Genomic DNA, 113338 nt, shown 5'->3' with positions numbered 1-113338 from the left:
AGCCTCAGTGGTCGTGGCGCGTGGCCTTGTCCAGGTAGCCCATGGCGAAGGCCGAGAGAACGAAGGTGAGGTGCATGATCACGTACCACATCAGCTTGTTGTCTTCGATGTTCTTGGCATCCATGAAGATACGCAGCAGGTGGATCGAGGAGATCGCCACGATGGAGGCGGCCACCTTGTTCTTCAGCGAACTGGCGTCCATCTTGCCGAGCCAGCTGAGCTTCTCCTTGCCTTCGTCGATATCCAGCTGCGACACGAAGTTCTCGTAGCCGGAGAACATCACCATCACCAGCAGACCGCCGACCAGCGCCATGTCGATCAGCGACAGCAGCACCAGGATCAGGTCCGCCTCGGCGATGCTGAAGATGCTGGGCAGGATGTGGAAGATTTCCTGGAAGAATTTGATGGTCAGCGCCAGCAGGGCCAGCGACAGGCCAATGTAGATCGGCGCCAGCAGCCAGCGCGCGGCGTACAGGGAGTTTTCGACGAAGCGTTCCATGGTTCTCGCGGGAATGGTCGTTGGGAAAGGGGCGGCCGCAGTATAGCGGATGACTTTTGCGAGTGATCCCGGCTTTCTATGGATAATTATGTCTGTGGACAAACAGGTGGACGGCCACGGTATGAAGCCGTAGCGACCAGGCACCCCGCGGCTTTCAGCGGATCGCACAGGGACTGTGCAACCCCTCTCTCAGGGTTGAAAGCCTCAACCTTCAGGGCGGAACTGGAAGTTGCCGACATGACGCGAGCGTTCGCCGTTCAGGCGGCGCAGTTCGCCCTGCAGGTGCAACTGCCAGATGGGGGGATCGTCTGCCACGATGTAGCCCTGCTGGGCCAGGCAGTCGGAGATCGCCTCGAGCACACCTTCGGCCACGAAAGGCCCGCAGAACGGGCCCTGCGCCTTGATGGCGGTGGGCTGCGCGCCGGACATGCCGGCGGCACACAACAAGGTCCAGAGTCCATTCTCTCCGGCCAGCGGCCTGATCTCGCACTCGATGCGCGTGGTCAGCCCCAGACAGGGGCGGATAAGGCAGAGGTTACGCGGCATGGCGGCACCCTCGCGGTTGTCCTGAGTTCGAGACTACACCCAGGTTCCGACACGCGAAAGTGCGGATTTATCCGGCTATCTTGCAGACAACGACGTGAAAATGGCGCCGGCGGAATGCTCCGACCGGCACCTTGCGCCAGACCGTGTTCAGTCGGCGTCTTTCTTCTTGCGGGCACGCTCCTTTTTCACCGGAGCCTGGTCGACAAGAGCTTCATCTGCAGGAACCTTTTCCGCCGGTGCCTTCACTTTCGACTTGCTGGCGGGCTTGGCGGCGGGCTCCTTGGCCGGTTTTTCCTTCTCTTCCTCGTCCATGCCCAGCTCGGAGATTTCCTTCAGGCGCTCGACGACACGGGCGTTGACGCTGCCCTTGGGGAAGTGGCCCTTGGCATCCGGCGCACCGGCCGGCTCGCCGACCAGCAGGCTCAACGCCTCGTCGGCCTGGCGCACGGCGTAGATGTGGAACTGGCCGTTGCGCACCGCCTGCAGCACGCGCTCGTCGAGCATCAGGGTGGCAACGTTGGCGCGCGGGATGATCACACCCTGCTCGCCGGTCAGGCCACGCGCCTCGCAGAGCCGGAAGAAGCCCTCGATCTTCTCGTTGACCCCGCCGACCGCCTGCACTTCACCGAACTGGTTGATCGAGCCGGTGATGGCGAAGCACTGCCGCAGCGGCGTGCGCGACAGGGCGGAGATCAGCGTGCAGACCTCGCCCAGCGACGCGCTGTCGCCGTCGACGTAGCCGTAGGACTGCTCCAGGGCGATGCTCGCGGAAATCTCCAGGGGGAATTCCTGGGCGTAGCGGCTGCCAAGGTAGCCAGTCAGGATCATCACGCCCTTGGAGTGGATTGGCTGGCCGAGGTTGACCTCGCGCTCGATGTCGACGATGCCGCTGCCGCCGGGGTAGACGGTGGCGGAGATGCGCGCCGGCATGCCGAAGGCGGAGTCACCCACTTCCAGCACAGTCAGGCCGTTGCACTTGCCCACCGCAGCGCCTTCGCTGTCGATCAGGATGATACCGGCGAGGATGTCGTCGAGAATGCGCGCTGACACGCGGCCTGTCCGGGTTTCCTTGGCCTTCAGGGCGCGCTCGATGTGGCCCAGGTCGGTCACTTCCTGGCCGGCCAGCTGGCGGATGAAGTCCGCTTCGCTGACCAGCTGGAACAGGTCGCCGATGCGTGCCGAGAGACGCCCCTGATGTTCGGCCAGGCGGGCGCTGTAGGTCGCCAGGCGGGCCACGGCTTCACGGGTGAGCGGCGCCAGGCCCTCCTCCGAGGTACGGGTCTTGAGCAGCTGGGCGAACTGTTCGAGGCTGTCCTCGGCCAGCGGGATGTCTTCGTCGAAGTCCACCAGCACGCGGAACATCTCCTGGAAGTCCGGATCCAGGTCCTGCAGCGTGTAGTAGATCTGCCGCGAGCCGATGATGATCACCTTGATGTTCAGCGGGATCACCTGGGGCGTCAGGCTCATGGCGGTCAGGCGACCCAGCTCGGCCAGTGGCGACTCCATCTTCAGCTGGCGCGATTGCAGCGCACGCTTGAGGGCGTCCCAGACGAACGGCTCGCTCAGCAGCTTCTCTGCCTCCAGCACCAGGAAGCCGCCGTTGGCGCGGTGCAACGCACCGGGACGCAGCTGGCGGTAACTGGTGTAGAGCGCGCCCTGGTCGGAGGCGTACTCGATGCGGCCGAACAGGTTGTCGTAGGTCGGGTGCGACTCGAACACCACCGGCGCACCGCTGGTGGCATGGTGGCCGATCGCCTGGTTCGGCGCGTATTGCTCCTCCAGGCTCTGCTTGCGCTGCGGGTCGGTACGCTCGGCGTCTACCAGCTGGTCGACCACGGTCTTCAACAGGTTCAGCTGCATGGCCTGCAGGTAGGCGCTGACCCCGGAGTTGTTGTTGTACTTCTCCACCAGTGGCGCCAGCAGCGGCTGCAGCGCCAGGGTGATGGTTTCCTCGTTGAGCTGGCGCAGCTGGTTGCTCGACTCGCGCTTCCACTGCGGCAAGCTGGAAAGTTCTTCGTTGAGGTGCTCCTCCAGGTCGGCGATGTCGGCGTGGAAGCGCTCGCGCTCCTCCTCCGGCAGCTGGGCGAACTCGGCCTCATCCAGGGCCTTGCCGTCCTTCATCGGGGTGAAGGCGATGTTGGCGCTGTCGCGGTACAGGGCGACTTCCTTCTCCAGCGCCAGCCGCTCGACGGTATCGAGGGCCTTGTCGTAGCGCTGGTTGAAGGCCCGGTCGATGGCGCTCTTCTTCTGCTGGTACGCCGGGTTCTCGAACACCGAGGGGAAGGTGGACAACAGGTTGTCGATCAGGTGATCGATGTCGGTACCGAACTCGGCGGCGCTGCCCGGGGGCAGTTCGATCACGCGCGGCTCGCGCGAATCATCGAAGTTGTTGACGTAGACCCAGTCGGCCGGCGTCGGCAGTCGCTTGCCCTCGGCCTTCAGATAGCGTTGCACGAAGGAGAAGCGGCCGGTGCCCGGCTCGCCCATGACGAACACGTTGTAACCCGGGCGCGGCATCGCCACGCCGAACTGCAGCGCCTCGACCGCGCGCTCCTGTCCGAGCACGCCCAGGAAAGGCTCCAGTTCTTCGGTGGTCTTGAAGGGAAACTGTTCGGGGGTGAAGGGGCGGGTCAGTTCATCGGGCGCCAGGCGCAGGCCGGCAGCAACGGAATCGGGCATTGGAGGTCCTTGCTTCGGGCGGCGCGAGGCCGCGGAGATTCGTCCGCATTCTCGCGCCGCCCGCGCGCCACTGGCAAGGCAGTATTGGTGACAGTTTCAGTCCACCGCATCGGCGCAGCGCAGGCAGTGCTCGGCAGCTGGCAGGGCACGCAGGCGGCGCTCCTCGATGGCCTCGCCGCAACGCGCGCACTCGCCGTAGGTCCCATCAGCCAGGCGCAGGCGCGCCAGGCCCACCAGCCGCATGCCGGCCTCCGCTTCGGCCAGCAGGGCGCGCAGCACGTCGTCGTTCTGCCGCTGCTGGGCCTGCTCGGCGAAGTCCGGCGAATGGCTGCGACCCAGGTCGCGGCGGATGGCCTCGGCGCGCTTGGAGTACTCGGCAGCCAGTTGGTCCAGCGCTGGCCGTGGATCGAAATCGACCATGACGACTTCCTCAAAAGGGGAACTGATTCAAGTGTGGTCGGTTCCAAGACTTCCGCCGCTGATGCCGATCAACTGCCGGTCATCTGAGTCACCCCAGGCGGGCTCGGCCATACTGTCTGCGGCAGCGGTTGCCTTGACACCCGCAAGGCATTGGAGAAAAGCTCTGGCAGGCGCTGTTAGGCTGTCAGCGGCTGTTCAACGGTCCCCGACCTCATATAGAGAGAAAAACGATGAAAAGGATTCTGCTCGGTACCCTCCTCGCCACCGCCTCCCTGAGTGCTCTCGCCGATGCCCCCGGCAGCGACGGCTGCGGTTGGGGCAACATGCTGTTCAAGGGCCAGCGCGGTACCGCCACGCACGTCCTGGCAGCTACTACCAACGGCACCAGCGGCAACAACACCTTCGGCATGACCACCGGCACCAACGGCTGCCACACCAATGGTGCGCTGACCTACGGCGGCAAGCCGATGATCGTGCTCAGCAGCATGATGGACGAACTGTCCGAAGACATGGCCAAGGGTGACGGCGAGGCGCTGACCACCTACGCCGTGGTACTGGGCGTGAAGCCCGAGGACCGCGCGCATTTCGCCCAGGTCACCCACGAGCACTTCGCGCAGATCTTCAACAAGTCGGACGTCACCGCCGAGGACGTCTACGCCAACACCCAGGCCGTCCTGAAGCAGGACAGCACCCTGGCCAAGTACGCCGAACAGGCCTGATGGCCAACGCGAGCCCGCCCCTTCCGGGCGGGCTCACCCTTCCCTCCCAGTAGCCCACTCGATGCCCAAACGCCTGTTGCCCTGGATGGCGCTGTGCGCCTGCACCCCACTGCTGGCTTCGCCCGCGATCGACCCACAACGCCTGCAAAGCCTGGCCAACGAGCCCTACTGGCTGGCCCTGGGTCACTATGAGCACGCCAAGCTCGGTGGCTGGCGCAGCTTCGTCGACGACCCTAGGTTCTTCCTCGCCAAGGATGGAGACCGCCATCCGGAATCCGAACTGGCCGCCACCGTGAAGGCCCTCTATGCCCCAGCCAGCCTCGGCGACAAGCACGCCCAGTGTGTCTACCCGGCTCGTACCCGCTGGCTGCGCCAGCAGTTGCAGCTCGCTGACCTGCCGACGGTGGAGTGCAAGGAGTTCACCACCTGGTACCAGGACATCAACCCGCACAGCGCCGTGCTGGTGTTCCCCGCCGCCTACCTGAACAGCCCGTCCTCGATGTTCGGTCACACCCTGCTGCGCATCGACCAGGCCGACGTCGACTCCGACAACACCGCCCTGCTCAGCTACGCGCTCAACTTCGGCGCCTACATCGAGGGCATGGACAACAGCATCCTCTATGCCTGGAAAGGCCTGATGGGCGGCTACCCCGGCCTGTTCGCCCTGGTGCCCTACCGCGAGAAGCTCTCCGAGTACAGCCGCCTGGAGAACCGCGACCTCTGGGAGTACCGCCTGAACCTGACGCCGGAAGAAACCGCGCGCATGGTCGAGCACGTCTGGGAGCTGAAGCAGATCCGCTTCAAGTACTACTTCTTCGACGAGAACTGTTCATTCCGCCTGCTCGAACTGCTGGAGATCGCCCGCCCCGGCACCGAGCTCACCGACCACTTCCCGATCACTGCCATCCCTACCGATACGGTGCGCGCGGTGAAGGACGCCGGGCTGATCGACCGGGTGGACTATCGTCCATCCCGCGAGCGTGAGCTGCTGGCCCGCGGCGAACCGTTGAGCCACGACGAGAAGGTGCTGGCCCGCCACATCGCCGACGACGACAGCCAGCTGCAGAGCCCCGAGTTCGCCGCCCTGCCCGCCGACCGCCAGGCACTGGTGCAGGACACCGCCTTCCGCCTGGTGCGCTACCGCGCCACCGGCCAGGAGCGCGACCAGTCCACCGCCTCGCGCAGCTACAACCTGCTCAAGGCGATCAACCGCAACCCACCGCCGGCACTGGACGTGGAACGCCCCGGTCAGCCGGAGAACGGCCACGAGTCACGCACCTGGCAACTGGGCGCCGGCAGCCGCGATGGCGAAGCCTTCGCCCAGTACGGCCTGCGCATGGCCTACCACGATCTCGACGACAACGCCTACGGCTTCCCCCTTGGCGCACAGATCGAGATTGGCCAGCTCAAGCTGCGCCAGTACGAGGGCAATCGTTGGCAACTGCAGCAGCTGGACCTCGTCACCATCCGCTCCATGACGCCACGCAACGAGCTGCTGAAACCGCTGTCCTGGCAGGTCGCCGGCGGCTGGGAACGAGTGATCGGCAAGCACAGCGACAACGACCACGACACCCTGGTCGGCCACCTCAACGGCGGCGCCGGTGGCAGCTGGAAGCTCAGCGACGATCTGCAGGCCTACGCCCTGGGCACGGCGCGCCTGGAGAACAACCAGGACTTCGCCGCCACCCTCGCCCCAGCCATGGGCTTCGACACGGGCGTGCTGTGGAGCAACCCGCTGGGCAACCTCAGCCTCGAGGGCAAGGGCGACTATTTCCACAACGGCGAAGTACGCCGCACCCTGAGCTTCGGCCAGCAGGTGGAACTGGGCCGCAACCTCGGCCTGCGCCTGTCGGCACAACGCGAGTTCAGCCATGAAGCCAGCCCGCGCAGTGAAGTGATGCTGGAGCTGCGCTGGTACCACTACTGACCCGGGAAGGCGCGCTGCGGCCGATGCCGTGGCGCGCCTTTGCCGGCGTCACGCCAGATAGGCCACCACTTCGTCCTCGCTGAGGAAGCGGACGAGCTCCACCGACGGCTGATGCGCGTCGTGCAGCCGATCAGCGAAGCCCGACCAGGAACGCGACACGCCCTCTTCGGTATCCAGCGCGATCAACACGCAATGGCCGTGTTTGCGGCTATTGCTGCGCAATGGCGCCTCACCCCAAGCCCAGGCCAGGTTGTTGACCAACTCGCCCTTCTCGTAGGCGAACGCCTGCAGCCACAGGTACTGCGCTCTGTCTTCCCTTGGTACCTCGGTTGCCGAAACCGGCGCCGACACCTGCAACCCGAGCCGCTTGCCATGGGCGGCCAGCAGCGGTTGCAGGAGAGAGAACGCGTGGAAATTGCAGTTGATGCCCTGCGCGCTCACCACCAGCCCCGTGCGCGTCGCGGGCAGGATCACCACCAGCTCGTCTTCGTAGGTCAGCGCCGCCGCGTGATCGAGGAAGTGCAGGTTTTCGAAGGGCAGCGTGGTGTTGGACTTCACCATCGCGTCGATGGCGAGCAGGAGCTCGCCATTGGCCAGGAAGTCGCGGTGATTGTCCCGCGAGCGCATCAGCATGGTCATCAGCGGCAATACCAGCAGGTCGACCGCCGCGTGTGCGCTGTCAATGAGCAGTGACTGCGAAGGCGTCAGGCTGTCGAGCCGCGCGCGAGCCTGTCGGGCTGCGGCCTGTGCGTCCTCGTCGTCCTCGGCTTCTTCGTCAGCGCAATACGGGCGCAGTACCGCCAGCGCACGCCCCAACGCATCCAGCACTGCCGCGAAGGCAATACGCGGACTGGCACCGCCTTCCACCCAACTGCCGCAGAACAGCGCCAGCAACGACGCACGGTTAAGGTTGAGCTCGGGAAACAGCACCGCGCACTGGGCAAGCATCTCGTCCGCGCGGGGCGTTCCCAGGGTGTCACGGTACAACTCGCGGACATCGGAACGACGGACGAAGTCCTGCGCCTCGACCCGATCCTGCGGCGCATTCACCGACTGCCGCAGGAACTCGACCAGCGACTCCGGAAGGCCTGTCGCCAGCGTCATGCTACGTCTCCGTCAAGCTGATATTCCGCGACGCCTTGCTCGGCGAACCAGTGGATCACCACCTCGCGCTGCATCACCCGCGCATGCACCGGCGCGTTTCCACCACCGGTCAACAGCCGGCCGAGGTCGCACCCCTGGTCACGCAGTTGTTCCAGCAAGGCGATATCGCCGCTGCGCACCGCGTGAGTCAGGGCCAGGCGTTGCAACTCAGGCTCACCGGCGATACGTCCCTGCTCCAGTGCCGCGCGCCAGTCGCGCACCAGCGGCCGCAACGAACTCTGCAGCAACTGCGCCAGCGCTTCGCCCTCCGCACCCGAAGCAGCCAGCTCATCCACTGCTTCGAGCAACTCCTGCCCGGCATCCGCGCCCTCGGCGAACGGGTCTTCATCGAAGCCCAGCAACTCGAACAGGCCGCACAGATCGTCAGCCACCCTGGTCAGTGCATCCTCATGCAGCCGGAGCGGCCAGGCGGGCGGCAATGCGCGACTCCAGACGTAGATGGCCCCGAACGCCTCCGGCTCGACGCAGACGTACACCCGCTCCAGGTACTCGAAACCGCCGATGGGCAGGAAGCCCACGCGACCATTCCATTCCTCGCCATTCTCGACGGCGACTTCCTCGGCGCATTCCTGTTCGTGCTCCAGCCAGCCCCACAGATCGTGGTAGCCGTCGCTATCGGGGTAGAACAGTTCGTTGAAGGAGTAGGGATGCAGGTGCCCGTCGTAGTCCACGCACAACTCGTAATCCAGCCGCCCACCGAAGGCGCAGCGCCACAGGGCGATCAGCTCGGGCGGCAACCTGCTGCCCAGGCGCTGCTCGACCTCGGCCAGTTGGGTATCGCTGATCGGCGGCCGTGCGTCGTGGATGATGCGCCCGGCGAACCAGGCCAGGCGGTGGTCGCGCAGCAGTTGCTGCTGGGCAGCCGTGAACTCAGGCATCGCCGCCCTCCTTGCGCAGCGCATCGCGCGCGCTCATCAGGGCGAAGCCCAGCAGGTTCAGCCCGCGCCAGCGCGCCGGGTTGCCCGCGTCGGGGTGATCGACCGCCAGGCCGATGCCCCAGATGGCATCCACCGGACTGGCCTCGACCAGCACGCGATCACCCGTGCCCAGCAGGAACTCGCGCAAGGCCGGGTTCTGCCCGAACTTGGCATGGCTGGCACGGGTGACGATGCTCAGCCGCTCGGCATTCCAGGCCGCCTCGTCGAAGCCGAGGATCTCGCGACCGATGGACTTCGCCTCGGCTGACGTGCGCGCGGCGAGAATCCGTGCCAGCGCCGCTTCATCGCCGAACAGCCGGGCCTTGCCGGCCATCATGCAGTGCTCGGCGCTGGCGTAGGTCACTCCATCGATCTCGAAGTCCGCTTCGAACCACTGGCTGAAACAGCTCTTGTCGACTTCCACGGCATGCTTCGGGCGATGCCCCCAGAAGTACACATACTTGAACGCTTCACCCGCCTCGATGCGCCGGCACAGCTGCTCGACACTCATCGGTTCTTCCATGGTCGGCTCCTTGCCGCTGGCGCAAAACGCCGATTCTAGCGCACCCCGTCGGTGATACCGGCCCAATCCAGGCCGAAGCGCGCCAGGTACTTGCGCAGGCGGTCAGCATCGTTGGGGTTCTGCTTTTCCTGACGCGACACGGCGAACAGCTGGCGGCCGGCGTCGGACAGGCTACGCGCCTGCCGGCAGACGTCGATCACCGCTTCCAGTTGCAGGCGGTCGAACAGGTCCAGCGTTTCGCCCCCCTCCCCCAGCAGGCCGTCCAGCGGGCTCTGCGCCTGGGTCGCGCCCCAGGAGCGGCGCAGCCGGCCGATCTCTTCTTCCACCAGCGCCTCATCGATCCGACCACTGTCGGCCAGGGTCGCCATGCGCGTGATGGACGCCGACAGCTCACGGAAGTTGCCGCTCCACAATGCCTGCGCCGAGTTGGCAAAAGCCAGGTAGCGCGTGCGCGCCTCACGGTTGAAGCGCACCAGGCGGCCCTGCTCGCGGGCGTGGCGTTCGAGCTCGAAATCGATGTTTGGCTCGATGTCCTCGCGGCGCCCGGCCAACCCCGGCAGGTCGAAGGTCCAGAGGTTGATGCGGGCGAACAGGTCCTCGCGGAACAACCCTTCGGCGACGCGCTCGCGCAGATCGCGGTGGGTGCCGGCGATCAGCTGGAAATCGCTGCCCACCTCGCGGTCCGAGCCCAGCGGGAAGAAGCGCTTCTCCTCAATGGCCTTGAGCAACATGGCCTGCTCGTCCAGGCCCAGCTCGCCGATCTCGTCGAGGAACAGCATGCCGCCATCCGCCGCGCGCAGCAGGCCTTCACGGGCGTTCTGCGCACCGGTAAAGGCACCCTTGATATGGCCGAACAGCGCGGACATGGCGCCGTCGCCGCGCAGGGTCGCGCAGTTCACCTCGACGAAACGGCCCTGGAACTGGTGCCGTGCGCGTTTGAGTTCGTACACGCGGCGAGCGAGGAAGGACTTGCCGGCGCCGGTCGGGCCGATCAGCAGCATTGGCGCGCGGGAGCGTCCGGCAACCCGCTCGATCTGTTCGATGGAGCGGTTGAATTCAGCGTTGCGCGTGGCGATACCGGACTTGAGGAAGGCCAGGCTTTCTTCCTGCTCACGGCGGAAGCGCGTGGCGATGCGGTCGTAGCGCGACAGGTCGAGGTCGATGACCGTCACCGTCCCTTCCGGCTGCCGCGCCTCGTCCTTGCGCCGCGATGGCGAGGCCTGCACCAGCCGCGCCGGCAGGTAGCACGCCTCGGTCAGGAGGAACCAGCAGATCTGCGCGACGTGGGTCCCGGTGGTGATGTGCACCAGGTAGTCCTCGTGCTCGGTATCGAAGCGGTAGCCACCGACGAAATCGTGCAGCGCGCCGTACACCTCCTCGAAGTCCCACGGGTTGCGTAGCGCCATGGGCTGCAGGCGCACCTCAGTTTCCGGGGAGATATGCCGCACGTCGGCGGCAATCCGCTCGGCCAGCCCGACATCCCGCGCATCCAGCCCATGGATCAGCTCCAGGCGGTCGATCAGCAGGTCCTGCTGCTGGCACAGGCCGACCGTGGGCCGCCACTTCTGCCAGCGCGCCGCGCCCTTGCCGACGCGATCCAGGGTGGAACCGAGGAAGCCGATGGCGACGGTTTTCTTGGCTTTCATCTTTTATCCATCGAGATAAATAACGATCCCAGGATATCCATAAACCCCCTTAGCGGCCAACCGGCGCAGTCGACAAGGCACAGAATAAAAATAATTAAATTGTTATCTATCAGTAACTTATAAAAAATCACCATCCTTCTAAAACAAACCTGGCACGCCCCTCGCTATATCTCCCTCGACCGCATCGCTGATGCAGCCCACGGGCAGGGACTTCCACTCCCGCCGGTGCCCGAGCCCACCCCTGGTGTCGGCTTCGTGCATGCCGCTGCAGCAGTCACGGTCGATGGCGCGGTAGCTCAGCCCGGTAGAGCACTCCCCTCCGAGGGAGCCGTCGCAGGTTCGAATCCTGCCCGCGCCGTTCGATAGCTCAGTCCGGTAGAGCAGCCATCGAAGGAATGGCCTGTCGCGGGTTCGACTCCCGCTCGAACACTGCCCTCCCACGGCAGCTACTCATGAAGGCAACACCCCGCCGGTGGGCGACGGGACAGGCGCAAAGCGGCCAGGAAGGCCGGATACGCCAGGGACCCGAAGCCACCGCCGGCCCGCCCGGTACGAGGACCGGGCCCGCGACAAGGCAAGTGCTGGCCGATGGATTCGGCGACATGGACAGGACGTCCGCAGCACCTGGCTCTCGCAGGCCCCCACCTCGCCACCCGACGGACTGGCGAACACCGGCACCCAAGGACAAGAGAAAGAAGGAAGAGAGCAATGAAACTGCTGAAGCGCTTTACCGTGAAGAAGAACGAACGCGGCCTGCTGTACTCCGAGGGCGATTTCCTGGCGATCCTCGAACCAGGCATCCACCGCCACCTGGACCTGTACAACCGCCTGAGCGTGGAAACCTTCAGCCTGAACACCCCGCTGTTCGAACACCGCCTGGCTGGCTACCTGCGTCAGTCGGAACCGGTGCTGGTCGAACGCTACTTCACCCGCATGGACCTGGCCGAGAACGAGGCCGGCCTGCGCTTCGAAGACGGCGTGCTGGCGGAAATCCTCGCACCGGGCAGCCGCCGGCTGTACTGGAAGGGTCAGACCGAGCAGCGCCTGGAGCGCATCGACCTGAGCCAGGAGTACCGCGTGGCTCCGGCGCTGTTGCAGCAGATGCAGGGCAACCTGCGAGGCCGCGGCGTAATCGGCGTCGAGGCGTTGCTGGTGACCCTGGTGCCGGCCTACCAGGTCGGCGTGCTGAAGGTCGACGGTGCGGTGGTCGAGTTGCTGCCGGCGGGCCAGTACGGCTTCTGGCGCTACAACCGCCAGGTGAGCGTGGAGCTGATCGATACGCGGATCCAGGCGCTGGAAGTCAGCGGTCAGGAAATCCTCACCCGCGACAAGGTGAGCCTGCGCCTGAACCTGGCCGCCAACTGGCGTTACAGCGACGTGCTGACGGCGTTTTCCAGCCTGTCCAAGCCACTGGAGCACCTCTACCGCGAGTTGCAGTTCGGCCTGCGCGCGGCGGTGGGCACCCGCTCGCTGGATGAGCTGCTGGAGAACAAGCAACTCATCGACGACTCGGTCAGCGCCTACCTGAAGGAGCGGCTGCCGGGCACCGGCATCGAGGTCAGCGGCCTGGGCGTGCGCGACATCATCCTGCCGGGCGAGATGAAGACCCTGCTGGCCCAGGTGGTGGAGGCGGAGAAGGCCGCGCAGGCGAACGTGATCCGTCGTCGCGAAGAAACCTCGGCGACCCGCTCGTTGCTGAACACGGCCAAGGTGATGGAGGACAACCCCACCGCCCTGCGCCTGAAGGAGTTGGAAACCCTGGAGCGGGTAGCCGAACGCATCGACCGCATCTCGGTATTCGGTGGCCTGGATCAGGTATTGAATGGACTGGTAACGCTGAAGCAGGCCTGAACAGGGCCTGCCCGGCGCAGGAGAGGGCACCGTGAAGAGCAACAAGCAGCGCCGCCTGGAAATCCGCCGGAAGCGCGAGCGACGCAAGACCTGCAAAGCCGAGCAGGCCAGGCGCCCCGAGAGGCGCCTGGCCCCGCCCGGCAGCGCCCCGGTCAGCCGCTCGAACCTGGCCCCCTATAACAGCTACGGCGACCCGCCATTCGTGCGACGTGGCTGGTACGAGGACCAGGATTTCACCTGCCAAGGCTGCGGCACCGAGCAAACCTGGACTGCCGCCCAGCAGAAGTGGTGGTACGAGGACTGTCAGGGACAGGTGTTCTCTACAGCGATACGCTGCCGCACCTGTCGATTGAACAAACGCATTCGCGATGGCCGGGCACAACCTGCTGCCGGCCAGATCGCCACGCAATAGAAGAGAGTCAGAACATGAGCACCAAGACCTTCCAACTGCTGGAAGTCGCCAACGGCAAACCGATCAAGCTCTGGACCCAGGGCGTGCCGGTGGAAGAAGACGCCAAGCAGCAACTGATGAACACCGCGAAGATGCCCTTCATCTTCAAGCACATGGCGGTAATGCCGGACGTGCACCTGGGCAAGGGCTCGACCATCGGCAGCGTGATTCCCACCCGGGGCGCCATCATCCCGGCCGCCGTGGGAGTGGACATCGGCTGCGGCATGATCGCCGCGCGCACCTCGCTGGTGGCCTCGGACCTGCCGGATAACCTGCACGGCCTGCGCAGCGCCATCGAGAAGGCCGTGCCCCACGGCAAGACCTTCGGCCGCCGCGACCAGGGCGCCTGGGAAGACGTGCCCGAGCACGCCGATGACGCATGGCGCACGCTGGCCGGGCGCTTCAAGGTGATCACCGACAAGTACCCGAAACTGGAGAAGACCAACAACCGCAAGCACCTGGGAACCCTCGGCACCGGCAACCACTTCATCGAGGTCTGCCTCGACGAGGCCAACCGCGTCTGGTTCATGCTGCACAGCGGATCGCGCGGTGTGGGTAACGCCATCGGCAACCTGTTCATCGAACTGGCCCAGGCCGATATGCGCCAGCACATCGCCAACCTGCCGGACCGTGACCTGGCCTACTTCGAGGAAGGCAGCCAGCATTTCGACGACTACGTCGAAGCCGTGGGCTGGGCCCAGGACTTCGCCCGGCAGAACCGCGAACTGATGATGCGCGCGGTGATCGCCGCAGCGCGGCAGGTCATCCGCAAGCCGTTCGAGGCCAGCCTGGAAGCGGTGAACTGCCACCACAACTACGTGCAGAAGGAACGTCACTTCGGTGAAGAGGTACTGGTAACGCGTAAAGGTGCGGTGTCCGCTCAGAAAGGCCAGCTCGGCATCATTCCGGGGTCGATGGGCGCCAAGAGCTTCATCGTCCGCGGCCTGGGTAACGAGGAAGCCTTCTGCTCGTGCAGCCACGGCGCCGGCCGGACCATGAGCCGCACCAAGGCCAAGAAACTGTTCAGCGTCGAGGACCAGGTGCGTGCCACCGCCCACGTCGAGTGCCGAAAGGATGCGGATGTGATCGACGAGATCCCGATGGCCTACAAGGACATCGATGCCGTGATGGACGCCCAGCGCGAGCTGGTGGAAGTGCTGCATACCCTGCGTCAGGTGGTATGCGTGAAAGGATGAGGTGAGGACATGCTGCAACTCCTGGAAAACCAGCGCACAGAAGAGCTGCGCGCCCGCCTGGAACAGGCGGGCTGCGTCTTCGACTTCCGCGTGCTGGCATTCGACCCGACCGCCACCCCCGGCGAAGCGGAACATCGCCTGGCGTTGCAGATACTGTTCGAGACGATCAACGAGCGCGCACGACTGTGGAGGCTGGAGCTGATCGCCAAGGACGCCCGCCATGCCAAGCAGCGCTGGCCGGACCTGACACCGGACCTGGCCCAGGCCCGCCCGCAGGCACTCGATCTCGAGGCAGTGCGCGAACTGGCCCGCGACGACGGCCCGCTGTGCCGCGCTTTCCGCGACCCGCCCTACGGCACCCAGCTTCAGGTAGCGGACTTCCGCGAATGGCTGCAGGTGCTGCGGCTGTACCCGGACGAAGGCCTGCAGGTATTCGACTGGGTGGGCGACGGCGATGCCGAACCTCATCGCAGCCACTGGAGCTGCTACTTCGACGACGGCAAGGAATGGTGGGGCATCTGGTGCCTCACCCTGTACAACCCGCGGCGACGGACATTGTCCGCGCTGGCCGCCAGCGCGACGGACTGAACGAACAAGGAATACCCCATGAACAGGGACGAACGACATCCACTCCCCACCGCCATGCGCGAACGGGTCTGGGACGAATTGAAACGACTGGAGCAGGAGCAAAGCGTCACCGTGCTCTACGCGTGTGAATCGGGCAGCCGCGCCTGGGGCTTCGCCTCGCCGGACAGCGACTACGACGTACGCTTCGTCTATGTGCATCAACCGGACTGGTATCTGCGCGTGGAGGAACCGCGCGACGTGCTGGAGCGCCCGCTGACCGACGAGCTGGACCTCAGCGGCTGGGAGCTGCGCAAGACGCTGCGACTGCTGCGCAAATCCAACCCGACACTGCTGGAGTGGCTGGACTCGCCGCTGGTGTACCGCAGCGAATCGGCAGCGACCGAGGGTCTGCGCCAACTGGCACAGGATTTCTACTCGCCCGCCGCTGCGCGGGCGCACTACCTGTCGATGGCGAAGAAGAACTTCCGTGGCTATCTGCAGGGCGAGGAGGTTCGCTACAAGAAGTACCTCTATGTATTGCGCCCGCTGCTGGCGGTGCGCTGGATCGACCTGGGCCTCGGCATGCCGCCGATGGTCTTCGAGACACTGATGGAGGCAACGCTCGACGATGCCGCGCAGCGCGCCGAAGTCGAGGAACTGCTGGTGCTCAAGCGCCAGGCGGTCGAGGCCAAATACGGCCCGGCGCGCCCGGCCCTGCACCGGCTGATCGAGCAAGAACTGCAACGCGCGGAAACCCTTGGCGCCCTGCGCGGCGGCTGCCGCGACACGGAGCGTCTGGATAGCTTCCTGCGCGAGCAGGTGAGGAAGTACGCACGATGAACAAGCACCTGATCGAACTCGACGGCGCCGAAGGTGGCGGGCAGATCCTGCGCAGCGCGCTGAGCCTGTCGATGATCACCGGCAAGGGACTGCGCATCGTCAACATCCGCGGCCGACGCTCGCGGCCGGGGCTGCTGCGTCAGCACCTGACGTCCGTGCGCGCGGCGGCGGAAATCTGCGGCGCGGCGGTGGAAGGCGACGAACTGGGTTCGCGCAGCCTGACCTTCCGCCCCGGTGCGATTCGCGGCGGCGACTACCGCTTCGCCATCGGCAGCGCGGGCAGCGCCGTGCTGGTGCTGCAGACGCTCCTGCCGGCACTGCTGTTCGCCGACGGGCCGAGCAGCCTGGCGATCAGCGGCGGCACGCACAACCCGCTGGCCCCGCCGGCGGACTTCATCGAGCGCAGCTGGCTGCCATTGCTGCGGCGCATGGGCGCGAAGGTCGACTTCGAATTGCTGCGTCACGGCTTCATGCCCGCCGGCGGCGGTGAATTGCGGGCGTGCGTCGAGCCCGGAGAGTTGCAGCCGCTGCACCTACCGGAGACCGGCGCCGTGCTTTCGCGTTCAGCCCGTGCCCTGCTCGCGGCCATTCCCGGTCACGTAGGGGATCGCGAGCTGGAGAAGGTGAAGCGGCATCAGAATTGGCATACGGCAGCCACTCAGGTCGTCCGTCTGCCGGAGGATCAGGGCCCGGGCAATGCGCTGCTGCTGGAAATCGAATGCGAGCAACTGACCCTGGTGTTCTGCGCCTTCGGTCAGTCCGGGATCAGCGCCGAACGCGTTTCCAGCCAGGCGCTGCGTCAGGCCGATGATTGGCGCCGCAGCGGCACCAGCGTCGATGAGCATCTTGCCGACCAGTTGCTGTTACCCATGGCGCTGGCCGGCGGTGGCAGCTTCACCACACCGCTGCTGAGCGATCATCTGGTGAGCAATCGTGCGGTAATCGAAGCCTTCCTGCCTGTGCACATCGACTGCCAGGCAAAGCCGGCATCAGGCCAGCACATCCGCATCACGCCGGCTTGACGCTTTTCTCACCAAACGCCGGATAGAGTGCCGTCCAGTCACCCTATCCGGCGCGTGTGCCCGCCCCCAAGGCACACGGGAGTCTCCATGGCGCCGCGCGCCGTCCTCGTCCTGCTCTGCGCCACTCTGCTCGCCGGCTGCGAAACCACCCACGAAACCCTCCTCGCCCAGGGCTATCCACCCGCCTATGCCGACGGCTATGACGATGGCTGCGGCAGCGGTCGTCAGGCGGCCGGCGCCATCACCGGCGAGTTCCGCAAGAACGTGCCGCGCTACCTGGGCGAGCCGCAGTATGCCCTCGGCTGGAACGACGGATTCCAGCAATGCCAGGCCATGCGCGTGAGCCAGGAACGCCAGCAGTACGAGGAGCAGCGCAACAGCGACCGGGACCGCGACTGGGAACAGCAGAAGGACCGCGCGCTGTCCCACGCCCTGCGCGGCAACTGACCGCTGCGGCAACCATCCGCACCTGCCCGGGCCGCCCGCTTGATTTCGGTCAAGCCACCCCTCTCCCACCTGGCCTCTCCTTGAACTCAGAAGAAACCAAAGCCTGAGACAAGGAGACTCCACATGCAGCCCATCAAACTGGCGCTGGGCAGCTTGCTGCTGGCCGTGAGCACCGCGGCGGCGCAAGCGAATGCCGACGTACTGCGCGACAACGCCAACAGCATCTTCAAGCCCATTCCGGAGCAGGCCAGCGACCAGCTCGACCCCAACCAGATCGAGCTGGGCCGGCAGCTGTTCTTCGAACCACGCCTGTCCGCCAGCCACGTGATCAGCTGCAACACCTGCCACAACATCGGCACCGGCGGCGCCGACAACGTGCCCGCCTCCAGCGGTCACGCCTGGCAGAAAGGTGCACGCAACTCACCCACGGTGTTCAACGCGGTATTCAACGTCGCGCAGTTCTGGGATGGCCGCGCCAAGGACCTGGAAGAACAGGCCAAGGGCCCAGTGCAGAACCCGGTGGAGATGCACAACACGCCGAAGAACGTCGAGGCCACGCTGAGCAGCATGCCCGAGTATGTCGCCGCCTTCGGAAAGGCGTTCCCCAGCGACAAGCAACCGGTCAGTTTCGACAACATGGCCCGGGCGCTGCAGGCCTTCGAATCGACCCTGATCACCCCGGACTCGCGCTTCGACCTCTACCTCAAGGGCGACGACAGCGCCCTTGATGCCAAGGAGAAGAAAGGCCTGCAGACCTTCATGAGTTCGGGCTGCATCAGTTGCCACAACGGCGTGAACCTGGGCGGCCAGGCGTACTTCCCGTTCGGCCTGGTGAAGAAGCCCGACGGCAAGATCCTGCCCAGCGGCGACAAGGGCCGCTTCGAGGTGACCAAGACGCAGAACGATCAGTACGTGTTCCGCGCCGCGCCGCTGCGCAACATCGCGCTGACCGCGCCGTACTTCCACAGTGGGCAGGTCTGGGACCTGGAGGAAGCGGTGGCGATCATGGGCACCGCACAGTTGGGCAAGCAGCTCAACGCCGAGGAAGTCGGCGACATCGTCGCCTTCCTCAAGACCGTCACCGGCAAGCAGCCGAAGGTGGAGTACCCGTTGCTGCCGCCGAGTACCGCGACCACACCCAAACCGGTGGACTGATCGGATCGCCGCCTGACCAGCCCCGCTGCGGGGTTCTTCGCAAAAGCAAGCTCGCTCCTACGAAGAGCGGCCGTGCTGGCAGAATGAAAACGGGCCCATGGGGCCCGTTCTTCATACTGGCGGAGCGGTCAGACCACGCCCTGGGCCAGCATCGCGTCGGCAACCTTGACGAAGCCGGCGATGTTGGCGCCCTTCACGTAGTTGATCCGGCCATTCTCCTCGCCGTAGGCGACGCAGGCATGGTGGATGTTCTGCATGATGCCGTGCAGGCGCTGGTCCACTTCCCCAGCGCTCCACAGCAGGCGCATGGCGTTCTGGCTCATCTCCAGGCCGCTGGTGGCCACGCCGCCGGCATTGGACGCCTTGCCCGGCGCGTAGAGGACGCCCGCTTCGATGAAGATATCCACAGCCTCCAGGGTTGATGGCATGTTCGCGCCTTCGGCCACGCAGATACAGCCGTTGGCCAGCAGGGTGCGCGCATCGTTGGCATCCAGTTCGTTCTGCGTGGCACAGGGCAGCGCGATGTCGCAGGCGAGCGACCACGGACGTTCGCCGGCGAGGAAACGCAGGCCGGGGCCGGTCATCTCGCTGAGACGGCCGCGACGGACGTTCTTCAGCTCCATGACCGCTTCCCACTGATCCAGGGTCAGGCCGGCCTCGATGAACAGGGTGCCTTCGGAGTCGGACAGCGAGATCACCTTGCCGCCCAGTTCCATGACCTTCTGCGCAGCGTACTGGGCCACGTTGCCGGAGCCGGAGATGGCCACGCGCTGGCCGTCGAAGCCGCTTTCGCGGGCCTTGAGCATCTCCTGGGCGAAGTACACGCAGCCGTAGCCGGTGGCTTCCGGACGGATCAGGCTGCCGCCGTAGGTCATGCCCTTGCCGGTCAGCACCGAGGTGAACTCGTTGGACAGGCGCTTGTACTGGCCGAACAGGTAGCCGATCTCGCGGGCACCCACGCCGATGTCACCAGCCGGCACGTCGAGGTCCGCACCGACGTGACGGAACAGTTCGCTCATGAACGACTGGCAGAAGCGCATGACCTCGGCGTCGCTCTTGCCCTTGGGATCGAAGTCCGAGCCGCCCTTGCCGCCACCCATGGGCAGCGAGGTCAGGGAGTTCTTGAAGACCTGCTCGAAGGCCAGGAACTTCAGCACGCCCAGGTTCACCGAGGGATGGAAGCGCAGGCCGCCCTTGTACGGGCCGATGGCGCTGCTCATCTGGATGCGGAAACCACGGTTGACCCGTACTCGTCCGGCATCATCCACCCACGGTACGCGGAACAGGATCGCGCGTTCGGGCTCGACGATGCGTTCGACGATGCCGGCCTGCAGGTAATGCGGGTTGGCTTCGAGGAAGGGCCAGAGGGAGCGCAGCACCTCTTCCACCGCCTGGTGGAATTCGGGCTGGTCGGGGTCGCGCCGCTTGAGGCGCTCGAGGAACGAGTCAACGGATTGCGTCATGTCTACACCGGTACTTTTCTGATTATGTGATGCTTTTTGCCGGCAGACTCTAACAACCCACGCCGCCCCGAGATAGTGCAGCGTGACGCTTTTATGAATCTTTATGGTGCAAAAATATAAATTCCGCTACTGCCGGACCGGCAGAAAAGCAGATTTTTGTATACAAAATCAATAGAAGATTGAAATCAAGATATTCCTTCAAGCAGGATAATCCCGATGCCCACACGCTTATTCGCGCTCCTTGTCGCCCTCACCTGCACGCTCAGTCTTCCTGCCCACGCGGCCATGAAACTCGGCAATTTCACCGAGTCCGGCGCGCTGGTGGTGGCGGATACATTCGACAGCGAAGTGATCCACAAGTCGAACTTCAGCACCGACGACCTGCAGCGCATGTCGCGCCAGCTGGAGGAACAGCAACGCGCCCTGCAGGACCAGGCGCGGCAAATCGACACACTGCAACGCCAGCTGGAGGAACAGCGTCGCGCCCTGGACGATCTGAAGCGCAGTCGCTGACGAAAAGCGGCAGAAATGAAAACGGGGCCCGAAGGCCCCGTTTTCATTGAGAAGCGGCTTACGCCAGCTTCTTGTAACGCACGCGGTGCGGCTGCGAGGCAGCGTCGCCCAGGCGTTTTTTACGATCGGCTTCGAACTCGGTGTAGTTGCCTTCGAAGAAGACCACCTTGCCGTCATCCTCGTAGGAGAGGATGTGGGTCGCGATGCGGTCCAGGAACCAGCGATCGTGGGAAATCACGATGGCGGCGCCAGGGAAGTCCAGCAGCGCCTCTTCCAGCGCACGCAGGGTTTCCACGTCGAGGTCGTTGGACGGTTCGTCGAGCAGCAGGACGTTGCCGCCCTGCTTCAGGGTCAGGGCCAGGTGCAGACGGCCACGCTCACCACCGGAGAGGTCCTTGACGAACTTCTGCTGGTCGCCGCCCTTGAAGTTGAAGCGACCGACGTAGCTGCGCGACGGGACTTCGTAGTTGCCGATCTTGATCTGCTCGAAGCCGTCGGACACCTGCTCCCATACGGTCTTGTTGCCGTCGAGGATTTCGCGGCTCTGGTCGACGCTGGCGATCTGCACGGTTTCGCCGATCTCGATGGTGCCCGAGTCCGGTTGCTCCTTGCCGGTCAGCATGCGGAACAGGGTCGATTTACCCGCGCCGTTCCCGCCGATCACGCCGACGATGGCGCCCTTGGGAATGCTCAGCGACAGATCGTCGATCAGCTGGCGATCGCCGTAGCCCTTGCTGACGTTGTGCAGCTCGATGACCTTGTCGCCCAGGCGCGGACCGGCCGGGATATAGATCTCGTTGGTCTCGCTGCGCTTCTGGAATTCCTGCGATTGCATTTCCTCGAAGCGCTGCAGACGGGCCTTGGACTTGGACTGGCGAGCCTTGGCGCCCTGGCGTACCCACTCCAGTTCGGCCTTCATGGCCTTGGCGTGGGAGGCTTCCTGCTTGGCTTCCTGGGCCAGGCGGTTGGCCTTGGATTCCAGCCAGCCGGAGTAGTTGCCTTCGAACGGGATGCCCTGGCCACGGTCCAGCTCGAGAATCCAGCCGGCGACGTTGTCGAGGAAGTAACGGTCGTGGGTGATCGCTACCACAGTGCCCGGGAAGTCGTGGAGGAAGTGTTCCAGCCAGGCGACCGAGTCGGCGTCCAGGTGGTTGGTCGGTTCGTCCAGCAGCAGCATGTCCGGGGCGGACAGCAGCAGGCGGCACAGGGCGACACGGCGCTTCTCACCACCGGAGAGGTGTTCGATCTTGGCATCCCACGGCGGCAGGCGCAGGGCGTCGGCGGCGACTTCCAGCTGGCGCTCCAGGTTGTGGCCGTCGGAAGCCTGGAGGATGGCCTCCAGCTTGGCCTGCTCGGCGGCCAGGGCGTCGAAGTCGGCATCCGGCTCGGCGTAGGCGGCGTAGACCTCGTCCAGGCGGGCCTGGGCGGCCTTGATCTGGCCAACGGCCTCTTCGACGATCTCGCGCACGGTGGCCTGCGGGTCGAGCTTGGGCTCCTGCGGCAGGTAACCGACGTTGATGCCAGGCATCGGGCGGGCTTCACCTTCGATCTCGGTGTCGACGCCGGCCATGATGCGCAGCAGGGTGGATTTACCCGCGCCGTTCAGACCGAGTACGCCGATCTTGGCGCCGGGGAAGAACGACAGGGAAATGTTCTTGAGGATTTCACGCTTGGGCGGCACGACCTTGCCGACCCGGTGCATGGTGTAGACGTATTGAGCCATGGATACCTGACTTCTGGGATGAATTGTGATCGGGATGGCCGGAACGGACGACGGCAGGTTCCGGGACGCCGGCACTTCGGGCCGGAGCGGCAGCACTGCGGGCCACCGAAGGGCGCGAACGGCCGATGGACGGCCCTTCGCGCGGGACTCTGCGGGGATGTACTTTATGCCCCGAACTTTGGCCGTACATCACGCGCGCGTGCGGCAAAGCTACCGGAATGAGGCAGGAAGGGCAAACGACGCTCGTCGGCCATACTGGCACTTAGCCGCCTTTCCGGGCATCCTAGCCCGCGCCGAATTCAGCCGTATCGCCCCAGGTCCTTAAGTCCTTGTCTATTTTCCCCCGTACTCCTCCGGACGCCCTGGTCAGGCCTGGCCGCGTGGCGACCCGGACCGCGCTGGTGCTACTGGTGCTGTTCATGCTCGGCCTGCTGGGCTGGCAGCTGCATCAGGAGTTCCGTAGCCAGGAGCGCTTCGAGCGTGAACGGGTGGTGCTGCACGGCGAACAGATGGCCCAGCGGATTTCCCTGACCCTGGAGCTCAAGGCCGTGGCGGCCCAGGCCCTGCTGCAGCAGGAGCAGGACCGCGAGCACAGCGATGTCCACACGCCGCTGATCGCCGGCCTGAAACACATCTACCCGTCCTTCCACAGTCTGGTCCGGCTGGATGCCAGCGGCACGCCCGTGCGCGACTCCGCCAGCGGCATCAAGGACGGCGCCTTCATCGAGTCCCTGCGCCAGCGCAGCTCGCAGCAGGCCTATCACTACGCCTTCAGCGAAGAAAACGGCGGCCACTTCTATGTCTGGCTGAAGGCCACAGAGCCGGGCGAAGGCGACAGCGTTCTCCGCCTTGACGAGAAGATTGCCCGGCGCGGCTGGGCAGCGCAGATTCGCCCCGAGTCGCCGGACTGGATCCTGGTCGACGACGTCCAGCAGAAGGTCCTAGGCCGCTCCAGCGGCTACCGTCCCGGCCCGCTGTCCGCCGCCTCGCCGCTGGAGCAGGCACAGAGTCTGGACGGCCTCGACATCCAGAACACCGATTGGCAATTGCATCCGCAATTCGACGACCGGCAGATCCGTGCCACCCTGCTGCCGCGCCTGGGCGGCGAGCTGGCGCTGCTGCTGGTACTGGCAGGCATCGCCGGGGCCGCCCTGTTGCGCCTGCAACGCGAGCAACAGAACCTGCGTGCGCTGACCGTGGAGTCGCAGCAGAACCTGCGTCAGGCCGCGCAAGCCCTGGGCGCCATCGACGAGCGCGTCCTGGTGACCCGCGCCGACGGCCGCCTCGCCTACCTCAACCCGCAGGCCGAGCAGTTGTTCGGTATCAGCGCCGACAAGGCTGGTGAACACCATCTTCTGGAGTTGCTGCCCGGCCTGGGCGGTCTGCTGCCTGGCAGCGATGCCTCGGCAGACAATGGCTCCGAGCTGGTGCGCGTCAACGATACCGGCCAGGCCCGGCTGTTCGCCGTCAGCCACCACTCCCTGGACGACAGCCCGCTATCGCCGGAGCAGAGCTGGGTACTGCGCGGCAACCTGCCCCAGGGCGGGCAGGTCTGGGTGCTACGCGACGTCACCGAGGAGCAGCAGGCGCTGCACATCCTCGAAGAGACCCGTCGGCGCTACCAGGACATCTTCGACGGCGTCGGTGTCGCCCTCTGCGTGCTCGACCTCTCCGGCCTGCGCCAGAGCCTGGTGGACCTCAACCTGCGCCGGCAGAGCGACCTGCGCGAGTGGCTCGCCTCGCAGCCCGAGCGCCTGCCCTGGCTGCTGCGCCAGGCGAAGATCACCGAGATCAACAACGTCGCCAAGCGCCTGATGCGCGTCACCAACACCGAGCAAGCCTGGCAGATTCTCATTGGCAGCGCCGGCATGCGTCCGGACGGCGTGCGCAGCAAGGTGCTCGAGGCCGTGTTGCATGGCCAGGGCATGGTCGAGCTGGAAGCCTGCATCAACACCCGGCAGGGCGAGCAGCGCCACCTGTGGTTGCAGTTGCGCGTGCCGGAGATGATCCAGGACTTCCACGCCGTCACCCTGAGCCTGTCGGACATCACCAGCCGCAAGCAGGTCGAACTGTCGCTGATCGAGCGCGAAAAGTTCTGGTCCGACGCGGTGCGCGCGGTGCCTGACACTCTCTATATCCATGACATTGCCGCGCGCCGGGTGATCTTCACCAATCACAACCTGGGCTACCAGCTCGGCTACAGTGGCGACGAACTGCGCGAGATGGGCGAGCGTTTCTGGGAAAAGGTCCTGCACCCGGACGACGTGGAGTACTACTGGCGCATCCGCAACCTGCAACAGGTGGTCGGCGACGGCCTGTTGCTCGACAGCCAGTTACGCTGGCGCCACCGCGACGGCTCCTGGCACTGGTTCGACATCCGCGAGCAGGCCCTGACGCGCGACAGCGATGGTCGCGTGGCGCGGCTGATCGGCGTGGCCAAGAACATCACCGACACGGTGGAGGCGCACAACTCCCTGCGCGAGAGCGGTCGTCGCTATCGCATGCTCGCCGAGAGCATCAGCGACGTGATCCTCTCCACCGACGCCCAGGTCAAGCTCAACTACATCAGCCCGTCGATCCAACAGGTGCTCGGCTACAGTCCCGAGTGGGTGCTGTCCAACGGCTTCCAGCAGGTGGCCGCCAACCCAGCGCAGCTGGAGCGCCTGGATGAACTGCTGAACCGCGTGCAGGGCGCCATCGGCGAGCCCAAGCGCCTGGCCGAACTGCGCGAAAGCGCCGAGCCGCAGCTGTTCAGCCTCGACTGCCTGCACGCGGACGGCCACAAGATTCCTGTGGAACTGCGCATCGCCCTGATGTGGGACGACCACGGCCGCTTCGAAGGCCTGCTCGGCGTCGCCCGCGACGTCAGCCAGCAGCGCCGCGCCGAACGCGAGATGCGCATGGCGGCCACGGTATTCGAGCACTCCACCGCGGCGATCATGGTCACCGACCCGGCCGGCTACATCGTGCAGATCAACGACTCCTTCAGCCGACTCACCGGCTACTCCGCCGAGGAGGTCCTGGACCAGTTACCGCGCATGCTCACCGCCGACCGCCAGGAGGCCAACCAGCTCAAGCATGTGATGGAGAGCCTGCACCGCAGCGGCAGCTGGGAAGGCGAGATCCTGCAGAAGCGCAAGTCCGGCGAGCTCTATCCCAGCTGGGTCGGCATCAATGCGGTACACGACGAGGAAGGCGACCTGGTCAGCTTCGTCTGCTTCTTCAGCGACATCAGCGAGCGCAAAGCCAGCGAGCGGCGCATCCACCGCCTCGCCTACTACGACGCCTTGACCCACCTGCCCAACCGCACGCTGTTCCAGGACCGCCTGCACACCGCGCTACTGCAGGCCGAACGGCACCAGCAGTGGGTGGTGCTGATGTTCCTCGACCTCGACCGTTTCAAGCCGATCAACGACTCCCTCGGCCACGCCGCGGGCGACCGCATGCTCAAGGAAGTGGCCGAGCGCCTGAGCCACTGCGTCAGCGACGACGACACCGTGGCGCGCATGGGCGGCGACGAGTTCACCCTGCTGCTGCCCGGCCAGAAGGACCGCGATAAAGCGCTGAGGCAGGCGATCCAGGTCGCCGAGCAGATCCTCTCCAGTCTCGCCCGCCCCTTCACCCTGGAAGGCCGCGAATTCTTCGTCACCGCCAGCATTGGCGTGGCGCTCTCGCCGCAGGACGGCGCCGAGCTCAGCCAACTGATGAAGAACGCCGACACGGCGATGTACCACGCCAAGGAAATGGGCAAGAACAACTTCCAGTTCTACCAGGCCGAGATGAACGCCCGCGCCCTGGAGCGCCTGGAACTGGAAAGCGACCTGCGCCGCGCCATCGAGCTGCACGAGTTCGTCCTGCACTACCAGCCGCAGTTCACCGGCGACGGCCGCCGCCTGACCGGTGCTGAGGCGCTGCTGCGCTGGCAGCATCCCAAGCGCGGACTGATCCCGCCGGCGGAGTTCATCCCGGTGCTGGAAGAACTCGGCCTGGTTGCCCAGGTCGGCGACTGGCTGCTGGAACAGGCCTGCCTGCAGCTGCGCGCCTGGCACCGCGACAAGGTGCGGGTGCCGAAGATTTCCGTGAACCTCTCGGCCCGGCAGTTCGCCGACGGCCAGCTGGGCGAGCGCATCGCCGGCATCCTCGAGGACACCGGGATCGCCCCGGCGTGCCTGGAGCTGGAGCTGACCGAAAGCATCCTGATGAGCGACGTTTCCCAGGCGATGCAGATACTTCAAGGCCTGAAACGCCTGGGCCTGGCGATTGCGGTGGACGACTTCGGCACCGGCTATTCCTCGCTCAACTACCTCAAGCAGTTCCCCATCGACGTGCTGAAGATCGACCGCAGCTTCGTCGACGGCCTGCCCCACGGCGAGCAGGATGCGCAGATCGCCCGCGCCATCATCGCCATGGCCCACAGCCTGAACCTGATGGTGATTGCCGAGGGCGTGGAGAGCCACGAGCAGCTGGACTTCCTGCGTGAACATGGTTGCGACGAGGTGCAGGGCTTCCTCTTCGGCCGCCCGGTGCCGGCGGACCAGTTCGCCGCACTGTTCGCCAGCAACGCACTGTTCCTGCTCGGCTGAGCGCACCACTGCGCACGGCGAGCGCCCTTGCAGGAGGGGTGGAGCGTAGCGATACCCATGCTGTCGCGATGCCGGGCCGATGGGTATCGCTACGCTCCACACCATCCTACGTCGTGTTCATCCTGCACCTTCGACAAGCCGGCTACCCACGCCACTCGGCGGCTTGTCTCTCCCGCGATCCTGGCCTTGAACCCCGCTTGTCAGCCACATGACCGCCTTTCATGTGCCAGCACCGGCGCCTTGGGTTAGAATGCGCGCCTTTCCCCCAGCACCCGATCCTTAAGAGGACCGCCATGTTCAGCCGTGATTTGACCCTCGCCCGCTACGATGCCGAACTCTTCGCCGCGATGGAGCAGGAAGCCCAGCGCCAGGAAGAGCACATCGAGCTCATCGCCTCCGAGAACTACACCAGCCCGGCGGTGATGGAAGCCCAGGGTTCGGTGCTGACCAACAAGTACGCCGAAGGCTACCCGGGCAAGCGCTACTACGGTGGTTGCGAGTACGTCGACGTCGTCGAGCAGCTGGCCATCGACCGCGCCAAGGAGCTGTTCGGCGCCGACTACGCCAACGTCCAGCCGCACGCCGGCTCCCAGGCCAACGCCGCCGTCTACCTGGCCCTGCTGTCGGCCGGTGACACCATCCTGGGCATGAGCCTGGCCCACGGTGGTCACCTGACCCACGGCGCCAGCGTTTCTTCCTCCGGCAAGCTGTACAACGCCGTGCAGTACGGCATCACCGACGCCGGCCTGATCGACTACGACGAAGTCGAGCGCCTGGCTGTCGAGCACAAGCCGAAGATGATCGTCGCCGGCTTCTCCGCCTATTCCCAGGTCCTGGACTTCGCCCGCTTCCGCGCCATCGCGGACAAGGTCGGTGCCTACCTGTTCGTCGACATGGCCCACGTGGCCGGTCTGGTCGCCGCTGGCGTTTACCCGAACCCGGTGCCGTTCGCCGACGTGGTCACCACCACCACCCACAAGACCCTGCGCGGCCCGCGCGGCGGCCTGATCCTCGCTCGCAAGAACGAAGAGATCGAGAAGAAGCTGAACTCCGCTGTCTTCCCGGGTGCCCAGGGTGGCCCGCTGGAGCACGTGATCGCCGCCAAGGCCGTGTGCTTCAAGGAAGCCCTGCAGCCCGAGTTCAAGGCCTACCAGCAGCAGGTCCTGAAGAACGCCCAGACCATGGCCAGCGTGTTCATCGAGCGCGGCTTCGACGTAGTTTCCGGCGGTACCCAGAACCACCTGTTCCTGCTGTCCCTGATCAAGCAGGACATCACCGGTAAGGACGCCGACGCCGCCCTGGGTCGCGCCTTCATCACCGTGAACAAGAACAGCGTACCGAACGACCCGCGCTCCCCGTTCGTCACCTCCGGCCTGCGTATCGGCACCCCCGCCGTGACCACCCGCGGCTTCAAGGAAGCCGAGTGCCGCGAGCTGGCCGGCTGGATCTGCGACATCCTGACCAACATGGGCGACGAGTCCGTGGTGGACGGCGTGCGCGAGAAGGTCAAGGCCATCTGCGCCAAGTTCCCGGTCTACGGCGCCTAAGCCGAACCCGCGAACAGCACGACGAAAAAGCCCGGCAGATGCCGGGCTTTTTCATGGCCTCACTTTCCGCTGGCCGGCGGCGAGTTTGCGGCATCACGCAGGACGCAGCGGATATCCCCGTGATTTTTCGCCTCCTGGCAGTACCGGGCGACCTCAGCCTCGGTCTGGTATCTGGATTTGGTTTCACTCGCGCTCTTGACCACCATCGCCGTCACGACAGTCAGAGCGATGAACAGCAGAACCACAACATGCAGGTAGCGCCGGTAGCGTAACCATAGACTGGCCACAAATCCGATACCCCTGTCCATGACACTGAAGTGTTTGAACAGATGCAGGCCCAACATTACCCCGGGTGCGATGACGAGCGCTTGCAGCCACAAGTCGGGGACCCTCAGCCCCGACGCACCACCGACAGCCAGAGCCATCACATAGCTGATGGCGCCATGCCAAAGAGGGCGAATACCCGCGCCATGTTGGTGCCAACTTGCCGGCAAAAAGCCGCTCAAGCGGTAATCCAGCTTGGCCAGCGCATAACCGGTCATAGCCTGGAACCACCCGATCACCCGGCTCAATACCCCGGCAAGAACGGCTGACACCACGGGAAGACCGATGAGCAGAACCCCATAATCCGGCTTTGGCTTGGCCAGCTCCCCCGGAGCGACCGTCACGCCGTAGAACACCATGAAAGCGCCCCACAAGACGGCCGTTCTCCCGACCCAAGGCCCGCTCCGCCCCAGGTCGCGCCAGAAGACTTCATCCAGCGGCGCACCGGGCAGGCGTTCCAGCAACTGCGGATAGCGATAGATGAACGCCCTGGCGATAGAAGTGCTGTGCTGCCGATCCTCCTCGTCGAAGTCCGCCATGAACCGGCGCCGCTGACGGGCATCGAAAGGCGAAAGCAGCAGCCGGGCAGCCCGACACTCTGCCGTCAGCTCCCAGCGTCGAGCGTTGTCCAGCACCCGCGCGTAGAAGCGCTCGGCATCCCAGCGTTCCAGCAGTTCGCGCCATTGATAGTCAGGGCAATTGGCTTCCCGCTGGCCTTCCTGCCAGGCAAAAACGGAGGCCACCTGGTCGAGGGTGTCGCAGCTCCATGACGGCATCTCCAGCAGCATCGACACCACCGCGCTCTCCAGCAACGCCCGGCCGTCGTAGCTCTGCAGCCAGGGTTGCCCGGCCAGGGTCCGCAGGCCATCCTCCAGCGCGGTCGGCTCGCCATGGTTGTGCAATTGACGCAAGCTCAGAAGGTGGCTCTGCACGATCCGCGCATACAGCGGCTGCAATTCCAGCGCCGTGAGTGCAGGCGCCTCGACCACTTCCAGCCAGTGGTACTCGCGACAAGCCGCCTCGCGAAGGACGGACTCGTACTCCTCCTCCAGGCACAGTTGCAGCACACCGCGCTCGAACGCCACGGCCAGGCCAGCAGCTTCGGCTTGCAAGCGACGCTCGGTGAGTAGCGAGGGACGCAGCCCGGACAGCAGCTCCGCCAGGTGTTGCGGTCGCTCGCCGCGAAAATCCTGAGGCAGCTCAGGCACCGGCACCGGCAATTCGACCACCACCGGAGTGGGCACCGAGGAAGGCGCATCCTCCGGCAGATCTGCTTCCGGAACGACCTCATCCCGATTTTCCGCACGCCATTGCGCCCAACGCTGTGCCTGCTCGTAGGCCTCACGCAGAGCCTGGAAGGCCTCAGGGTCCTCATCCGGGCGAGTCCCCTTGAGCAACCGCGCGTAGTGCCGCTTGATGGTTCGCTCATCCGCCTCGGAATCCAGGCCGAGGACTTCCCAACAACTCATGGCCGCTTCCTTTATTGCCAGGGGGATCGTTCGAGTTCCTCGAGGCGCTGCTCGATGGCCGCGCGCAGGTCAGCGATGCGGCCGGTGTCCTGGGTTCCGAGCACCTGCTGGAAGCTACCGGCCATCTGCGCGAGCATCTCCCGCACCTCGCCCAGGTGCTCCTGATACAAGCGCTCCAGGCGCGCCAGCAGCACAGTGTTGACCAACTGCTCGCGAGGGTGAACCTTCAACTGCGCCAGCTCGGCGAGACGACGACGCACTTCCTCCGGCGACAGCACGCCAGGGCTCTTCTCGATCACCAGGCTGTGCACCTCGTCGGTGGCGGGGATCTTCACTTCCGCCTCAAGGATGCCGTTGTTGTCGTAGGTGAAGCGCACATCCAGCTCCACCTCGCCCGCCGGGCGCGGTGGAACGGGAATGCTCAACTCGCCCAGGGCGATGTTGTCCTTCACCATGCGGCTTTCACCCTGGAATATCTTCAGCAGCACTTGGGTCTGGTTGTCGTGCAGCGTCTGGATGGTCTTCACCCGGCTGATCGGCACGACGCAGTTGCGCTCGATGATCGGCAGGTAATGGCCGGCCTCGTACATTCGTCCGAACTGCGCCGTGGTCTCGATGCCCAGCGAGTACGGGCAGACATCAGTCAGCACCACTTCTTCCAGCGCCGCCGCCCGCTGCTTGAGCGCCGCCTGGACCGCGGCGCCCAGCGCGACGACCTCGTCCGGGTTGATCTGCATGGCCGGGAAGCGCCCGAACAGGCCCGCCGCCAGCTTGCGGATCAGCGGCATGCGTGTGGTGCCGCCGACCAGCAGAATCTCATCGAGATCGGCAACGCGGATACGCGCATCGCGCAGGGCGCGCTCGATGGGGCCGCGCAGCCGCTCCAGCAGTGGCGCGCAGATCTTCTGCAGTTCGTCCTGACTGATCACCTGCTCCCACTGCTGCCCCCCATGGGCCAGACTGAAGGTGGCCGTTGCTTCCTGCCCCAGAGCCTGGCGCACGCGCTCGGCCTCCCTGCGCAGGCGATTGCGCAGACCGGGGCTGTCGACATCAGGAAAAGCCTTGTCCTGGCGCTGGCTGGACAGGAAATGCTGGACCAGCGCGGCATCGAAGTCCTCGCCGCCGAGGAAGTTGTCGCCAGCGCTGGCGCGGACCTCCATCACCCCTTCGAAGAGTTCGAGGATCGAGACGTCGAAGGTGCCGCCCCCCAGGTCGAAGACCAGAAACGAGGTTTCCCGGTCCTTCTGGTGCACGCCATAGGCCAGCGCGGCGGCGGTGGGTTCGTTGACCAGCTTCTCGACCTTCAGCCCAGCCAGCTCCCCGGCGATCCGCGTCGCCTTGCGCTGGGCATCGCTGAAATAGGCCGGAACGCTGATCACAGCCTCCGTCACTGCTTCGCCAAAGGCCCGTTCGACATCCTCCTTGAGGCTGCGCAATACCAGCGCAGACAGCTCTTCGGGACGGAAGCGGCGAGCACCGAGGCTGATTTCCTGGGCACTGCCCATGTGCCGCTTGAACAGCGCCGCAGTCAGTTGGGGATGGGTCTGCAGCCGCTCTCGGGCGGCCTGGCCGACCAGGACTTGTCCCTGATCGTCCAGCCCTACGACGCTGGGCGTAATCAAGCTTCCCAGCGCATTGGGCACCAACTGTGGAGAATCATCACGCCAAACGGCGACTAGGCTGTTGGTGGTACCGAGGTCGATGCCGACAATCACTCTGGCGCTCTCCTTGCGGGGCATGGCGAACCCGGTCGCCTCACTGCCCGATCCATCGGAATGTAAAGCCGCTATTACAGCGATTAGCCTGTACCGGGTAAAGCCCGTCGAAGTCGCATCAGGGTTGCCCTCCCGCTCCCTGCTCCGGTTGCACCGGCACATCGCGCAGGTCATTGAGCCGGCGCACCAGTGTCTCCGCCTCCGCCTGGCTGGCGAAGCCCTTGAGCATCACCTGACCATCGGTCACCACCCGCGTCACCTTCGGCAGCAGGCGCAGTTGCCCGTCGATGACCACCGCCAGCGCCTTGCCCTGTTCTTCTTCGGTCAGTTTCGCCAAACGCTGGCTGGCGTCGGGCGTGAACAAGACGCGCACCGCCGGCTTGCCGTCGGCAACACTGGCCAGTTCGGCCCGCTGCACATCACGCTGGGTCAGCGTCGGATGGGTTTCCAGCAGCACAGCCTTGCCCTGCGGGTCAGCCAGGGTGCGGGTGCTGGCCGTGGGCTTGTCGGCCAGGGCATGGACATCGAACGTATGCTGCGGAGCCGATGGCGGTGCACCGGCGCAGGCGCCCAACAATGAGGCGAGGAGGATCGGAATAGAGCGTTTCATCGACTGAAAATCGGACAGGACGGCCCGGTCGGGCCAGGGTTATGGAGAGTCAGACCACCGCCAGCGTACAAGTTGCACTCCCTTGGTCGGCGCCCGCGACTAAGCTTGCAGACGAACGGATGCTGGCGGTCCGGTCAGAAATTCTCCGGCGCAGGACGAGCTGGTATCATGCGCGCCTTTTGCCGGCCACAAGAACAGGCGCACGGCCCACCTGGGCATGCACCTTGCTTTTCCCGGCCAGAACGATAACGGCGCGAGAGCGTCACGGGGAGCCAAACATGCTGGAAAAGCTGTTCCAACTCAAGGCGCACAACACCAACGTGCGTACCGAGATCCTGGCGGGTATCACTACCTTCCTGACCATGGCCTACATCCTTTTCGTCAACCCGAGCATCCTCGGCGAGACGGGCATGGACAAGGGCGCGATCTTCGTGGCGACCTGCCTGGCCGCAGCCATCGGTTCGGCGGTGATGGGCCTGATCGCTAACTACCCGATCGCCCTCGCTCCCGGCATGGGCCTGAACGCCTTCTTCACCTACACCGTGGTCCTGCACATGGGCCACACCTGGCAGGTGGCGCTCGGTGCGGTGTTCCTCTCCGCGTGCATGTTCTTCGTCATCTCGATCTTCCGCATCCGCGAATGGATCATCAACAGCATCCCGCTGGCCCTGCGCTCGGCGATCGCCGCCGGCATCGGCCTGTTCCTCGCGCTGATCGCGCTGAAGGAGTCGGGCATCGTGGTCGCCAACCAGGCCACCCTGGTAGGCATGGGTGACCTGGCCAAGCCGGCACCGCTGCTGGCGATCCTTGGCTTTATCCTGATCGTCGCCCTGGAAGCCCGCCGCGTGACTGGCGCTGTGATGATCGGCATCCTGGTCGTCACCTTCATCTCCATCGCCATCGGCGTTTCCCAGTTCGGTGGCGTGGTGTCGATGCCGCCGTCGCTGGCGCCGACCTTCCTGCAGCTGGATATCAAGGGCGCGCTGGACATCGGCCTGTTCAGCGTGATCTTCGCCTTCCTCTTCGTCGACCTGTTCGACAACTCCGGCACCCTGATCGGCGTGGCCAAGCGCGCCGGCCTGATGGGCAAGGACGGGCACATGCCGAAGATGGGCCGTGCGCTGATCGCCGACAGCTCCGCCGCCATGGTCGGCTCGCTGCTGGGCACCTCCACCACCACCAGCTACATCGAGTCGGCGGCGGGCGTTTCCGCTGGCGGCCGTACCGGCCTGACCGCCATCGTGGTCGCCGTGCTGTTCCTGCTGGCACTGTTCTTCGCCCCGCTGGCAGGCAACGTGCCGGCCTTCGCCACTGCGCCGGCCCTGTTCTTCGTCGCCGTGCTGATGGCCTCCGGCCTGGCCGAAATCGACTGGGACGACCTGACCGTCGCCGCACCGGTCGTAGTAACCGCCCTGGCGATGCCGCTGACCTTCTCCATCGCCAACGGCATCGCCTTCGGCTTCATCACCTGGACCGCTTGCAAGCTGCTGTCCGGCCGCTTCCGCGAGCTGAACCCGGCGCTGGTCATCCTCTCGATCCTGTTCGTGATCAAGCTGGGCTGGTTCAACGCCTGATTTTCCTTTCGCGGCCTGGGTATCGCTGCGCTCCACCCGCCCTACGAGTAACACTGGCGTAGGATGGCGTGGAGCGCAGTGATACCCATCAGGATGCCGCCGACCACACGAGTTACCCGCCCCATGAGCAGTCCGCGTTTCGATCCGTCCCACTACGACAGCCAACTGGCCGACAAGGTCGCCCGCCTGCGCGAGCTGCTGGCGCCCTTCGCCGCGCCCGAGCCTGCGGTGTTCGATTCGCCCCGTGAGCATTACCGCCTGCGCGCCGAGTTCCGCCTGTGGCGCGAGGGCGAGGCACGCCACTACGCGATGTTCGAGCAGGGCGACAAGCACACGCCGATCCTGATCGAGGAGTTCCCCATCGCCAGCCAGCGCATCAACGAACTGATGCCGCGCCTGAAGGCTGCCTGGGCCGAGCCGACGCTGGGCCACAAGCTGTTCCAGGTGGAATTCCTCACCACCCTGGCGGGCGATGCGCTGATCACCCTGTGCTACCACCGCCCGGTGGACGCGACCTGGCAGGCTGCTGCCGAGAAGCTGGCTGCCGAGCTGGGCGTGAGCATCGTCGGCCGTTCGCGCGGCAAGCGCCTGGTGGTGGGCCGTGACTATGTGAGCGAAGAACTGACCGTCGCCGGCCGCCTGTTCCGCTACCGCCAGCCGGAAGGCGCCTTCACCCAGCCCAACGGCGAGGTGTGCCAGAAGATGCTCAACTGGGCGTACGAAGCCCTGGGCGAGCGTGAGGACGATCTGCTGGAGCTGTACTGCGGCAACGGCAACTTCACCCTGCCCCTGGCGACCCGCGTGCGCAAGGTGCTGGCCACCGAGATCAGCAAGACCTCGGTGAACGCCGCCCTGGCCAACCTGGCCGACAACGCCGTGGACAACGTGACCCTGGTGCGCCTCTCCGCCGAGGAGCTGACCCAGGCGCTCAACGAAGTGCGCCCGTTCCGTCGCCTGGCCGACGTCGACCTGAAGTCCTACGCGTTCGGCAGCGTGTTCGTCGACCCGCCGCGCGCCGGCATGGACCCGGACACCTGCGAGCTGACCCGGCGCTTCGACAACATCCTGTACATCTCCTGCAACCCGGAGACCCTGGCGCAGAACATCGCCCAGCTGCACGACACCCACCAGGTGAGCCGCTGCGCCCTGTTCGACCAGTTCCCCTACACGCACCACATGGAAGCCGGCGTACTGCTGACCCGCCGCTGAGCACTGGCCGCATAGTCGCCTGCCGCCCAACCAAGGGTTGGGCGGTGTGCAACCGCAAGGCGACTACGCTTGCGGGACAATGACAAGAGGCACGTCCATGTCCCGCCTGATCCTCCCCCTGCTCTGCCTGTTGCTGGCCGCCTGCGCCGGCAGCGATCCTGCCAACATCAGCGTCTCCCCCGCCGCCAATGGCCGGCAAAGCACCTTCTTCATCCAGGCCGTGCGCGCACAGGGCCACCGCGAGGACCTGGAAGATCGCTTCGATCTTGCCGTGCGCCGCGCGCTGGAAGCCAAGGGCTACCGCTACCAGGACAATTCAGGGGAGCTGCGGGTGATCTATGCCGTCGGCCTGGACAGCCAGACCGGCATTGTCCAGCGCCCAGTGGTGACCGGCGCGGGTGTGATGACCCAGACCCAGATCACCGACCAGGAACAGGCGCGCCTGGCGCTGCAGATTATCGACGAGGCAACCGGGCAGGTGCTTTATCAGGCGCAGGTGGCGCGCCAGCTGCACGACCCGAAGATCACCCAGCAGGCGGTGGACGAAGGTATCGCCCGCCTGCTCAAGGACTTCCCGGCCCATGCGGGGAGCTGAGGATCAGCTGTAGTTCGACGGCGACTTGCGCACGAACTTGATGCTGTACTTGAAGTCGGCCTTGCGCGTCACACTGATGGCGCGGCGGGTGACGGTATCGATGGTGATGTTCCAGTTGCCGGTGCTGGGCACCTTGATCTTGGCCGGGAACCGGTCGAACGCGCCGCCGTGGTAGACGTGGCGCCCGCCATTCTTGAAGCTGCGGAAGGCGGCATCGGTCATCAGGCGGATGTTGCAGGTCATGGAGCACTCGATGACGACCAGGTCGCCTTCGTTCAGGTGTTCCCGTTGATGTACGAACTTCATGCTGGCTCCGCCTTGCTTCTACCGCGAAATCAATACGATAGCACGGAGCGGGGTTGGCCCGGCAGCGGCGCCGCCCGCAGACTGCGCCGCCTATCCGAAGCTCAGAGTCCCTCGAAGTCCGCCTTGCGCTCCTCGGGCTCCGGCTCTTCGCGCACCACCACCTGGCGATTACGCGACTGCCGCTCCAGCCAGTAGAGGGCGAAGATCGCCAGCGCCGAAATCACTCCGCGGTAGACCACCCCGGCCAGTTGCGCATCCCATTCCATGCCGCCCTCGGTCCAGGCGATCAGCAGGCGCGACAATGTCAGGGTCAGCTGCACCAGGATCACCAGGATCAGCGCCGGGCGCACCAGCAGACGACGGCGCAGGGCGAAGACGAGGAACAGCGCGAGGGCGAACTGGTGGCCGCCATAGAACACGCGAGCGTCGCTCACCGACGACGGCTCCATCAGCAACATGCCGCTGAGGTTGGCCATCTCATAGGGACGAATCCAGTAGAGCAGTCCCAGGCCACCCCAGACCAGAGCCTGGACCAGCAGGACGAGACGGGCGAAGAGCATCCGATTTCTCCTTGGCCATACAGCCATTGCCGAGCGTCCAGACCTGCGACCGGGAGTCGCGGACGCACACCGATCAGCTAGAGACCCCGCACGACGCGGCAAGTTCGACGTCCGCGTCATATGGGGAAACAAACGGCGAGTGGGGGCTGAAGACGCTCGGGAGTATGCTCGGTCGCGTTCGAATTTCGAGGTTCCAACCATGCGCACCCTGCTTCTGCTAACCGCCCTCGTCGCCGGCGCCGCCCAGGCTGCCGAGCCGCTGTCCATCGACGTGCACCGCGATGCCAACTGCGGCTGCTGCAAGGACTGGATCAAGCACCTGGAAAGCAACGGATTCACCGTCAACGACCACGTCGAGGCGGACATGAGTGCAGTGAAGACCAAACTTGGCGTGCCGCACAGCATGGGCTCATGCCACACCGGCGTGATCGACGGCAAGTTCGTCGAAGGTCATGTGCCGGCTGCCGACGTGCTCAAGCTGCGCGAACGCGCGGACCTGGTTGGTGCCGCCGTGCCAGGCATGCCGATGGGTTCGCCGGGCATGGAGATGGGCGACCGCCACGACGCCTACCAGGTGGTCGGGCTGACCAAATCCGGCCAACGCGAAGTACTGGCAGACTACCCCGCACACTGATCTTACATCGAGGCACTCCCTCACCCCTGAAAGCTGGTGGAGGTGGGATGGGGCTTCCGGCGCGCGGGGCACTCTCCAGGTTCCCGCGCGGCAATGCTCCACGAGCATGACGGGGTGAGGGACTCCAAAAAGAAAGGGCGACCAGCAGGTCGCCCTTTTCATTCATGTGGCCTTCACTCGGCCTTGGCCGGCAGCAGCCCATCGGCACGGAACATTGCCTTGATCCCGCGCACGGCCTGGCGCAGACGGTCACGGTTCTCGATCAGGGCGAAGCGCACGTGGTCGTCGCCATAGTCGCCGAAGCCGACCCCCGGCGACACCGAGACCTTGGCGCCCTTGAGCAGCTTCTTGGCAAATTCCAGCGAGCCCAGGTGCGCATAGGGCTCGGGAATCTTCGCCCAGATGTACATGGAGGCCTTGGGGTTCTCCACCATCCAGCCGGCTTCGTGCAGGCCCTTCACCAGCACGTCGCGGCGTTTCTGGTATTGCTCGGCGATGTCGCGCACGCACTGCTGGTCGCCTTCCAGCGCCGCGATGGCCGCCACCTGCAAAGGGGTGAAGGTGCCGTAGTCGTGGTAGCTCTTGATCCGCGCCAGGGCCGAGACCAGCTCCGGGTTGCCGACCATGAAGCCGATCCGCCAGCCGGCCATGTTGTAGCTCTTGGACAGGGTGAAGAACTCCACCGCGATGTCCTTGGCGCCGGGCACCTGCATGATCGACGGGGCTTTCCAGCCATCGAAGGTGATGTCCGCGTAGGCCAGGTCGTGTACTACCAGCACGTCGTAGCGCTTGGCGAGGTCGACCACGCGCTCGAAGAAGTCCAGCTCCACGCACTGCGCGGTGGGGTTGGAGGGGAAGCCGAGGATCATCATCTTCGGCTTCGGGATCGATTCACGGATCGCCCGTTCCAGCTCGTTGAAGAAGTCGATCCCCGGCACCAGCGGCACCGAGCGCACCTGGGCGCCGGCGATCACCGCGCCGTAGATATGGATCGGGTAGCTGGGGTTGGGCACCAGGATAGTGTCGCCGTGGTCCAGGGTGGCGAGCATCAGGTGTGCCAGGCCTTCCTTGGAGCCGATGGTGACGATGGCTTCGGATTCGGGGTCGATCTCGACCTCGTAGCGGTCGCGGTACCAGTGCGAGATGGCGCGGCGCAGGCGCGGAATGCCACGGGACGTGGAGTAGCCGTGGGTGTCTTCGCGCTGGGCGACCTGGCAGAGCTTCTCGACGATATGCGGCGGCGTGGCCCCGTCCGGGTTGCCCATGGACAGGTCGATGATGTCCTCGCCACGGCGGCGGGCGGCCATCTTCAGTTCGGCGGTAATGTTGAAGACGTAAGGGGGCAGGCGATCGATGCGCGCAAAGCGACGAGCTGAACGGGGTTCAGTCATGGTGTCCTCTGATGAACGTAGGCGCCCGGAACCGTCCGAGCGACGCCGGCCACTGCGGTGGCCTGGAAAGCGCGGCGCTGTGACCTGCGCTTTCTTGTCGGCGAACATATAGCTCGCTAGGCTGGCTGTCGAGTTTTTCTTTAGCCGCTCAAGGGCGGCATCTGGAGGCCCATGTCCGCGCAACAGTACTGGCAGCTCGACGTCTTCGCCGACCAACCGCTCACCGGCAATGGCCTGGCGGTGTTCCCCGATGCCCGCGGCATCCCCGAACAGACCCTGCTGGCACTGACCCAGGAGCTGCGGCAGTTCGAGTCGATCTTCCTGTTTCCGTCCGCCTCCCTGGATACCTACTCGGCGCGCATCTTCACCGTCGATGAGGAACTGCCCTTCGCCGGCCACCCGGTGCTGGGCGCGGCCGCGCTTTTGCACCACCTGCACCAGCGCGGCGAAGAGGAACACTGGACACTGTTGCTGCCAGCCAAGGAAGTGAAAGTGGCCACACGCCGTCGCGGCACCGGCTTCCACGCCGAAATGAACCAGGGCGCCGCTGACTTCGGCACCGTGCTCGATGACGACGCGCGCCGCTGGTTCGCCGAGGCCTTCTCGCTGACCACCAGCGATCTTGCCGACTACCCCGCCGCCGTGGTCAGCACCGGCCTGCCCTATCTGCTGCTGCCGGTGCGCAGCGAGGCCCTGGGACGCGTGCGCCAGCGCACGGATCTGTCAGCCGAGCTGGCCAAGCTCAACGCCGCCTTCGTTTTCGTGCTGGATGTGGATAATCGCGAAGGCCGAACCTGGGACGGCGCCGGGGTCATCGAGGACGTCGCCACCGGCAGCGCCGCCGGCCCTGTTGCCGCTTACCTGGTGGAACTGGGCAAGGCACGCCGTGGCGAGCTGTTCCAGTTGTCCCAGGGCCGCTTTGTCGGCCGCCCGAGCCGGCTCGACGTACAGGTCGGCCAGGACGATGAGGTTCGCGTCGGCGGCGACGTGCAACTGCTGGCCCGCGCCGAGCTGCTGCACCGTTTCGCCTGACGACCGGGCTGGCGGCCTGCCCCACCCGAGACAACACTGAAACCACCTGTTCGATGGAGATGCCGCCATGCAATGGCGCAAAGGACGACGCAGCGACAACGTAGTGGATGCCCGCGATGAAACCGGCGGCGGCGGTGGCGGAGGCATGCGTATCGGTGGCCGAGGCCTGAGCCTGGGCGGTGTGGCCATCGTGGTGGTGATCGGCCTGCTCTCCGGGCAGGACCCAATGACCATCCTCGGCTCGCTGCTCGGCCAGATGGACGTCTCGCAGCAGGCGCCCAGTCGGCCGACGCAGGGCAAACCAGCCACCGGCAGCGACCCGCAAGTGGAGTTCGTCCAGTCGATTCTGGGCGACACCGAGGACACCTGGGGCGAAATTTTCGCCCGCAGCAACGCCCAGTACGAGCAGCCCAAGCTGATCCTGTTCAACGGTGGCGTGAACTCCGCATGCGGCTTCGCCTCCTCGGCGGTAGGCCCGTTCTACTGCCCGGGCGACCACCGCGTGTACCTCGACCTCGGTTTCTTCCGCGAGATGGAGCAGAAGTTCTCCGCCGCCGGCGACTTCGCCCAGGCCTACGTGATCGCCCACGAAGTCGGTCACCACGTGCAGAACCTGCTGGGCATCTCCGCCAAGATCAACGCCGCCCGGCAGCGTGGCGCGCGCATGGAAGGTGCCAACGGCCTTTCGGTGCGTCAGGAGTTGCAGGCCGACTGCTTCGCCGGGGTCTGGGCCAACCACGCCCAGCAACGCCTGAACTGGCTGGAGCCGGGTGACGTGGACGAGGCGCTGAACGCCGCCACGGCCATCGGTGACGATCACCTGCAACGCCAGGCGCGAGGTACGGTGATGCCGGACTCCTTCACCCACGGCTCGTCCGAGCAGCGCGTGCGCTGGTTCAAGATCGGCTTCGAAAGTGGCTCGCCAGGCAAATGTGACACCTTCAAGGCTCAGACGCTCTGAGGCTGAACCTGTAGGTGCGAGCCGGGCCCGCCCCTACAGGCTATGGCTGAGCGTGTGGAGAAAGCTGGCAGGGTCGAAGGGCTTTGGCAGGAAACCCAGCACATTCAACGGTGTTTCCGACAATTCATCCCCCAGATTGATGCGCGCGGACAGTACGATGATTGGCAGGAAGGTGCCAGCCCGGTTCAGCTCGCGGATGAACGCCAGCCCTGGCCCTCCGCTCTCCAGTGCCAGGCCGCTGACCAGCAGGTCGATGGCCGCCTCATCGCGACGAATACGCCGCAGCGCCACGGCCCCACTGCTGGCGGTGAGGCAACGCAGGTTGGCCCGCTCGATCAGCCGGCGCGTACGCGCCAGCAGCGCACGATCATCGTCCACCAGCAGGACCACGGGCCGGCGCGGCGCCGGCGCCGTGATCTCACGCAGCACCCTCAGCTCCTCGTCATCGAGGTCAACACGCTTGATCATGGGCGCAATACGTCCAATGAAGGCCAGTTGACATGATGTTAGATGGCAAACGGCCTTTATTCCTGCCGAGCCAAGGTTGGGCGATGACTGGAGATACACGGCGATAAAAAAGGGCCGCAACAAGTGCGGCCCTGGAAATACGCCGGCAGCACCGGCGTCGTGGGATATCAGCCCGCCTTGGCCAGGCCGGCCTGGCCAAGGCGCTCGGCGATTTCGCCGAGGATCGCCGGGTCATCGATGGTGGAAGGCGGCGCGTAGCTCTCACCGTCGGCGATCTTGCGCAGCACGGCGCGGAGGATCTTGCCCGAGCGGGTCTTGGGCAGGCGCTTCAACACCACCGCCCGCTGGAAGCAGGCCAGCGCGCCGATACGCTCGCGCACCAACGCCACCAGCTCGCGCTGCAGGTTGGCCTCGGTCGCCTGCGCACCGTCCTTGAGTACCACCAGCCCCAGCGGCACATGGCCCTTGAGGTCGTCCTGTACGGCGATCACCGCGCACTCGGCGACGGCTTCGTGCAGCGCCAGCAACTCCTCCATCTCACCGGTGGAGAGGCGGTGGCCGGAGACGTTAATCACGTCGTCGGTACGCCCCATGATGTAGACGAAGCCCTCCTCGTCCACATAGCCGCCGTCACCGGTGTGGTAGTAGCCGGGATAGGTCTTCAGGTACGCCTGCAGGTAGCGCGCGTGGTCGTTCCACAACGTCTGTGCGCAGCCGGGCGGCAGCGGCAAGGCAATGACGATGGAGCCTTGCTCGTTCGGGCCCAGCAGGCGGCCTTCGTCGTCCACCACCTGCACGTGGTAGCCGGGCACCGCACGGTTGGTGGAGCCGCCGCGCAGGTCGTGGTCGCCCAGGCCGGTACAGGGCGCGGTCACCGGCCAGCCGGTTTCGGTCTGCCACCAGTGGTCGTGCACCGGCTTGTCGGTAAGTTCTTCCAGCCAGTGCTGAGTGGTGCTGTCGAGCTTCTCGCCCGCCAGGAACAGGTGTCGCAGCGAGCTCAGGTCGTAGCGCTTGAGCAGTTCGCCCTGCGGATCCTCCTTACGGATCGCACGGATCGCCGTCGGCGCACAGAACAGGCTGTTGACCTTGTGTTCCTCGATCACTCGCCAGTAGCTGCCGGCGTCCGGCGTCCGCACCGGCTTGCCCTCGTAGAACACCGTGGTGCAGCCGTTCATCAATGGTCCGTAGACGATCAGCGAGTGGCCGACCACCCAGCCCACGTCGGATACGCCCCACCAGACATCCCCCGGCTGCAGGCCGAAAATGGTCGGCAGCGCATAGCTCAGCGCCACGGCATGGCCGCCGTTGTCGCGTACGATGCCCTTGGGTTTCCCGGTCGTGCCGGAGGTGTACATGATGTAGAGCGGGTCGCCGCTGGCCACTTCCACCGGATCAGCCGGTTGCGCATGGACCAGGGTCTCGCGCCAGTCCAGGTCGCGACCTGCCTTCAGCTCCGCCATTGCCTGGGGGCGTTGCAGCACCAGCACATGGGCCGGCTGGTGGCTGGCCAGCTCCAGGGCCTTGTCCACCAACGGCTTGTATTCGATCACCCGCTCGAACTCCAGGCCGCAGGAGGCGGTGAGCACCAGCTTGGGCCGGGCGTCGTCGATGCGCAGCGCCAGCTCATGGGGCGCGAAGCCGCCGAAGACCACCGAGTGCACCGCCCCCAGGCGCGCGCAGGCAAGCATGGCCATGGCCGCCTGGGGCACCATCGGCATGTAGATGATCACCCCGTCGCCCTTTTCCACACCCAGCGCACGCAGGGCGCCGGCCAGGCGCGCGACCTCATCGCGCAGCTCCAGGTAGCTGAAGCGCTGCTGGGTGCTGGTCACGGGGGAGTCATAGATCAGAGCGGTCTGGTTGCCACGGCCGAGCTCGATCTGCCGGTCGAGCGCGAGGTAGCAGGTATTCAGTCGGCCATCGGCGAACCAGCGGTGGCTGCCGTCGGGCAGGGCTTGCAGGGTGTCCTGCGGGGCGCGGTACCAGGCCACGCGGCCGGCCTGTTCGGCCCAGAAAGCGGAGGGTTCCGTGATGGAGCGGTCATGGGACTGCCGGTAACTCATCGTCACTGCCTCTTATTGTTGTTATCGAGGTCGAACAACGAGTATGGACGGGGATCGCCACCCCACCATCAACCTTTGGTCGTAGTTCTGCCGCAGGCTCCACAAGCGAGCCGGCAGCAAAGCTTTGCAGGATTTTTCAGCGAAGCGGCGCAACGGCACGCGCAGCGCTCTGGGACGGCGGCTGCAAGGCTTTCCAGCCAGTTGGACGCCGCATGTCGGCGACCACAGGTCGCACCTGCTACCGCCACATGACAGGACTACACTGAGAGTCCCTTTTCACCTGACAGCACAGGGGTGAGCACCATGAACATCCTCGTCCGTCCGTCCAGCCTCCGCAAAGACCAGCCGTGGGAAGTCTGCCTCGACCAGCAGGCCGTGCGCTTCCGCAGCGAACGGGAGGCACGCAGTTTCGTCGCTACCCTCGAAGCCCGCTTGAGGGCACCGCACCAGCTACCCGAACGGGTGCAACGCGCCGCCGGCTGATCACGCGGCACGCTCGCTGATCTGCCCGCTCAGCCAGCCAAGCACCGCGGCCACCAGGCCGCACACCGTGATGACTACGGCCATCGGCAGCGCCGAGCCGTCGTGCAAGGCCCCAACCAGCGCCGAAGCACCCGCCGCGACGGTGAACTGCAGGCTGCCCATCAGCGCCGACGCACTGCCCGCGTGCCGGCCCTGGCTGGCCATGGCGCAGGCTGACGAATTGGGCATGAGGAAGCCCAGGCTGGCGATGGAGCCAAACAACGGAATCAGCAGCGGCCAGAGTTGCGTCGGCTTCGCCAGGGTCACCGCCAGCAGCGCCACGCCACAACCGAAATATACCCAGACCGCCCGCCGCAGCCAGAACCCCGGCCCGCGATAGCGCAGCAGCCGCGCGTTGACCTGTGCCATCAGGATGAAGCCCGCGGCGTTGCTGCCGAAGATCCAGCCGTAGTGCTCGGCTGGCACGCCGTAGAGCTGGATGAAGATGAACGGCGAGCCGGCGATATAGGAGAACATCCCGGCAATGGCCACGCCGCCGGTGAGCGCGTAGGTGAGGAAGGAGCGGTCGCGGAACAGTGCCCGATACTGCCCGAGAGCCCCCCGCAGCGGCGCACGCGGCCCGGCCGGAATGGTCTCGGGAAGCCACAGCGCGATGGCGCCACCGGCCAGGGCGCTGAACAACGTCAGGCAGAAGAAGATCGACTGCCAGCCCGACAGGCTGAGCAGCAACCCGCCGCCCAGCGGTGCCAGGATCGGCGCCAGCCCCATCACCAGCATCAGTTGCGAAAAGGCCTTGGCGGCAGCCACCGGGTCGCAAAGATCACGCACCACTGCCCGCGAGATCACCATCCCCGCGCAACCGCCCAGCGCCTGGACGAAGCGTGCGCCGATCAGCCACTCCAGGTTCGGCGCGAAGGCGCAGGCGACGGACGCCAGGGTGAAGATGCTGACCCCCAGCAGCAGCGGCATGCGCCGACCAACACGATCGGCCAGCGGACCGTAGAGCAGCTGACCGAGGGCAAGGCCGGCGAAATAAGCCGACAGGCTCAGCTGGATATGTTCGACGTCGGTGCCAAAGGCCTGCGCCAACGTCGGGAAGCTGGGCAGGTAGAAGTCGATGGCCATGGGCCCGAAGGCGCTGAGGGCGCCGAGGATCAGCAGGATGCGGAGGTTCATGGATCACCTGGTCACACGCGTCCGCCGAGGAGCGGCGAAGACCGCGGGCAGGCCGGTGTGAATATCTTGTTGGCGCGCACGGATGACGCGGCGAAGCCCTGCATTGTGGCTTGGCCCGAAAAATTAGCAAGCTCCCTAAGCAACCCCCGAAGCAACTCCCCAAATAATGGGAGAGACAGGCCCGGCCGCGCCGACCGGACCTGTCAGGACATCAGACCTCGTGCGCCCCCTCTGTGGCGGGCTTGGTCTTGCTCTTGCGACCACTGAGCTTGTCGGCGGCCGATTCCACCAGCATGTAGAACATCGGGATAAGGAAGGTCGCCAGCAGGGTCGCTGCCAGCATCCCGCCGATCACCCCGGTGCCGATGGAGTGACGGCTGGCGGAACCGGCGCCGGTACTGATCGCCAGTGGCACGCAACCCAGGATGAAGGCCAGCGAGGTCATCACGATGGGGCGGAAGCGCAGCTTGGCCGCTTCCAGCGCGGCCTCGACCGGGCCCATGCCCTGCTCTTCGCGGCACAGCACAGCGAACTCGATGATCAGGATGGCGTTTTTCGCCGCCAGGCCGATCAGGGTCACCAGGCCGACCTGGAAGTACACGTCGTTATCCAGTCCGCGCAGCCAGATCGCCAGGATCGCCCCGAATACGGCGAAGGGCACCGCGGTGACCACCGCCAGCGGCAGCGTCCAGCGCTCGTATTGGGCCGCGAGGATGAGGAACACCAGGATCAGGCCGAAGATGAACGCCGTGCTACCCGAGCCCTGGGTCGCCAGCTCCTGGTAGGCCGAGCCGATCCACGCCAGGGTGTAGTCCTGCCCCAACACCTCGTTGGCCACTTCCTGCATTGCCGCCAGGGACTGGCCGGAGCTGTAACCCGGCGCCGGACCGCCAAGCAGCTTGGCCGCCGGGAAGACGTTGAAGCGTGCGTAGGAGTCCGGACCGAGGATGCGTTTGACCGACACCAGCGTGGTCAAGGGCACCAGATCGCCCGTGGAGGAACGCACGAAGACCTGGCTCAGGTCGTCCGGTTTGCGGCGGAACTCCGGCTCCGATTCCAGGGTGACCTGCCAAGTCCGCCCGTAGAGCGTGAAGTCGTTGACGTAGTAGCTGCCGAAGGTGGACTGCATGGCGGTGAACACGTCATTGATCGCTACGCCCAGGGAGCGCGCCTTGGTGCGGTCCAGGTCGATGTAGTATTGCGGCACGTTGGCGTTGAAGGTGGTGTTCACCCCCGCCAGCTCCGGCCGTTTGGCCGCGGCGGCGAGGAACTTCATGGTTACCTCTTCCAGCTGCTCGGAGGTGCCACCGCTGCGGTCCTGGATATAGGCCTCGAAGCCGCCGGTGGTACTCATGCCGGTGATCGGCGGCGGGTTGAAGGACATCACCACGCCGTCTTCCTGCCCCGCGCCCATCTTCATGAATTCATGGGTCAGGTTGCGCGCGTCCAGCTCGGGGGTGGTGCGTTCCTTCCAGTCCTTGAGCGGCACGAAGGACACGCCGGCGTTGCTGCGGGTGCCGAAGGTGAGGATGTCGAAGCCGGCGAAGGTCACCACATCCTGTACCGCCGGGTGCTTCATCAACTGATGGGTCACGTCGCTGGTGAGCTTCTCGGTACGGGTCAGCGAGGCCGCCGGCGGCAGGAAGTAGGCGTTGAGCACGTAGCCCTGGTCCTCGTCGGGCACCAGCGAGCCGGGGACCCGGCCGAACAGGATGACCAGCAGGGCGATCATGCCGCCGAACAGCAGCAGCCCCAGCGCCGCCCGTTTGAGGAAGAACTGCACGCCAGCGCCATAGCCGTTGGTGGCTTTTTCGAACATGCGGTTGAACCAGCGGAACGGCGCAGCCGGCTCCTTGTGTTCAGGCTTGAGGATCAACGCGCAGAGTGCCGGTGACAAGGTCAGGGCCACGATGCCGGAGATCACCACCGACACCGCGATGGTGATCGCGAACTGCTTGTACATCTGCCCGGCCAGGCCGCCGAGGAACCCGACGGGGATGAACACGGCGCAAAGTACCAGCACGATGGCGACGATCGGTCCGGTCACCTCCTCCATCGCCTTGATCGCCGCCTCCTTGGGTCCGAGCTTCTCGGTGCGCATCACCCGCTCGACGTTCTCCAGCACCACGATCGCGTCGTCCACCACGATGCCGATGGCCAGCACCATGCCGAACAGCGACAGCAGGTTGATGGAGAAGCCCATCAGGTACATGCCGGCGAAGGTACCGACCAGCGAGACGGGAATCGCCAGCACCGGGATCAGCGTGGCGCGGATGCTCTGCAGGAACACGAAGACCACGACCATCACCAGGATCAGCGCCTCGATGAAGGTATGGATCACTTCCTCGATGGAGACCTGCACGAAGATGGTGGTGTCGTAGGGAATCTTGTAGGTGATGCCTTCAGGGAAGCGCTTGGCCATGGCGTCCATGTGGTCGCGCACGGCCTGGGCGGTATCCAGTGCGTTGGCGCCCGGCTGCAGGTAGATACCGAAGGCAGCGTTCTGCTGGCCGTTCAGCGAGGTCACCAGGGAATAGTCCTGGGCCCCGAGTTCGACGCGCGCCACGTCCTTGAGCAACAGGCTGGCGCCGGTCGGGTCACTGCGCAGGATGATGCTCTCGAATTCCTTCGGATCAGTGAACCGCCCCTGGGCGGTCGCCATGTAGGTGAAGTCCTGCGGCTCCTTCATCGGTTGCTGGCCGAAGCTGCCCGCGGCGAACTGCGAGTTCTGCTCGCGGATCGCGCTCGCCACGTCCGAAGGCGTCATGTTGTATTGCGCCAGCTTGTCCGGCCGTAGCCAGATACGCATGGAGTAGTCCTTGGAACCGAACTGGCTGACGTCACCAACCCCGGGGATCCGCTTGAGGTCGTCGATCACGTTGATCAGCGCGTAGTTACTGATGAAGATCGGGTCGCGGGAGTTGTCCGGTGAGAACAGGGTCACCACCTGCAGGATGTCGGAGGATTTTTTCTCCACCTGCACGCCCTGCCGGCGTACCTCTTCCGGAAGCTTGGCGAGCGCGGCCTGCACCTTGTTGTTGACGTCGATGGTGGCCTGGTCCGGGTCGGTGCCCACCTCGAAGTAAACGGTCAGGCTCATGGCCCCGCTGCTGTCGGAGTTCGACAGCTGGTAGATCATGCCTTCGACGCCGTTGATTTCCTGCTCCAGCGGAGCGGCCACGGTTTCGGCGATCACCTGGGAGCTGGCGCCGGGGTACGCGGCGGAAACCGACACCTGCGGCGGGACGATTTCCGGGTACTGGGCGATGGGCAGCGCGCGCATGGCGACGAGGCCGGCGAGCAGGATCACGATGGAAATCACCATCGCGAACACGGGGCGTTCGATGAAGAAGCGCGAGATCACGATGGGCGCTCCTTAGGACTGTGCCTGGGCGGGTTGCGGCGCAGGCGACTGCGGTGCTGCCTCGCTGGCCTTTACCGGCTGGTCCGGCCTGACCTTGGGAATGCCTTCGACGATCACATGGTCACCGTCATCCACGCCGGCATCGATAATCCAGCGGCCGTTGACGGTCTTGGAGGTCGTCACCTGGCGCACACGGGCGAAACCGTCCTTGTCCACCACGTAGACGAAGGTGCCGCGCGGGCCCTGGGCCAGTGCGCGCTCGGGCAGGGTCACGGCGTTGCTCTGGGTGATGCCGGTGATCAGGATGCGCACGAACTGACCAGGGATCAGCAGGTTGTGCGGGTTGGGCACCACGGCGCGGGCGTTCACGGTGCCGGTGCCGGTGTTGACGAAGCTGTCGGTGAAATCGACGACGCCTTCGATGGGGTACTTGCTGCCATCACCGAAGCGCAACTCGGCGGTCAGCTTGCCGTCCTTGGGCAGGATGTAGCGACCACTCTTCACCCCATCGTTCATCTGCGCGGCCTGGGTGTCGGGATAGGCGAAGTTGACGTACACCGGGTCGAGCTGGGTGAGCTTGGTCAGCAGGCTGGAGTTCGGATCGCTGGCCGCCACCAGGCTGCCCTCCGAGCGCACTTCCTTGCTCGCCATGCCGGAAATCGGCGCGGTAACCGTGGTGTAGTTCAGGTCGATCTGCTTGGCCTGGACATTGGCCTTCGCCGCCTCGACGTCCGCCTTGGCCTGTTCGAAATCGGAGACGTAGCGATCCAGTTCGCTCTCGCTGGCAAAGCCCTTTTTCTGCAGTTCGCGGATACGTTTGAGGTCGCGCTCCGTCTGCCGGTAGCGCGCCTGGGTCTGCGCCAGGGAACCCTTGGCCTGGCCCAGCGCAGCCTGGTAGGGACGCGGGTCGATGCGGAACAGCACCTGGCCCTCCTTCACCGGCCGGCCCTCCTCGTAGGTGCGACGCTGCAGGATGCCGCTGACCTGGGCGCGCACTTCCACTTCGCGGTAGCCGGCGGTCCGCGCGGCGTATTCGAAGGTCAGGGGCACCGGAGCGCTCTTGGCCACTTCGACCGTCACTGCCGGGGGAGGAGGCGCCGCCGTGGCAGGTTTGTCCTCGGCCTGGGCCCAGGCAGAAAACAGGACTGGCAACCCAACGACAGCAAGCGCGACGGGCAAACGACGGGCAAACGGCATGTAACCTCTCCATGGAAATGACTGACGGCGGAACCCCAGGGGACGACGACGGTGTGACTCTTACCTACGCCAGTGTCTGTAAAGCACTGTTAGCGCTATAAAATCAGTAAACTGCCTGTCACTCAGTGATCCTAGCCTGTATACCAGCAAGCGCCATGCGAAGAACTAAAGAAGATTCGGAACGAACCCGTCAGACGATTCTTGACTCGGCTGAAGGCCTTTTCTTTGCGAAAGGCGTCTCAAATACCAGTCTCGAAGAGATCGCGCGCGCCGCAGGAGTGACCCGCGGAGCGGTGTATTGGCACTTCCAGAACAAGGCACACTTGTTCAACGACATGCTCAACCAGGTCCGCCTGCCGCCTGAGCAGCTGGCGCAGCGGCTGTCCGGCTGCGACGGCCACGACCCGATCGAATCGCTGTTCCAGCTCAGCGTGGAAGTGGTCGAGAACCTGGCCCGCGACGAGCAGCGCCGGCGCATCCTCACCATCCTCCTGCAACGCTGCGAGTTCACCGATGAATTGCGCGACGCCGAGGAGCGCCATAACCAGTTCGTCCGCCAGTTCATCGAGCTTTGCGAGCAGCTGTTCAACCGCGAGGATTGCCGCACACGGCTGATGCCCGGCGTGACGCCCAAGATCGCCTCGCGAGCGGTGCACGCGATGATCTTCGGCCTGCTCAGTGACTGGCTGCGCGACCCGGGCCTGTTCGACCCGTTGCAGGAAACCCGCGAACTGTTCGACGCCGTGTTCCGTGGGCTGGTGCGCGACTGGCATCCGGCACTGGCGTAAGGGCCGGCAGGACGCCGGCCCGGAAGGAATGAAACCTCAGGCCGCCTCGGCCTCGTAGCCTTCCTCGCGGATCGCCGCGAGAATCGCGGAATCGTCCAGACGGCTGGCGACGCGGACTTCGCCGGCACCCAGGTCGACCTGTACATCCGCCGCGGCATCCAGCGCCTGTACCGCCTGGGTGATGGCCCGCACGCAGTGGCCGCAGCTCATGCCTTTGACATTGAAGGTGTGCATGGAATCTCTCCTCTGATGGATTGAAGCGTTGGGTGCAGTTTCGACCTTGCCACCGTGGCAAGGTCAAGCCTGTCGCGCTGAAGTCGCCTTGCACTTGTCCTACGTCAGCCTCTCAGCCAAGCTGCGGAAATAGCTGACTCATCGGAGAACGCCCATGCGCCGTTCCCTACTGCTCGCCGTTGGCCTCACGGCCGCCCTCCCGTTCATTGCTTGCGCCGACGGCATGCCCGAAGAGCCCTCGGCGCCTTCCGCACCCGCGCCTACTTCCCCGACCGCGCCGCCACCAAGCACTCCCGGCTCCTGGCCAGTGCCCGACGCACAGCCGGTGGCCTATGCCGTGCTGATCGTCAGCCGCGAACGGCTGGATACCGGCACCGCCTGCGACATCGACCTCTATGTACAGGACGAAAAGGTCTCGCGCCTGCAGCCCGAAGGCGAAATCGCCCTCAACCTGCCGCCTGGCGAAGTCTCCCTTCGCCTGCAGACCGCCAACTCCGGACTCTGCCGCAGTGGTATCCAGCCGCTGCGCGCGCAGTCTGTCCAATTGCATGCCGGCGAAGTGCGCAAGTTCCGTATCGCCAACAGCGAGAGCGGTCTTTACCTGATGCCGGTCTCCAGCGGCAGTTGAGAATCCGCCTCGCGGCCTGACCTGCGACAAGATGGCAGCGAACGAGGGTTGACCTTACCCTCGTGTCAAGGTTGATGCTATCGGGGAACTTCAGGGAGAAAGCCCCATGAGCAGCGCCAACCCCATCGAGCTCGACCTGCCCGTCTCCGGGATGACCTGCGCCAGCTGCGCTGGTCGGGTCGAGCGCGCCCTGCGCAAAGTGCCCGGCGTGCAGGACGCCAGCGTCAACCTGGCCAGCGAACAGGCCCGCGTGCAACTCGCCGCACCGTCCAGCAGCAACACCCTGCCGGCTTTGGTCGCCGCCGTCGAGCAGGCCGGTTACCAGGTACCGGCCCACAGCCTGGAACTGGCCATCGAGGGCATGACCTGCGCCAGTTGCGTCGGGCGCGTCGAGCGCGCCCTGGCCAAGGTGCCCGGTGTGCGCACAGCCAGCGTCAACCTGGCCAGTGAGCGCGCCCATGTCGAGTTGCTCGGCGCGGTGGAGGCAGCCACGCTGATCGCTGCCGTCGACAAGGCCGGCTACAAGGCCCGCCCCCTTGAACCAGACCAACCCACCGTGGACCCGGCCGTGGCCCGCCTGGCGCGCGAGCGCTGGTGGCTGGCCGCCGCCATCCTGCTGTCGCTGCCGCTGGTGCTGCCGATGGTTGGCGACTGGTTCGGCCAGCACTGGATGCTGCCGGCCTGGGTGCAGTTCGTCCTCGCCACGCCCGTGCAATTCATCATCGGCGCTCGCTTCTATGTATCGGCCTACAAGGCCGTACGCGCCCGCAGCGGCAATATGGACCTGCTGGTCGCCCTCGGCACCAGCGCCGGCTATGGCCTGAGCCTGTACCTCTGGTACGCCGCAGCTCCCGGGCAGATGCCGCACCTGTACTTCGAAGCCAGCGCCGTGGTCATCACCCTGATCCTGCTCGGCAAGTACCTGGAAAGCCGCGCCAAACGCCAGACCGCCGCCGCCATCCGAGCTCTTGAAGCCTTGCGGCCAGAGCGCGCTACCCGCGTGCGTGACGGTATCGAAGAGGACGTCGCCATCGCCGAACTGCGCCTGGGCGACGAAGTGCTCGTGCGCCCCGGCGAACGTTTCCCGGTGGACGGTGAAGTCCTCGCCGGGCAGAGCCATGCCGACGAGGCCCTGATCACCGGCGAAAGCCTGCCGGTGCCCAAGGACATCGGCGATCCGGTCACCGGCGGCGCCATCAACGGCGAAGGCGTGTTGCGCGTGAAGACTACTGCACTGGGCGGCGAGACCGTGCTGGCACGCATCATCCGCCTGGTGGAAGACGCCCAGGCAGCCAAGGCACCGATCCAGAAGCTGGTGGACAAGGTCAGCAACGTGTTCGTGCCGGTGGTGATCGGCATTGCCCTGCTCACCCTGGTCGGCTGGCTGATCGCTGGCGCTGGCTGGGAACAGGCACTGATCAACGCCGTGGCCGTGCTGGTCATCGCCTGCCCCTGCGCCCTGGGCCTCGCCACCCCGACCGCGATCATGGCGGGCACCGGCGTAGCGGCCAAGCATGGCATCCTGATCAAGGACGCCGAAGCCCTGGAAGTCGCCCATGCGGTGACCGCCGTGGCCTTCGACAAGACCGGCACCCTCACCTCCGGTCAGCCGCGCATCACCAACCTCGCCGCGAGCGGCGACGAGGCCGAAGCCCTGGCCCTGGCCGGCGCCCTGCAACGCGGCAGTGAACACCCGCTGGCTCGCGCCGTACTCGATGCCTGCGCCGAGCGCAGCCTGAACCCCGCCGCCGCCGAGGCCATCCAGGCCCTGACCGGGCGTGGCATCCAGGGCCGCATCGATGGCCGCCTGCTGGCCCTGGGCAATCGGCGGATGCTCGACGAAGCACAGCTGCCAGCCGGAGCGCTGGCCGACTCCGCCAGGCAATGGGAGGCCGAGGGCCGCACCCTGTCCTGGCTGATCGAGCGCAAACCGCAGCCCCGCGTCATCGCCCTGTTCGCCTTTGGCGACAGCCTCAAGGAAGGAGCGAAGGTCGCCATTGACGCTCTGCGCGAACGCGGCATCGCCAGCCACCTGATCACCGGTGACAACCGTGGCAGCGCCAAGGTCGTCGCCGACGCCCTGGGCCTGGACGATGTGCACGCCGAAGTGCTGCCCGGCGACAAGGCTGCCGTGGTCGGTGCATTGCGACAGGCAGGCAAAGTCGTGGCGATGGTCGGCGACGGCATCAACGATGCCCCTGCACTGGCCGCGGCGGACGTCGGCATCGCCATGGGCGGCGGCACCGATGTTGCCATGCACGCGGCCGGCATCACCCTGATGCGCGGCGACCCGCGCCTGGTGCCGGCGGCGCTGGATATCTCCCGGCGCACCTACGCGAAGATCCGCCAGAACCTGTTCTGGGCCTTCATCTACAACCTGGTGGGCATTCCGCTGGCGGCCTTCGGCCTGCTCAACCCGATGGTGGCCGGCGCGGCGATGGCCGCTTCGAGCGTCAGCGTGGTGAGCAACGCCCTGCTGCTCAAGCGCTGGAAACCCCAGGATCAGAAATGACAGTGTCGCCCCCGAACTATCGGGGGCGGTCGCTCAAGAGGAATCGGCATGAACATCGGTGAAGCAGCAAAGAAGAGCGGCCTGACCGCGAAGATGATCCGCTACTACGAATCCACCGGTCTGCTCGCCCCCGCCGGCCGCAGCACCAGCGGCTACCGTCACTACAGCGAGCAGGACCTGCACACCCTGGCCTTCATCCGCCGCTCGCGGGATTTCGGCTTCTCACTGGAAGAGGTCGGCCACCTGCTCGCCCTCTGGCAGGACCGCCAGCGAGCCAGCGCCGACGTGAAGGCCCTGGCCGCCCGGCACATCGACGAACTCAACCGCAAGATCGCCGAACTCAGCAGCCTGCGCGACACCCTGCAGGAACTGAGCGACCACTGCCAGGGCGACCACCGGCCGGACTGCCCGATCCTCAAGGACCTGGAGTCGGGGAAGTGCTGTCACTGAAGACAATTCACACGACCCCTGGCGACGTATCCGACACCTGGCTCTTCGCATCAGTTGGTAGCATAATCTGATACCAACTATCGGAGCACGGGATGAATGCCCGGCAACGCAGGACAGTGGAGTTGATCTACTCCCTCCCCGTTCCGGCTTCACTGGAATGGCTGCGCATCGAGTCGCTGCTGATCTCGCTCGGCGCGCAGGTGGTCGAGGGCCATGGTTCACGGGTGCGTTTCGAGCTGAATGGCATCATCGCCACCTTCCATCGCCCACACCCGACCAAGGAAGCCATGCCCTATCAGGTGCGTGACGCACGCGCTTTGCTCGAACAGGCAGGAGTCCACCCATGACGCCCATGAAATACCAAGGCTACGCCGCACGAATCGAATACAGCGACGACGACGGGCTGTTCATCGGCCATGTCGCCGGCATCCGCGACGTGATCGGATTCCTCGGTGAGTCGGTCGGCGAGTTGCGCGAGGCGTTCGAAGAGGCGGTGGACGACTACCTGGCGACCTGCAGCAAACTCGGCCGCGAACCGCAGCGGCCGTTCTCCGGCAAGCTCAGCTTGCGCCTGGACCCGCAACTGCATGCGCAGGTGGCGATCAAGGCGGAGCTGAGCAACCAGAGCATCAATCAGTGGGTAGTAGAGCGCCTCGGCGAGGTGGTCTGACACCCTGCTAAGCGTTCGCTACCGCTCGACGACGCCAGATCGAAGCCGGCAGCACGGTTACGGCCAGGCCGACGAACACCAGCACGCAGGCCATCCAGTCCTGGGTGGTGAGGTCTTCCCCCAGGAACAGCCAGCCCGACAGCAGCCCGGACACCGGCACGGCGAGGGCGAAGGGCGTGACCTGGCTGGCCGGGTAGCGGCGCAGCAGGAAGCTCCACAGGCCGAAACCGACGGTGGTGGCGAGGAAGGCGATGTAGAGCAGCGCGCCTGCGCCGGTCCAGTTGATGTTGACCACGGCGTGCTCGATGGCCTCCGGGCCTTCGAAGATCCACGACAGCACCAGCAGCGGCAACGGCGGGATCAGGCTGACCCAGCTGATCAGGCGCAGCATGTCGCTGGCACCGGAGCGCTTGGTGGCGATGTTGGAAAAAGCCCACGCCAGCGCGGCGGCAATCACCAGCAGGAAGGCCACCAGGCTGTCGCCCATGGGGCGTTCCAGGCCGATCAGCAGCAGGCCGCCAGCGGCCAGCGCCAAGCCGATCAACGCACGCGGGCTGGGACGCTCGCCGAGGAAGGCAGCGGCGATCAGCACGGTGAAGAACACCTGGCTCTGCAGCACCAGCGACGACAGGCCAGCGGGCATGCCGATATGCATACCGACGAACAGCAGGCCGAACTTGACCACGCCCAGCAGTACGCCGATCTGCACGATGCGCCAGAACGGCGCCGGCAGCGGGCCGCGCAGGAAGATCAACGGTAGCGCCGCCAGGGCGAAGCGCAGGGCGCAGAACAGCAGCGGCGGGAAGTCGTGCAGGCCGACCTTGATCACGACGAAGTTGACGCCCCAGATCAGGGTGACCAGCAAGGCGAGGAGAACGTGGCGGAGGGGCATGGCAGAGCGCTCGGGGTGGGATGCGGGAAAACTAACAGCCCCCGCTTGAAATGTATGGATACAGTTGTGGCCTTACAGTTTTCCGGGCAGCTCTCGGCAGCCCGTGGAGAAGGGTTTTGTAGGAACGGAGCCAGCCCTCGATATCTGCCATTCCACGCCACTGCCTTCCAGCAACACCCAGCCAGTCAGAGGGGCGCGGAGTCCGCTCCGACGAGAACGGGAGCGAAGGAGCTGACCGGTAGGAGCGAGCTTGCTCGCGAACCGCACAACACCGGGGACTCCGTCGGAAATCTGCTTCGCGAGCAAGCTCGCTCCTACAGGGGCTCGATCTGGAGCTTCGGCCAGCGCGCCGGCCAGTTCTTGGCGGCGATGCGCTCGCGGTAGATATCCGGCTTGCGGCGGAAGTGCTCGGTGGGCCGGACACGGAGCGCCCAGATGTCCTCCAGGCCCAGCGGCGCCAGCAGCTCCAGGGAATCACCGCGCAGACGCAACGCCACCGCCGTGCAGACCTCCGGCCAGCGGCACATGGCATCGGCGCAATCCCTGTAGGGCGCGTCTCCATTGCGCAGGTGCATCCTCGCCTGATTGCGTACAGACCAGGGCGCATCCGGGCAGACGTCCAGCAGCCGGCGCTCCCAGGCGCAGTCCGCCTCGGGCTCCAGGCTGTCGGCCGCGAAATACAGCACGTCGATATCGCTGAGCGGCGTGGGCTCGATGTAGCCATGCAAGGCGTCCCAAACCGCATTGCGCACGAAACCTGCGGCGATCCAGGCGTCTTCCGGGCCGTGATCGCGCACTACACGCAGCAGGTGCAGACGATCAGGTTGCCCGGCGATCAGGGCAAGAAGCGCCGACTCGCCGGGCAATGGGCTCAGGCCTGCTCCCACGGCGGGGGCGGCGGCTCGTCGCGTTGCTGCGGGGCGTCCTGGGCAGCACGGCCGGCTTCGCGGCGCTCCTGCTCACGCATGGCCTCGGCAATTTCACGCAGCACCGAATCCACGTCCGCCTCGTCTTCCGGATCATCGAAGTGCCCGGTCAACGGGGTATCCGGCTGCAGCTTGCCGTCTTCATAGAGGGCCCACATTTCCTTGGCGTAGTGGGTGTACTTGAGCTCCGGGGCAAAGCGGCCGAAGTAGGCAGCCATGTTGCCCACGTCACGTTCGAGCATGCGGAAGGCGTGGTTGTTGCCGGCGGCATCCACGGCCTGCGGCAGGTCGATGATCACCGGGCCATCCGGGCCGACCAGCACGTTGAATTCCGACAGGTCGCCGTGCACGAGGCCTGCGCAGAGCATCATGACGATCTGGCGGATGAGGAATTCGTGGAAGTCTCGTGCCAGCTCGGGCTCCATCACCACGTCGTTCAGACGTGGCGCGGCATCCCCCTCTTCGTCGGCGACCATCTCCATCAACAGCACGCCGTCGAGGAAATCATAAGGTTTGGGGACGCGTACCCCCGCGTTGGCCAGGCGGAACAGCGCGGCCACCTCGGCGTTCTGCCAGGCGTCTTCCTGCTCCTTGCGGCCGTACTTGGTGCCCTTGGCCATGGCGCGGGCCTGGCGGCTATTGCGCACCTTGCGGCCTTCCTGGTACTCGGCGGCCTGGCGGAAGCTGCGTTTGTTGGCTTCCTTGTAGACCTTGGCGCAGCGCAGTTCGGCGCCGCAGCGCACCACGTAGACCGCTGCTTCCTTGCCGCTCATCAGCGGGCGTAATACTTCATCGATCAGGCCGTCTTCGATCAACGGCTCCAGGCGTTTCGGGGTTTTCATCAGGCTTCCTGGCGTACCTCTCTGGGGCGCTGCGCTCCTTATACGGCATCCGTCGACAACCGCCCAGCGCGATCAGGGTTCAGGCGGTGTCAGCTCGATACTTTCGGTTACCGCGTCTTCCAGCCGCTGCAGCTCCAACCCCAGCGCCTCGTCGCTGTCGGCGTAGCGCTGGGCGATGTTGGCGAAGCCTTCGGCGACCTCGCCGAAGGCCTCCACCACACGCGGGTCGAACTGGTTGCCGGCACCGGCCTTGATGCGCGCGGCGGCCTCCTCCGGGCTCAGCGAGGTGCGGTAGGCGTGACGGCAGGTGAGTTCGTCATAGCCGTCGATCAGCGAGAGCATCCGCGCGCCCAGGGGAATCTGCTCGCCGGCCAGGCCCTCGGGGAAGCCACTGCCGTCCCAGTGTTCGTGGTGGCTGTAGGCGATTTCCTTGGCGAATCGCAGGAACTCCGCCGGGGAGCCCAGCTTGCGCTCGGCGGCCGCCAGCGCGTCGCGGCCGACAGTGGTGTGGCTTTCGAGGATCAATCGGTCAGCCTCTTCCAGCTGGCCGGGGCTGTGCAGGATACGGTCGGGCACGGCGACCTTGCCGATGTCGTGCAACTGCGCCGAGCGCACCAGCAACTCGATGTTCTCCACCGACAAATCGGCGGCGAACTCGCTGTGCAGGGACAGCGCGCTCCCCAGCAGGCGCATGTAGTGCTCGATGCGCACCAGATGGTTGCTGTGGGGGTTATCGCGCAGGTCGCAGAGGGTCGCCATGGCTTCCAGGGTGGCGTCCTGGATGGCCTGCAGCTCGCGGGCGCGGCGGCGCACCTCCAGTTCCAGGTACTCGCTCTTGTCGCGCAGGAAGTCGGCGTTGGCCTTGAGGTTCAGGTGCGCGCGGATGCGCGCCAGGGTCACCGGCGGGCTGATCGGCTTGGTCAGGTAGTCAACCGCGCCCAGGTCCAGGCCCCTCTGCTCGTCGGCGGCGCTGACCATGCCGGTGAGGAAGATCACCGGGATGTCACGGGTCATCGGGTCGGCCTTGAGCTGGCGGCAGACTTCGTAGCCGTCCATCTCCGGCATCATGATGTCGAGCAGCACCAGGTCCGGGCGCGGATCGCTCTGCATCAGGCGCAACGCCTTCTCGCCGCTGGAGGCGACGCGTACCTGGTAGCGGTCCATGAGCAGCTCGCTCATGAGCATCAGATTGTCCGGCTGATCGTCCACCACCAGGATCATCTCCTGCTCCGGCCGGTCCAGCATGCTATCCATCGCAACTCCTCGCATCGGTCAGATTCGTGACATGCCATGGCTGATCGGACCACGGCCTTGCCCGCGTGTTCATACCGCCACTTGCTCTATCCGCCCCGTCATATGCGGATGTCACGCTCCCTCGCGAGATTCACCAGACTTTCCAGGGCCCGTTCGAACTCGAAGCGCCGCACGCTCGTGGCGATGCCCTCGTAGCCCTCATTGAAGACGCTGCGCAGCAGGCTTGCACGCTCGCCGAGCAACCGTCCGGCGCGCGGGTCATCCGCCGCCAGCAAGTGGGCCAGGCGCCGGCAGACCTGCTCGACCTCGGCGACATTGCCGCTCTCCAGCAGTGCCGGCGCCGCCGAAGCGGCCGGCAGCATGGGCACCGGCAGCGGTTCGTGGCTGATGGTCTGCAAGCTCAGGCTGACCGAGTCGTCCACCCGCCCCAGGGGCAGCCGGCACCAGAACAGGCTGCCGTGGTTGGGCTCGCTCTCCACCCCGACGCTGCCGCCCATCGCCTCCGCCAGCTTCTTGCAGATCGCCAAGCCCAGGCCGGAGCCGCCGTAGCGGCGGGTGATGGAGCTGTCCGCCTGCTGGAAGGACTCGAACAGACGCTCCTGCTGCGGTTCGGAGATGCCGATGCCGGTGTCGCGGAAGGCGAAGTAGAGCTGCAGGCTGTCTTCGTCCTCGTCTTCCAGACGAACGATCAGCACTACCTCGCCCTGTTCGGTGAACTTCAGTGCGTTGTTGCCGTAGTTCATCAGGATCTGTCGCAGGCGCAGCGAATCTCCCACCACCTGGGCGGGCACCCGCGGGTCGATCTCGCAGCGCACTGCCAGGCCTTTGCTCGCGGCGCGGATGTTGAACAGATCGAACAGCTCGCCGAGCAGGCGCTCCAGGTCGAAGCCGATGTGCTCGAACTCCAGCTTGCCGGCTTCGACGCGGGACAGGTCGAGGATGTCGCTGATCAGCTCCAGCAGGTACTGGCCCGAACCCTGGATCTTGCCCAGGTAATCCACCTGTTGCGGGTCCAGGGTGGTTTCCTGGAGCAGGTGTGCCAGGCCGATGATGATGTTCAGTGGCGTGCGGATTTCGTGGCTCATGTTGGCGAGAAAGTCACTCTTGAGCTGCGCCGCCTCCTCGGCCAGGTCGCGGGCCTCGGCCAGCGCCAATTCGGTGGACTTGCGCGCGGTGACGTCACGGCTGACACCCACCAGCCCGAGCAGCCGGCCATGGTCGTCGTGGAAGGCACTGCGCAAGGTATCGAAGAGCACCCGCCGGCCGTCGGGATACACCACCCAACCCTCGCTGGCGAAAGGCTCGCTCTCGGTGAGCGCCTGGCGGTCACGTTCCTGGCGACCGGCGCCGGCCGCACGGCTGAACATCTGCTGGTCGCTGCGCCCGACTATGTCCTCCGGGGCCCGCCCGAGGCAGTCGGCGAAAGCCTGGTTGACGCCCAGGTAGCGCCCCTGGGTGTCCTTGAACCAGATCGGGTCGGGGATCGAGTTGATCAGCGCCAGCAGGGTGCTGCGCTGGCGCCGCTCCTCCGCCTCGGCGCGGGCGCGCTCGGCCACCTGGATCGACAGCCGGCGGTTCCACACCAGCACGAAGGTCAGCAGGGCGAGGAAGCCCACCACCCACGGCCAGGCGATCTGCAGCAGGTTCATCCAGTCGAAGACATCCAGCGACGGCAGCCAGCGCGCCTGGATTGCCTCCTGCTCGCTGCGGGTAATGTTGCCCAGTGCACGGTCCAGCAGCGGCACCAGCGGTTCCAGCTCCTTGCGCAGGGCGAAGCGCACCTGGCTGTTGCCCAGCCCGCTGTCACCCCGCACCTCCAGGTTGGACAGGCTGAGTTGTTCGATCAGGAAGGTGGTGGAGATGAGGTTACCCACATAGGCATCGGCACGCCCGGTGGAGACGGCCTTCAGCGCGCCGGGGGAGTCCTCCACCAGCACGAAGTCGATACCCGGCACCGCCTTGCCCAGCAGCTCATGGACGGCGTAGCCCTGCTCCACCGCCACCCGGCGGCCGGACAGGTCATCCAGTGTGCGAATGGTGCTGTCGCGCCGGGCGAAGATCAGGCTGCTGGTGGTGACGTAGGGCTGGGTGAAGTTCAGGAAGCGCTGGCGCTCCTCGGTGGCCGCCACGGAAGGCACCAGGTCCACCTCGCCGGCTTTCACTGCCGCCAGCACCTCTTCCCAGGTGTTGTACAGTACCGGCTGGACCTTCATGCCCAGGCGCTCGGAGAGCAACTGCAGGTAGTCGGCGCTGATGCCGTGGAACTGGTCGAACTCGTCGATCACCTCGAACGGCGGCCAGCCGGCGCGGAACAGGCCGACGCGGATCGGCTCGTGGGCCGAGATGAAGGCTCGCTCCGGGTCGCTAAGCGCCAGGCTCGCGGCACGGCTCTGGGCACTCAGCGCAAGGAGCAGCAGAAGGCAGCACAGGCAGAATCGGCGCAAGGGCATGGGGTCTTCTTCAGGGAATACCCAGCAAGCGTAGTCCCTGCCGCCGCGCTTCGAGTTTGAAAACGTGATGCGGATTGCTGCACTGGATGTCGGGACGGACAATCTCCCCAACAGCCATTGCCCCGGAGAGCGGCCATGACCACTACCCGACTTGACCCCGAGCGCTGCTGGCAGGCGGTCTGCGAGCGCGATGAGCGCTATGAGGGGCGTTTCGTCTTCAGCGTGCGCTCCACGGGCGTCTACTGCCGGCCGAACTGCCCGGCGCGCCGGCCATCACGGGAGAACGTGACCTTCCATGCCGCGCCCGAAGCCGCCGAAGCCGCCGGCTTCCGTCCGTGCAAACGCTGCTCGCCGCGCGGTCCCAGCCCGCGCGAACAGCTCGATGCACTGGTCGTCGCCGCTTGCGAATTGCTCGACCAGGCGGAAAAGCCACTGACGCTGGAGGAGCTGGCCGGGCGCATCGGTCTGTCCGCCTCGCACCTGGCCCGAGCCTTCAAGGCCCGCACGGGCCTCACGCCGCGGGCCTGGGCGGAATCCCGCCGTGAGCAACGCTTGGCTGCCGCCCTGCCACAATCGCGCTCGGTGCTCGATGCCGCGCTGGAGGCCGGCTATTCCGGTACCCGCGCCCTGTATGAAAGCGCCACACCGCTGAGCCCGGCGCAACGTCGGCAGAAGGGAGCCGGCGAGCACCTGCGCTACGCCATCGCCCCCTGCCCGCTCGGGCTGGTCCTGCTGGCGGCCACTGATAAAGGCGTGTGCGCGCTGCTCTTCGCCGACGATGCCGGCGAACTGGAGCGCCAGTTGGCCGAGCGCTTCGCCGCCGCCGAGCGCACCCGCGACGACGACGGACTGGGCGACTGGCTACGCGAGGTGATCACCCAGCTGGAAGAGCCCGAGCAGGCCGCGCACCTGCCGCTGGACCTGCACGGCAGCGCCTTCCAGCTTCGCGTCTGGCGGGCCCTCACGCGCATCCCCAGCGGCGAAACGCGGCGCTATGGCGAGCTGGCGGAGGAACTGGGCACGCACCCGCGCGCCATCGCCCGCGCCTGCGCCAGCAACCCCATCGGCCTGCTGGTGCCCTGCCACCGCGTGGTCGGCGGTAGCGGCGAGGGCGGATATCGCTGGGGCTTACCGCGCAAGCGCGAACTGCTGCGGCGCGAGGGCGGCTCAGGCGACGCCCGCGAACTCCGCCACCGAGCCAATCAGGATCAGCACCCAGAGTAGGCCGCCGAGGATCAGGAAGGGCACGTTGTAGCGGGTCAATGAAGCATTTCCCTGGCCCTGTGGATCGCCGCTGGCCTCGTTGGCGCGACGCTGGATGTTCGTCAACGGAATCAGCGGCACAAGACCCAGCACGATGAACGGCAGGCTGTAATGGCTGAGCTCGGGAATGCGACTGGTCAGCTTGTCGGCGACATTGGAAACGATCAGCAGCACCACCGCCCAGGTGGCGTCGCTGCTGTAGCTCCAGCCTTTGCGCTGCACCTCGGGCAAGGCTTCGTGCACGCGCAGGGCAAGGGAGTGGATATAGAAGATCATGAACAGGCTGCGCAGCGGCGGATTGATCTTGCCGGGCATGTGCGGTTTCTGGATCGACCAGTGCTTGTACATCCAGTACAGGTTGAACAGCCCCAGCGTCGCCACGTAGAGCACGACCATCTTGGTGAGGGAGATGACGAAGAACGGCCTGGCCTGCTCGGCGCCGGCACGCGCTTCGACCAGCGGGGCTTCAGGGGCGCGGTAGGGGTTTTCCATTTCCATGCTGTGCATTCCTTTGAGCTGAAGGCGACATTCTGGGCCAGGACCGGCGAGGGGCCAAGCGGGCGGAAGAGCGCAGGCTCACATCCCGTCGCCTGGCGCCCAGTGACGACACCGGCCTGTGCTACCGTTGCCAGCCTTCATTCCTCTGTCCGACGCCCCATGACCTTCTGGCCCCTGATCACCCGCCTCGGCGACAGCTCCCTGCTGGCGCCGGCCGCCGTGTTCGTCTTCTGCTGGCTGCTGTACCGCCGCGAGACCGCCAAGGCCGGGCTCTGGGCGGTGCTGTTCGGATTCTCGACCGCGCTGGTGGTGGGTTCGAAGCTGGCCTTCATGGGCTGGGGAATCGGGATTCCGAACCTGAACTTCACCGGCATCTCCGGCCACAGCATGATGGCCGGCGCGGTGCTGCCGACCCTGGCCGCGCAACTCTTTACCTCGCGGCGCGCCAGCCTCGCCTCTGCAGCGCTGGCGGCGGCGGTTGCCGTGCTGGTGGGCCTCTCGCGGCTGGCGATCAACGTGCATTCGCCGGCCGAGGTCTATGCTGGCCTGGCTTTGGGCCTGGGCACCAGCGCGGCCTTCCTCGGCGCGACGCGCGTCAGCCTGCCAGCCTTCCAGCCCGCCCTCCTGCTGCTGGTCGTCGCGCTGGGGCTAGGCCAGGCGGTCACCGGCGTGCGCGCCCCGACGCACCAGTTGCTTGAGCGTATCGCCGCGCACCTGGCCGACCGCGACCAGCCTTATCAACGTGGCCAGTGGGCCGGCCAGCCGGACGTCTGAGCGGGAGATTCGTTCGGATTTCCGAACGACAATTTCTGGAATATCCGGATGGCCGAACAAGATGCCACCGCGCCACCGCCAGGAAAAATAATTTAGTCCTTTAAATTCAATTAGTTACGAAAAATAAAAGGCCTTGGCACGGAGCCTGCTCTGCTCCACCTCGAACATGCGACCGGCCTGGAGTGAGCCTCGTCGGCGCAGGACTGAATAACAAACACAACCAGTCGAGGTAGTCTCCATGCGTTTCGCACCCCGTGCGTTGGGCGTCGCCATTGTCGCGGCCCTGCTCGCCACTCCCGTCGTCGCCGAAGAACTGACCGGTACCCTGAAGAAGATCAAGGACTCCGGCACTATCGTTCTCGGCCACCGTGACGCCTCCATCCCCTTCTCCTACCTCGGCAGCGACCCGCGCCAGCCTGAAGGTTATTCCCACGACCTGCAGATCAAGGTCGTCGAAGCCCTGAAGAAAGAGCTGAACGCACCCGACCTGAAGGTCCGCTACAACCTGGTGACCTCCCAGACCCGTATCCCGCTGGTGCAGAACGGCACCGTGGACATCGAGTGCGGCTCCACCACCAACAACCTCGAGCGCCAGAAGCAGGTCGACTTCTCGGTCGGCATCTTCGAGGTCGGCACCCGCCTGCTGACCAAGACCAGCTCGGGCATCAACGACTTCCCGGACCTCAAGGGCAAGAACGTGGTGACCACCGCCGGCACCACCTCCGAGCGCCTGCTCAAGCAGATGAACGCCGACCAGAAGATGGGCATGAACATCATCTCGGCCAAGGACCACGGCGAGTCCTTCCTGATGCTCGAGTCCGGCCGCGCCGTGGCCTTCATGATGGACGACGCGCTGCTCTACGGCGAAATGGCCAAGGCCAAGAAGCCGGACGACTGGCATGTGGTCGGCAAGCCGCAGTCCTACGAGATCTACGCGTGCATGGTTCGCAAGGGCGACGCACCGTTCAAGAAGGTGGTCGACAAGGCCATCTCCGACACCTTCGCCTCGGGTGAGGTCAACAAGATCTACGACAAGTGGTTCATGCAGCCCATCCCGCCGAAGAACCTGAACCTCAACTTCCCGATGAGTGATGAGCTCAAGAAGCTGATCGCCAATCCGACCGACAAGTCTGCCGAGCAGATGTAACGGTCGCGCGCGGCGGCGCCCACAAGGCGTAGCCACGCGGGGGATCGGGAGCGCAAGCCATGCGCTCCTGGCCCACACTTCCTGATGACGATGCCGGAACACCCGCTACCCGCGGGTGGCGGGCGACCTTGCGCCCGCGTCCGGCCTCGTACCGTACCAAGCCACCGTGCAAAGCAATCGAGGGGAAACCCGTCATGGATTACAACTGGGACTGGGGCGTGTTCTTCAAGTCCACCGGGATCGGCGACGAACGCTACCTGGACTGGTACATCACCGGCCTGGGCTGGACCATCGCCGTCTCGCTCGCGGCCTGGGTCATCGCCCTGGCCCTCGGCTCGCTGCTGGGCGTGATGCGCACCCTGCCCAACCGTTGGTTGTCGGGCATCGCCACGGCCTACGTGGAGCTGTTCCGCAACGTGCCGCTGCTGGTGCAGCTGTTCCTCTGGTACTTCTTCGTGCCGGACTACCTGCCGCAGCCGATCCAGGACTGGTTCAAGCTGGGCATCGCCCCGGAAACCTCGGCCTTCATCAGCGTCGTCGTGTGCCTGGGCCTGTTCACCGCCGCGCGGGTCTGCGAACAGGTGCGCACCGGTATCCAGGCGCTGCCCAAGGGGCAACTTGCCGCCGCCAGCGCCGTAGGCTTCCGCCTGCCGTCGATCTATCGGCACGTGCTGTTGCCGCAAGCGTTCCGGATCATCATTCCGCCGCTGACCTCGGAATTCCTCAACGTCTTCAAGAACTCCTCGGTGGCCTCGCTGATCGGCCTCATGGAGCTGCTGGCGCAGACCAAGCAGACCGCCGAATTCAGCGCCAACCTGTTCGAGGCCTTCACCCTTGCCACCGCGATCTACTTCACCCTGAACATGAGCCTGATGCTGATCATGCGCATGGTCGAGAAGAAAGTCGCCGTGCCGGGCCTGATCTCCGTGGGAGGTAAATGATGGATTTCAGCCAGATCGTCCCCGCCCTCCCCGGCCTCTGGGAAGGCATGCTCACCACCCTGCAACTGATGGTGCTGGGTGTGCTGGGCGGCGTGGTGCTCGGCACCATCCTCGCGCTGATGCGGCTGTCCAACAGCAAGCTGCTGTCGAACATCGCCGGCTTCTACGTGAACTACTTCCGCTCGATCCCGCTGCTGCTGGTGATCACCTGGTTCTACTTCGCGGTGCCGTTCATCCTGCGCTGGATCACCGGCCAGGACACCCCCGTGGGCGCGTTCACCTCGTGCCTGGTGGCCTTCATGATGTTCGAGGCGGCCTACTACTGCGAGATCGTCCGCGCCGGCATCCAGGCCATCCCCAAGGGCCAGATCGGCGCGTCCTACGCGCTGGGCATGACCTACGGCCAGTCCATGCGCCTGATCATCCTGCCCCAGGCGTTCCGCAAGATGACCCCGCTGCTGCTGCAGCAGAGCATCATCCTGTTCCAGGACACCTCGCTGGTGTACTCGGTGGGCCTGATGGACTTCCTCAACGCCGCCCGTTCCCGTGGCGACATCATCGGCCAGCCCCATGAGTTCCTGATCTTCGCCGGACTCGTCTACTTCGTCATCAGCTTCGCCGCGTCCTTCGGTGTGAAGCGCCTGCAGAAAAGGTTAACCGTATGATCTCCATCGATAACGTCAGCAAGTGGTATGGCGACTTCCAGGTGCTTACCGACTGCAACACCAAGGTGTCCAAGGGTGAAGTGGTGGTGGTCTGCGGGCCGTCCGGCTCGGGCAAGTCGACCCTGATCAAGTGCGTCAACGCGCTGGAACCCTTCCAGAAGGGCGACATCACCGTCGACGGCACCTCCATCGCCAACCCCAAGACCGACCTGCCGAAACTGCGCTCGCGCGTTGGCATGGTGTTCCAGCACTTCGAGCTGTTCCCGCACCTGACCATCACCGAGAACCTCACCATCGCCCAGCGCAAGGTGCTGGGACGAAGCAAGGAAGAGGCGATGGACAAGGGCATGAAGCTGCTCGACCGCGTCGGCCTCAAGGCCCATGCGCACAAGCATCCCGGCCAGCTCTCCGGCGGCCAGCAGCAGCGCGTGGCGATCGCCCGCGCGTTGGCCATGGACCCGATCGTCATGCTGTTCGACGAACCGACCTCGGCGCTCGACCCGGAGATGGTCAACGAGGTGCTCGACGTGATGGTCCAGCTCGCCCACGAAGGCATGACCATGATGTGCGTGACCCACGAGATGGGCTTCGCGCGCAAGGTCGCCGACCGGGTGATCTTCATGGACCGCGGGCAGATCGTCGAGGACTGCCCGAAGGAGGAATTCTTCGGCGACCTGCAGAACCGCGCCGAGCGCACCCAGCAGTTCCTCGCCAAGATCCTGCCGCACTGATCCGCCCGCTCTGATTTACCCGAATGCCCCGGTTCGCCGGGGCATTCACCCTCACCGCAAGCACAAGAATAAATAAGGAAGTTCCATGCGCGTGTTCCAATTCAGCAAGCTGCCCCTGGGCGTCGCGATCCTCGCGGCGAGTTCGTCGGTGTTCGCCGTCACCCTCGACGGCGGCGCGGTCGCCTCCCCCGACCAGTACGGCGCGAAAGTCGCCGCCGAAATCCTCAAGAAAGGCGGCAACGCCGTCGACGCAGCGGTCGCCACCGCCTTCACCCTCGCGGTCACCTACCCCGAAGCCGGCAACATCGGCGGCGGCGGCTTCATGACCCTGTACGTCGACGGCAAGCCGTACTTCCTCGACTACCGCGAGATCGCGCCGAAGGCGGCGACCAAGACCATGTACCTGAACGAGAAGGGCGAGGTGATCGAGAACCTCAGCCTGGTCGGCGCCAAGGCCGCCGGCGTACCGGGTACCGTGATGGGCCTGTGGGAAGCCCACAAGCGCTTCGGCAAGCTGAAGTGGAGCGAGCTGCTGACCCCGGCCATCGGCTACGCGCAGAGCGGCTTCCGCGTCGCCGACCAGCAGTACCAGTATCGCCAGGACGCCATCGCGCTGTTCAACGGCAAGACCAACTTCGGCGACTACTTCGGCACCATGAAGCCGGGCGAGACCTTCAAGCAGCCGGAACTGGCCAAGACCCTGGAGCGTATCGCCGACAAGGGCCCGGACGACTTCTACAAGGGCGAGACCGCCAAGCTGCTGATCGCGCAGATGAAGGCGGATGGCGGGCTGATCACCGCCGACGACCTGGTCGACTACAAGGCCCAGTGGCGCGAACCCATGCGCATCGACTGGCAGGGCAACACCCTCTACACCGCGCCGCTGCCCAGCTCGGGCGGCATCGCCCTGGCCCAGCTGATCGGCATCAAGGAACAGCGCGCCGCCGACTTCAAGGGCGTGGAGCTGAACTCCGCGAAGTACATCCACCTGCTCTCGGAGATCGAGAAGCGCGTGTTCGCCGACCGCGCCGACTACCTGGGCGACCCGGCGTTCTCCAAGGTGCCGGTGCAGCAACTCACCGATCCCAAGTACATCGCCAAGCGCGCCAAGGAAGTGAACCCGGACGCCATCTCGCCCACCGAGAAAGTCCGCCCAGGCCTGGAGCCGCACCAGACCACGCACTTCTCCATCGTCGACAAGGACGGCAACGCCGTCAGCAACACCTACACCCTCAACTGGGACTTCGGCAGTGGCGTGGTGGTCAAGGGCGCGGGCTTCCTGCTCAACGACGAGATGGACGACTTCAGCTCCAAGCCGGGCGTGGCCAACGCCTTCGGCGTGGTGGGCAGCGACGCCAACGCCATCGAACCGGGCAAGCGCATGCTCTCCTCCATGAGCCCGAGCATCGTCACCCGCGATGGCCATGTCAGCCTGGTACTGGGCACCCCCGGCGGCTCGCGGATCTTCACCTCGATCTTCCAGGTGCTGAACAACGTCTACGACTTCCACCTGCCCCTGGAGAAGGCCGTGGCCGCGCAGCGCGTGCATCACCAGTTGCTGCCCAAGGACACCATTTACTACGACGCTTACGCGCCGCTCACCGGCAAGGTTGCCGACGAGCTCAAAGCCATGGGCTACACCCTGGAAGACCAGGGCTGGAACATGGGTGACATCCAGGCCATCCGTGTGAACGGCAAGGCCCTGGAAACCGCCTCCGATCCGCGCGGCCGCGGCGTCGGGCTGGTGGTCAAGCCCTAAGCCCCGGCGGACGCACCGTGTGGTACCCGAGCCAGTCCATCGCCGCCCCCCGGCGTTGGGCTGGCTCGGCCTCGGCGTCTGTGCTGCAATGCGCTTCCAGCCCATTGCCGCCGCCGCTCACCGTGAAGCCACGCCTCGTGCGCAACTACCTGTTGCCCTTCCTGCTGCTCCTGCTCACCCTGGGCTTCGGCTACGGCGGCTACCTGATCAGCGAAGGCGCCGGTACCCGCACCCTGATCGAGACCGGCGAACGCCAGCTCGAACTGCACGCCCGTGGCGTGGAGAGCGAGATCAGCCGCTACACCTACCTGCCCAGCCTGCTGGAACTCGAAGGCAGCGTCAGCCGCCTGCTGGTGGACCCGACACCGCTGCACCGCGACCGCGTCAACCATTACCTGGAAGGCCTCAACCGCCGCGCCGGCAGCCGCGCCGTGTACCTGCTGGACACCTCCGGCCGCGTGCTGGCCACCAGCAACTGGCAGGATGCCGACAGCTACCTGGGCGAAGACCTCTCGTTCCGGGCCTATTTCCAGGAAGCGGTGAACGGCCGCCCCGGCCGCTTCTATGGCATCGGCAGCACCACCGGCGAGCCCGGCTACTACCTCGCCCACGGCCTGGTCCACGGCGGCAAGATCGTCGGCGTGGCGGTGGTCAAGGTGCGCATGGAATCCCTCGAGGAGCGCTGGGAGAAGGCGCGCCTGCAAGCCTTCGTCAGTGACGAGAACGGCATCATCATCCTCTCCAGCGACCCGACCCTGCGCCTGAAGGCCGTGCGCCCGCTCAGCGACCAGGACAAGGAGCGCCTTGCCCGCAGCCTGCAGTACTACTGGTGGGCACTCAACGAGTGGCAGCCGCTGTCGCGCCATCCGCTGGGCGACGGCGTCGAGGAAATCAGCTTCCCGCCCGGCGAGCACGCCGGCAGCCACAAGCCGCTCAGCTACCTGATGCAGACGCGCCAGCTCAGCGACACGCCATGGAACTTCACCCTGCTCACCCCGCTGGCCGACCTGCGCCGCGAAGCGCTGATGCACGGCGTGCTGGCCGCCGTCGGCTTCGCCCTGTTCGCCTTCCTGCTGATCGCCTGGAACGAACGGCGCAAGGTCATCGCCACCCGCCTCGCCGCCCGCGAGGCACTGGAGCAGGCCAACAACGCCCTGGAGCGGCGCATCGCCGAGCGCACCGCCGACCTGCGTGCCAGCAACCAGCACCTGCGCGAGCAGATCCGCGAGCGCCGCCAGGCCGAGGACACCCTGCGCAAGGCCCAGGACCGCCTGGTGCAGGCCAGCAAGCTGGCGGTGATCGGACAGATGTCCACCAGCATCGCCCACGAACTCAACCAGCCGCTGGCGGCGCTGCGCACCCTGTCGAGCAACAGCGTGCGCTTCCTCGAGCGCGGCAAGCTCGATGTCGCCAGCAGCAACCTCGAAGCCATCGCCGAGATGGTCGATCGCATGGGCCGCATCACCGCCAGCCTGCGCGCCTTCGCCCGGCGCGCCGACGACCATGGCCAGGCGACGCTGAGCAAGGCGGTAGACGCTGCCGTGATGGTCCTGCAGGGGAGACTCTCCGAAGTACCGGTGGCCCTGCACCGCGACTACCCCGACGCACAGCTGGCCATCGACCAGACGCGCCTGGAACAGATCCTGGTCAACCTGATCGCCAACGCCCTCGACGCCATGGGCCCGCAGCTCGACCGCCAGCTCTGGCTGGAAGGCCGCAGCGAAGGTGACGGGCACTACCGCCTGGTGGTCCGCGACAACGGCCCCGGCATCCCGCAGGATGCGCGCCAGCACCTGTTCGAACCCTTTTTCACCACCAAGCCCGGCGAACTCGGCCTGGGCCTGGGCCTGACCCTTTCGGCCAGCCTCGCCACCGCCGCCGGCGGCAGCCTGAGCGTGGCCTATCCGGAGGCCGGCGGCACCGCCTTCGAACTGCACCTGCCGCTGCTGCCCGCCATGGAGACACCCGCATGAGCGACTCATCCCTGCGCGTCCTGATCGTCGAGGACGATCCCCACGTGCGCCTCGGTTGCCAGCAAGCGCTGGCCCTGGAGGACATCGAGACCGACAGCGTAGGCAGCGCCGAGGAAGCGCTGAAGAAAGTCGGCGCCGACTTCCCCGGCATCGTCGTCAGCGACATCCGCATGCCCGGTATGGACGGCCTGCAACTGCTGGAGAAACTCAAGGAGCGCGACCCCAGCCTGCCGGTGGTGCTGATCACCGGCCACGGTGACATCGCCATGGCGGTCAAGGCCATGCGCGACGGCGCCTACGACTTCATGGAGAAGCCCTTCTCCCCCGAGAAGTTGGTGGACACCGCGCGCCGCGCCCTCGCCCAGCGCGCCCTGACCCGCGAAGTCAGCCAGCTGCGTCGCCAGCTCGCCGGCAAGCAGGCCCTGGAGAGCCGGCTGATCGGCCGTTCGCCGGCCATGCAGGCGCTGCGCGAGCTGATCGCCAACGTCGCCGACACCTCCGCCAACGTACTCATCGAAGGCGAGACCGGCACCGGCAAGGAACTGGTCGCGCGCTGCCTGCACGACTCCAGCCGGCGCCAGCCCAAACCCTTTGTCGCGCTCAACTGCGGCGGCCTGCCGGAAAGCCTGATCGACAGCGAAATATTCGGCCACGAGGCCCACGCCTTCACCGGCGCCGGCAAGCGCCGGATCGGCAAGATCGAGCACGCCGACGGCGGCAGCCTGTTCCTCGACGAGATCGAGAGCATGCCGCTGAATCTGCAGATCAAGCTGCTGCGCGTGCTGCAGGAACAGCAGCTGGAACGCCTGGGTTCCAACGAACTGATCCGCGTGGACTGCCGGGTGATCGCCGCGACCAAGTCCGACCTCGCCGTCATGGGCCGTGAAGGCACTTTCCGCAGCGACCTCTACTACCGGCTCAACGTCATCACCCTGAACCTGCCGCCGCTGCGCGAGCGCCGCGAAGACATCCTGATGCTCTTCGAGCACTTCCTGCAGCAATCCTCGCTGCGCTTCGACCGCCCGGCGCCGGCCATCGACAACGCCACCGCCGCCACCCTGATGGCCCACGACTGGCCGGGCAACGTGCGCGAGCTGCGCAACGTCGCCGAACGCTTCGCCCTCGGCCTGCCGGTGCTGGCCGGCGGCAACCTCGGCCCGGACGCCGGCGAGCCGCGCTTCGCCGAAGCCGTGGAAGCCTTCGAGAGGAGCCTGCTGTCCACCGCCCTGGAGCGCCACGCCGGCAACCTCAGCCAGGCCGCGCACGCACTGGGCATGGCCAAGACCACACTGTTCGACAAGGTGAAGAAGTACGGCCTCAAGGGCGAGTGATCGGCGCACTTGGCTTTTCGTAGGACCGAGGGGGACGCCCAGTCCTTGCTCGCGAACCCGTCTGATACCGTGATGCCCGGCTGAAAGCGTTCGCGAGCAAGCTCGCTCCTACACGAAGAACATCGCGTGACGCAGCGCCCCATTGATCCGGAGTGAAGTGTCCCCGACACTATTGCCCTTTGAACCGGCCGCACGAGCGGGAGCCATCATGTCCACCCAAGCCGAAACCCTCTGGAACCAGCTCTGCGCCGACGCCGGCGTCGATCCACAGCAACGCATGGCCGCGCGCCGCGCCATCCTCGCCGACAGCAGCGCGCTGGACGCCACCGTCTACCGTCCGGACGACAATGACCCGGACGCCGAAGAACTGGACATGGGTGATGCCAAGGTCCTCTTCCTCGGCCCCTTCGAGGCCCCTGTGGAGTGGGACGCCGCCGAGCGCGAAGACTTCTTCGATGACGCCGACCCGGCGCTGTTCTTCAGCGTGCGCATCGAGTGCGAAGCCGAACCCGGCACCTCGGGTTTCTTTGTCCCGGAAGTCGGCGACTACCTGGCGGTGATGGATGGCGGCAAGATCCAGATGTACTTCCTCCACGACTGGCGCGAAGACGACGACGGCTGCACCTGCGTGCTGATCCGCGACGATATCCAGCTCTGATCGGGCGCTTCCCGGAACCGACCACCTCCCGCACAGACCATCGTGCCGTGCAGTTCGCGAGCAAGGGCTAGGCGCCCCCTCGGTCCTACGAAGAACGCCGTAATCAAGGCAAGCCTGTAGGTGCGGGCTCGTCCCCCTGGCCGCCGCCAGCCTGAACGTAGGGCGCATAACCTGGAACAGGTTATCCGCCGATGCGCTGCGGCGGATAACGCTGGCGCGTTATGCGCCCTACGAGTCTGAAGTCACCACGAGCCGCGTTCCTCAGACGGTTATTCCTTCCTACGAAAATGCGACGGCGTACCCGAGAGCTGTCCTGCACGGGCATCGGAATTACCGGTAGCATCGCGCATTGCTGCGCCTGCAAGGCCGTCGGTAAGGTCTCCCGGTCGCGACGGTTGTCGTGACCTGGGCGTGAGACCCCGGCTCGAAAATGTTGGCGCTTCCGCTCCGCTGTGGCTTGTCTATGGCGGACCGTGCGAGGCGGGCTTCGGCCCGGCCGGTTGCCTACATTTCCGGGTCTCACCCTTGCACGGTTCGCCACCCTTTCCCGTGAGACGGATAAGGAGAAAGGCGACTCATCAATGTAGGAGAAGCACAATGCATTACCCCGCTTTTACCCCCGCGCACCACCCACGAATACCCCACGACATCCTTCTATCGAGAGAGTCCATTCGCCGGCCTTTGGCACCGCTCGCACTCCTCCCCCTGCTGGCGTTCCGCTGAAGCTTGCGGCAGATCGCCGGGCGATCTTGCCCGGCGATTTCCTGGCCATTCCCTCAAACGATGTCCGCTTGGCTGAAGCACGGCGGGCAAGGAGTTCGTCATGGGTCGACAATTGCGCGCCTCCGATACGCCCGATGCGTTTCTGGTTCATGTCCTTCCCGCCGATGGCCAACCGGGCCTCGCCCTCGACTGGCCGGAAAACTGCCAAGGCGCTGCGGATGCCGCCGTCCAGCGAGTCGAGCGTTGGTTTAGCGAACGGCACAAGACCAACCTGTGGATTGCCCTGCAGATTGGTCGGGCCGAGCTGCCCAGTGGCATGGAGAGTCTGGCTTACGAAGCGGCCTTCCTCTGGCGCCTGCAGCAGCGGCTGATGGCCAACGAAAGCGGCTTGCTGGAAGCCTGATAGCGCGGCCATGCCCGCTATCGCGCGCATGGCGCGCTCCTACAAAGAGCGCCGCACGCTTCCTGGTGACACCCCGATACAGCGCTTGAACGCCCGGCTGAACGCCGCCTCGGACTGGTAGCCCAGGCGCTCGGCCAGTTCGGCCACGGCGATCTCCCGCTCCTGCAGCCAGCTCAGCGCCACATGCATGCGCCAACGGGTGACGTAGTGCATGGCCGGCATGCCGACCTTCTCGGCAAAACGCGCCGCGAAGGCCGAGCGCGACATGGCCGCCGCGCCGGCCAGGGAAACCAGGCTCCAGTCCTGCGCCGGGTCACGGTGGATCAGGCTCAGCGCCCGGCCCAACTGTCGATCCTGCAAGGCGCCGAGCCAACCGGTCTGGGCAGCCGGGTCCTGCTCGATCCAGGCGCGGATCGCCTGGATCACCAGGATGTCGGCCAGCCGGGTGATCACCGTTTCGCCGCCGGGGCGCATGGCCCGCGCCTCGCTTTCCATCAAGTGCAGGGTGCTCATCAGCCAGTCGCGCTGGCCGGGGTCGCGCACCTGCGCCGCCAGCACGCGCGGCAGCAGGCGCACCAGCTGCAACGCGGCGGGATGGTCGAAGCGCACCGCACCACAGATCATCGCCGTCGGCTCCCCTCCTCCGCCCTGACGCAGCACTTCGTAGCGGTCGCTGGCGTAGGCGCGTGGCAGGTCGAACAAGCTGGCCGCCGTCTCGCCCGGCGCGCTCACCAGCCGGTGGCCCTCACCATGGGGCACCAGCACCAGGTCGCCTGGCGCCAGCCTGCGCGGCTCGTCGCCCTCGGCTTCCAGCCAGCACTCGCCGACGGTCAGCACATGGAACATCAGGCACTGCGGCATAGCCGGCAGGTCCAGCCCCCAGGGCGCGCTGAACTCGGAGCGGCAATAGAAGGTGCCGCTCATGCGCAGGAAATGCAGCGCCTCCCCCAGGGGATCGGTGGAGGCCCAGGCGTCGGTCAGGTCCGGAATGGCGGTAGGAGCGTTCATGGCCTTGAGACTGGTCCGGCCGTCTGGCGACGTCCAGCACTTCTGGACGAAAGAGCATGAACCGGCGACTCCCAGGCATTAACCGTCCAGCGATCTGACAGGAGACTGAACCCAGGCCAACGAACCCACGGCGGGCGCCGCGGGACGGCCAGCAGCGAGGACACCGCCATGATCACTGTAATGGGAGCCACCGGCCGCACCGGTTCGAGAATCTGCCAGACCCTGCTGGAGGCCGGCGTGGCCGTCTGTGCCCTGGGCCGCAATGCCGAGCGCCTTGCATCGCTGGCTGCCGCCGGCGCGCGGATCGCCGTGGGCGAATCGCACGACGCCGCGTTTCTCACCGAGGCGTTCCGCGGCTCGGAAGCGGTCTACACCCTGCTCGCCTACGGCCCGGACACCGAGGACTACCGCGAACAGCAGGCCGCCCAGGGCGAGGCGATTCTCACCGCGATCCGCGACAGCGGCGTGCGCCGGGTGGTTTTCCTGAGCAGCGTGGGCGCCGAGGTGCCATCCGGCACCGGACCGATCATCAGCATGCACGACCATGAGCAGCGCTTGCGCCAGTTGCCGCCGGAGATGGACGTGCTGATGCTGCGTTCCGGCGCGCTGTTCGAAAACCTCTATGGCGCGCTGGAGATTGTCCGCGCCTATGACTGCTACAGCGACGCGGTGGCGCCGGATGTGCCGGTGCCGATGGTCGCCACCCGGGATGTTGCCGACGCCGCCAGCCGTGCCCTGCTGGAGCACGACTGGCAGGGCGTGGTAATCCGCGAAGTGCTCGGCCAGCGCGACATCAGCTATGCCCAGGCCACCCGGCTGCTGGGTGCAGCCATCGGCCGACCGGACCTGCCCTACGTGCCGGTATCGCCGCAGGAACTGGAGGGCGCGCTGCGGGACGCGGGCTGCTCCGCCAGCGTCGCCGCGTGTTACGCCGAACTGGGCGAGGCGATCAGCAGCGGACGGGTTCGGGCGCAGGAGGCGCGCTCACCGGCCAATACCACGGCGACTCCCTTCGAGGACTTCGCCCAGGACTGGGCCAAGGCCTACCGCGCTTTGCCTTAGGACGGCACCGCCAGTCAGGCCAACATAATTTCCTACAAATATCTCAGAGGGTCCTGATGAATTGGGCGCTGGTCCGCTGTCTAGAGTACTCGCCCCTTTACCAACGGCCGGACCACCGCCATGAACCACGCTCCCGACAGTCTCTGGGTCGATGTGGAGACCTGGTCTCCCTACCGCCCCCAACGCATTCTCCACGGCCGCATCAGTCGCGAGGATTACCTTGCCTTGCGCGACGGCCGCACTCCCTTCGAGGTGCGCCTGGGCGATTGCCAGAGCCGCCACTGCCCCACCGGCCCGGTGCAGGACCTGTTCCTCAGCGGCACGCATATCCTCAATGTCACCCCGGCCGAGCGGGTGGCCTGAAGTACGAGGGTCGGACACTTGGGGGGATAGTCCCACAGGCCAATCAGAGGAACCTGACAGAGGCCACACGGGACGGACGTTAAGGTTTGCCACCTCTACTCACCTTCCGTCGAGCGACGTGGCAATGAACGAACATCTCAAGGTCGAAGTCGTGGTTCGCGCGCACAACCGCGAGTCCTCTGTGCTCCAGGGTTGGATCAGCCGTGGGGACTACTCGGCGTTGTGCGACGGCGCCGCACCTTTCGTGGTGCGCATGAATGACTGCCAGTCCAACATGGGACTGCTCGAACGCCCAGAGGACATCTACGTGCGTAGCGCCTACATCCTCAGCATCGAGGTGCTCGACCGCCTGCCCGCTCGTCAGTCGGCCATGCCACGGTAGACGTAGGTCATCGGCCGCGGACCGGGCAGGTAGTCCTGGATCAGTTCGCGCAATTGGAAGCCGCCGGATTCGATCAGCGCCGGCATGTCCCGGTCCAGGTGGCAGCCGCCGGCCAGCGGCTTCCATACCGGGGTCAGCCGGTGTTGCCAGGCCCGCACGCCGGCATCCGGCGCCAGGCCATGCTCGCAGAAGAGGAGCTCGCCCCCGGGCTTGAGTACCCGGCGCATTTCCTTCAGCGCCGCCACCGCATCGGGGATGCTGCACAAGGTGAAAGTGCAGACGATGCTGTCGAAACTGCCGGCGTCGGCACGGATCTGCCCCAGCTCCAGCGCCACCATGTCCACCGGGATGCCAATCGCCTCGGCACGGCTGCGGGCGAGCTTCTGCATCTGCGCCGCCGGGTCGACGCCGACGATTGTCGACACTTTCGCCGGATCGTAGAACGACAGGTTCAGGCCGGTGCCCATGCCGATCTCCAGCACGCGGCCGCGCGCGCGGGGCACCAGCAGCGAGCGCTGCTTCATCACATCACCCATGCCGCAGGCGAAGTCGATCAGCCGGGGCAACGCATGACGGTCATACCAGCTTCGGATCATCGATCTTCCTCCGGGCCACCAGGGCCCAGCCTCCACCATAGGCCAGAACGGCGAGCAGCAGCGGCCAACCACAGACCTGGGCCACCTCCGCCGCCAGCTCGGCAAGGGAATAGGTGCTCCAGCTCGCCACCCGGCTGTCATAGAGGCAAAGATCCACCCAGAACCAGCCCAGCAGGGCAACTCCCGACGAAAGCGCCACTTGCCAGCAAGCCGCCGCCCGATTCGGCCAGGCCGCCAGCGCGACCCACAGCGCCCAGAACAGCAGCAGCGGCGTCATTTCTCGCCACAGACCGATCGACTGTACGTCTGCCGTCAGGTTGTCCCGGTACGGATGCAAGGCCCACAGCCCTTGTCCCCAGCCCAGCAGGAGAAATCCCACCACGCTGGCCAGCATTCGTTTCATCCGCTCCCTTCCTCGCACGGCAAACTCCCTGATCGTTCTGGCGGGCATCTTCTCACGTCTGCGACCCTGCTCCCCGGAGTGCGTCGCAGCCCGGTATAAGAAAACCGGACCATTAGACGATTGTCGACAATTCATCAGAACTTGATTGACCCAGAGGGTTTCCGGGGGTAGCTTTCGCCGCACACCAAGAAGATTGTCGACACCATGAGCGATAGCCTGATTCTGCCCACCCCCGCCAGCGACGACGGCGAGACCCTGTCGGAACACGTGTTCCGCAAGATCCAGTCGGCCATCGTCAAGGGCGAGATCGCCCCCGGCAGCAAGATTTCCGAGCCGGAGCTGGCGCGTACCTACGGCATCAGCCGCGGCCCGCTGCGCGAGGCGATCCACCGTCTGGAAGGCCAGAAGCTGCTGGTGCGCGTACCCCACGTCGGCGCGCGGGTCGTTTCGCTCAGCCATGAGGAGCTGCTGGAGCTCTACGAGATCCGCGAATCCCTCGAAGGTATGGCCTGCCGCCTGGCCGCCGAGCGCATGAGCCAGGCCGAGATCGACGAGCTGCGCCGGGTGCTCGACACCCACGAGCGCGACGAAGCGTTCCAGGCCGGCCGTGGCTACTACCAGCAGGAAGGCGACTACGACTTCCACTACCGGATCATCCAGGGCAGCGGCAACCGCACCCTCACCCGCATGCTCTGCGGCGAGCTGTACCAGCTTGTGCGCATGTACCGCCTGCAGTTCTCGGCGACGCCCAACCGCCCGCGCCAGGCCTTCTCCGAGCACCACCGGATTCTCGATGCCATCGCCGATCGTGACGGCGAGCTGGCCGAGTTGCTGATGCGCCGTCACATCGGCGCCTCGAAACGCAATATGGAGCGTCACTACCTGGACGCCCAAGCCAAGACAGCCAACGAACGAGGTGAACAATGAGCTACAAGACCGCCGGCCAACGTTTCCGTGAAGCCCTTGCCGAAGAAAAGCCGCTGCAGGTGATCGGCGCGATCAACGCCAACCACGCGCTGCTGGCCAAGCGCGCCGGCTTCAAGGCCATCTACCTCTCCGGTGGCGGCGTGGCGGCGGGTTCCCTCGGCCTGCCGGACCTGGGCATCAACACCCTGGACGACGTGCTCACCGACGTGCGCCGCATCACCGACGTCTGCGACCTGCCGCTGCTGGTGGACATCGACACCGGCTTCGGCCCCAGCGCGTTCAACATCGAGCGCACCGTGAAGAGCCTGATCAAGGCTGGCGCGGCTGCCGCCCACATCGAAGACCAGGTCGGCGCCAAGCGTTGCGGCCACCGTCCGGGCAAGGAAATCGTCTCCACCCAGGAGATGGTCGACCGCGTGAAGTCCGCCGCCAACGCCAAGACCGACCCGAACTTCTTCCTGATCGCCCGCACCGACGCCATCCAGGCCGAAGGCGTGGACGCCGCCATCGAGCGCTGCCAGCGTTACGTCGAGGCCGGCGCCGATGCGATCTTCGCCGAGGCCGCCTACGACCTGCCGACCTACAAGCGCTTCGTCGATGCGCTGAACGTGCCGATCCTGGCCAACATCACCGAGTTCGGCGCCACCCCGCTGTTCACCCGCGACGAGCTGGCCTCGGTCGGCGTGGCGATCCAGCTGTATCCGCTGTCGGCCTTCCGCGCCGCCAACAAGGCCGCCGAAGCCGTGTACACCGCAATCCGCCAGGAAGGCCACCAGCAGAACGTGATCGAGCTGATGCAGACCCGTGCCGAGCTGTACGACCGCATCGGCTACCACGCCTTCGAGCAGAAACTCGACGCGCTGTTCGCTGCTGGCAAGAAGTGATCTGAGGCAAAAACGGCGGATAACGCTGCGCGTTATTCGCCCTACGCCCCGGCCTGAGACACCGTAGGGCGCATAACGCCACAGGCGTTATCCGCCGACCAGATTCGAACCGACCGCACGGCCCAGGCCGGCGGAACAAGAACAAGCAACCGGATTTGATGAGGAGACACGCGATGAGCGCTACCGCAGAAACCACCACCGGCTTCAAGCCGAAGAAGTCCGTGGCCCTGAGTGGCACCGCCGCTGGCAACACTGCCCTGTGCACCGTCGGCCGTACCGGCAACGACCTGCACTACCGTGGCTATGACGTGCTGGATTTTGCCAACCGCTGCGACTTCGAGGAAATCGCCCACCTGCTGGTCCACGGCAAGCTGCCCAACGCCGCCGAACTGGCCGGCTACAAGGCCAAGCTGAAAGCCCTGCGCGGCCTGCCGGCGGGCGTGAAGGCCGCTCTGGAAACCCTGCCGCCGTCGGCCCATCCGATGGACGTGATGCGCACCGCCGTGTCCGTGCTCGGCTGCCTGTCGCCGGAGAAGGACGACCACAACCACCCGGGCGCCCGCGACATCGCCGACAAGCTGATGGCTTCCCTGGGCTCCGCGCTGCTCTACTGGTACCACTTCAGCCACAACGGCAAGCGCATCGACGTCGAGACCGACGACGACTCCATCGGCGGTCACTTCCTGCACCTGCTGCACGGCGAGAAGCCGCGCGAATCCTGGGTGCGCGCCATGCACACCTCGCTGAACCTGTACGCCGAGCACGAATTCAACGCCTCGACCTTCACCTCCCGCGTGATCGCCGGCACCGGCTCGGACATGTTCTCCTGCATCGCCGGCGCCATCGGCGCGCTGCGCGGCCCGAAACACGGCGGCGCCAACGAAGTGGCCTTCGAGATCCAGAAGCGCTACGACAACCCGGACGAAGCCGAGGCGGATATCCGTGCCCGCGTCGAGCGCAAGGAAGTCGTGATCGGCTTCGGCCACCCGGTCTACACCGTGTCCGACCCGCGCAACAAGGTGATCAAGGAAGTCGCCCAGCAGCTGTCGAACGAGCAGTCGAACACCAAGATGTACGACATCGCCGAGCGCCTGGAAACCATCATGTGGGACATCAAGAAGATGTTCCCCAACCTCGATTGGTTCAGCGCCGTGAGCTACCACATGATGGGCGTGCCCACCGCGATGTTCACCCCGCTGTTCGTCATCGCCCGCACCGCCGGCTGGTCCGCCCACGTCATCGAGCAACGCATCGACGGCAAGATCATCCGCCCGAGCGCCAACTACACAGGCCCTGAAGACCTGAAGTTCGTGCCGCTCAAGGACCGCAAATAGGCTTCCTGGATAACAAAATGACTACTTCCGTGAACAGCCAATACCGCAAGCGCCTGCCCGGCACCGCGCTGGATTACTTCGACGCCCGCGAGGCCGTCGAAGCGATCCAGGCCGGCGCCTGGGACAAGCTCCCCTACACCTCCCGCGTGCTGGCCGAACAGCTGGTGCGCCGCTGCGAGCCGGCGGACCTGACCGCTTCGCTGGAACAACTGGTCTACCGCAAGCGCGACCTCGACTTCCCCTGGTACCCGGCGCGCGTGGTCTGCCACGATATCCTCGGCCAGACCGCGCTGGTCGACCTCGCCGGCCTGCGTGACGCCATCGCCGAGAAGGGTGGCGACCCGTCCAAGGTCAACCCGGTGGTGCCGACCCAGCTGATCGTCGACCACTCGCTGGCCGTGGAAGCACCGGGCTTCGACCCGGATGCCTTCGAGAAGAACCGCGCCATCGAAGACCGCCGCAACGAGGATCGCTTCCACTTCATCGACTGGACCAAGACCGCGTTCAAGAACGTCGATGTGATCCCGGCCGGCAACGGCATCATGCACCAGATCAACCTGGAGAAAATGAGCCCGGTGATCCAGGCGCGCGGCGGCATCGCGTTCCCCGACACCTGCGTCGGCACTGACTCGCACACTCCGCACGTGGACGCCCTGGGCGTAATCGCCATCGGCGTCGGCGGCCTTGAGGCCGAGACCGTGATGCTGGGCCACCCCTCGATGATGCGCCTGCCCGACATCGTTGGCGTCGAGCTGACCGGCCAGCGCCAACCGGGCATCACCGCCACCGACATCGTCCTGGCGATCACCGAGTTTCTGCGCAAGGAGCGCGTGGTCGGCGCCTACGTCGAGTTCTTCGGCGAGGGTGCGGACAGCCTGTCCATCGGCGACCGCGCGACCATCTCCAACATGTGCCCGGAATACGGCGCCACCGCGTCGATGTTCTACATCGACGGCCAGACCATCGATTACCTCAAGCTCACCGGCCGTGAGCCGGAGCAGGTGGAGCTGGTGGAGCACTACGCGAAAACGCTCGGCCTGTGGAGCGATGCGCTGAAGACCGCCGAGTACGAGCGTGTACTGAGCTTCGACCTGGGCAGCGTGGTGCGCAACATGGCCGGCCCGTCCAACCCGCACCGTCGCCTGCCGACCTCGGCGCTGGCCGAGCGTGGCATCGCCGACGAAGCCAAGCTGGAGTCCGGTCGCGTCGAGGAAGCCGAAGGCCTGATGCCCGATGGAGCGGTGATCATCGCCGCCATCACCAGCTGCACCAACACCTCCAACCCGCGCAACGTCATCGCCGCCGGCCTGGTGGCGAAGAAGGCCAACGCGCTGGGCATGCTGCGCAAGCCGTGGGTGAAGACCTCCTTCGCGCCGGGTTCGAAAGTCGCCAAGCTGTACCTGGAAGAAGCCGGTCTGCTGCCGGAGCTGGAGAAGCTCGGCTTCGGCATCGTCGCCTACGCCTGCACCACCTGTAACGGCATGTCCGGCGCGCTGGACCCGGCGATCCAGAAAGAGATCATCGACCGCGACCTGTATGCCACCGCCGTGCTCTCGGGCAACCGCAACTTCGACGGCCGTATCCACCCCTACGCCAAGCAGGCCTTCCTCGCCTCGCCGCCGCTGGTGGTCGCCTACGCCATCGCCGGCACCGTGCGCTTCGACATCGAGCAGGACCCGCTGGGCACCGACAAGAACGGCAACCCGGTCACCCTGAAGGACCTCTGGCCGTCCGACGAAGAGATCGACGCCATCGTCGCTTCCAGCGTGAAGCCCGAGCAGTTCAAGCAGGTCTACATCCCGATGTTCGACCTGGGCAGCGTGCAGGAAGCCGAGAGCCCGCTGTACGACTGGCGCCCGATGTCCACCTACATCCGCCGCCCACCGTACTGGGAAGGCGCGCTGGCCGGCGAGCGCACGCTCAAGGGCATGCTCCCGCTGGCAATCCTGCCGGACAACATCACCACCGATCACCTGTCGCCGTCCAACGCCATCCTGCTGGACAGCGCGGCCGGTGAATACCTGGCGAAAATGGGCCTGCCGGAGGAGGACTTCAACTCCTACGCCACCCACCGCGGCGACCACCTGACCGCCCAGCGCGCCACCTTCGCCAACCCACAACTGGTCAACGAGATGGCCGTGGTGAATGGTGAAGTGAAGAAAGGTTCGTTGGCCCGCGTCGAGCCCGAAGGCAAGGTCATGCGCATGTGGGAAGCCATCGAAACCTACATGAACCGCAAGCAGAACCTGATCATCGTCGCCGGCGCCGACTACGGCCAGGGCTCGTCCCGCGACTGGGCGGCCAAGGGCGTTCGCCTGGCAGGCGTGGAAGTGATCGTCGCCGAAGGCTTCGAGCGTATCCACCGCACCAACCTGGTGGGCATGGGCGTGCTGCCGGTGGAGTTCAAGCCGGGCACCACCCGCCTGACCCTGGGCCTGGACGGCACCGAGACCTACGACATCAAGGGCGACGTCTCGCCGCGCTGCGACCTGACCCTGGTGGTCAATCGCCGCAATGGTGACGTGGTCGAAGTCCCGGTCACCTGCCGCCTGGACACCGCCGCCGAAGTGAAGGTGTACAAGGCCGGTGGCGTGCTGCAACGCTTTGCCAAGGACTTCCTGGAAGGCGCGGTAGCGTGATGTAACAGCCGGCCCGCCTCACGGCAGGTCGGCACTAATCCTGTAGGAGCGAGCTTGCTCGCGAACCCAACTCCGCTGCGGGGCTGTTCGCGAGCAAGCTCGCTCCTACGAAAAGCAAACAGGATCGAGTCCCATGCCCCACGTACCCCAAGTGAAGATCCCCGCCACCTACATCCGCGGCGGCACCAGCAAGGGCGTGTTCTTCCGCCTGCAGGACCTGCCCGAACGCTGCCAGGTGCCCGGCGCGGCGCGCGACCAGCTGTTCATGCGCGTGATCGGCAGCCCCGACCCGTACAGCGCGCACATCGATGGCATGGGCGGCGCGACCTCCAGCACCAGCAAGTGCGTGATCCTGTCGAAAAGCACCCAGCCCGAGCACGACGTCGACTACCTCTACGGACAGATTTCCATCGACAAGGCCTTCGTCGACTGGAGCGGCAACTGCGGCAACCTCTCCACCGCCGCCGGCTCCTTCGCCATCCACGCCGGCCTGGTCGATCCCTCGCGCATTCCGGACAACGGCACCTGCGTGGTGCGCATCTGGCAGGCGAACATCCAGAAGACCATCATCGCCCACGTGCCGATCACCAACGGCCAGGTGCAGGAAACCGGCGACTTCGAACTGGACGGCGTGACCTTCCCCGCCGCCGAGATCGTGCTGGAGTTCCTCGACCCGTCCGACGATGGCGAGGAAGGCGGCTCGATGTTCCCCACCGGCAACCTGGTGGACGACCTGGAAGTCCCCGGCGTCGGCACCTTCAAGGCGACCATGATTACCGCCGGCATCCCGACCATCTTCGTCAACGCCCAGGACATCGGCTACACCGGTGCCGAGCTGCGCGAAGCGATCAATGGCGACCCGGAGCAGCTGGCGCGCTTCGAGCAATTCCGCATCGCCGGCGCCTTGCGCATGGGTCTGATCAAGACTCCGGAGGAAGCCGCGACCCGCCAGCACACGCCGAAGATTGCCTTCGTTGCACCGGCCAAGGACTACATCACTTCCAGTGGCAAGCAAGTGCAGGCCGGCGACGTCGACCTGCTGGTGCGCGCGCTGTCCATGGGCAAGCTGCACCACGCCATGATGGGCACCGCCGCCGTGGCAATCGGCACCGCCGCGGCCATTCCCGGCACCCTTGTGAACCTCGCCGCCGGTGGCGGAGAACGCAGCGCCGTACGCTTCGGTCACCCCTCCGGCACCCTGCGCGTGGGCGCCGAGGCGAAACAGGTGAACGGTGAGTGGACCGTGACCAAGGCCATCATGAGCCGTAGCTCGCGCATCCTCATGGAAGGCTGGGTACGGGTGCCGGGGGATTCGTTCTAACCCCAGCAGCCCCCAAAAACGACAAGGCCCGCATTCGCGGGCCTTGTGTTTTCACGGGGGTAACCGCATGGAAATGGGAACCGTGATGACTTCGTAGGATGGCGTGGAGCGAAGTGATACCCATCGATTTCGACACACGCAACGCTGATGGGTATCGCAAGCTCCACCCATCGTACAGGGCTCGAAGCATCGCAATCAGGCGACGAAATCACCCTGCAACTGCTCCAGCAATACCTGGATGCGCGCCAGGCGCACCGTCGGGTCGTCCATCTCCAGCAGCACCTGCTTCTGGTCGCGCTCGAAGGGCAACAGGTAAGCGAGCTGGCAGGCCAGCTCCTGTTGGCCATTCACTTCGCCGCCCATTTCCAGCGCCGAGACCATGGGGTGCATGGACAGCGCCTCGAGCAACGCGGCCAGGTCGTCGTGTTCCTTGGTCAGCGGCCGGTTTTGTTGCTCGTCCAGCCACTCCACTTCGGCCACCGTCAGCTGGTCCGTCTGCACGTTGGCGGAGAGCACGCGGAAGCGCCGCCCGCCTTCGACCCGGATGCCCAGCAAGCCGTTGGACTGCTGCTGCCAGTCGCAGATGCGCGCCTCGCAGCCGACCAGGCTGTAACGCTCCGGCGCATCGCCGACTTCCTCGCCCTCGACGATGGCCACCACACCGAATCCGCCGTTCTGCTTCATGCAGCGGCCGATCATGTCCAGGTAGCGCGCCTCGAAGATCTGCAGGTCGAGGCGGCAGCCGGGAAACAGCACGGTGTTGAGGGGGAACAGCGGGAAACTCATGGACACTCCGTCGATTCGTCAGGCGATCAGCGCTACCGCCAACGGTAGCAGCACAGCGGTGGCCACGCCCATCAGGCTCATGGCCAGGGCGGCGAAGGCGCCGCATTCCTCACCCTCCTGCAGGGCGCGGGAGGTGCCTACGGCGTGGGCGGTCATGCCCAGCGCCATGCCTTGCGCGGCCGGATGGTGGACGCCAAAACGGCGCAGCAGTTCCGGACCGAGGATGGCCCCGAGCACGCCGGTGATCAGCACGAACACCGCCGCCAGCGCCGCCACACCGCCAATCTGGCTGGCCACCAGCATGGCAATCGGCGAGGTCACCGACTTGGGTGCCAGGCTCATCAGCAGTTCATGGTCGACACCGAACAGCCAGCCCAGGCCAATGCCCAGCGCAGTGGCGAACAGGCCGCCAACCAGCAGGGTGATCAGCGTCGGCCAGAACAGCTGGCGGATGCGTTTCAGGTTGAGAAACAGCGGCACCGCCAGCGCGACGGTGGCGGGGCCGAGGAGGATGGTCAGCACCTTGGCGCTATTGCTGTACTCGCTGTAGTCGATGCCGCACGCCAGCAGCACCGCGATGACGATCAACATCGACACCAGCACCGGCTGCAGGAACACCCAGCGCGTGCGCTCGTAGCCGGCCAGCGCCAACTGATAAGCGCCCAAGGTGACGCCGACGCAGAACAGCGGATGGTGGATGACCGAGTCCAGCGCGCCTTGCCAGTCGAACATCACGCGCCCTCCTTCTGCTTGCGCTGGCGGTCGATGAGCTTCTGCATCAGCCAGCCGGCGAACACGAAGGACACCAGCAACGACAGCGCCAATGCCCCGGCGATGGCCCAGAAGTCCGCAGCGATCTGCTTCGCATAGGCCATCACGCCGACCGCTGCCGGCACCAGCAGCAACGGCAGGTAGCGCAGCAGCGAGGCGGCGGCTTCGTTCACCGGCTTGCTCACCTCGCCATTCCATACCAGGAAGGCGAACAGCAGCACCAGCCCAATGATGGGGCCGGGAATCATGTGCAGGATGAGAGCATTCAGGCCCGTGCCGAGCAGTTGGAACAGCACCAGCCAGGTCAGGCCGCGTAGCAACATCAGGAACATCTCCAGCGCAAGGAGTGGCCATTATGCCCGCCCGGCGCCCGCTATGGCTCGGCATTCGCCCAAAGCATGAATGCCGCTGCGGCTTGACCGGCCGCGGACCCCATGCTGATCTGTTGTCGGACTCTTACGCAGGCCGCACTAGAAGAACAACGATATCCCCGGAGGAAACATGGCATTCGTACCCGTAAGCGCACTGAAGGATTACATCGGCAAGGACCTGGGTCATTCGCAGTGGATCACCGTCGATCAACAGCGCATCAACCAGTTCGCCGAGTGCACCGAGGACCACCAGTTCATCCACGTCGACCCGGAGAAGGCGAAGAAGACGCCCTTCGGTGGCACCATCGCCCACGGCTTCCTGTCGCTGTCGCTGATCCCCAAGCTCTGCGAGGGCCTGCTGGTTCTGCCGGAAAACCCCAAGATGGTGGTCAACTACGGCCTGGACAGCGTGCGCTTCATCCAGCCGGTACCGGTGGATTCGCGCGTGCGCCTGCAGGTGACCATCACTGACATCACCGAGAAGAACCCCGGCCAGTGGCTGATCAAGGCCCGCTGCACCCTGGAGATCGAAGGCCTGCCCAAGCCGGCCTACATCGCCGAATCCCTGAGCCTGTGCTTCGTCTGACGGCTCTACCTCAGCGCTGAGAAAAAAGCCCGCGTCCGCGGGCTTTTTTACGTCACACTCAGCCTGCGCCCCACCGTCGATTCGAGAGCCCCAATGCCACGCCACCTCCTGCCCCTGAGCCTCGCCCTGCTCCTGACTGCCTGCGGCGACGGCGAACCGCTGACGCCCCCGGACGCCCGCCTGCCTGACGGCGCGCGCTACCGTGGCGAGCTGGTGAACGGCCAGCTGCAAGGTCCGGGGCGGCTGGATTACAGCAATGGCGCCTGGTACGAGGGCGGCTTCGACAAGGGCCTGCAGAGCGGCCAGGGCAAATGGAGCGACGGCAACGGCACGAGCTATGAAGGCGAGTTCCGCGACGGCCTGTTCGACGGTCGTGGCCGCCTGCAGTACGCCGACGGCAGCTTCTACGAGGGCCAGTTCAAGCGCGGCGAGTTCGACGGCGAGGGGCAGCTCTCCCAGGGCGGCACCACCTACAGCGGTGGTTTCCGCAAGGGCCGCTACGAAGGCCTGGGCAGCCTCGAACAGGCCGACGGCACCCGACACCAGGGAGCCTTCGCCAGGGGCGAGGCCAACGGCGAGGGCGCACGCCGGGACAGCCTGGGCAACCAGTACAGCGGCCCGTTCAAGAATGGCGTGCTCGAAGGCAAGGGCATCTTCCATGACGACGCGGGCGACCAGTACAGCGGCGAGTTCCGCAACGACCAGTTCGACGGCACCGGGCGCTTCCAGAACGCCGACGGCGACGTCTGGTTCGGCCGCTTCAAGGCCGGCGCGCTGAGCGGGCCGGGCGAGTTCATCGGCAGCGATGGCAGCCGCTACAAGGGCGACTTCCGCTTCTGGCGCTTCGACGGCCAGGGCACCCTGAGCAAGGCCGACGGGCAGACCTACAGCGGCGGCTTCGCCCGTGGCGAATATTCCGGAGAAGGCACCCTCACCCGCCGCGACGGCAGTGTGCAGAAAGGCACCTGGAGTGCCGGCCAGCTGCGCCAGGACGCCACCGGCAAGCGGCTGCCCAATCCCCTGGAGGTTGGTCTGCTGGAGCAAGGCGCGCTGCTGGACAAGGCGCTGGCGGCCGTCCCCGCGTCCACGCCTGCGATCGAGCTCTACGGCGTCAGCCTGGGTGGCGACGGCAAGCAGAGCGTGTTCCTGCGCGAGGCCGACTATGTCGCCAAGCTGCTCGGTGACCGCTTCGGCGCGCGCGGCGTGGTGCGCCTGGTGAACCACCGCGACCACCTCGCCGACCGCCCCATGGCCACCCGCGAAACGCTCGCCCGCACCCTGCGAACCATTGCCGAGCGCAGTGGCCCGGAGGACCTGGTGTTCATCTACCTGACCAGCCACGGCTCCCATGACCACCAGCTGGTGCTCGACATGCCAGGCTTGAAGCTCGACGACCTGCCGGCCAGCGAGTTGGCCACGCTGCTCGCCCCCCTCAAGGACCGCTACAAGGTACTGGTGATCTCCGCCTGCTACAGCGGCGGCTTCATCCCCGCGCTCAAGGACGACAAGACCCTGATCATGACTGCCGCGCGCAGCGACCGGGTGTCCTTCGGCTGCTCCGAGGAAGCCGATTTCACCTACTTCGGTGATGCACTGTTCGCCAAGGCATTCCAGCAGACCGATGACCTCAAGAAAGCTTTTTCGCTGGCCAGCGATACGGTCGCCAAACGCGAGAAGGAAGAAGAATTCGAACCGTCGGAGCCGCAACTCTGGGCGCCGGATGCGGTCATCAGCCGCTGGAAGGCTTTGCGCGCGCAGCCGTCGCAAGCCGCTTACGATGCTCAAAGTGTCGCCGCGCAGGCAAAACAATAAGGCGACAACTAAGCTGGACTGTGTGTCAGGGGAGAAACACAGATGCTCTCGAAACCGACCAATATTCTGCTTGCTGGCGCCACCGGCCTGACTGGTGAACATCTGCTCGACCGCATGCTCAATGAGCCCACGGTCAAGCGCGTCATTGCCCCGGCCCGAAGGAAGCTGGCGGAGCACCCACGCCTGGAAAACCCCATCGGCCCGCTGGCCGAACTCATCCCGCACCTGGTCCAGCCGGTGGACACGGTGTTCTGCTGCCTGGGCACCACGCTCAAGGAGGCCGGTTCCGAGGAGGCTTTCCGCAGTGTCGACTACGACCTGCCGCTGGCCCTGGGCGAGCGCGGCCTGGCCCTTGGCGCAAGGCACTACATCGTGGTCAGCGCGCTGGGCGCGGACAGCAAGTCATCGATCTTCTACAGCCGGACCAAGGGCGAACTGGAAGACGCCCTGCGCCAGCAAGGCTGGCAGCAACTGACCATCGCACGGCCGTCACTGCTGCTGGGCCAGCGCGAGGAGGTCCGCCTCGCCGAACTGCTCGCCGCGCCCTTCTCGCGCATCCTGCCGGGCAAGCTGCACGGCATCGAGGCTATCGCCCTGGCCCGCGCGCTCTGGCGTCTGGCACTGGAAACCGGCAAGGGCGTGCGCGTCGTCGAGTCGGACGAACTGCGCAAGCTCGGTAAATAGCTCCCGACGGATACCACCCGAATGCTCTTGTAGGATGGGTCTCCCTGAACGCCCTTCGGTGATCAGCAGAAGCGGTTCAGTTCCCGCCCCACACCTGCAAGCCGATGCCCAGCTCCGCCGCAATCGAGAGCGGCAGCAGCAGCGTATCGAGCAGCGCACTGCCCGGCAGGTCGAGGCCCGGGTAGGCCGGCGCATCGACACCGAAATGGTCCTTCGGGCAGCAGCCGCCATTGAGCGAATACCAGTCCAGCCGGGTACCGGCATAGATCAGCGGATCGCCGGGCCGGCTGTCGTTGAGCGTCTTCACGGTGGCGCAACCGCCCAGTTGCAACAGCAACAGGGCGGCGAGGAGCTTATTCGTCACTGACAAGATGGTGTTCGCCCCAGCGCGGCAGCATGTCCTGGGGAATGCCCAGCTGATTGAGGATGCGCGCCACGACGAAGTCGATCAGGTCATCGACCGTCTGCGGCTGATGATAGAAGCCCGGAGCAGCCGGCAGGATCACCGCTCCCAGGTTGGACAGCTTGAGCATGTTCTCCAGGTGGATACTGGAGAACGGCGCTTCGCGTGGTACCAGGATCAGTTGGCGGCGCTCTTTCAGGGCGACGTCGGCGGCGCGTTCGATCAGGTTGTTGCAGGCGCCTGTGGCGATGGCCGACAGCGTCCCCGTCGAGCAGGGCACCACCACCATCGCACTCGGCGCGCCGGAGCCGGAAGCCACCGGCGCCATCCAGTCTTCCTTGCCGTAGACGCGGATCTGCCCGGGGGCGGCGCCGGTGTATTCGCTGAGGAAGGCCTGCATCGCCTGCGGCTTGCTCGGCAGGGTCACGTCGGTCTCGGTGGCCACCACCAGTTGCGCAGCCTTGGAGATCAGGAAGTGCACCTCGCGGTCTTCCTGCACCAGGCAATCGAGCAGGCGCAGGCCATACTGGGCGCCGGAGGCGCCGGTCATGGCGAGGGTGACGCGTTCGGCTCCGGCCATGTTCAGCCCTCCAGCGCCTGGGCCAGCTTGCCGTGCAGGCCGCCGAATCCGCCGTTGCTCATGACCACGACCTGGGTACCCGGCGTGGCGATGGCTTTTACGCCCTCGATGATGGCTTCCAGCGAGTCGCACACTTGCGTGGGAACGGTGGAGCTGGCCACGGTGGCGGCCAGGTCCCAGCCGAGGTTCGGCGGTGCGTACCAGAACACGTTGTCAGCCTGCACCACGGACTCCGGCAGGCCGTCGCGGTGGGCGCCGAGCTTCATGGAGTTGGAGCGCGGCTCGACCACGGCGATCACCTTGGCATCGCCGACGCGCTTGCGCAGGCCGTCGAGGGTGGTGGCGATGGCGGTGGGGTGGTGGGCGAAGTCATCGTAGATGGTGATGCCCTTGACCTCGGCGACCTTCTCCATGCGCCGCTTGACGCTCTTGAAGGCCGACAACGCGGCGCAGCCCAGCTCCGGCACCAAGCCGACATGGCGGGCCGCCGCAAGGCAGGCCAGGGCGTTGGCGACGTTGTGCTGGCCGGTCAGTTCCCAGTCCACGGTGCCCTGGGGTTTGCCGTCGAACAGCACCTCGAAGTGCGAGCCGTCCTCGCTGAGCAGGCGCGCCTGCCACTGGCCGCCTTCGCCGGTGGTCTGCACCGGGGTCCAGCAACCCATGTCGATCACGCGCTTGAGGGCGGTTTCGGACGTGGGGTGGATGACCAGGCCTTCGCCGGGAATGGTCCGCACCAGGTGGTGGAACTGGCGCTCGATGGCGGCGAGGTCGGGGAAGATGTCCGCGTGGTCGAATTCCAGGTTGTTCAGGATCGCCGTGCGCGGGTGGTAGTGGACGAACTTGGAGCGCTTGTCGAAGAAGGCGCTGTCGTACTCGTCGGCTTCGACCACGAAGAACGGCGTGCCGCCCAGACGTGCGGACACGCCGAAGTTCTGCGGCACGCCGCCGATCAGGAAACCCGGGCTCATCCCGGCGTGCTCCAGCACCCAGGCCAGCATGCTGCTGGTGGTGGTCTTGCCGTGGGTGCCGGCCGCCGCCAGGACCCAGCGGCCCTGCAGCACGTGGTCGGCCAGCCACTGCGGGCCGGAGACATAGGGCAGACCCTTGTTCAGCACGTATTCCACGGCAGGATTGCCGCGCGACAGCGCGTTGCCGACTACCACCAGGTCCGGAGCCGGCTCCAGGTGGGCGGGATCATAGCCCTGCATCAGCTCGATGCCCTGGGCTTGCAGCTGGGTGCTCATGGGCGGGTAGACGTTGGCGTCGGAGCCGGTCACGCGGTGGCCCAGTTCCTTGGCCAGGACGGCCAGCGACCCCATGAAGGTGCCGCAGATGCCGAGGATGTGGATATGCATGCAGACTCCTGCAATCAAGCCTTTCCAGGCGCTTCGAATGGGCGGCAGAGTAGCACAGCGCGCCCCCGCGCGGCCCGCCGCCGGGGCATCAGACGACGAGGTGGGGAGGCGGTTCCCGGTGGCTTGAGAATGTTGTCACGAGGGGTGGCGCGTAGGATGGGTGGAGCGAAGCGATACCCATGCCGATCCGGCGCCCGGCATTGATGGGTATCGCTGCGCTCCACGCCATCCTACGAAAGGCTCTTGCGGCTCAGGCCGTGGCGATTGAGCTTGCGGTACAGCGTATTGCGGCTGATGCCCAGCTGCTGCGCCGCACGGCTGACATGCCAGCGCTGCGCTTCGAGCACCTCCAGCAGCGCGTTGCGCTCGGCAGCGCCAAGGGTGTCGCTACATTCCTCGCCCAGGGTGACCGCAGTCACAGCGGCAGCCGGTGTACGGCGAAGGTCCGGCGGCAGGTCGGCCATCTGGATCCGGCCGCCTTCGCACAGCGCACAGAGCGTGCGCAGCACGTTGCGCAGCTGGCGCACGTTGCCCGGCCAGGGGAAGTCCAGCAGGTGCCGGCGCACGTCGTCGTCCAGGCGCACGCTGCGGCCTTTGCTCTCCTCGGCCAGCAGATGATCGAGCAGCGCGCCACGATCCTCACGCTCGCGTAGCGGCGGCAGCGCAACCACCAGGCCGTTGAGGCGATAATAGAGGTCTTCGCGGAACTGTCCGGCGTCTACCAGCGCTTCCAGATCACGGTGGCTGGCGCTGATCAGGCGGATATCCACGTCCTGCGGCTCGCCGCCGATGGGCACCACCTGGCGCTCTTCCAGCACGCGCAGCAGACGCGTTTGCAGCGCCAGCGGCATGTCGCCGATCTCGTCGAGGAATAGCGTGCCGCCATCGGCCTGCTGCAGCTTGCCGCGCATGCCTTCCTTGCGCGCGCCGGTGAAGCTGCCACCGCGATAACCGAACAGCTCGCTCTCGATCAGGGTCTCGGGAATCGCCGCGCAGTTCAGTGCGACGAAGCTCTTGCCAGCGCGCTCGCCGCCCAGGTGCACGGCACGGGCGAAAGCCTCCTTGCCGGTGCCAGTCTCGCCCTGCAGCAGCAGCGGCACGTCGTGGGCGTAGACCTTCAGCGCGCGGCGGAAGTCATGGGCGAGTTGCGGGTCGTCGATGCACAACCCCTTGGCCAGTGGCGCACGCGGCAGCACCGGCGCGGCGACGATGGGACGCTTGCCGCGCAGCAACGCATAAAGAGTACGACCGGCGTGGGTGCGCAGAGGCCAGCTGGCACTCGGCTGCGGATCGGCGCGGCTGAACAGGTCATCCAGCCGGCAATCGAAGAACTGCTCCAGGGAGCGGCCGATCAGGCTGTCCCGGCGGCTGCCGAGCAGGTTGATAGCGCTCTGGTTCGCCGCGCGGATACGCCCGTCGCCGCCGAAGGCCAGCATGCCCTCGCTGAACAGCCCGAGGCCGTCCGGTTGCAGGTGGAAGCGCAGCAGCCACTGGTCCTCGAAATGGCGCAGGAAGTAACAGCTTTCGATGGCCTTGGCCGAGAGGTTGACCAGCGCCATGGTGTGGAACTGGCTCTGCCGCGACACGTCGCGGCGCGCGGAGGAAACGTCGAGCACCGCCAGCAGTTCGCCCTGCGGGTCGAACACCGGACTGGCCGAGCAGGTCAGCCCGGTGTGGCGGCTACGAAAATGTTCGTCCTGGTGAATGGTCAGCGCCTGGCGTTCCACCAGGCAGGTGCCGATACCGTTGGTGCCTTCGCGGGCTTCGCTCCAGTCGGCGCCGAGCCACAGCCCGGCCTGTTCGAAGGTGCGCCGCTCGGCAGCTTCGCTGACGCAGTTGAGGATCACCCCGCGAGAATCGGTGAGCAGCACCGCGTGGCCGGCGCCGGAGAGCTGCTGGTGCAGGCTGTTCATCTCGTCGCTGGCGATCTCCAGCACCTGGCGGTGCCGCTCGCGGACTTCGAGCATGCGCGCGTGCTCCAGCACCGCCGGCGCCATGGGCTGCGCCGGGTCGAGGTGGTACTGCTCCAGGCAGCGCATCCAGGAACGGGCGATCGACGGGTCCGCACCGGGAGCTCCGGCGCGGGCCTTGCCCTCGGCCACGGTCATGACCTGGCGGGCGTGGCGGCTCAAATCGTTGGCGCGCATTCTTGTTGTTCTCCGCTTGGGGGACGGGGAGGCAGCCCCGGGTTCCAGCGAATCCTTGTCAGACAATTCGTAGGAACGCAGGACAGCATCCCCCACGCGCCAGCTCAATGCAACGCCTGGCCGACCGTCAGGTCACGACTGTCACGAAGTCGGGACAAAGTGTCACGCAGCACTGTGCCAGGCGCGTGACAGCGCGCTTTCCGCCGCACCGCCGTGATCCCGTCCGGGCCACACACGGCGTGCCTTTCACTGGCATGGCCCGGCCCTTGCTCTACGCTGAATCAACATCCTCCCCAACAAGCACAAGACCCAGGAGATCCGACCATGCGTTATGCCCATCCCGGTAGCGAAGGCGCCATCGTTTCGTTCAAGGCGCGCTACGGCAACTACATCGGCGGCGAATTCGTCCCGCCGGTAAAGGGTCAGTACTTCACCAACACGTCGCCGGTGAATGGCCAGCCCATCGCCGAATTCCCCCGCTCCACCGCCGAGGACATCGACAAGGCGCTGGACGCCGCCCACGCCGCCGCCGATGCCTGGGGCCGCACCTCGGTGCAGGACCGCTCGCTGGTGTTGCTGAAGATTGCCGACCGCATCGAACAGAACCTGGAGCTGCTCGCCGTCACCGAAACCTGGGACAACGGCAAGCCGGTGCGTGAAACCCTCAACGCCGACATCCCGCTGGCCGCCGACCACTTCCGCTACTTCGCCGGCTGCATCCGCGCACAGGAAGGCAGCGCCGCCGAGATCAACGACAGCACCGTCGCATACCATATCCACGAGCCGCTGGGCGTGGTCGGGCAGATCATCCCGTGGAACTTCCCGCTGCTGATGGCCGCGTGGAAGCTGGCGCCGGCCCTGGCTGCCGGCAACTGCATCGTGCTCAAACCGGCCGAGCAGACCCCGCTGGGCATCTGCGTGCTGATGGAACTGATCGGCGACCTGCTGCCCAAGGGCGTGCTCAACGTCGTCCAGGGCTTCGGCAAGGAAGCCGGTGAAGCGCTGGCCACCAGCAAGCGCATCGCCAAGATCGCCTTCACCGGCTCGACTCCGGTGGGCTCGCACATCCTCAAGTGCGCCGCCGAGAACATCATTCCGTCCACCGTGGAGCTGGGCGGCAAGAGCCCGAACATCTACTTCGAGGACATCATGCAGGCCGAGCCGACCTTCATCGAGAAGGCTGCCGAAGGCCTGGTGCTGGCCTTCTTCAACCAGGGCGAGGTGTGCACCTGCCCGTCCCGCGCACTGGTGCAGGAGTCCATCTACCCGCAGTTCATGGACGTGGTGATGAAGAAGGTGAAAGCCATCAAGCGTGGCGACCCGCTGGACACCGACACCATGGTCGGCGCCCAGGCCTCGCAGCAGCAGTACGAGAAGATCCTTTCCTACCTCGACATTGCCCAGCAGGAAGGCGCGCAGATCCTTACCGGCGGCAAGGTCGAGAAGCTCGAGGGCAGTCTCTCCACCGGCTATTACATCCAGCCGACCCTGCTCAAGGGCAGCAACCAGATGCGCGTGTTCCAGGAGGAAATCTTCGGGCCGGTGGTGGGCGTCACCACCTTCAAGGACGAAGCCGAGGCACTGGCCATCGCCAACGACACCGAGTACGGCCTGGGCGCTGGCGTCTGGACCCGCGACATCAACCGTGCGTACCGCATGGGTCGCGGCATCAAGGCCGGTCGCGTGTGGACCAACTGCTACCACCTGTACCCGGCACACGCCGCCTTCGGTGGCTACAAGAAATCCGGCGTGGGCCGCGAGACCCACAAGATGATGCTCGACCACTACCAGCAGACCAAGAACCTGCTGGTGAGCTACGACATCAATCCGCTGGGCTTCTTCTGATGGCTGGCTGCTGATTGCCTCCGCCCGGTTCGCCGGGCGGTCTCCCCCGAATCGATCTTTGCGCGGCCTGCGGGCCGCGCTTTTTTATGCCCGGAATAAATGGCAAGCGGCGGAGGTTACGTAGGATGGCGTGGAGCGAAGCGATACCCATCGTTTATCGCGCGGGCCCGGTCGATGGGTATCGCAAGCTCCACCCATCCTACGTCGGCGGCACGAGTCGGTCCTACAAGGGAAGGATCAGCTTGCGTCGCTGCGCCACTGCCGCGGGCTCACACCGAACCAGCGTCGGAAGGCACGGGAAAAGGCGCTGGTCTCGGAATACCCCAACAGCGGCGCCAGCTCGGAGATCGGCCGCTGCGGCTGCCGCAGGTAGTGCAGCGCCAGCTCACGGCGGGTGTTTTCCACCAGTTGACTGAAGCTCAACCCGGCCTCGCGCAGGCGGCGCTGCAAGCCGGCGGTGGTGAGTTCCAGCTGCTCGGCGATGATCTCCAGCGACGGCTCGCCATCCGCCAGCGCCAGGCGAATCTGCGTGCCGGCGTCCTCCACCAGATTGGGCGCGCCGCCCTGCTCGCCCAGCCGACGGATCACATCCTGCACCAGGAACAACAGGTTGGCGTCACGCTCGGGCATCTGCCGGCCATACAGGTCGCGCTTGGGAATCAGCATCGAATTGCAGCCGCGCTGGAACAGCACCGGCGCGTCGAACACTCGCCCGTGCTCCTGCCAGCCCTCCGGCCGCGCGTGCTCGAAGCTCACCGCGCGCGGCGCCCATTCAGGGCCAAGGGCATGGCGCATCAGGTTCAGTGCCATCCCCAGGGTCAGCTCGGCGTCCTGGCGGCGGTCGAGGATGGCGCCGTGGCGGACCTGGTAGTCGAAGCGATAACACTCGCCGCAATCCACCAGGCGGATCAGGGTGTCGTGCTGGTGATAGGGGAAGGCGGCGGCGAAGTTCTTCAGCGCCTCTTCCAGCGTCTCCGAACAGAGCCCGACGTAGCCCAGCAGACCCAGCTCGCGAGGGCGGAACTGCTCGCCGTAGCGCAGCCCGAAGTTGTCGCAACCCGACTGCCGCGCGGCCTCTTCCAGCACCTGGCAGTAGTTGGTCAGCGCCAGACTCAGGGTCGGATGCAGCAGGCGCTCCGGGTCGATACCGGCGCGTCCGAAGACGCGGTCGATGTCACCGCCCTGGTCGCCGATGAAGCGGCCCAGGCCACTGGCGGCAGCGGACAGCACGCCGATGTTGCTGGCCAGGGGCAGGCTCAGGCCGGAGGGGGAGAACAGAGGCTGGCTCATGTCGGATACCGATCTTGTTATCAGGCACGCAAAACACGTCGTCCCCAAAGCAGGGGCCAATAAACAAAGCAAATCCCGTGCCTCGACTGCCCTTCAGCGACCCGCCGAACAGGGCGCCGCGCCTGGCCTGCAGCTGCCACAGCACGGGGCAGGCCGGCGATTTCCGGCACCAGAAGCGAGCACCGCGCGCACGGTGGGGCAATGGGTAACAACCAGTTGACCCTGCACGGCGAAAGCCGGTTCCAGCGGTCAAGTCTTGCGCGTCAGTGCGCCACTACCATCGGCTCTCAGGTATCCGTCCACGCCCTTGCGACCCGCCCCACTTGCGGCCTATCCCTTGCGGAGAGAGGAATAACAACAATGAGCGCATCACAACTCAAACCCACGCTTGGCACCCTGCACCTCTGGGGGCTCGCCGTAGGCCTGGTGATCTCCGGCGAGTACTTCGGCTGGAGCTACGGCTGGGCTGCGGCCGGCACCCTGGGCTTCCTCGTCACCACGCTGATCGTCGCGGTGATGTATACCTGCTTCATCTTCAGCTACACCGAGCTGACCACCGCCATCCCCCACGCCGGCGGGCCATTCGCCTACAGCCTGCGGGCCTTCGGCAAGACCGGCGGGATGATCGCCGGCATCGCCACGCTGATCGAATTCGTCTTCGCCCCGCCGGCCATCGCCATGGCCATCGGCGCCTACCTCAATGTGCAGTTTCCCGGCCTCGATCCGAAGTGGGCGGCCACCGGCGCCTATGTGATCTTCATGACGCTGAACATCCTCGGCGTGAGCATCGCCGCCACCTTCGAGCTGGTGGTGACCGTGCTGGCGGTGGCCGAGTTGCTTGTGTTCATGGGCGTGGTCGCACCGGGCTTCAGCTTCAGCAACTTCGTGCTCAACGGCTGGGCCGGCTCCGACGTGTTCGGCGCCCCGGCCATGGCCGGCATCTTCGCCGCCATTCCGTTCGCCATCTGGTTCTTCCTCGCCATCGAGGGCGCAGCCATGGCTGCCGAGGAGGCCAAGGACCCGAAGCGCACCATTCCGCGCGCGTACATCGCCGGCATCCTGACCCTGGTGACCCTGGCCATCGGCGTGATGATCTTCGCCGGCGGCGTGGGCGACTGGCGCGCCCTGTCGAACATCAACGACCCGCTGCCGCAGGCGATGAAGGCCGTGGTGGGCAACAACTCCACCTGGATGCACATGCTGGTGTGGATCGGCCTGTTCGGCCTGGTGGCGAGCTTCCACGGCATCATCCTGGGCTACTCGCGGCAGTTCTTCGCGCTGGCCCGCGCCGGCTTCCTGCCGCGCAGCCTGGCGAAACTCTCGCGCTTCCAGACGCCGCACCGCGCCATCCTTGCCGGTGGCGCCGTGGGGATCGCGGCGATCTTCAGCGACGGCCTGATCAGCCTGCAGGGCATGACCCTGACCGCAGCGATGATCACCATGAGCGTGTTCGGCGCCATCGTCATGTACATCATGAGCATGCTCAGCCTGTTCAAGCTGCGCCGCAGCGAGCCGGACCTGGAGCGCAGCTTCCGCGCGCCGGGCTATCCGGTGGTGCCGGCCATCGCGCTGGGCCTGGCGCTGGTCTGCCTGGCCGCGATGCTCTGGTTCAACAGCGTTATTGCCTCGGTGTTCCTGGTGCTGATGATCGGCGGCTGTTCCTGCTGCAGTATCGTCATCAGCCTCAATCGCGGCACCGACGCATCGTTCGCCAGCCAGGGCTGAGGAGTCGCGCCATGTCCGGATTCGTCCACAGCGTCGGTGGCCAGACCTGGCGCTTCGACAGCCTGCGCGAGGTGATGGCCAAGGCCAGCCCGGCGCGCTCCGGCGACCGCCTCGCCGGGGTCGCCGCTGGCAGCGATGCCGAGCGCGTTGCGGCGCAGATGGCGCTGGCGGACATCCCGCTCAAGCGTTTTCTCGACGAGGCGCTGATCCCCTACGAAAGCGACGAAGTCACCCGGCTGATCATCGACACCCATGATCGCGAAGCCTTTGCGCCGGTCAGCCACCTCACGGTGGGCGGCCTGCGCGACTGGCTGCTCGGCGATGCAGCCGACGAGACCAGCCTGCGCGCCCTGGCGCCGGGGCTGACGCCGGAAATGGCAGCCGCGGTATCGAAGATCATGCGCGTGCAGGACCTGGTGCTGGTGGCGCAGAAGATTCGCGTGGTCACCCGCTTCCGCAACACCCTGGGACTGCGCGGACGCATGTCCACCCGACTGCAACCCAACCACCCCACGGACGACCCGGCCGGGATCGCCGCCAGCGTGCTCGACGGCCTGCTCTATGGCAACGGCGACGCCATGCTCGGCATCAACCCGGCTACCGACAGCCTGCAGTCGATCTGCACCCTGTTGGAAATGCTCGACGCGATCATCCAGCGCTACGAGATTCCCACCCAGTCGTGCGTGCTCACCCACGTCACCAGCTCCATCGAGGCGATCAACCGCGGCGCGCCGCTGGACCTGGTGTTCCAGTCCATCGCCGGCACCCAAGCGGCCAACGCCAGCTTCGGCGTGAGTCTGTCGATCCTCCAGGAGGGCTACGACGCCGGTCTGTCGCAGAAGCGCGGCACCCTGGGCGACAACCTGATGTACTTCGAAACCGGCCAGGGCAGCGCGCTGTCGGCCAACGCCCACCACGGCGTCGACCAGCAGACCTGCGAGACCCGCGCCTACGCGGTGGCACGGCACTTCAAGCCGTTCCTGGTGAACACCGTGGTCGGCTTCATCGGCCCGGAATACCTGTACAACGGCAAGCAGATCATCCGCGCCGGGCTGGAAGACCACTTCTGCGCCAAGCTGCTCGGCGTGCCCATGGGCTGCGACATCTGCTACACCAACCACGCCGAGGCCGACCAGGACGACATGGACATGCTCCTGACCCTGCTGGGCGTGGCCGGCATCAACTTCATCATGGGCATCCCCGGCTCCGACGACGTGATGCTCAACTACCAGACCACCTCCTTCCACGACGCACTTTATGCGCGCCAGACGCTGGGGCTCAGGCCGGCGCCGGAATTCGAGGCGTGGCTGGAACGCATGGAAATCCTCCGCCAGCAGGACGGCCGTGTGCACATGGCCAGCCAGCTTCCCGGCGCCTTCCGCCAGGCGCTGGCGCAATTGTCCTGAGGGCCGCATGCATGAGGAGTGTTCGATGAGCGACAGCTTCATCCCCAACCCCTGGCAGGAACTGCGCCGCCTGACCTCCGCGCGCATCGCCCTGGGCCGCGCCGGCACCAGCCTGCCGACCGGGGCGCAGCTGGACTTCCAGTTCGCCCACGCCCAGGCGCGCGACGCCGTGCACCTGCCCTTCGACCGTGACGGCCTTGGCGCGCAATTGGCCGAGCGCGGTCGCGATGCTCTGTTGCTGCACAGTGCCGCCGCCGACCGTGACACCTACCTGCAACGCCCCGACCTGGGCCGGCGACTGAACGAGGAATCGGCGGAAATCCTGCGCCGCCACGCCGACCGCCATCCCCAGGGCTACGACCTGGCGGTGGTGATCGCCGACGGTCTCTCATCGCTTGCAGTGCAGCGCCACAGCCTGCCCTTCCTCGAACGCCTGGAAGAACAGGTGCGCAACGAAGGCTGGAGTCTGTCGCCGGTTGCGCTGGTGCAACAGGGACGTGTCGCCGTAGCCGACGAAGTCGCCGAGCTGCTGCGCGCAAAGATGGTGGTGATCCTGATCGGCGAGCGCCCCGGCCTGTCCTCGCCGGACAGCCTCGGGTTGTACTTCACCTGGGCGCCGAAGGTCGGCCTGAACGACGCCTACCGCAACTGCATCTCCAATGTTCGGCTCGAAGGCCTGAGCTACGGCCTCGCGGCGCACCGCCTGCTCTACCTGATGCGCGAAGCCTGTCGCCGGCAGCTGTCGGGAGTAAACCTGAAGGACGAAGCGCAACTGCCTGCACTGGAGGGAGACGGACCCTCTTCACGGGGCAACTTCCTGCTCGGTGGCTGAGCAGGCTTGGCGCGGCTGTGAACGCGACCACATGCCGCGCAGAAGATCGCCGTCTTTAAGAATCGTCTTAAATCGCCCCTCCCGTTCGTCGCGCTAAAAAACTCGCCATCAAGGACCGCGCACTGACACGAACGGCTGCGCGGTCCCGCGCGCTCCAGTCGATGGTGAGATCATGGATTCACCCAGTACCTCTACCTCCACCCTGCTGGCCAACCAACGCGGCATCACCCTGGTCGAGACCCTGGTGACCATCGCGATCCTGGCAATCCTGCTGGGCATCGCAGTGCCCTCCTTCGACCTGCTGATCAACCGCAACCGCGCCCAGAGCAGCGGCAAGCAACTGATCGCACTGCTGCAGTACGCCCGCGCGCAGGCGCAGATCAGCCATCAGGAAATCAGCGTCACCCCGCAAACAGCCGGCGATTGGACCTCAACACTGGTGGTGTCCCGACAACAGGGAGGAGACGGGCCGGACAGCCAGGCCGTCGAACTGCGCCGAAGCCGCCTGGATGACTCCGCCCAGGTTCAGGTCAAGACCAGCAGCAGCGCTGCACAGGTGGTCTTCGATAGCAACGGCATCGCCGAATCCGGCCCCGACTACCCACTGGTCTTCACCCTCGATTCCGGCAGCTACGGCAGCAAGGTCTGCCTGCAACGCAGCGGGGCGGTGTGGGCATGCGAATGAGGCCAAGGCACGACGAGCGAGGGTTCTACCTGATCGAAGTGATGGTGGCGGTGATGCTCACCAGCGTGGCGCTGCTGGGCATGGTGGCGCTGCAAGCGCGCAGCATCACCTATGCCCACGACAGCCAGCAGCGGCAGAACGCCATCCTCCTGGCCGCCGATCTCGCCCGTAGCATGCAGGCCAATCGCGAGGGACTGGTGCGCAACGGCAAGCTCAAGGGCGACGCGGCGTTCCTGGTGGCCGAGGGCAGTGCCTTCCCCAGCCTGGGCAGCGGCGAGTCCTGCGTCACCAGCGGGCTCGGGGTGAGCGATCGAATTCGTCGCGAACTGGCCTGCTGGACAACGCAGGTGCAGCGCCAACTCGCTACGGACGCGACACTGCTCAAGGATTCCACCTTCATTTGCGCCACCCGTGACGGCAAATCCTGCGCCAGTGGCTCCGAGCAACCCCTGCTGCTGATCCAACTCGCCTGGCACAGCCGCAACTGTCGCAGCGGCAGCCCGACCACTGCTGACGACGCCAGCGCCGCTTGCCTGACTGCGGACGCCGACGGTGGCGTCGAGCGCTATCGCCTGAGTTTCCAGCCATGAACGCCAGCGCGCAGAAAGGCCTTTCACTGATCGAACTCATGGTGGCGCTGGCCCTCGGCACCCTCGTGCTGTTCACCGTGCTGCAGATCTACCTGTCCGGCAGCGACCACGCCGCCTTCAACAATGCCCAGCAACAGAACCAGAGCCGGGCGCGCTTCATCCTCGACCTGCTGCAGAGCCAGGCCGGACAGGCCGGCTATGTCGCCTGGCAACGCCACGCCACGGCGCAGGATGCGGCGCTTTTCGACTTCGTCCTCGATCGCGAAGGCCCCTTTCCTTCGCTGACCGACAGTCGCACTGGCTGCAGCTTCGCCGATGGCAAGGTCAGCGCCGTCGACGCCGACGGCAAGGGGCTTTGCGTGCGCTACCAACGCTCACAACGGAGCGACGCGCAGTTTCACCAGGACTGCAGCGGCGGCGCCCTTTACAGCGACGCCGACAGCAGCACGCCACAGGTGCTGGTGAGCCACCTGTACGTCTCGGGCAGCGAACTGCACTGCAAGACGAACAACACGGCCTCCGCCGGCGAGGTCGTGCTCGCCACGGGCATCCATGACCTGCGTTTCGAATCCGCCTCGGTCAACCAGGTTCGCGTCGGCCTGGTCCTGACCTCTACCCGCCTTCTGCTGCCGGAGAACTGCACCTACCAGGACCCTCTCGGCGACCAGCAGAAAAACACCGGCACGCGCGGGTTGTGCAGCGCTTTCGCCCAGTCGCTCTACCTGAGGAACCAGCCATGAACCGGCAACGCGGCCAGACCTTGCTGATCGCCCTGCTCCTGCTGCTCGGCCTGAGCATCCTGACCCTGGGCAATCTGCGCAGCGGCCTGCTGCTGGACAACAGCCTTGCCGATGCGCGCGACTACCAGGCGGCATTGGGCGGCGCCACCTCGGCCGTCAACGAAGCGCTGTACCGCAGCCGTCACAGCCCTTACATGGCGGTGGGTACCCGCGACGATTGCATCGATACACCGCAGGACCAGCAGCAGGTACTGCTCTGCGACCGACTGTGGCTGAATCCATCCGACCCGACCAGCAGCGCCCTCATCAAGCAGGCGCGCACCTATCGCGGCAACGACCTGGCGACCCCCGGCGAGATGGACGAACTGAGCCGCGCGCCGCGCTGGTACGTCGCGGCACAATGCGAGAGCCGCTCCTCCAGCGCCATGGCCGATTGCCTGGCCGGCAGCGGCACCCTGCTGCTGCAGGTGAACACCCTCGCCACCGGCATCACCGACCAGGCCCAGGTACGCCTGCAGGAGTATGCCCGTGTGCAGCGCTGAAGCCCTCCTGCGCACCGCTCTGCTGGGCGCCACCCTGCTTGCCAGCGGCACCGCGGCAGCGGCCGCTCCAAGCCAGGCACCGCTGTTCCTGGTCGAGGGTGTCTCGCCGAACCTGATCGTCACCCTCGACGACTCCGGCAGCATGACCAGCGCCTATACACCCGATGGCATGAGCTCCTACACCATCGCCAACCGCTCCTCGGCGTACAACCCGATGTACTACAACCCGGCGATCACCTACGACGCGCCGTGGAAAGTCACCTTCAGCGGCGGGCGACTCAACAGCGAGCGCTACACCACCAGCTTCGACAAGGCCTACTACGACGGCTTTCTCACCATCCAGACCGGTACGCTGGATCTGAACAAGTACACCGGCAACGGCTACGGGCAGAACTCGATCCAGGCGGTCAACACCACCGACAGCTACAAGCAGTACGCCCACTACTACCAGTTCGACGCCGCCTGCCCGCATTCGCGCAACACTGCCACCGGCACACTCAGCGCGGTGCAGAACTGCGCATCCGACTACTCCTATACCAATGCAAACGCCTGCACCAAGAGCTGCTTTGCCCCGCAATGGGTCACCACTGACGCGGAAAAGCAGAACTATGCCAATTGGTTTTCCTTCTACCGCACGCGCCAACTCGCCACGCGCACCGCGGCGAACCTGGCGCTGTTCGATCTGCCCGACCATATCCGGGTGACCTGGCAGGGCCTGAACAACTGTTACAGCACCAACTTCAACCTGAGCTCCACGGCTTGCGGCAACCAGACCCTGTCAGCCTTCGCCAGCCAGCACAAGGCAGACTTCTTCACCTTCACCAGCCGCCTGGTCGCCAGCGGCGGGACACCGCTGGGCACCGCACAGAACCGGGTCAACAACTTCCTGAGCAACACCACTGCCTACAACCCCTATGCCCGAGCGCCAGGCAGTACGCGCGACGTGAAAACCGAATACGCCTGCCGACCGACCTACCACCTGCTGATGACCGATGGTTTCGGCGACGGCTCCGGCGGCAGCAATGCCGACGGCACCACACGCACCCTGCCCGACGGCAAAGCCTTCGCCGCGACCGCGCCTTACTACGACAAATGGTCCAATACCCTGGCCGATAACATCTTCCTCGGCTGGGCGACCGACGCGCGTACCGACCTGGAGAACAAGGTTCCGCCGCGCTACCGCGACGGCAACGACTACTGGAACCCGAAGAACGATCCCGCTACCTGGCAGCACGTCACCACCTACACCGTCGGCCTGGGGCTCGGCCCGACGCTGAAGTACCTGCAATGGGGTGGCGACACCTACTCGGGCTCCTATGCGCAATTGCTCGACGGCAGCAAGAGCTGGCCCAATCCCAGCGGCAGCACCAGCCTGGACGGCATGACCGTGACTGCCAACGAAGGCAAGGTAGCGGCGCTCTGGCACGGCGCGCTGAACTCCCGCGGCGAATTCTTCAGCGCCGACTCCACCAGCGAGCTGGTGCAGGCCTTCCAGTCCATCGTCAGCAGCATCTCCACCAGCCAGTTGGCGGTGGCTGCTGCCGGCGCCAGCTCGACCTCGCTGAGCACCGACACCTACCTCTACCGCGCCAGCTACCAGCCCACCGACTGGAGCGGCGATATCCTGCAGTACCGCCTCGACGCCGAGGGCAACGCCCAGGCCAACACGGCCCTGTCCTTCCGCAATCAGCTCGACCAGCGCTCCCCCGCCAGCCGCAGCCTCTACATCAATGCGCGGCCGGATCGCCCGAGCGGACATCTCCAGGCCTTCACCTGGAGCAACCTCGCGACCTCGCAGCAGGACCTGCTCGACAAGGCGCCCGGTACCCAGACCCGCGACAACCTCGGCGAGCGCCGTGTCGCCTGGCTGCGCGGCGACCGCAGTGACGAGGATTCGACCTTCCGCGCACGCAACCACCTGCTCGGCGACATCATCTACTCCTCGCCGGTGGTGGTCGGCCCGCCGTCCAGCGTGACTTACTACCTGGAGAAAGCCGCCCGCAGCACGGGCTACGAAGCCTTCCGCCAGGACCACGCAGACCGAGAACGGCGCATCTACGTCGGCGCCAACGACGGCATGCTGCACGCTTTCGACGAGACGGGCCGGGAGCGTTGGGCCTTCATTCCCGCCGCGGTGGTCGACAAGCTCAACTACCTGTCGGCGATGAACTACGCGGGGCGTTCGGAGGAAGAAAACACCAACAACCTGCACCGCTTCTTCGTCGACGGCAGCGCCGTCACCCAGGATGTCTACTTCGACGGCGCCTGGCGCAGCGTGCTGGTCATGGCGCCAGGGCGTGGCGGGCGCGGGCTGTTCGCCCTGGACATCACCGATCCGGACACCCCGCAGCTGCTCTGGGAGCACACCGCCAGCGCCAGCAGTCGCGACGGCAAGGACATCGACTTCGGCTACCTGCTGGAGCGCCCGGTCATCACCTTCTTCGAGGGTGAGCCCTACGTGCTCACCGGCAATGGCTACGACGCGGGCAAGGGTTATTCGCTATCGATTCGGCTGGCCGACGGCCGGATCGATGCCGCCAGCCACGCCACGTCCGGCGATGGTGAAGTCGGAAGCACGGTTGCCTGGACCCAGGCCGCCAGCCCAGGGGAACTCGCCCAGCGCTACTACGGCAACCTGCAGGGCAACCTGTACCGGCAAGGTGGCCTCGATGCCACCGCGAGTCTGCTGGCCAGCGTCGCCAGCGCGCGCGGCCAGGCGCTGAGCGCGGCACCGGAAGTCACCCAGCACCCCCGCGGAGGGCAGTTGGTCATGGCCGGTACCGGCAAGTATTTCGAAGGCAGCGACAAGGAGGGCCCCGCCACCCGGCAATCCTTGTACGGTTTCTGGGACCAGACCGACTACCTCGCCCACGTCGATGGCGCCGGCGACCCCGCCACCCTGAGCAAACTGGACAACCTGCAGAAGCAGACGCTCACCGAAGAAACCGTCACCCACAGCGGCGGCAGCACCCTCGTTCGGCAACTGAGCAGCGAGAGCGTGAGCTGGGACAGCAGCGGCAAGCGCGGTGTCGGCATCCGCGGCTGGTACTTCGACCTGGCGGAGACCGAGATGATCCTCGACCAGCCCTTCATGCTCGGCGACGTGCTCTTCGTCACCGTCAGCAAGCCCAACGCCGACCCGTGCAGCGCCGGTATCACTTACTGGCTGCTGGCGGTCAACCCCAAAACGGGCGGCGCGCTGAACTTCAACGTCTTCGACCTAGCAGGCGATGGCTCCTTCAGTGAAAGGGCCAGCGGCCTCCAGATCGACGGCCCGGTGACGCGCATCGGCGACAACCTCTACACCCCCGATGGCAACCGCCTGCCCGTGCAGCTCTTCGATCCGGTGAACCAGGGCCGCTTCAACTGGCAGATCATGAATTTCAACCTGCCCACGGGGTATCCCTGATGCTCAGGCACGCACTGTCCAGGCGAGTACAAGGCTTCACCCTGATCGAGATGATGGTGGTGGTGTGCATCCTCGCCCTGCTGGCCGGCATCGCCATCCCCAGCTACCGCCAATACGTCCTGCGCGCCAATCGCAGCGAGGCCCAGACGCTGCTGCGCGACGCCGCCGCCCAGCAGGAGCGCTACCTGGCGCAATACAGCAAGTACACCGATACCGCGACCCGGCTGGCCTTCGGTTATCCACTGGCCGACGGCAAACGCCTGTCGCCGCACCAGCTCTACGAACTGCAGGCCGAATTCATCGACGGCAATGCCCGCAGCTACCGCCTGACCGCCCTGCGCCGGGGCGCCCAGGCCAGCGACAGCGAATGCGGCGACTTCACCCTCGACCACCAGGGCAACCGTGGCACCAGCGCAGGCAGCGTGGAAAGCTGCTGGCGTTGATCAAACGCTCGCTTGGATTGCGCTTTCCACAAATTCTGGTGCAGCATCGGACCAACGGCTATCCGCTGGCATAGCCCCTGCATTGCCATACCAGCCCACTCACCTCCCGCCGAGGCCCGCTTATGCGCATCGTGCAAGCCACGCTCGACCACCTCGATCTGCTCGCTCCGCTGTTCGTCAAATACCGCGAGTTCTACGGCATGCTCCCCTACCCCGAATCCTCGCGAAAATTCCTCGAGAAGCGCCTGCGCCGCAAGGAATCGGTGATCTACCTGGCGCTGCCGGATGACGACGACAGCAAGCTGCTGGGCTTCTGCCAGCTCTACCCGAGCTACTCCTCGCTGTCGCTCAAGCGCGTGTGGATCCTCAATGACATCTACGTCGCCGAAGAGGCGCGCCGCCAGTTGGTCGCCGACCACCTGCTGCAGACCGCCCGACAGATGGCGCGCGAGACCCAGGCCGTGCGCATGCGGGTGTCCACCAGCGTCAACAACGAAGTGGCGCAGAAGGTCTACGAGTCCATCGGCTTCCGCGAGGACAGCGAGTTCAAGAACTACATCCTGCCGATCAGCGATGACCTGAACTGACGCTCCGGTACAGGCTGTAGACCGGCCCGCTGGCATCGGCGGGCCTGGCGCATTAAAGTGCCATCATCGGAATCGCCGCGGCCTCCGCATGAAGGGATCCCATGCGTACTTCCCTGCTCGTTCTGCGCACCGCCTGTCTCTGCTTCGCCGTCCTGGGCGCCACCACCCAGGCCCAGACCCTGCGCGTCGCCACGCTGGAGTGGGCGCCCTATGTCGGCAGCGACCTGCCAGGCAACGGGCTGGCCAGCCGCATCCTCAACGAGGCCCTGGCGCTCAACGGTGACAAGGCCGAACTGGTCTTCCTGCCCTGGCAACGGGCCCTCAACGAAACCCGCGAAGGCCGCTTCGACGCACTGATGCCCGCCTACCTGTCGGCGGACCGCAGCCAGGATTTCTACACCTCGATGCCGCTGCTGGACTCCCAGCTCGGCTTCTTCCGCCGCCGTGACCGCGCCCTGCCGATCAACCCGCGCGACCTCGATACGCTGCGCCCCTACCGCATCGGTGTAGTGCGCGGCTACGTCAACCAGGAGGGCTTCGACTCCGCCGACTTCCTCAACAAGGACGTGGTCAGCAGCGACTGGCAGAACCTGGAAAAACTCCTGCGCGGACGCATCGACCTGGCCGTGGTGGACCGTTACACCGGCTACCAGTTGCTCAGCCAGAATGCCCCGGCGCTGCGCGAGCAACTGGAGTTCGTCGACCCACCGCTGGAGGTCAAACCGCTCTACGTGCTGGTGCCGAAGAAGCGCGCCGAAGGCGAAGCCCTGGCCGCCAGCCTCGACCGCGGCCTGCGCACCCTGCGTCGCAGTGGGCGCCTGCAGCAGCTGATCGCCGAGGCGCGCCTCGACACGGCGATGAACAGCCGCGAGGTAGCTACCCATCCGCTGGCCGAACAGCTGCCAGCGACCAGCGATCAGCACGGGGCTGCCTTGACGCCCAGGACGCCGCCGGACCTGCTGAGCTGGCAGGCGAGCCTGCTCTGAGGCAACGCCCCGCGCTGCCCCGGGCATTTGTCACAAGGCGTTGCCGCGTTCACAGCGACAGGATTTTCACGCAGAAGCTGTAATATCCTCCCGCGGACTTCCGTCGCAGGATTCGACGGAGCGCGCCCCCGGCAGCCCGGCCGAGCCTTATAATGGGCGGCCCGGCCGTTCACCTTGTTGTCAGACAGGCTTCTCATGGAATTCAACCCGATCGACCTGATTCTCCACCTCGACACCTACCTGTCGTTGGCGGTGGCCAACTATGGCACCTGGATCTACGCCATCCTTTTCCTGGTGATCTTCTGCGAGACCGGCCTGGTGGTGACCCCCTTCCTGCCGGGCGACTCCCTCCTCTTCATTGCCGGCGCCATCTGCGCCGCAGGCGGCATGGACCCGTGGATGCTCGGCGGTCTGCTGCTGCTCGCGGCGATCAGCGGCGACAGCACCAACTACGTGATCGGCCGAACACTGGGCAAACGCCTGTTCAGCAATCCGAACTCGAAAGTCTTCCGCCGCGACTACCTGGACCAGACCCACGCCTTCTACGAACGCCACGGCGGCAAGACCGTGACCCTGGCACGCTTCCTGCCCATCGTGCGGACCTTCGCCCCCTTCGTCGCCGGCATGGCCTACATGCCCTACGCGCGCTTCCTGTTCTTCAGCGTGGCCGGCAGCATCGCCTGGGTCGGCGGCCTGGTGACCCTGGGCTACTTCTTCGGCAACGTGCCCTTCATCAAGCAGAACCTGTCGGTGATGATCGTCGCCATCATCGCCTTCTCGCTGGTGCCCATGCTGATCGGCTTCATCCGCCACAAGCTGCGCCCCTCGGCCAAGGCCCAGCCCGGCGAGCACTGATCCGCCCATGTGGTCGTTCAATGAATGGCGCCGCCGGCGCTTTCTCGCCCGCTATCCGCTCGATGCAGAGCTGTGGACGCAGGTGCGCCGGCACCTGCCGATCCTCGACGGCCTGAGCGAAGAGGAACTGCGCCGGCTCGGCGAGCGCGCGCTGCTGTTCCTGCGCGACAAACGCCTGTCGCCGCTGCCGGGCATCGAACTGGACGACTACCGCCGCCTGCTGCTGGCGACCCAGGCCGAACTGCCGCTGCTGCACCTGCCGGACCTGAACTGGTACGGCGGCTTCCATGAGCTGGTGCTCTACCCGGATGACTTCGTCAGCCCACAGAAGCACCGCGACCCGGCTGGCGTCATGCACGAATTCGACGACGAGCGCGCCGGCGAGACATCGCTGCAGGGCCCGGTGATCCTCGCCTGGCCTGGCGTGGAAAGCGGCGGTGGCTGGGATGCCTACAACCTGGTGATCCACGAGCTGGCGCACAAGCTCGACATGCTCAATGGCGATGCCAACGGCATGCCGCCGCTGCACCGCGACATGCGTGTTGCCGACTGGGCCGTCGCCATGCAGGCCGCCTACGACGACCTCAACCGCCAGCTCGACCACAACCCGCAGTCGCACACCGCCATCGATCCGTACGCGGCGGAGAATCCGGCGGAGTTCTTCGCCGTCACCAGCGAGTACTTCTTCACCGCTCCGGACCTCCTTCAGGCGGCCTATCCCAAAGTCTATGAACAGCTTTCGCTGTTCTACCGGCAAGATCCGCTCTCGCGCCTGCACAAGCTTCAGGCCGAACACCCCGAATATCAGGAAACTCAGGCCCACTAGGCGATGTCTGTGGCTTGGACACGGCAATCTGCCTATAATCCGCCGCACTTTTTCGGCCCGACCACTATCTGGAGTCGTCCATGAGCTACAGCAGCATCCCGGCTGGCAAAGACCTGCCGAACGACATTTACGTCGCCATCGAGATCCCGGCCAACCACGCGCCGATCAAGTACGAAATCGACAAGGACACCGACTGCCTGTTCGTCGACCGTTTCATGGCCACCCCGATGTTCTACCCGGCCAACTACGGTTTCATCCCGAACACCCTGGCCGACGACGGTGACCCCCTGGACGTGCTGGTCGTGACCCCGTACCCGGTCGCTCCGGGCTCCGTGATCCGCGCCCGTCCGGTTGGCGTGCTGAACATGAGCGACGAAGCCGGCGGCGACGCCAAGCTGATCGCCGTGCCGCACGACAAGCTGAGCGTCCTGTACCAGGACGTGAAGGAATACACCGACCTGCCGGCCCTGCTGCTGGAGCAGATCAAGCACTTCTTCGAGAACTACAAGGATCTCGAGAAGGGCAAATGGGTGAAAGTCGAAGGCTGGGGCGACACCGCCCAGGCTCACGACTACATCAACAAGGCCGTCGCTGCCTTCCAGGCCAAGTGATGGTCGCGCGGATTATCCGCGCACCGTGAAGAAGCCCCGTCCGTGCGGGGCTTTTTTATGACCGGGATTAGGCTTTTCGTCCCGACTTTGTTACCATCTGCGCCCCGCGCGCAGCCCGCTGCGACGCCACAGAATCAAGGCGGTCCGCCCTACCAGAAGTAAGGTTGGACCACCCCCTGAAAGCCGGCCACAAGCCGGCTTTTTTAATGCCCGCAGAAATCCCTCCGCCCCCATTGGCCCGTCTGCTCGAAGCGCAGGCAAGGGCGTGGGAACTGACGTCTCATACCGCAGCATCCCGACCAACGGCGTGGCCCCGCGCCCCGTCAGAGAGCTCGCACCTCCCCGAAACACCCTCCGGAAGTCGGCGGCGCTCGCTCAGCTCACCACATCCACTCGCAAGCCCGCGTCGTCGACACTGGCCCGCAGCCGTGTGGCCGTCGGTTGTTCCAGTAGCCGCTCAGCCAGGACCGGCTCCAGGCCCCGACGCAGGCGCCGAACCAGGTCGCGGGCACCGAAGCGCGGATCATGCCCGCTGCACAGAAGGGCCCTGGCGGCCTCATTCAACTCCAGGCTTCGCCCCCGTCTGCCCAGGCGCTGGTTGAGCTTGCCCAGTTCGATGTCCAGCAGACCTGGCAGCCAGTCGCCGTCGATACGATCGAACGCCAGGATGCGGTCGATGCGGTTGAGGAACTCCGGCTCGAAGTGTCCGTGCAAGGCGTCCTCCAGCACCTTGGGGTGATCATGGGGCAGCAGGTTGAGCCAGCGGCGCCAGCCGCGCTCGAAACGCGCACGGTACTCCCAGACGTTGCGCGCACCGATATTGCTGGTCATGAAGATCAGGCTGTTGCGGAAGTCGATGCGCCTGCTGCCAGCGCTGAGCACCAGCTGGCCACTGTCGAGGACGTTGAGCAACGTGCGGATCACCGTGCGATCGGCCTTCTCCAGTTCGTCGAACAGCACGATGCCCGGTCGCCCATAGCTTCCCGCGATAGCCTCGGCATCGAACAGCGTGGTGCCTTCCTTGCTGCCGACGTAACCGGGCGGCGCCCCGGCCAGCGAAGCGGCGTAGTGCTCCTGGGCCAGGGTGTTCATGTCGATCCGGCACAAGGCGTCCGCCCGGCCGTGGATGGCCTGGGCCAGCAGCCGCACCATCTCGGTCTTGCCGACGCCGGTAGGACCGATGAACAGGCTGACCCCCAACGGTCGCTCGGGGTCGCCGATATCGGCTTTCACCACCTTGAGCAGCGCCTCCACCTGATCGAGCGCCGCGTCCTGGCCGATGATGCGCGAACGCAGCAACGCCATCACCGCAGGCGGCTCGAAGAGAAAGCGCGAGGGCAGCAGCGCAGCCCCTTCGCGGGCGAGCTGCCCGCGGTTGTGCTCGAGCAGGTCGTTGACGAATGGCATGGACTTCTCCCTCGGGGCCGGGTTCAGCCCAGTTGCCGTTCCTTGCCCGGATGCGGCAACTCAGCCACCGGGCAATCGGCCACACCAATGGTCGAGCGGGTGAG

At 65.8% G+C, this 113338-nt stretch carries 103 protein-coding genes, 1 tRNA gene and 1 pseudogene (1 of these 105 cut by a window edge); 64 read left to right on the top strand and 41 right to left on the bottom strand.

Annotated elements, in window-relative coordinates; all coding sequences use genetic code 11:
- Positions 1-4: 4 nt before the first annotated feature.
- The 4 genes from FAS41_RS03725 to FAS41_RS03710 all read right to left on the bottom strand — a co-directional run bounded on the left by FAS41_RS03725 (position 5) and on the right by FAS41_RS03710 (position 4144).
- Entirely contained in the window at positions 5-499 is a 495-nt protein-coding gene (locus FAS41_RS03725; protein WP_017521628.1) for a TIGR00645 family protein, read from the bottom strand.
- A gap of 204 nt (positions 500-703) precedes the next feature.
- Positions 704-1045: a PA4575 family protein gene (locus tag FAS41_RS03720; protein WP_024763074.1), complete on the bottom strand. Its 342-nt coding sequence runs from the start codon at positions 1043-1045 to the stop codon at positions 704-706.
- A gap of 147 nt (positions 1046-1192) precedes the next feature.
- Entirely contained in the window at positions 1193-3724 is a 2532-nt protein-coding gene (locus FAS41_RS03715; protein ID WP_138520291.1) for a Lon protease family protein, read from the bottom strand.
- A gap of 96 nt (positions 3725-3820) precedes the next feature.
- Complete coding sequence (locus FAS41_RS03710) at positions 3821-4144, bottom strand: TraR/DksA family transcriptional regulator (RefSeq protein ID WP_138520290.1); 324 nt, start codon at positions 4142-4144, stop codon at positions 3821-3823.
- Between the two features lie 230 nt (positions 4145-4374).
- On the opposite strand from FAS41_RS03710, the gene FAS41_RS03705 reads away from it, so the two are divergent.
- Complete coding sequence (locus tag FAS41_RS03705; RefSeq protein ID WP_038803701.1) at positions 4375-4863, top strand: DUF3015 domain-containing protein; 489 nt, start codon at positions 4375-4377, stop codon at positions 4861-4863.
- Positions 4864-4924: 61 nt separating this feature from the next.
- Entirely contained in the window at positions 4925-6790 is a 1866-nt protein-coding gene (locus tag FAS41_RS03700) for an Lnb N-terminal periplasmic domain-containing protein (protein WP_138520289.1), read from the top strand.
- 48 nt (positions 6791-6838) lie between these two features.
- Here the strand turns inward: FAS41_RS03700 and FAS41_RS03695 are convergent, their stop codons facing one another.
- The 4 genes from FAS41_RS03695 to rtcR are packed head-to-tail and all read right to left on the bottom strand — an operon-like array spanning position 6839 to position 11040.
- Complete coding sequence (locus FAS41_RS03695; protein ID WP_138520288.1) at positions 6839-7894, bottom strand: hypothetical protein; 1056 nt, start codon at positions 7892-7894, stop codon at positions 6839-6841.
- Positions 7891-8832 carry an SMI1/KNR4 family protein gene (locus tag FAS41_RS03690; RefSeq protein ID WP_171049429.1) on the bottom strand — a complete coding sequence of 314 codons (942 nt, stop codon included), beginning with the start codon at positions 8830-8832 and terminating at the stop codon, positions 7891-7893. The genes FAS41_RS03695 and FAS41_RS03690 overlap by 4 nt, the downstream gene beginning before the upstream one ends.
- Positions 8825-9394, bottom strand: a complete 570-nt coding sequence (locus FAS41_RS03685) for a riboflavin biosynthesis intermediates N-glycosidase (protein WP_138520286.1) — start codon at positions 9392-9394, stop codon at positions 8825-8827. The genes FAS41_RS03690 and FAS41_RS03685 overlap by 8 nt, the downstream gene beginning before the upstream one ends.
- 35 nt (positions 9395-9429) lie before the next feature.
- Entirely contained in the window at positions 9430-11040 is a 1611-nt protein-coding gene (rtcR, locus tag FAS41_RS03680; protein WP_138520285.1) for an RNA repair transcriptional activator RtcR, read from the bottom strand.
- A 285-nt stretch (positions 11041-11325) separates the two neighbouring features.
- Between rtcR and FAS41_RS03675 the strand changes: the two genes are divergently transcribed.
- From FAS41_RS03675 to FAS41_RS03630, 9 genes are all read left to right on the top strand, one after another.
- Positions 11326-11398: transfer RNA gene (locus FAS41_RS03675), tRNA-OTHER, on the top strand.
- Positions 11399-11748: 350 nt separating this feature from the next.
- Positions 11749-12891 (top strand): slipin family protein, encoded by a 1143-nt coding sequence (locus FAS41_RS03665; protein ID WP_138520284.1) that lies wholly within the window; start codon positions 11749-11751, stop codon positions 12889-12891.
- Positions 12892-12922: 31 nt separating this feature from the next.
- On the top strand, positions 12923-13303 hold the full coding sequence (locus FAS41_RS03660; protein WP_138520283.1) for a zinc-ribbon domain containing protein: 381 nt from the start codon (positions 12923-12925) through the stop codon (positions 13301-13303).
- 14 nt (positions 13304-13317) lie between these two features.
- Complete coding sequence (locus tag FAS41_RS03655) at positions 13318-14538, top strand: RtcB family protein (protein ID WP_138520282.1); 1221 nt, start codon at positions 13318-13320, stop codon at positions 14536-14538.
- Between the two features lie 9 nt (positions 14539-14547).
- Positions 14548-15126 carry a hypothetical protein gene (locus FAS41_RS03650; RefSeq protein WP_138520281.1) on the top strand — a complete coding sequence of 193 codons (579 nt, stop codon included), beginning with the start codon at positions 14548-14550 and terminating at the stop codon, positions 15124-15126.
- Between the two features lie 18 nt (positions 15127-15144).
- Positions 15145-15945, top strand: a complete 801-nt coding sequence (locus FAS41_RS03645) for a nucleotidyltransferase domain-containing protein (protein WP_138520280.1) — start codon at positions 15145-15147, stop codon at positions 15943-15945.
- The gene (gene rtcA / locus FAS41_RS03640) at positions 15942-16967 is read left to right on the top strand and encodes an RNA 3'-terminal phosphate cyclase (RefSeq protein WP_138520279.1); all 1026 of its coding nucleotides are present in this window, start codon (positions 15942-15944) and stop codon (positions 16965-16967) included. Before FAS41_RS03645 ends, rtcA begins: the two co-directional genes overlap by 4 nt.
- 87 nt (positions 16968-17054) lie before the next feature.
- Positions 17055-17414 (top strand): hypothetical protein, encoded by a 360-nt coding sequence (locus FAS41_RS03635; RefSeq protein WP_138520278.1) that lies wholly within the window; start codon positions 17055-17057, stop codon positions 17412-17414.
- A gap of 123 nt (positions 17415-17537) precedes the next feature.
- A complete protein-coding gene (locus FAS41_RS03630; protein ID WP_138520277.1) occupies positions 17538-18569 on the top strand; it encodes a cytochrome-c peroxidase in 1032 nt (343 codons plus the stop codon).
- Positions 18570-18697: 128 nt separating this feature from the next.
- Here FAS41_RS03630 and gdhA read toward each other — a convergent pair whose 3' ends face one another.
- The gene (gdhA, locus tag FAS41_RS03625; protein WP_138520276.1) at positions 18698-20032 is read right to left on the bottom strand and encodes an NADP-specific glutamate dehydrogenase; all 1335 of its coding nucleotides are present in this window, start codon (positions 20030-20032) and stop codon (positions 18698-18700) included.
- Between the two features lie 216 nt (positions 20033-20248).
- On the opposite strand from gdhA, the gene FAS41_RS03620 reads away from it, so the two are divergent.
- Positions 20249-20545 carry a prefoldin domain-containing protein gene (locus FAS41_RS03620; protein ID WP_246084804.1) on the top strand — a complete coding sequence of 99 codons (297 nt, stop codon included), beginning with the start codon at positions 20249-20251 and terminating at the stop codon, positions 20543-20545.
- A 58-nt stretch (positions 20546-20603) separates the two neighbouring features.
- On the opposite strand, the gene ettA is transcribed toward FAS41_RS03620, so the two are convergent.
- Complete coding sequence (gene ettA / locus FAS41_RS03615; protein ID WP_017521646.1) at positions 20604-22268, bottom strand: energy-dependent translational throttle protein EttA; 1665 nt, start codon at positions 22266-22268, stop codon at positions 20604-20606.
- Positions 22269-22648: 380 nt separating this feature from the next.
- Here ettA and FAS41_RS03610 point away from each other — a divergent pair, with 380 nt between their 5' ends.
- A complete protein-coding gene (locus FAS41_RS03610; protein WP_138520275.1) occupies positions 22649-26851 on the top strand; it encodes a GGDEF and EAL domain-containing protein in 4203 nt (1400 codons plus the stop codon).
- A 293-nt stretch (positions 26852-27144) separates the two neighbouring features.
- A complete protein-coding gene (glyA, locus tag FAS41_RS03605) occupies positions 27145-28398 on the top strand; it encodes a serine hydroxymethyltransferase (RefSeq protein WP_024763060.1) in 1254 nt (417 codons plus the stop codon).
- Between the two features lie 59 nt (positions 28399-28457).
- Here glyA and FAS41_RS03600 read toward each other — a convergent pair whose 3' ends face one another.
- The 3 genes from FAS41_RS03600 to FAS41_RS03590 form a co-directional block, all read right to left on the bottom strand.
- Positions 28458-30191, bottom strand: a complete 1734-nt coding sequence (locus FAS41_RS03600) for a J domain-containing protein (RefSeq protein ID WP_138520274.1) — start codon at positions 30189-30191, stop codon at positions 28458-28460.
- A gap of 11 nt (positions 30192-30202) precedes the next feature.
- Positions 30203-31906 (bottom strand): molecular chaperone HscC, encoded by a 1704-nt coding sequence (locus FAS41_RS03595; RefSeq protein WP_138520336.1) that lies wholly within the window; start codon positions 31904-31906, stop codon positions 30203-30205.
- A gap of 118 nt (positions 31907-32024) precedes the next feature.
- Positions 32025-32516 carry a SecDF P1 head subdomain-containing protein gene (locus tag FAS41_RS03590; protein WP_138520273.1) on the bottom strand — a complete coding sequence of 164 codons (492 nt, stop codon included), beginning with the start codon at positions 32514-32516 and terminating at the stop codon, positions 32025-32027.
- A gap of 278 nt (positions 32517-32794) precedes the next feature.
- Between FAS41_RS03590 and FAS41_RS03585 the strand changes: the two genes are divergently transcribed.
- From FAS41_RS03585 to FAS41_RS03575, 3 genes are all read left to right on the top strand, one after another.
- A complete protein-coding gene (locus FAS41_RS03585) occupies positions 32795-34090 on the top strand; it encodes an NCS2 family permease (RefSeq protein WP_045217177.1) in 1296 nt (431 codons plus the stop codon).
- A gap of 123 nt (positions 34091-34213) precedes the next feature.
- Positions 34214-35299, top strand: coding sequence for a tRNA (uridine(54)-C5)-methyltransferase TrmA (gene trmA / locus FAS41_RS03580; protein ID WP_138520272.1), 1086 nt, complete (start codon positions 34214-34216; stop codon positions 35297-35299).
- A 97-nt stretch (positions 35300-35396) separates the two neighbouring features.
- Positions 35397-35894 carry a DUF4136 domain-containing protein gene (locus tag FAS41_RS03575; RefSeq protein ID WP_138520271.1) on the top strand — a complete coding sequence of 166 codons (498 nt, stop codon included), beginning with the start codon at positions 35397-35399 and terminating at the stop codon, positions 35892-35894.
- Positions 35895-35897: 3 nt separating this feature from the next.
- Here FAS41_RS03575 and FAS41_RS03570 read toward each other — a convergent pair whose 3' ends face one another.
- Both FAS41_RS03570 and FAS41_RS03565 read right to left on the bottom strand, forming a co-directional pair.
- Positions 35898-36200: a DUF1883 domain-containing protein gene (locus tag FAS41_RS03570; protein WP_017521653.1), complete on the bottom strand. Its 303-nt coding sequence runs from the start codon at positions 36198-36200 to the stop codon at positions 35898-35900.
- A gap of 101 nt (positions 36201-36301) precedes the next feature.
- Complete coding sequence (locus tag FAS41_RS03565; RefSeq protein ID WP_024763055.1) at positions 36302-36760, bottom strand: DUF4345 family protein; 459 nt, start codon at positions 36758-36760, stop codon at positions 36302-36304.
- 182 nt (positions 36761-36942) lie between these two features.
- On the opposite strand from FAS41_RS03565, the pseudogene FAS41_RS03560 reads away from it, so the two are divergent.
- Positions 36943-37394: pseudogene (locus FAS41_RS03560) on the top strand (DUF411 domain-containing protein).
- Between the two features lie 173 nt (positions 37395-37567).
- Here FAS41_RS03560 and alaC read toward each other — a convergent pair.
- Positions 37568-38785, bottom strand: coding sequence for an alanine transaminase (gene alaC / locus FAS41_RS03555; RefSeq protein ID WP_138520269.1), 1218 nt, complete (start codon positions 38783-38785; stop codon positions 37568-37570).
- 171 nt (positions 38786-38956) lie between these two features.
- On the opposite strand from alaC, the gene FAS41_RS03550 reads away from it, so the two are divergent.
- Together FAS41_RS03550 and ypfJ are read left to right on the top strand one after the other, a co-directional pair.
- Positions 38957-39817, top strand: a complete 861-nt coding sequence (locus FAS41_RS03550; RefSeq protein WP_138520268.1) for a PhzF family phenazine biosynthesis protein — start codon at positions 38957-38959, stop codon at positions 39815-39817.
- A gap of 67 nt (positions 39818-39884) precedes the next feature.
- Entirely contained in the window at positions 39885-40778 is an 894-nt protein-coding gene (gene ypfJ, locus FAS41_RS03545) for a KPN_02809 family neutral zinc metallopeptidase (protein ID WP_138520267.1), read from the top strand.
- Between the two features lie 33 nt (positions 40779-40811).
- Here ypfJ and FAS41_RS03540 read toward each other — a convergent pair whose 3' ends face one another.
- Both FAS41_RS03540 and FAS41_RS03535 read right to left on the bottom strand, forming a co-directional pair.
- On the bottom strand, positions 40812-41246 hold the full coding sequence (locus FAS41_RS03540) for a response regulator (RefSeq protein WP_138520266.1): 435 nt from the start codon (positions 41244-41246) through the stop codon (positions 40812-40814).
- Between the two features lie 167 nt (positions 41247-41413).
- A complete protein-coding gene (locus FAS41_RS03535; protein WP_138520265.1) occupies positions 41414-43309 on the bottom strand; it encodes a propionyl-CoA synthetase in 1896 nt (631 codons plus the stop codon).
- Between the two features lie 303 nt (positions 43310-43612).
- Here FAS41_RS03535 and FAS41_RS03530 point away from each other — a divergent pair, with 303 nt between their 5' ends.
- Positions 43613-43792 (top strand): hypothetical protein, encoded by a 180-nt coding sequence (locus FAS41_RS03530; protein ID WP_138520264.1) that lies wholly within the window; start codon positions 43613-43615, stop codon positions 43790-43792.
- On the opposite strand, the gene FAS41_RS03525 is transcribed toward FAS41_RS03530, so the two are convergent.
- From FAS41_RS03525 to FAS41_RS03515, 3 genes are all read right to left on the bottom strand, one after another.
- Complete coding sequence (locus tag FAS41_RS03525; RefSeq protein ID WP_138520263.1) at positions 43793-44968, bottom strand: multidrug effflux MFS transporter; 1176 nt, start codon at positions 44966-44968, stop codon at positions 43793-43795.
- Positions 44969-45179: 211 nt separating this feature from the next.
- Positions 45180-48332, bottom strand: coding sequence for an efflux RND transporter permease subunit (locus FAS41_RS03520; protein WP_138520262.1), 3153 nt, complete (start codon positions 48330-48332; stop codon positions 45180-45182).
- A gap of 12 nt (positions 48333-48344) precedes the next feature.
- Complete coding sequence (locus FAS41_RS03515) at positions 48345-49529, bottom strand: efflux RND transporter periplasmic adaptor subunit (RefSeq protein ID WP_138520261.1); 1185 nt, start codon at positions 49527-49529, stop codon at positions 48345-48347.
- A 155-nt stretch (positions 49530-49684) separates the two neighbouring features.
- Between FAS41_RS03515 and FAS41_RS03510 the strand changes: the two genes are divergently transcribed.
- Positions 49685-50317, top strand: coding sequence for a TetR family transcriptional regulator (locus tag FAS41_RS03510; protein WP_138520260.1), 633 nt, complete (start codon positions 49685-49687; stop codon positions 50315-50317).
- 36 nt (positions 50318-50353) lie between these two features.
- On the opposite strand, the gene FAS41_RS03505 is transcribed toward FAS41_RS03510, so the two are convergent.
- Positions 50354-50551 (bottom strand): heavy-metal-associated domain-containing protein, encoded by a 198-nt coding sequence (locus tag FAS41_RS03505; protein WP_017521666.1) that lies wholly within the window; start codon positions 50549-50551, stop codon positions 50354-50356.
- 154 nt (positions 50552-50705) lie between these two features.
- Here FAS41_RS03505 and FAS41_RS03500 point away from each other — a divergent pair, with 154 nt between their 5' ends.
- The 5 genes from FAS41_RS03500 (at position 50706) to FAS41_RS03480 (ending at position 54811) form a co-directional block, all read left to right on the top strand.
- Entirely contained in the window at positions 50706-51179 is a 474-nt protein-coding gene (locus tag FAS41_RS03500; RefSeq protein ID WP_138520259.1) for a hypothetical protein, read from the top strand.
- Between the two features lie 106 nt (positions 51180-51285).
- Entirely contained in the window at positions 51286-53691 is a 2406-nt protein-coding gene (locus FAS41_RS03495; RefSeq protein ID WP_138520258.1) for a heavy metal translocating P-type ATPase, read from the top strand.
- 48 nt (positions 53692-53739) lie between these two features.
- A complete protein-coding gene (gene cueR / locus FAS41_RS03490) occupies positions 53740-54141 on the top strand; it encodes a Cu(I)-responsive transcriptional regulator (protein WP_138520257.1) in 402 nt (133 codons plus the stop codon).
- Between the two features lie 92 nt (positions 54142-54233).
- Positions 54234-54488 carry a type II toxin-antitoxin system HicA family toxin gene (locus FAS41_RS03485; RefSeq protein WP_138520256.1) on the top strand — a complete coding sequence of 85 codons (255 nt, stop codon included), beginning with the start codon at positions 54234-54236 and terminating at the stop codon, positions 54486-54488.
- Positions 54485-54811, top strand: coding sequence for a type II toxin-antitoxin system HicB family antitoxin (locus FAS41_RS03480; protein ID WP_138520255.1), 327 nt, complete (start codon positions 54485-54487; stop codon positions 54809-54811). Before FAS41_RS03485 ends, FAS41_RS03480 begins: the two co-directional genes overlap by 4 nt.
- A 7-nt stretch (positions 54812-54818) precedes the next feature.
- Here FAS41_RS03480 and FAS41_RS03475 read toward each other — a convergent pair whose 3' ends face one another.
- From FAS41_RS03475 to FAS41_RS03455, 5 genes are all read right to left on the bottom strand, one after another.
- Positions 54819-55703 (bottom strand): EamA family transporter, encoded by an 885-nt coding sequence (locus tag FAS41_RS03475; RefSeq protein WP_138520254.1) that lies wholly within the window; start codon positions 55701-55703, stop codon positions 54819-54821.
- 314 nt (positions 55704-56017) lie between these two features.
- Positions 56018-56590, bottom strand: a complete 573-nt coding sequence (locus FAS41_RS03470) for a nucleotidyltransferase family protein (protein WP_373873570.1) — start codon at positions 56588-56590, stop codon at positions 56018-56020.
- Positions 56575-57471 carry a PA4780 family RIO1-like protein kinase gene (locus FAS41_RS03465; protein ID WP_045217128.1) on the bottom strand — a complete coding sequence of 299 codons (897 nt, stop codon included), beginning with the start codon at positions 57469-57471 and terminating at the stop codon, positions 56575-56577. The genes FAS41_RS03470 and FAS41_RS03465 overlap by 16 nt, the downstream gene beginning before the upstream one ends.
- A gap of 72 nt (positions 57472-57543) precedes the next feature.
- Entirely contained in the window at positions 57544-58725 is a 1182-nt protein-coding gene (locus FAS41_RS03460) for a two-component system response regulator (protein ID WP_138520253.1), read from the bottom strand.
- A 98-nt stretch (positions 58726-58823) separates the two neighbouring features.
- Positions 58824-61175: an ATP-binding protein gene (locus FAS41_RS03455; RefSeq protein WP_138520252.1), complete on the bottom strand. Its 2352-nt coding sequence runs from the start codon at positions 61173-61175 to the stop codon at positions 58824-58826.
- 135 nt (positions 61176-61310) lie between these two features.
- Here FAS41_RS03455 and ada point away from each other — a divergent pair, with 135 nt between their 5' ends.
- A complete protein-coding gene (gene ada, locus FAS41_RS03450; RefSeq protein WP_138520251.1) occupies positions 61311-62399 on the top strand; it encodes a bifunctional DNA-binding transcriptional regulator/O6-methylguanine-DNA methyltransferase Ada in 1089 nt (362 codons plus the stop codon).
- Here the strand turns inward: ada and FAS41_RS03445 are convergent.
- Complete coding sequence (locus tag FAS41_RS03445; protein ID WP_171049428.1) at positions 62343-62936, bottom strand: hypothetical protein; 594 nt, start codon at positions 62934-62936, stop codon at positions 62343-62345. The genes ada and FAS41_RS03445 overlap by 57 nt on opposite strands.
- 159 nt (positions 62937-63095) lie before the next feature.
- On the opposite strand from FAS41_RS03445, the gene FAS41_RS03440 reads away from it, so the two are divergent.
- From FAS41_RS03440 to FAS41_RS03395, 10 genes are all read left to right on the top strand, one after another.
- A complete protein-coding gene (locus FAS41_RS03440; RefSeq protein WP_138520250.1) occupies positions 63096-63710 on the top strand; it encodes a phosphatase PAP2 family protein in 615 nt (204 codons plus the stop codon).
- Positions 63711-63948: 238 nt separating this feature from the next.
- Positions 63949-64857: a glutamate/aspartate ABC transporter substrate-binding protein gene (locus tag FAS41_RS03435; protein ID WP_065084484.1), complete on the top strand. Its 909-nt coding sequence runs from the start codon at positions 63949-63951 to the stop codon at positions 64855-64857.
- A 194-nt stretch (positions 64858-65051) separates the two neighbouring features.
- A complete protein-coding gene (locus FAS41_RS03430) occupies positions 65052-65798 on the top strand; it encodes an amino acid ABC transporter permease (protein ID WP_138520249.1) in 747 nt (248 codons plus the stop codon).
- Positions 65795-66463: an amino acid ABC transporter permease gene (locus FAS41_RS03425; RefSeq protein ID WP_138520248.1), complete on the top strand. Its 669-nt coding sequence runs from the start codon at positions 65795-65797 to the stop codon at positions 66461-66463. The genes FAS41_RS03430 and FAS41_RS03425 overlap by 4 nt, the downstream gene beginning before the upstream one ends.
- Positions 66460-67194 carry an amino acid ABC transporter ATP-binding protein gene (locus FAS41_RS03420; protein ID WP_017521680.1) on the top strand — a complete coding sequence of 245 codons (735 nt, stop codon included), beginning with the start codon at positions 66460-66462 and terminating at the stop codon, positions 67192-67194. The genes FAS41_RS03425 and FAS41_RS03420 overlap by 4 nt, the downstream gene beginning before the upstream one ends.
- Before the next feature lie 85 nt (positions 67195-67279).
- On the top strand, positions 67280-68953 hold the full coding sequence (gene ggt / locus FAS41_RS03415; protein ID WP_138520247.1) for a gamma-glutamyltransferase: 1674 nt from the start codon (positions 67280-67282) through the stop codon (positions 68951-68953).
- 80 nt (positions 68954-69033) lie between these two features.
- On the top strand, positions 69034-70926 hold the full coding sequence (locus FAS41_RS03410) for a sensor histidine kinase (protein WP_138520333.1): 1893 nt from the start codon (positions 69034-69036) through the stop codon (positions 70924-70926).
- Positions 70923-72257, top strand: coding sequence for a two-component response regulator AauR (aauR, locus tag FAS41_RS03405; RefSeq protein ID WP_138520246.1), 1335 nt, complete (start codon positions 70923-70925; stop codon positions 72255-72257). The genes FAS41_RS03410 and aauR overlap by 4 nt, the downstream gene beginning before the upstream one ends.
- Before the next feature lie 208 nt (positions 72258-72465).
- Positions 72466-72915 carry a hypothetical protein gene (locus FAS41_RS03400; protein WP_138520245.1) on the top strand — a complete coding sequence of 150 codons (450 nt, stop codon included), beginning with the start codon at positions 72466-72468 and terminating at the stop codon, positions 72913-72915.
- A gap of 823 nt (positions 72916-73738) precedes the next feature.
- On the top strand, positions 73739-74041 hold the full coding sequence (locus FAS41_RS03395; protein ID WP_138520244.1) for a LasR-specific antiactivator QslA: 303 nt from the start codon (positions 73739-73741) through the stop codon (positions 74039-74041).
- A gap of 39 nt (positions 74042-74080) precedes the next feature.
- Here the strand turns inward: FAS41_RS03395 and FAS41_RS03390 are convergent, their stop codons facing one another.
- The gene (locus FAS41_RS03390) at positions 74081-75049 is read right to left on the bottom strand and encodes an AraC family transcriptional regulator (protein WP_138520243.1); all 969 of its coding nucleotides are present in this window, start codon (positions 75047-75049) and stop codon (positions 74081-74083) included.
- 168 nt (positions 75050-75217) lie between these two features.
- Here FAS41_RS03390 and FAS41_RS03385 point away from each other — a divergent pair, with 168 nt between their 5' ends.
- From FAS41_RS03385 to FAS41_RS03375, 3 genes are all read left to right on the top strand, one after another.
- On the top strand, positions 75218-76111 hold the full coding sequence (locus FAS41_RS03385) for an NmrA family NAD(P)-binding protein (RefSeq protein ID WP_138520242.1): 894 nt from the start codon (positions 75218-75220) through the stop codon (positions 76109-76111).
- A gap of 120 nt (positions 76112-76231) precedes the next feature.
- Positions 76232-76474, top strand: a complete 243-nt coding sequence (locus FAS41_RS03380) for a hypothetical protein (protein WP_138520241.1) — start codon at positions 76232-76234, stop codon at positions 76472-76474.
- A 124-nt stretch (positions 76475-76598) separates the two neighbouring features.
- Positions 76599-76856: a hypothetical protein gene (locus FAS41_RS03375; protein WP_138520240.1), complete on the top strand. Its 258-nt coding sequence runs from the start codon at positions 76599-76601 to the stop codon at positions 76854-76856.
- Here the strand turns inward: FAS41_RS03375 and FAS41_RS03370 are convergent.
- Positions 76835-77452: a class I SAM-dependent methyltransferase gene (locus tag FAS41_RS03370; protein ID WP_138520239.1), complete on the bottom strand. Its 618-nt coding sequence runs from the start codon at positions 77450-77452 to the stop codon at positions 76835-76837. The genes FAS41_RS03375 and FAS41_RS03370 overlap by 22 nt on opposite strands.
- Positions 77433-77855, bottom strand: coding sequence for a hypothetical protein (locus FAS41_RS03365; protein WP_138520238.1), 423 nt, complete (start codon positions 77853-77855; stop codon positions 77433-77435). The genes FAS41_RS03370 and FAS41_RS03365 overlap by 20 nt, the downstream gene beginning before the upstream one ends.
- A gap of 204 nt (positions 77856-78059) precedes the next feature.
- On the opposite strand from FAS41_RS03365, the gene FAS41_RS03360 reads away from it, so the two are divergent.
- The 5 genes from FAS41_RS03360 (at position 78060) to prpF (ending at position 84960) form a co-directional block, all read left to right on the top strand.
- A complete protein-coding gene (locus FAS41_RS03360) occupies positions 78060-78782 on the top strand; it encodes a GntR family transcriptional regulator (protein WP_081517269.1) in 723 nt (240 codons plus the stop codon).
- Positions 78779-79666 (top strand): methylisocitrate lyase, encoded by an 888-nt coding sequence (gene prpB / locus FAS41_RS03355; RefSeq protein ID WP_024763011.1) that lies wholly within the window; start codon positions 78779-78781, stop codon positions 79664-79666. Before FAS41_RS03360 ends, prpB begins: the two co-directional genes overlap by 4 nt.
- Before the next feature lie 173 nt (positions 79667-79839).
- Positions 79840-81000, top strand: coding sequence for a bifunctional 2-methylcitrate synthase/citrate synthase (gene prpC / locus FAS41_RS03350; protein ID WP_138520237.1), 1161 nt, complete (start codon positions 79840-79842; stop codon positions 80998-81000).
- Between the two features lie 29 nt (positions 81001-81029).
- A complete protein-coding gene (acnD, locus tag FAS41_RS03345) occupies positions 81030-83639 on the top strand; it encodes a Fe/S-dependent 2-methylisocitrate dehydratase AcnD (RefSeq protein WP_171049432.1) in 2610 nt (869 codons plus the stop codon).
- 133 nt (positions 83640-83772) lie between these two features.
- Positions 83773-84960, top strand: coding sequence for a 2-methylaconitate cis-trans isomerase PrpF (gene prpF / locus FAS41_RS03340; RefSeq protein ID WP_138520235.1), 1188 nt, complete (start codon positions 83773-83775; stop codon positions 84958-84960).
- Between the two features lie 195 nt (positions 84961-85155).
- On the opposite strand, the gene FAS41_RS03335 is transcribed toward prpF, so the two are convergent.
- The 3 genes from FAS41_RS03335 to FAS41_RS03325 are packed head-to-tail and all read right to left on the bottom strand — an operon-like array spanning position 85156 to position 86840.
- A complete protein-coding gene (locus FAS41_RS03335) occupies positions 85156-85746 on the bottom strand; it encodes an LON peptidase substrate-binding domain-containing protein (protein ID WP_138520234.1) in 591 nt (196 codons plus the stop codon).
- An 18-nt stretch (positions 85747-85764) separates the two neighbouring features.
- On the bottom strand, positions 85765-86478 hold the full coding sequence (locus FAS41_RS03330; protein WP_138520233.1) for an LrgB family protein: 714 nt from the start codon (positions 86476-86478) through the stop codon (positions 85765-85767).
- Positions 86478-86840, bottom strand: a complete 363-nt coding sequence (locus tag FAS41_RS03325) for a CidA/LrgA family protein (RefSeq protein WP_045217069.1) — start codon at positions 86838-86840, stop codon at positions 86478-86480. The genes FAS41_RS03330 and FAS41_RS03325 overlap by 1 nt, the downstream gene beginning before the upstream one ends.
- A 178-nt stretch (positions 86841-87018) precedes the next feature.
- On the opposite strand from FAS41_RS03325, the gene FAS41_RS03320 reads away from it, so the two are divergent.
- From FAS41_RS03320 to FAS41_RS03310, 3 genes are all read left to right on the top strand, one after another.
- Positions 87019-87474: a MaoC family dehydratase gene (locus tag FAS41_RS03320; RefSeq protein ID WP_045217066.1), complete on the top strand. Its 456-nt coding sequence runs from the start codon at positions 87019-87021 to the stop codon at positions 87472-87474.
- Positions 87475-87567: 93 nt separating this feature from the next.
- Entirely contained in the window at positions 87568-89286 is a 1719-nt protein-coding gene (locus FAS41_RS03315) for a C13 family peptidase (RefSeq protein ID WP_138520232.1), read from the top strand.
- A 42-nt stretch (positions 89287-89328) separates the two neighbouring features.
- Positions 89329-89970 carry an oxidoreductase gene (locus FAS41_RS03310; protein WP_138520231.1) on the top strand — a complete coding sequence of 214 codons (642 nt, stop codon included), beginning with the start codon at positions 89329-89331 and terminating at the stop codon, positions 89968-89970.
- A gap of 76 nt (positions 89971-90046) precedes the next feature.
- On the opposite strand, the gene FAS41_RS03305 is transcribed toward FAS41_RS03310, so the two are convergent.
- The 4 genes from FAS41_RS03305 to FAS41_RS03290 form a co-directional block, all read right to left on the bottom strand.
- Positions 90047-90334, bottom strand: coding sequence for a YceK/YidQ family lipoprotein (locus FAS41_RS03305; RefSeq protein WP_138520332.1), 288 nt, complete (start codon positions 90332-90334; stop codon positions 90047-90049).
- Positions 90324-90953, bottom strand: coding sequence for a flavin prenyltransferase UbiX (gene ubiX / locus FAS41_RS03300; protein WP_081517259.1), 630 nt, complete (start codon positions 90951-90953; stop codon positions 90324-90326). Before ubiX ends, FAS41_RS03305 begins: the two co-directional genes overlap by 11 nt.
- 2 nt (positions 90954-90955) lie before the next feature.
- Positions 90956-92308 carry a UDP-N-acetylmuramate:L-alanyl-gamma-D-glutamyl-meso-diaminopimelate ligase gene (gene mpl / locus FAS41_RS03295; protein WP_138520230.1) on the bottom strand — a complete coding sequence of 451 codons (1353 nt, stop codon included), beginning with the start codon at positions 92306-92308 and terminating at the stop codon, positions 90956-90958.
- 230 nt (positions 92309-92538) lie between these two features.
- Positions 92539-94455: a sigma-54-dependent Fis family transcriptional regulator gene (locus FAS41_RS03290; RefSeq protein WP_138520229.1), complete on the bottom strand. Its 1917-nt coding sequence runs from the start codon at positions 94453-94455 to the stop codon at positions 92539-92541.
- A 324-nt stretch (positions 94456-94779) separates the two neighbouring features.
- Between FAS41_RS03290 and exaC the strand changes: the two genes are divergently transcribed.
- On the top strand, positions 94780-96300 hold the full coding sequence (gene exaC / locus FAS41_RS03285) for an acetaldehyde dehydrogenase ExaC (RefSeq protein ID WP_138520228.1): 1521 nt from the start codon (positions 94780-94782) through the stop codon (positions 96298-96300).
- A 237-nt stretch (positions 96301-96537) separates the two neighbouring features.
- On the opposite strand, the gene qhpR is transcribed toward exaC, so the two are convergent.
- Positions 96538-97590: an AraC-like transcriptional regulator QhpR gene (gene qhpR / locus FAS41_RS03280; RefSeq protein WP_138520227.1), complete on the bottom strand. Its 1053-nt coding sequence runs from the start codon at positions 97588-97590 to the stop codon at positions 96538-96540.
- Positions 97591-97950: 360 nt separating this feature from the next.
- Between qhpR and eat the strand changes: the two genes are divergently transcribed.
- The 14 genes from eat (at position 97951) to ppa (ending at position 111827) form a co-directional block, all read left to right on the top strand.
- On the top strand, positions 97951-99315 hold the full coding sequence (gene eat / locus FAS41_RS03275; RefSeq protein ID WP_138520226.1) for an ethanolamine permease: 1365 nt from the start codon (positions 97951-97953) through the stop codon (positions 99313-99315).
- Between the two features lie 11 nt (positions 99316-99326).
- Positions 99327-100721, top strand: coding sequence for an ethanolamine ammonia-lyase subunit EutB (locus FAS41_RS03270; protein WP_138520225.1), 1395 nt, complete (start codon positions 99327-99329; stop codon positions 100719-100721).
- Positions 100722-100746: 25 nt separating this feature from the next.
- Positions 100747-101553, top strand: a complete 807-nt coding sequence (eutC, locus tag FAS41_RS03265; protein WP_171049427.1) for an ethanolamine ammonia-lyase subunit EutC — start codon at positions 100747-100749, stop codon at positions 101551-101553.
- A 172-nt stretch (positions 101554-101725) separates the two neighbouring features.
- Positions 101726-102238: a GspH/FimT family pseudopilin gene (locus FAS41_RS03260; RefSeq protein WP_138520223.1), complete on the top strand. Its 513-nt coding sequence runs from the start codon at positions 101726-101728 to the stop codon at positions 102236-102238.
- A complete protein-coding gene (pilV, locus tag FAS41_RS03255) occupies positions 102235-102828 on the top strand; it encodes a type IV pilus modification protein PilV (protein ID WP_171049426.1) in 594 nt (197 codons plus the stop codon). Before FAS41_RS03260 ends, pilV begins: the two co-directional genes overlap by 4 nt.
- Positions 102825-103568, top strand: coding sequence for a PilW family protein (locus FAS41_RS03250; protein WP_138520221.1), 744 nt, complete (start codon positions 102825-102827; stop codon positions 103566-103568). The genes pilV and FAS41_RS03250 overlap by 4 nt, the downstream gene beginning before the upstream one ends.
- On the top strand, positions 103565-104110 hold the full coding sequence (locus FAS41_RS03245) for a hypothetical protein (protein ID WP_138520220.1): 546 nt from the start codon (positions 103565-103567) through the stop codon (positions 104108-104110). Before FAS41_RS03250 ends, FAS41_RS03245 begins: the two co-directional genes overlap by 4 nt.
- Positions 104097-107519, top strand: coding sequence for a pilus assembly protein (locus FAS41_RS03240; RefSeq protein ID WP_171049425.1), 3423 nt, complete (start codon positions 104097-104099; stop codon positions 107517-107519). Before FAS41_RS03245 ends, FAS41_RS03240 begins: the two co-directional genes overlap by 14 nt.
- Complete coding sequence (locus FAS41_RS03235) at positions 107519-107962, top strand: type IV pilin protein (protein WP_138520218.1); 444 nt, start codon at positions 107519-107521, stop codon at positions 107960-107962. The genes FAS41_RS03240 and FAS41_RS03235 overlap by 1 nt, the downstream gene beginning before the upstream one ends.
- A 122-nt stretch (positions 107963-108084) precedes the next feature.
- Positions 108085-108549, top strand: coding sequence for a GNAT family N-acetyltransferase (locus FAS41_RS03230; protein WP_081517245.1), 465 nt, complete (start codon positions 108085-108087; stop codon positions 108547-108549).
- A gap of 101 nt (positions 108550-108650) precedes the next feature.
- Positions 108651-109535 carry a substrate-binding periplasmic protein gene (locus FAS41_RS03225; RefSeq protein WP_138520217.1) on the top strand — a complete coding sequence of 295 codons (885 nt, stop codon included), beginning with the start codon at positions 108651-108653 and terminating at the stop codon, positions 109533-109535.
- A 195-nt stretch (positions 109536-109730) separates the two neighbouring features.
- Positions 109731-110390, top strand: a complete 660-nt coding sequence (locus tag FAS41_RS03220) for a DedA family protein (protein WP_138520216.1) — start codon at positions 109731-109733, stop codon at positions 110388-110390.
- Between the two features lie 7 nt (positions 110391-110397).
- Positions 110398-111216, top strand: a complete 819-nt coding sequence (locus FAS41_RS03215) for a M90 family metallopeptidase (RefSeq protein WP_138520215.1) — start codon at positions 110398-110400, stop codon at positions 111214-111216.
- An 80-nt stretch (positions 111217-111296) separates the two neighbouring features.
- Positions 111297-111827, top strand: coding sequence for an inorganic diphosphatase (gene ppa / locus FAS41_RS03210; RefSeq protein WP_138520214.1), 531 nt, complete (start codon positions 111297-111299; stop codon positions 111825-111827).
- A gap of 375 nt (positions 111828-112202) precedes the next feature.
- Here the strand turns inward: ppa and FAS41_RS03205 are convergent, their stop codons facing one another.
- Entirely contained in the window at positions 112203-113234 is a 1032-nt protein-coding gene (locus FAS41_RS03205; RefSeq protein ID WP_138520213.1) for an AAA family ATPase, read from the bottom strand.
- Between the two features lie 23 nt (positions 113235-113257).
- Positions 113258-113338, bottom strand: the 3' portion of a protein-coding gene (locus tag FAS41_RS03200; protein WP_138520212.1) for an aliphatic amidase. It continues 963 nt past the right edge of the window; only the last 81 of its 1044 coding nucleotides appear in the window; its start codon lies off the right edge, out of view — the gene reads right to left on this strand; its stop codon occupies positions 113258-113260.

It is taken from the genome of Pseudomonas nicosulfuronedens (genome assembly GCF_005877905.1).
GTDB classification, from domain to species: Bacteria; Pseudomonadota; Gammaproteobacteria; order Pseudomonadales; family Pseudomonadaceae; genus Pseudomonas; species Pseudomonas nicosulfuronedens.
Note: the sequence above shows the minus strand (reverse complement) of the source record. Positions and strands in the feature narration are given on the sequence as shown.

Coding starts and splice junctions, on each gene's coding strand:
- FAS41_RS03365 (WP_138520238.1), bottom strand. CDS start 77,855: ATGAAACGAATGCTGGCCAGCGTGGTGGGATTTCTCCTGCTGGGCTGG.
- FAS41_RS03460 (WP_138520253.1), bottom strand. CDS start 58,725: ATGGATAGCATGCTGGACCGGCCGGAGCAGGAGATGATCCTGGTGGTG.
- ubiX (WP_081517259.1), bottom strand. CDS start 90,953: ATGGCCGGAGCCGAACGCGTCACCCTCGCCATGACCGGCGCCTCCGGC.
- FAS41_RS03320 (WP_045217066.1), top strand. CDS start 87,019: ATGGCATTCGTACCCGTAAGCGCACTGAAGGATTACATCGGCAAGGAC.
- FAS41_RS03570 (WP_017521653.1), bottom strand. CDS start 36,200: ATGAAGTTCGTACATCAACGGGAACACCTGAACGAAGGCGACCTGGTC.
- FAS41_RS03725 (WP_017521628.1), bottom strand. CDS start 499: ATGGAACGCTTCGTCGAAAACTCCCTGTACGCCGCGCGCTGGCTGCTG.
- FAS41_RS03685 (WP_138520286.1), bottom strand. CDS start 9,394: ATGGAAGAACCGATGAGTGTCGAGCAGCTGTGCCGGCGCATCGAGGCG.
- FAS41_RS03390 (WP_138520243.1), bottom strand. CDS start 75,049: ATGAACGCTCCTACCGCCATTCCGGACCTGACCGACGCCTGGGCCTCC.
- FAS41_RS03530 (WP_138520264.1), top strand. CDS start 43,613: ATGAACATCCTCGTCCGTCCGTCCAGCCTCCGCAAAGACCAGCCGTGG.
- FAS41_RS03515 (WP_138520261.1), bottom strand. CDS start 49,529: ATGCCGTTTGCCCGTCGTTTGCCCGTCGCGCTTGCTGTCGTTGGGTTG.
- FAS41_RS03575 (WP_138520271.1), top strand. CDS start 35,397: ATGTCCCGCCTGATCCTCCCCCTGCTCTGCCTGTTGCTGGCCGCCTGC.
- FAS41_RS03525 (WP_138520263.1), bottom strand. CDS start 44,968: ATGAACCTCCGCATCCTGCTGATCCTCGGCGCCCTCAGCGCCTTCGGG.
- FAS41_RS03440 (WP_138520250.1), top strand. CDS start 63,096: ATGACCTTCTGGCCCCTGATCACCCGCCTCGGCGACAGCTCCCTGCTG.
- FAS41_RS03665 (WP_138520284.1), top strand. CDS start 11,749: ATGAAACTGCTGAAGCGCTTTACCGTGAAGAAGAACGAACGCGGCCTG.
- FAS41_RS03495 (WP_138520258.1), top strand. CDS start 51,286: ATGAGCAGCGCCAACCCCATCGAGCTCGACCTGCCCGTCTCCGGGATG.
- FAS41_RS03690 (WP_171049429.1), bottom strand. CDS start 8,832: ATGCCTGAGTTCACGGCTGCCCAGCAGCAACTGCTGCGCGACCACCGC.
- FAS41_RS03215 (WP_138520215.1), top strand. CDS start 110,398: ATGTGGTCGTTCAATGAATGGCGCCGCCGGCGCTTTCTCGCCCGCTAT.
- aauR (WP_138520246.1), top strand. CDS start 70,923: ATGAGCGACTCATCCCTGCGCGTCCTGATCGTCGAGGACGATCCCCAC.
- FAS41_RS03260 (WP_138520223.1), top strand. CDS start 101,726: ATGGATTCACCCAGTACCTCTACCTCCACCCTGCTGGCCAACCAACGC.
- FAS41_RS03650 (WP_138520281.1), top strand. CDS start 14,548: ATGCTGCAACTCCTGGAAAACCAGCGCACAGAAGAGCTGCGCGCCCGC.
- FAS41_RS03230 (WP_081517245.1), top strand. CDS start 108,085: ATGCGCATCGTGCAAGCCACGCTCGACCACCTCGATCTGCTCGCTCCG.
- FAS41_RS03600 (WP_138520274.1), bottom strand. CDS start 30,191: ATGAGTTGTTGGGAAGTCCTCGGCCTGGATTCCGAGGCGGATGAGCGA.
- FAS41_RS03375 (WP_138520240.1), top strand. CDS start 76,599: ATGAACGAACATCTCAAGGTCGAAGTCGTGGTTCGCGCGCACAACCGC.
- FAS41_RS03325 (WP_045217069.1), bottom strand. CDS start 86,840: ATGTTGCTACGCGGCCTGACCTGGCTGGTGCTGTTCCAACTGCTCGGC.
- FAS41_RS03425 (WP_138520248.1), top strand. CDS start 65,795: ATGATGGATTTCAGCCAGATCGTCCCCGCCCTCCCCGGCCTCTGGGAA.
- ppa (WP_138520214.1), top strand. CDS start 111,297: ATGAGCTACAGCAGCATCCCGGCTGGCAAAGACCTGCCGAACGACATT.
- FAS41_RS03430 (WP_138520249.1), top strand. CDS start 65,052: ATGGATTACAACTGGGACTGGGGCGTGTTCTTCAAGTCCACCGGGATC.
- FAS41_RS03465 (WP_045217128.1), bottom strand. CDS start 57,471: ATGAAAACCCCGAAACGCCTGGAGCCGTTGATCGAAGACGGCCTGATC.
- FAS41_RS03455 (WP_138520252.1), bottom strand. CDS start 61,175: ATGCCCTTGCGCCGATTCTGCCTGTGCTGCCTTCTGCTGCTCCTTGCG.
- FAS41_RS03585 (WP_045217177.1), top strand. CDS start 32,795: ATGCTGGAAAAGCTGTTCCAACTCAAGGCGCACAACACCAACGTGCGT.
- FAS41_RS03590 (WP_138520273.1), bottom strand. CDS start 32,516: ATGAAACGCTCTATTCCGATCCTCCTCGCCTCATTGTTGGGCGCCTGC.
- FAS41_RS03550 (WP_138520268.1), top strand. CDS start 38,957: ATGTCCGCGCAACAGTACTGGCAGCTCGACGTCTTCGCCGACCAACCG.
- FAS41_RS03385 (WP_138520242.1), top strand. CDS start 75,218: ATGATCACTGTAATGGGAGCCACCGGCCGCACCGGTTCGAGAATCTGC.
- FAS41_RS03330 (WP_138520233.1), bottom strand. CDS start 86,478: ATGTTCGACTGGCAAGGCGCGCTGGACTCGGTCATCCACCATCCGCTG.
- FAS41_RS03715 (WP_138520291.1), bottom strand. CDS start 3,724: ATGCCCGATTCCGTTGCTGCCGGCCTGCGCCTGGCGCCCGATGAACTG.
- glyA (WP_024763060.1), top strand. CDS start 27,145: ATGTTCAGCCGTGATTTGACCCTCGCCCGCTACGATGCCGAACTCTTC.
- FAS41_RS03310 (WP_138520231.1), top strand. CDS start 89,329: ATGCTCTCGAAACCGACCAATATTCTGCTTGCTGGCGCCACCGGCCTG.
- FAS41_RS03655 (WP_138520282.1), top strand. CDS start 13,318: ATGAGCACCAAGACCTTCCAACTGCTGGAAGTCGCCAACGGCAAACCG.
- FAS41_RS03220 (WP_138520216.1), top strand. CDS start 109,731: ATGGAATTCAACCCGATCGACCTGATTCTCCACCTCGACACCTACCTG.
- ada (WP_138520251.1), top strand. CDS start 61,311: ATGACCACTACCCGACTTGACCCCGAGCGCTGCTGGCAGGCGGTCTGC.
- rtcR (WP_138520285.1), bottom strand. CDS start 11,040: ATGAAAGCCAAGAAAACCGTCGCCATCGGCTTCCTCGGTTCCACCCTG.
- gdhA (WP_138520276.1), bottom strand. CDS start 20,032: ATGACGCAATCCGTTGACTCGTTCCTCGAGCGCCTCAAGCGGCGCGAC.
- FAS41_RS03270 (WP_138520225.1), top strand. CDS start 99,327: ATGTCCGGATTCGTCCACAGCGTCGGTGGCCAGACCTGGCGCTTCGAC.
- FAS41_RS03420 (WP_017521680.1), top strand. CDS start 66,460: ATGATCTCCATCGATAACGTCAGCAAGTGGTATGGCGACTTCCAGGTG.
- FAS41_RS03435 (WP_065084484.1), top strand. CDS start 63,949: ATGCGTTTCGCACCCCGTGCGTTGGGCGTCGCCATTGTCGCGGCCCTG.
- FAS41_RS03400 (WP_138520245.1), top strand. CDS start 72,466: ATGTCCACCCAAGCCGAAACCCTCTGGAACCAGCTCTGCGCCGACGCC.
- FAS41_RS03705 (WP_038803701.1), top strand. CDS start 4,375: ATGAAAAGGATTCTGCTCGGTACCCTCCTCGCCACCGCCTCCCTGAGT.
- ettA (WP_017521646.1), bottom strand. CDS start 22,268: ATGGCTCAATACGTCTACACCATGCACCGGGTCGGCAAGGTCGTGCCG.
- prpF (WP_138520235.1), top strand. CDS start 83,773: ATGCCCCACGTACCCCAAGTGAAGATCCCCGCCACCTACATCCGCGGC.
- FAS41_RS03395 (WP_138520244.1), top strand. CDS start 73,739: ATGGGTCGACAATTGCGCGCCTCCGATACGCCCGATGCGTTTCTGGTT.
- alaC (WP_138520269.1), bottom strand. CDS start 38,785: ATGACTGAACCCCGTTCAGCTCGTCGCTTTGCGCGCATCGATCGCCTG.
- FAS41_RS03235 (WP_138520218.1), top strand. CDS start 107,519: ATGCTCAGGCACGCACTGTCCAGGCGAGTACAAGGCTTCACCCTGATC.
- FAS41_RS03245 (WP_138520220.1), top strand. CDS start 103,565: ATGAACCGGCAACGCGGCCAGACCTTGCTGATCGCCCTGCTCCTGCTG.
- trmA (WP_138520272.1), top strand. CDS start 34,214: ATGAGCAGTCCGCGTTTCGATCCGTCCCACTACGACAGCCAACTGGCC.
- eat (WP_138520226.1), top strand. CDS start 97,951: ATGAGCGCATCACAACTCAAACCCACGCTTGGCACCCTGCACCTCTGG.
- mpl (WP_138520230.1), bottom strand. CDS start 92,308: ATGCATATCCACATCCTCGGCATCTGCGGCACCTTCATGGGGTCGCTG.
- pilV (WP_171049426.1), top strand. CDS start 102,235: ATGAGGCCAAGGCACGACGAGCGAGGGTTCTACCTGATCGAAGTGATG.
- FAS41_RS03710 (WP_138520290.1), bottom strand. CDS start 4,144: ATGGTCGATTTCGATCCACGGCCAGCGCTGGACCAACTGGCTGCCGAG.
- FAS41_RS03540 (WP_138520266.1), bottom strand. CDS start 41,246: ATGATCAAGCGTGTTGACCTCGATGACGAGGAGCTGAGGGTGCTGCGT.
- prpB (WP_024763011.1), top strand. CDS start 78,779: ATGAGCTACAAGACCGCCGGCCAACGTTTCCGTGAAGCCCTTGCCGAA.
- FAS41_RS03645 (WP_138520280.1), top strand. CDS start 15,145: ATGAACAGGGACGAACGACATCCACTCCCCACCGCCATGCGCGAACGG.
- FAS41_RS03630 (WP_138520277.1), top strand. CDS start 17,538: ATGCAGCCCATCAAACTGGCGCTGGGCAGCTTGCTGCTGGCCGTGAGC.
- FAS41_RS03205 (WP_138520213.1), bottom strand. CDS start 113,234: ATGCCATTCGTCAACGACCTGCTCGAGCACAACCGCGGGCAGCTCGCC.
- eutC (WP_171049427.1), top strand. CDS start 100,747: ATGAGCGACAGCTTCATCCCCAACCCCTGGCAGGAACTGCGCCGCCTG.
- FAS41_RS03620 (WP_246084804.1), top strand. CDS start 20,249: ATGCCCACACGCTTATTCGCGCTCCTTGTCGCCCTCACCTGCACGCTC.
- FAS41_RS03485 (WP_138520256.1), top strand. CDS start 54,234: ATGAATGCCCGGCAACGCAGGACAGTGGAGTTGATCTACTCCCTCCCC.
- FAS41_RS03720 (WP_024763074.1), bottom strand. CDS start 1,045: ATGCCGCGTAACCTCTGCCTTATCCGCCCCTGTCTGGGGCTGACCACG.
- FAS41_RS03505 (WP_017521666.1), bottom strand. CDS start 50,551: ATGCACACCTTCAATGTCAAAGGCATGAGCTGCGGCCACTGCGTGCGG.
- FAS41_RS03480 (WP_138520255.1), top strand. CDS start 54,485: ATGACGCCCATGAAATACCAAGGCTACGCCGCACGAATCGAATACAGC.
- FAS41_RS03700 (WP_138520289.1), top strand. CDS start 4,925: ATGCCCAAACGCCTGTTGCCCTGGATGGCGCTGTGCGCCTGCACCCCA.
- FAS41_RS03335 (WP_138520234.1), bottom strand. CDS start 85,746: ATGAGTTTCCCGCTGTTCCCCCTCAACACCGTGCTGTTTCCCGGCTGC.
- FAS41_RS03290 (WP_138520229.1), bottom strand. CDS start 94,455: ATGCGCGCCAACGATTTGAGCCGCCACGCCCGCCAGGTCATGACCGTG.
- FAS41_RS03360 (WP_081517269.1), top strand. CDS start 78,060: ATGAGCGATAGCCTGATTCTGCCCACCCCCGCCAGCGACGACGGCGAG.
- FAS41_RS03315 (WP_138520232.1), top strand. CDS start 87,568: ATGCCACGCCACCTCCTGCCCCTGAGCCTCGCCCTGCTCCTGACTGCC.
- FAS41_RS03370 (WP_138520239.1), bottom strand. CDS start 77,452: ATGATCCGAAGCTGGTATGACCGTCATGCGTTGCCCCGGCTGATCGAC.
- FAS41_RS03535 (WP_138520265.1), bottom strand. CDS start 43,309: ATGAGTTACCGGCAGTCCCATGACCGCTCCATCACGGAACCCTCCGCT.
- FAS41_RS03225 (WP_138520217.1), top strand. CDS start 108,651: ATGCGTACTTCCCTGCTCGTTCTGCGCACCGCCTGTCTCTGCTTCGCC.
- FAS41_RS03635 (WP_138520278.1), top strand. CDS start 17,055: ATGGCGCCGCGCGCCGTCCTCGTCCTGCTCTGCGCCACTCTGCTCGCC.
- qhpR (WP_138520227.1), bottom strand. CDS start 97,590: ATGAGCCAGCCTCTGTTCTCCCCCTCCGGCCTGAGCCTGCCCCTGGCC.
- cueR (WP_138520257.1), top strand. CDS start 53,740: ATGAACATCGGTGAAGCAGCAAAGAAGAGCGGCCTGACCGCGAAGATG.
- FAS41_RS03510 (WP_138520260.1), top strand. CDS start 49,685: ATGCGAAGAACTAAAGAAGATTCGGAACGAACCCGTCAGACGATTCTT.
- FAS41_RS03380 (WP_138520241.1), top strand. CDS start 76,232: ATGAACCACGCTCCCGACAGTCTCTGGGTCGATGTGGAGACCTGGTCT.
- ypfJ (WP_138520267.1), top strand. CDS start 39,885: ATGCAATGGCGCAAAGGACGACGCAGCGACAACGTAGTGGATGCCCGC.
- FAS41_RS03475 (WP_138520254.1), bottom strand. CDS start 55,703: ATGCCCCTCCGCCACGTTCTCCTCGCCTTGCTGGTCACCCTGATCTGG.
- FAS41_RS03445 (WP_171049428.1), bottom strand. CDS start 62,936: ATGGAAATGGAAAACCCCTACCGCGCCCCTGAAGCCCCGCTGGTCGAA.
- rtcA (WP_138520279.1), top strand. CDS start 15,942: ATGAACAAGCACCTGATCGAACTCGACGGCGCCGAAGGTGGCGGGCAG.
- FAS41_RS03695 (WP_138520288.1), bottom strand. CDS start 7,894: ATGACGCTGGCGACAGGCCTTCCGGAGTCGCTGGTCGAGTTCCTGCGG.
- exaC (WP_138520228.1), top strand. CDS start 94,780: ATGCGTTATGCCCATCCCGGTAGCGAAGGCGCCATCGTTTCGTTCAAG.
- ggt (WP_138520247.1), top strand. CDS start 67,280: ATGCGCGTGTTCCAATTCAGCAAGCTGCCCCTGGGCGTCGCGATCCTC.
- FAS41_RS03500 (WP_138520259.1), top strand. CDS start 50,706: ATGCGCCGTTCCCTACTGCTCGCCGTTGGCCTCACGGCCGCCCTCCCG.
- FAS41_RS03565 (WP_024763055.1), bottom strand. CDS start 36,760: ATGCTCTTCGCCCGTCTCGTCCTGCTGGTCCAGGCTCTGGTCTGGGGT.
- prpC (WP_138520237.1), top strand. CDS start 79,840: ATGAGCGCTACCGCAGAAACCACCACCGGCTTCAAGCCGAAGAAGTCC.
- FAS41_RS03250 (WP_138520221.1), top strand. CDS start 102,825: ATGAACGCCAGCGCGCAGAAAGGCCTTTCACTGATCGAACTCATGGTG.